Genomic DNA, 112,653 nt, shown 5'->3' on the forward strand with positions numbered 1-112,653 from the left:
TCCGGTACGCAGGTGTCGCCGGTGGTGTCGGTTCCGGTGACGGTCGGTGGCAACGGGATCGGTGTCGTCGGTGACGGCACGAGCACCGGTGGCTCGACGACCGGTTCGACCCCGACGACCGGTACTGCTCCGGCGGCCGGTGGGTCGACCTCGGGTGAGGACGGCATCGGTTCCGGCACGCAGGTCTCGCCGGTGGTGTCGGTCCCGGTGACGGTCGGTGGCAACGGGATCGGTGTCGTCGGTGACGGTACGAGCACCGGTGGCTCGACGACCGGTTCGACCCCGACGACCGGTACCGCTCCGGCGGCTGGCGGGACGACCTCGGGTGACGGCGGCATCGGATCCGGCACCCAGGTGATCCCGGTCGTGGACGTCCCGATCACGATCGGCGACAACGGCATCGGCATCATCGGTGGCGGCTCCACGACCCCGATCGTGACGGCGCCGGGCACGACGCCGGGCACGACGCCGGGCACCGACCCGGGTACCGACCCGGGCACGACGCCCGGCACCGACCCGGGCACGACGCCCGGCACAGACCCGGGTACGACGCCGGGTACCGTCCCGGGTTCGACGCCGAACACCGGCACCACCCCCGGCGGCACGGGCAGCACGCCCGACGCCGGCACGGACCCGGTCGTGCGCACCACCCCCGGCGTCCGCACCACCCCCGTCGTCGACACCGTCCCGATCGTGGACGCCGGCACCACCCCGGTGCTCGTGACCGACGGGCTCCGGTCGACCGCGACGCTGGTCACCGCAGGTCAGGCGGCACCGGCAGCGACGGCCGACCGTGCGACGGAGGACGCCGACGGTGCCCTCGCCTACACGGGCGCGGACGACCCGGCGTTCCCGGCACTGGCAGCGCTCCTGCTGCTGCTCGCCGGCCTCGGGACGCTCGCCCTGCGACGCCGCCACTGACGGCCCGATGAGAGCGGGTGCGGAGCGCCGGGTGACCGGCGCTCCGCACCCACCTGCGCTCCGGCCGATACCGCGTCCGGTGCATCGCGACCGAACGTGCCGCCGGGTCACGTCGTCCGGAGGCGCGACCCGGGTGCGTGGCAGCGGGTCGCGCCTCCAGGACGGTCGCTCGGACCGGCGCACGTGAGGCGGGACACACGTCGAGGACGGCAGATCCGGCCGCCGCCCGCGACGCTGTGTGACGTTCGGTGCAGCGCCGGAGGCAGCGGTCGGAGGCCTGGGGTATCGTCGGGAGCACGCAAGCGCTCCGGGGTCGGTGCAAGTCCGAACCGGTGGTGACAGTCCACGAGCGACGCGCCGGGTCCGCCCGGTGCGGGGTTGACCTGGTGCAATCCCAGGACCGACGGTGAGAGTCCGGATGGGAGGAAGCGCTGACGGAAGGTGACGGTCGTTCCGCGACCCCAGCCTCCCGTCCGCCGACGACCGTCGCGCGCACCCGGAGTCCCGTTGAGAGGACACCAGTGTTCACCGGCATCATCGAGGAACTCGGCACCGTCACCGCCGTCGACGAACGCGGCGACTCCGTCGCCCTGACCGTCCGCGGTCCGCTCGTCGTCTCCGACGCACGGCACGGCGACTCGATCTCGGTCTCGGGCGTGTGCCTGACCGTCGTCGAGCAGACCCCGGAGACCTTCACGGCGTTCGTCATGAAGCAGACGCTCGACATGAGCGCGCACGGGTCGTTGCGGTCGGGCGACCGCGTCAACCTGGAGCGGGCGGCCTCGGTGGGGGACCGGCTCGGTGGACACATCGTGCAGGGACACATCGACGGCACCGCGACCGTGCTCGAGACCGACGACGGCGACGGGTGGCGACGGGTGCGCTTCGCGCTGACCCCGGAGCTGAGCCCGCTCGTGGTCGACAAGGGATCGGTCGCGATCGACGGCGTCTCGCTCACCGTGAGCGCCGTGTCCCCGGAGTCGTCCGCCCCGGATGCCGCGTGGTTCGAGGTCAGCCTCATCCCCGAGACGCTCGCGGCGACGACCCTCGGCGCACGGGTGCCCGGCGACCGGGTCAACATCGAGACCGACGTCCTGGCACGGCACGTCCGCCGCATGCTGCGCCTCGACGCCGCCGCGGCGGCACCAGGCGTGGCCGGCGCCGGAGCGGAGGCCCGGTGATGACCGCCGAGACCGCCCCCGTCACGAACGCCGGGCCGACCACGGGCGCGCGCCCGACCGGATCCCGGCCGAACCCGGGACTGTCGACCGTCGAGGACGCCCTCGCCGCGATCGCCGCAGGCCGGCCGGTCATCGTGGCCGACGACGAGCGCCGCGAGAACGAGGGCGACGTCGTCCTCGCCGCCGAGCTCGCGTCCCCGGAGTGGATCGCCTGGACCGTGGCGCACTCGTCCGGCTTCATCTGCGCGCCGGTCAGCGCCGCGATCGCCGACACCCTCGACCTGCCGCCGATGGTGGAGCACAACGAGGACGTCCGCGGGACCGCCTACACCGTGACCGTGGACGCCGCCGTCGGGGTCACCACCGGCATCAGCGCCCACGACCGGGCACGGACGCTCCGGGTGCTCGCCGACCCGGCGTCCGTCCGGGACGACCTGCACCGCCCGGGGCACATCGTCCCGCTGCGTGCGCGACCGGGCGGCGTCCGCGAGCGCGCGGGGCACACCGAGGCAGCCATCGACCTGGTCACCGCCGCGGGGTTGCGGCCGGCCGCGGCGATCTGCGAGATCGTCGACGAGCGCGGGGACATGATGCGTCTGCCGCAGCTCGTCGGACTCGGGGCACGCGAGGGCGTCCCCGTCATCACCATCGCCGCGCTGGCCTCCTGGCTGGACGCGGCCGACCGGGCGGCGGACGACGCCGCCCACACCGAAGGGACACACGCATGAGCGGAGCAGGAGCGGCGGAGCGCGAGCACGTCGACGGCAGCGGCATCCGGGTCGCGATCGTCGCCGGCCAGTGGCACGACGTCATCGCGGCGGGGCTGCTCGACGGTGCCCAGCGCGAGATCGAACGGCTCGGAGCGACCGGTCAGGTGTTCCCCGTCCCCGGGAGCTTCGAGCTGCCGGTCGTCGCGAAGGCCGCCCTCGAGGCCGGCTACGACGCGGCGGTCGCCCTCGGCGTGATCATCCGCGGCGGGACCCCGCACTTCGAGTACGTCTCGGACGCGGCGACGAGCGGCCTGACCCGGGTCGCGATCGACACCGGCAAGCCCGTCGGATTCGGGGTGCTCACCCTGGACGACGAGCAGCAGGGGATCGACCGCGCCGGGCTGCCCGGGTCCAAGGAGGACAAGGGCGCCGAGGCCGCGCACGCCGCGGTCGCCACGGCCGTCACGCTGCGCGGGCTGCGCACGCCCGCGTAGCGCCGCCGGTCCCGGCCTGGACCTGGCTCCGGACCTGGACTCCGGTCCGGACGACGCAGAACGGCCCCGCACCGTCCGGTGCGGGGCCGTTCTGCTGCGGGCGGTGACTACCGCTTGCCGAACACGTGGATCGGCAGGAAGAAGGAGAGGCTCATCAGGAGCACACCGGCGATGAACACGAAGCCCTGCCCGGAGTCGAGCTGGAACGCGAACCCGAACAGGTACATCGACACCAGCAGCAGCAGGATCGAGAAAACAGCGGCGAGGACGCGGCCCACGGTGGTACCTCCGGGAATCAGCGGGTGGATCGCACCCAGTCTATCCCCAGGACCGGGCGCGACGGTTCACCGGGACGGTTTCGTCGCGATCAGGCGGTCGACGACCTCGAGGAGGGCAGCCATGTCGACGGTGCCGCGGTCGGGCCGGACCTCACTCGCCGCCCCGAGTGACGCGGCGTGGTACAGCCCGTCGCCGAGGAGCTTCACGGCCTGCGCGGTCGGCACGTCTCCGAGGGCGTCCACGAGGGTCGCGAGCCAGGCGTTCTCGGTCTCGTCGAGCGTGCGGCCGGCTTCCTCGTACCCGGCCTGCTGCAGGCGGGACGCGGCCAACAGCGCGAGGTCGAGCTCACTGCCGACGAACTGGCAGTTCTCGACGAAGTAGCGGGCGGGTCCGTCCTCGGCCGCACGCATGCGCTCGACGTCGAGTGCGGAGAGGTCGGCGAGCCGCTCGCACAGCCCCTCGACCAGGGCGGCCTTCGACCCGAAGTGGTAGAGCAGTCCGCCCTTCGAGACACCGGCGCGTGCGGCGACGGCATCGAGCGTCGCGGGACGTTCACCCTCTTCGCACACGATGGCGACGAAGCTGTCGAGGACGCGGTCGCGAGCACTGGCCATGCGCTGAGTCTAGGGACACCCGGCGCTCCGCGGCGCCCGGAGACGGACACACGCCGTGGCCGTGCCGGTCGGGGGCGGATAGCCTCACCGAGACCGTCGAGGTCCACCACGAACAGGAGCCGCATGTCAGCGCAGACCGCGACCACCCCGAGCCCGACCCCGCCCGCGGACCCCCGATGGGCCGTCCTCGGTCCCGGCAGCATCGCCCGACGTTTCCTGTCCCAGCTCTCCGCGAGCGGCGGGGTGCTCGTCGCCGCCGGGAGTTCCTCGGTCGAGCGTGCCAGGGCCTTCGCGGCAGAGGCCGGGGAGCACGGCTTCCCGGACGTGTCCGCCGGCACCTACGACGCGGTCCTCGCCGACCCCGGCGTCGACGCCGTGTACATCGCGACCGTGCACACCGGGCACGCCGACCTGGTGCTCGCGGCGCTGCGGGCCGGCAAGGCCGTGCTGTGCGAGAAGCCGCTCACGCCCGACCACCGCACGACGACGGTGCTCGTCGACGCGGCCCGCCGTGCCGGGCTGCCGCTCGTCGAGGCGTTCATGTACCGCTTCCACCCGCAGACGGCAGCGCTGCTCGACCTCGTGCGGGACGGCGCGGTCGGTACGGTCTCCCACGTCGACGCCGCGTTCGCGTTCCGGGTCGAGGAACGCTCCGGGCGCCTGTTCGACGTCGCCACCGCCGGCGGCGGCATCCTCGACGTGGGGTGCTACCCGGTGACGATGACGGCCGCGATCGTGCAGGCCGCCACGGGGACGGCGGCCGCCGAGCCGGTGGAGCTCTCCGCCGTCGGGACGATCGGTCCGACCGGGGTCGACGAGTGGACCGCGGCGAATGCGACGTACGCGTCGGGCATCACCGCGAGCCTCCGCACCGGCATCCGCGTCGAGGACGCGAACGCCGTCGTCGTGCACGGGAGCCGGGGCACCATCACCCTCCGGGATCCGTGGACCATCGGCGGGGAGCCGGTCATCGTCGTGCAGACCGTCGACGACGCCGGCACGGAAAGGTCCTTCCCGGACGTGGCCCCGTACGGACTCGAGGCCGCGGCCACGATCGACGCCCTGCTGGCCGGCCGTGTCGACGCACCGCAGATGACGACCGACGAGACCCTGGCCACCGCGCGGACGCTCGACCGCTGGCGCGCGGCGATCGGGCTGCAGTACCCGTTCGAAGCGGAGGCGGCGGAGGACACCCCCGCGGCGGAGGACACCCCCGCGGCTGGGGAGGCTTGACGGTCCGCTGACGCCGTGGGCGCGACCGCCTGCCGGACGGGAGGCACGGACCGGCTCGCCACCGGGCCTCCCGTCCGGCGGCTGGTTGCATTTGCAACCGTGACCGTCCGGACGGTACACTAACGGGACCCTGACGGGACGCGTGACGACTTCCGCGTCCCGTCTCGTCTGCGCCGGTCCGGGAGGACCAGCGGCGCGACATGCTCGAAGTCCTGGAGTCCGCCATGTCCGCACTGCTCACCAGCCCCGTCGCCACCCGGATCACCGCGAGCCGCGCCTCCCGGTTCGCGGCGCTCGCGGTGCTCATGCTGCCGGTGCTGCTCATCTCGGTCGACAACACCGTCCTGAGCTTCGCGCTGCCCTCCATCGCGCGCGCCCTGCACCCCGATGCGACCACGCAGCTCTGGATCGTCGACGCCTACCCGCTCGTCCTCGCCGGCCTGCTCGTCGTCATGGGCAGCATCGGTGACCGCATCGGTCGCCGTCGGATCCTGGTGACCGGAGCGACCGGGTTCGCGGTGCTCTCCGTCGCCGCCGCGTTCGCGACCGAGGCATGGATGCTCGTCGCCGCCCGGCTCGCGATGGGCGTCTTCGGCGCGATGCTCATGCCCGCCACGCTCTCGATCATCCGGAACGTCTTCCCGGACGCGGGGGAGCGGCGCCTCGCGCTCGCCGTCTGGTCGACCATGTTCGCCGCCGGCAACGCCCTCGGCCCGCTCGTCGGCGGCGTCCTGCTCGCGCACTTTCACTGGGGCAGCGTGTTCCTGGTCGCCGTGCCGATCCTCGTCGTGATGCTCGTCGCCGTGCCGTTCTGCGTGCCGGAGTCCCGCGACCCCGAGCCCGGGCCCGTCGACGTCCCGAGCATGCTGCTCTCCCTCGGCGCCCTCGGCCCGCTCGTCTGGGCGATCAAGTCGCTCGTGCACCCCGAGGAACGCGGTCTGGCCGTCGCCATGGTCGCGGTCGGTGTGCTCTGCGGGATCGCGTTCGTCCGGCGGCAACTGCGCACCCGCACGCCGATGCTCGACATGCGCCTCTTCCGCAGCACGGCCTTCACCGGCAGCGTGCTCATGAACATGGCCGCGATGTTCTCCCTCACCGGCTTCCTGTTCTTCGTCGCCCAGCACCTGCAGCTCGTCGCCGGCCTGGACCCCTTCGCGAGCGGGCTCGTCCTCGTGCCGGGTGCGGTGCTCACCATCGTCGCCGGGCTCGTCGTCGTACCGGTCGTCGCCCGGGTCGCGCCGCGCTGGGTCGTCTCGGTGTCGCTGCTGTTCTCCGCGGTCGCCTACGCCCTCGTCGCCGGGCTCGGGCACCACGCGACCATCGCCGCGCTCGCCTTCGCCTTCGTGCTGCTCGGCATCGGCATCGGTGCGTCCGAGACGGTCACGAACGACCTGATCATCTCCACCGCCCCGGCGGACAAGGCCGGAGCGGCATCGGCCATCTCGGAGACCGCGTACGAGATCGGCGCCGTGCTCGGGACCGCCGTCCTCGGGACGATCCTCGCGTCGGCGTACCGGGCGAACGTCGTCGTCCCCCAAGGGCTGTCGTCCACCGCGCACACCGCGGCGGGGGAGACCCTCGGCGGAGCGGTCGCCGCGGCCGCCGAACTCGGTGGACCGGCGGGGCAGGCGCTGCTCGAGTCCGCGCGGGCCGCCTTCGACTCCGGCGTGACCACGACGGCGGGCGTCGCCGCGGCGCTCATGGTCGTCGCGGCCGCCGGTGCGGTCGTGATGCTGCGGCGGCACTGAGCCCCGTCGGCTCGTGCGGGCCCGAGCGGGCAGCCCGAGCCGTCGGCCCGCGCCGCGCCGCGCCGTCGTCCGGTGCGGTCCCGAGCGGGCACGGCCGCGTGACGGCACGCCCGGGATGGGCCGAACCTGTGAATCATGGACCCGCACCATGCCGCAGGTCCTACGTTGGGAGATGGCCGCGACGTCCGTGGCCGTCCCCCCGAACGAGGAACGACCACGACTGACATGCCCGACGCCGCCGACCTCCCGCAGGCAGACGTCCCCCAGGCCGACATGGCCGCCGCGTACAAGGCGGCCTTCCGCGGACACCCCGCCGGTGTCGCGGTCATCACCGCGGAAGGCCCGGACGGTCCGACCGGTCTCACCGCCTCGAGCGTCGCCTCCGTCGCGGTCGACCCGCCGGTCCTGGTCTTCTCGCTCTCCACGAACTCCGGGTCCGCCGGCGTCGTCCTCGGTGCCCCGGTCTTCGTGGTGCACCTGATGGACGCCCGCGGCGTCGCGCTGGCCAAGCGCTTCGCGTCGACCGGCAGCCCCGCCGCGGACGACCCGATCTGGGGCGCGCTCCCGAGCGGCGACCGCTACCTGCCCGACGCCGCCAGTGCCCTGCGCTGCCGTCCGATGTCGACGACCCCGATCGGCGGTTCGACCGTCGTCGTCGCCGAGGTGCTCGACATCGTCGTCGGCCTCGACCGCGGCGAGCCGCTGGTCTACCACAACCGGGAATTCCACTCCCTGACCGATCGTTCCCGGCTCTCGTGAGCCGCGGAACCCCGCACCGCACATCACCGATCGAAAGGACCGCACATGGCTGAGTACACCCTGCCCGAGCTCCCCTACGACTACGCCGCCCTCGAGCCGCACATCAGCGGCAAGATCATGCAGCTGCACCACGACAAGCACCACCAGGCCTACGTGACCGGTGCCAACACCGCGCTGCAGCAGCTCGGCGAGGCCCGCGAGTCCGGCAACTTCGCGAACGTCAACAAGCTCGAGAAGGACCTCGCGTTCCACCTCGGTGGCCACGTCAACCACTCGATCTTCTGGACCAACCTCGGCCCGGACACGAAGGTCCCGGAGGGCGAGCTCGCCGCCGCGATCGACGAGTTCTTCGGCTCGTTCGAGAAGTTCCAGGCGCAGTTCGCCGCGGTCGCCAACGGCATCCAGGGCTCCGGCTGGTCCGTCCTGGCCTGGGACGTCGTCGGCCAGAAGCTGACGACCTTCCAGCTGTTCGACCAGCAGGGCAACATCCCGTTCGGGCTCGTGCCGATCTTCATGCTCGACATGTGGGAGCACGCCTTCTACCTCGACTACCTCAACGTCAAGGCGGACTACGTCAAGGCCGTGTGGAACATCGTCGACTGGGAGAACGTCGCCGCCCGCTTCGAGAACGCCAAGTCGCAGAGCTTCGTCACGCTCTGAGCACCACCACGCTGAGCACCGGGACCTCGTGGACCACGTGCTCACGTGACGGTGCGGGTCGCGGAACGCGACCCCACGACGGACGGGAGGCCCGGTACCAGCTGGTACCGGGCCTCCCGTCCGTCGTCCCCGTCCCTGCACCCGGATTCAGGAGCGGACTGTGCCGACCCGGGACGCCACGGTCTCGCCGACGTGATCGGCCTCGCCGGGACGGGTGCACGGGTCGAGGGCGCCGATCTCCGCTGCCAACCGGCGCGCGACCTCCCGGAGGGTGACCTCGACGGCGGTGACGTCGCCGTCGAGGACGGCACCCCACTGGGCCCCGCGACAGGCGAGGACCGCCGCGCTCGCGGCCCGGAGCGCCGTACAGCCGTCCGCTCCGTGCGCCCGGCACCATGACGCGATGGTCTCGACGTGTGCCCGGTGCTGGCACCGGTGCCGGTCGTGCCCGGTCAGTGCCTCCACGGCGCCGAGTTCGAACGTCAGCCGGGCTGCGAGGAAGCGGTCCGGGTCCTCGAGGCCGCCGAAGACCGCGAGCAGGTACTCCGTCAGCACCTGCTCGTCGGCGTCGGGGTCGAGGCCGATGCCGGACACGTGCCGACTGAGGTGCTCCACCACGGCGTCGATGAGGCCGTCACGCGACCCGAAGTGGTACACGATCGGGTACGCGCTCGTCCCGAGGACGCGACCGAGGCTCCGCACAGACACGTCCTGCAGACAGGTGCCGTGCAGGTGGTCCGTGACCTTGGCGACGATCGCCGGCTTCAGGGACGGGTCCGGTTGACGAGGCATGGTCTCTCCCGAGCGAGGAACAGGCGGACGACCGCCACGAGGCCGAGCGGACATGCAGCATGTTACCGGACACGTCCGCGGCCGCGTTCGAACCGGTTGCGGGAGGGGGGGCTCCGAGACGACGGGATCAGGCCGTCGGGTCTGGTGCCACCGGCTCGGTCGGCGCTGCCGCCGGGTCGGTCGGTGCTGCCGCTGGGTCGGTCGGTGCTGCCGCCGTGTGCGCGGGTACTGCCGCGGCCTCCGCGGGCACCACCTCGTCCAGTTCCGCCCGCACGACGAGGGTCTGCACGAGGCCGGACGCGAGCGGGGCGAGTCGGATCTCCACGCGGAGCCGCCCGCGGGCGCCCGGCACCCACCAACGCAGGTGCGTCGGCGTCGCGGACCGTTCGGCCACGGGCGGTGCGGACAGGTCGGCGGCGACCTCCGCCACGGCGCGGTCGATCGCTGTTCGTCGCCGGTGCCACGGGACGTCGAGCGGGACGTTCTCGGCGCAGACCGCGCCGGCCTCCGCATCGGACCAGTCCGCCAGCAGACGCGTCACGGACCGTTGCGCAGCACGCGTCGACGGCAGGACCGGTTCGCTGCCGGGGCCTCGTTCGTCGTCCCGCGACCGGGTCACGGGCATGCCGGTCGCGGCGGGGACCGCGTGCGGGACCGCGACACCCGGGACGGCGTCCGCGAGGAGCAGGTCGAGTGCCCGCGTCGCGGCCGCGGAGACCTTCGCCTGCGTGGCGTTCTCGAACGCGACCACGCCGAGTCCGGTCGTGACCGACCAGCGCATGTGGGCGGAGAACCCCGGGTAGCCGCCGGAGTGCGACACGATCGGGCCGACCGCCGGGTCGTGCTCCACGAACAGGCCGAAGCCGTAACCGGCGGTCCGGGTCGACCCGGGCAGGGTCCCGGGCGGGAGGACCCGCATCGCCTGCTGCATCGCGCGACGCTCCGCCGTGGTGAGGGGTCCGGCGTCGGATCCGGCACTGCCCCCCTCTGCGAACGGTGCGGCGGTCCCGTCGAACGCCGCAGCGAGCCACCGACCCCACCGGGCCAGGTCCCGCACGGTCGAGAACAGGCCGCCGATCGGCGAGAACGCGCCCGGGCCGGTCGTCGTCAGCGCCTCCCAGTCGTCGCCGACACGGCGGTGGCCGGTGACCACGAGACCACGGGCGTCGGCCGCGGCGAACACGGTGTCGTCGAGCCCGAGCGGGCGGAGCACACGTTCCGTCGCCACGGTCGGGAAGGGCGCCCCGGCGACGACCGACACCGCCCGACCGAGGAGTGCGTAGCCGAGGTTCGAGTAGGCGAACCCGGTCCCCGGCACGGAGTCGAACAGCAGACCGCTGCGGAGGACGTCGTCCAGGTCCTGGTCCCGGAGCGCCTCCTGTCGGTCCGCCCACGGGTCGTCCGTCGGGAAGCCCGCGGACATCGTGAGGAGCATCCGGAGGGTCGGGACGGGGGAGTCCGCGGTGGGCAGCCGGACCGCGGCGAACGCGGGGACGAACTCCGTGACCGGGGTGTCGAGGGACACCAGGCCGTCCGCGACGAGGCCGAGCAGGGTCGCGGCGGTGACGCTCTTCGTGCACGACGCGATGCGGTAGACGGTGTCGGCATCGGGTGCCCGGCCGTCCCCGCGGTCCCCGTGTCCGCCCGAGGCGACGAGCCCGTCCCGGTCGAACACGCCCCAGACGCTGCTCGGAGCGATGCCGTCCAGGACGCGCTGCCGGTGCAGTTCGTCGACGGTGCCGAGCACGTCTGCGCTCGGCCGGCTCATGCGCGGCGCATCTCGGCGTAGGCGTCGAGTGCCCGCTGCCGACTCGTCTTGAGGTCGAGCATCGGCTCCGGTCGGTCCTCGTCCGCGGGCACCCACCGGCGGACGTACTCGCGGTGCGGGTCGAACCGTTCGAGCTGACGGTCGGGGTTGAACACCCGGAAGTACGGCGCGGCGTCGAAGCCCGAGCCCGCCACCCACTGCCAGTTCGCCGCGTTGTTCGCCGCGTCGGCGTCCACCAGGGTGTCCCAGAACCACTGCTCGCCGATGCGCCAGTCCACGAGCATGTTCTTGACGAGGAAGCTCGCCGTGGCCAGGCGCACCCGGTTGTGCATCGCGCCGGTGTGCCAGAGCTCACGCATCCCTGCGTCGACCAGGTCGAAGCCGGTCGTGCCGTGTCGCCATCGGTCGAGTTCGGCGTCCGAGGCCTCCCGCCACGGGAACGCGTCGAACTCCCGCCGCACGTTCGTCCGGGCGATGTCGTCGCAGTGGAAGTACTCGTTCCAGTTGAACTCCCGCCAGGCGAGCTGCCGGAGGAAGGCCGGTGCCGCGCGGCGCTGGTCGGGTTCGAGCGTCTCGTGCAGGCGGTGCCAGACCTGGTACGGGCTGATCTCGCCCCAGCGCAGGTGCGGCGAGAGACTGCTGGTCGCTGCCTGCGCGGGCTCGTCCCGCTGGTCGTAGTCCGCGAGTGCCTCGTCGATGAACCGTTCCATCCGGTCCCACGCGCCGTGCTCGCCGGGCGTCCAGGCATCGCGCATGCCACCCGCCCAGTCCGGCGCGGTCGGCAGGAGTGCCCAGTCCTCGAGCGTGTCCGAGGCGACGTCCGCAGGCGGGGCGATCGTCTCCGGCTCGGGCCAGGGGTGCCGCGGCTCCGGCATCGCCTGCGCGGCGCGCCAGAACGGCGTGAACACCTTGAACGGTTCGCCCTTCCCGGTCAGGATCGTCCACGGTTCCCAGAGCAGGGTGCCGGCGGAGCTGTGCGCCTCGACGCCGCCGGCGACGAGGCCGGCCTTGATGCCCGCGTCGATCTCCCGTTCGACGCGGCCGTAGCGACGGTTCCAGAACACGGCGTCCGCGCCGGACTCCGCGACGAGGTCCGCGATCACGTCGGCCGCGGCACCCCGCCGGAGCACGAGCGCGGTGCCGTGCGCGCGGAGGTCGGTGTCGAGTGCGGCCAGGGACTGGTGGAGCCACCACCGGGCCGCGGCGCCGTGCGGGCGGATCCCCTCGCTCTGTTCGTCGAGCACGTAGACGACCGTGACCGGGCCCCCGCGGTCCACCGCCGAGCGGAGCGCCGGGTTGTCCGCGATCCGGAGGTCGTCGCGCAGCCAGACGACCGAGCCGCTCATGCCGACGCCCGATCCGGCACGGTCGCGACCGACCTGCGCGTCGCGGGTGTGGCGGCGGCGGCGACGCGGAGCTTCGTGCAGAGCTCGGTGAGCGTCCGCAGCTCGGCGTCGTCGAGCCCGGCGCCGACCTGCGCCGCGATGGTGGCCGCGTGCTGCACGGCGACCGTGCGGTACACGTCGTAGCCGTGCGCGGTGAGGGCGACGATCACCCCCCGCGCGTCGGTCGGGTCGGGCTGCTTCTCGACGATCCCCTTGGACGCGAGGCGGTCGACCAGGCGGCTGACGCTCGGCTGCGTCAGGAGCAGGTGGCCCGTCAGGTCGCGCATCCGGCAGCGGCGGCCGGGTTGGGTCGACAGGTTGAAGCAGACGTCGTACTCGTTGAAGGAGATCTCGGCCGAGGGGAACTCGGTGTTGAGGTTCCGCATCACGGTGACCTGCGCGCGGAACAGTGACTCCCACGCCGCGACCGCGGTGGCCTTCTCGCTGCGGTGATCGCTCACGGTTGTGTCCCTCCGGTCGATGGACCCCCACCCTACCGAGGGGTACCGACGAGGAACGCGGGCCGGCCGCCCGAGTGGACGACCGGCCCGCTCCCTTGCACCGGGAGATTCCTGCAATCACATTCCACAGCCGGTGCCACAGCAAACACCGACTGCACGTCCGACTGTATAACGAAGCGGTAACGCCAGGGAAGGCGGCCACGCCGCCTGTTCCTGCGAGTTGCCCGAGCGCTCGTCGAGCGTCGGTTCAGAAGAGGTCGGGCGACGGCGTGGAGGCGTAGCGCACGGAGACGTCGGCGTGCCGGTCGAAGCGGTACCCGACACCGCGGACCGTCCGCACGATCTCCTCGAAGGCGCCGAGCTTCGCCCGCAGACGGCGGACGTGGACGTCGATGGTGCGCTCGTTCGGCGTCTCGTCGTCGCCGGCGGACCAGAGGCCCTCGATGATCGCCGAACGGTCGACCGTGCGCCCCTCGCGGAGGACGAGGAACTGCAGCAGCTCGAACTCCTTGAAGGTCAGCGGCGCGGTCTCGCCGTCGAGGACGACCCGCTTGCGCGAGATGTCGATGACGACACCGGTCTCCTCCGGTTCCGGCTTCTCGGTCTGCTTGCGCGCGGCCACCGCCGACCGGTCCTGCAGCGCCAGCCGGACCACGTCGACGTCCCGTCCGCCGGACCCCTCCGCGGCGACGGCGACGGCGGCGTAGGTCTCCGCCGACGGCACGAGCTGAGCGGTGAGCGCCTTGAGCTGCTCGACGACGGCAGCCAGGGTCGTACCGGCTGCAGCTGCCGCGGCCTCGTCGAGTCCGACGTACAGCGCGAACCCGCGGGCCTCCGTGCCCTCCGGCAGTGCGCGGTTGCGCTGCGGGGCGACGACGGGGCTGGTCGGGACGGCCGTCCGGTCGGCGGCTGGCCGCACGGGCTGGGCGACCGGAGTGCGACGTGTTCCGATCGGCGTCACGCTGCCGAGGTCGGTGGGTGCGGACGCGGTCGTCCGGAGCCCGGCGACGCTCCGGTCACGGGCGGCGTCGGTGTGGGCGGTGCGGGGCTGGGCGATGGTGAGCGACATGGTGCGGTCTCCGGGTGGTGCGGCCGAGCGGAGTGGTGGAGCATCGGCCGGTGTCGAATGCGTCGGCCCGGGTCGGCGGTACACCGATCTGCCCAGCGGTCCCTGCGCGGGACCGGGGCTCATCCGGGGGAACGGGGTCCGACCTCGTGACGGTGGTGCGCGTCGTCGACGGGGTCGTCACCGCGGGATCACGCTCGCGCGACGGGGGTGGTGTCGCGGAGGATCCGGCTGGAACGGGTACCGATCAGGCACACATTCGACAACGCATGACCGCCGTGGTCGGCATCATCATGCCGACGGTCCCCTTGGCCTCGCGGAGGGCTCGGGTGGACGGGGTTGCAGTCATGGCCCGAGTATCCGTGGTGTACCAACGCCGTGTCAACCGTCCGCACGGACGGTGACGTGCGCGGACAGTGCCGCCACGTGACGGACGGGAGGCCCTCCATCCGTCGGATGGCGGGCCTCCCGTCCGTCACGTGGTGCGGTCGCTAGTCGGCCAGACCGTAGAGGCGGTCGCCCGCGTCGCCGAGGCCCGGGACGATGTACCCGTTCTCGTCGAGGCGCTCGTCGAGCGCGCCGAGGACGATCGTGACGTCACGGTCGCCGACCGCCTTCTCGAGGGCGGCGAGGCCCTCGGGCGCGCCGAGGATGCAGACGCACGTGACGTCGACCGCACCGCGGTCGAAGAGGAACTCGATCGCCGCGGCGAGGGTCCCACCGGTCGCGAGCATCGGGTCGAGCACGAAGCACTGGCGGTTCGACAGGTCGTCCGGCAGCCGCTCGGCGTAGGTCTGCGGCTCGAAGGTCTCCTCGTCGCGGGCCATGCCGAGGAAGCCGACCTCGGCCGTGGGGACGAGCTTGACCATGCCTTCGAGCATGCCGAGTCCGGCGCGGAGGATCGGCACGACGAGCGGACGGGGCTTCGCGATGGCCACGCCCATGGTCTGCGCGACCGGCGTGCTGATCGGCGTCGCCGTGACCCGGACGTTGCGCGTGGCCTCGTACGCGAGGAGCGTGACGAGCTCCTCGGTCAGGGCACGGAACGTGGGGGAGGGAGTGGTCCGGTCGCGGAGCACCGAGAGCTTGTGGGTGATGAGCGGGTGGTCGGCGACATGGACTCGCATAGGGTCGAGCGTACCGCGCCGCACCCCGACCGGCGGTCGCGGCCGTCGTCGGCGTCGGGGTGGAGGACGTGTGGAGCACCCGGCCGGACGACCGTTCGTCCCCGCCATGGAGCTGGCGCTGGCCGAGGCGCGGGCGTGCCTGGCCACCGGCGACGTCCCGGTCGGTGCCGTCGTGCTCGACGCCGCGGGGGACGTCGTCGCCGTGGGTCGCAACGAACGGGAGGCCCGTCAGGACCCGACCGCGCACGCCGAGGTCCTGGCGTTGCGCGCGGCCGCCGCGGTCACGGGGGACTGGCACCTGACCGCGCACACGCTCGTCGTCACGCTCGAACCGTGTCCGATGTGCGCCGGGGCACTGCTCGCCGCGCGCGTGCCACGGATCGTCTTCGGAGCGTGGGACCCCAAGGCGGGCGCGAGCGGCAGCGTCTACGACATCGCCCGTGATCGTCGGCTCCCACACCGCGCCGAGGTCGTCGCCGGGGTGCTCGAGCAGGACTGCGCGGCGCTCCTCGACGCCTTCTTCGCCGGGCGCCGCTGACGAGGCCGGGCGGCCGCCGGGACCGGTCCGTCAGTCGGCGGCGCGGAGCACGATCGCCTCGGTCGACGGGTGCGGCCCGTCCCGTCGGACGTCCGGCTCGATGTAGATGACCCGGGCGATCGGCACCGCGGCGCGCACGCGCTCCTCGACCGTGTCGATGCCGGCGGCGACGTCCCCGAGACGACGGTCGCCGTCGACCGCCACCTTGACGCCGACCATGAGCTCGTCCGGACCCAGGTACAGGGTCTTCAGGTGGATCACCGAATCGACCTCGGGGCCGTCGAGCACGGCCTGCTTGATCCGGGCGACGTCACCGGAGCTGGCGCCCTCGCCGACGAGCAGGCTCTTCGTCTCGACACCGAGCACGAGCGCGACGGCGATGAGCAGCACCGCGATGAGCACCGTGCCGATCGCGTCGAAGACCCCGTTGCCGGTGAGCACGGTGAGGCCGACGCCGAAGAACGCGAAGACGAGGCCGATCAGGGCCGCGGTGTCCTCGAGCATGACGACCGGCAGCTCCGGGGCCTTCGCGCGGCGGACGAACTGCACCCACGACTGGTCGCCCTTGTGCGGCCGTGCCTCCCCGAGCGCCGTGCGCAGCGAGAAGCCCTCGAGCCCGATCGCGATGACGAGCACGGCCATCGGCAGCCACCAGTTCTCGAGCGGGTGCGGGTGGGCGAACTTCTCGATGCCCTCGTACAGCGAGAACACGCCGCCGACCGAGAAGAGCACGATCGAGACGACGAAGGCGTACACGTACCGCTCACGGCCGTGACCGAACGGGTGCTCCTCGTCGGCGGCCTTCCTCGCCCGCCGGCCGCCGAGCAGCAGGAGCAGCTGGTTCGCGGAGTCGGCGAGGGAGTGCACGCCCTCCGCGAGCATCGACGCGGACCCGCTGATCGCCGCCGCGATGAACTTCACGATCGCGATCCCGACGTTCGCACCGAGTGCGGCGAAGATCGCCTTGGTCCCTCCGGAAGCGCTCATGTGGCTGTCCGACCCCTTCTCGTACCGACCTCGACCACGATACTGGGCCGCCGGCCGTCGGGACGGTCCCGGTCGTCGGTAGGGTCGGGCCATGACCATCGCACTGCCCCGCGTCGCCATGCTCGGCGTCGGTTCCATGTCCGGCGCGGTCCTGCAGGGGCTCCTCGCCGCCGGGGTCTCGCCGGACTCCGTGGCCGTCACCACCCGGTCCGAGGCGTCCGCGTCGGCACACCGGTCCACCGGGCTGCACGCCGTCGCGTCCGAGGTGGACCCGGACGCGAACCGGGCCGCCGTGCGCGGGGCCGGCGTCGTGGTGCTCGGCGTGAAGCCCTTCGGCGTCGTGGACCTGCTCGACGAGGTCGCCGCCGACCTCGAGCCGGACGCGGTCGTCGTGAGCGTCGCCGTCGGCGTGACCACCGCCTCCATGGAGGCCCACGTGCCTGCCGGCGTCCGTGTCGTCCGTGCCCTCCCGAACACGCCGATCGGGGTCGGCCTCGGGGTCACCGGGATCAGTGCCGGCGCGTCGGCCGACGCCGAGGCGGTCGCCCTCGCATCGTCCGTGTTCGCCGTGTCCGGGGACGTCCTCGACGTCCCGGAGGCGCAGCTCGACGCGCTGTCCGCGGTGTCCGGGTCGGGCCCCGCCTACGTCTTCCTGTTCGTCGAGCAGTGGCAGCGGTCCGCGGAGGCGCTCGGGTTCAGCCCCGACCAGGCACGGACGATGGTGCAGGGCACGGTCCGCGGGGCGGTCGAGCTCCTCGCGCGGTCCGGCAGCGAGCCGGCCGACCTGCGCCGCGCGGTGACCAGCCCGAAGGGCACGACCGAGCGTGCCGTGGCCGTGCTGCAGGACGCCGACCTGGCCGACGTGCTCGAACACGCCGCCCGGGCCGCGATGGCCAGGGCCGAGGAGCTGTCGCGGCTCTGAGCCCGACCCCCGGCGGGGTTACTCGAGCGCCGCGAACCGTTCGAGGTCCGTCTCCGTGCCCGAGACGATGATGACGTCGTCCTCGCCGATGACACTGTCCGGCGTCGCCGGCACGAACGCCTGACCGGGCGGCTTGATGCCGAGCACCGTCAGACCGTGCCGCGTCCGGATGACCGTGGTCGCCAGGTCCCGCCCGCGGACCGCCCGCGGCGGGAACATCTTCACCACGGCGAAGTCGTCGTCGAACTCGATGAAGTCGAGCATCCGACCGGACACCAGGTGCGCCGTGCGCTCGCCGGCCTCCCGCTCGGGGTAGACCACGTGGTTCGCGCCGATGCGGCTGAGGATCGTGCCGTGCGAGCGGCTGATCGCCTTGGCCCAGATCTGCGGGACGCCGAGGTCGACCAGGTTGGCCGTGATGAGCACGCTCGACTCCAGGTCCGAACCGGTGCCGACGACCGCGATGGCGAAGTCCTGCGCGCCGATCTGCTTGAGCGCGTCCATGTCGGTCGCGTCGGCCTGGACGGCGTGCGTCACCCGGTCCGACCACTTCTGCACGAGCGCGGCGTCCGTGTCCACGACGAGGACGTCACGCCCCTGCCGTTCGAGCTGCCCGGCGGTCGCGGCACCGAACCGCCCGAGACCGATCACGAGGACCGGGGCGTCGTGGCTGACGGGACCCTGCTGGGCGTGCGGACGGTGTCGGTCAGCCAACGATCGGCCTCTCCTCGGGACGGCGGAACAGCTGCCGGCTCTGACTGGCGGCGAGCGCGGCGGCGATGGTCACTGTACCGACACGACCGAGGAACATCGTGGCGGCGAGCACGTACTTCCCGGACTCCGGCAGGTCGGCGGACACCCCGGAGGACAGCCCGCACGTCGCGAAGGCCGAGATCACCTCGAACAGGACGCGGTCGAGCGGCTCGTGCGTGATCTGCAGCAGCACGACGGTGGCGACCGCGACGATGGTCGCCCCCCAGAGGACGATCGCGACCGCCACGCGCAGGACGTCGCTCGGGATCCGACGGCCGAACACCTCCATGCTCTGCCGGCCACGGGCTTCCGCGACGGCTGCGAGGAAGAGCACGGCGAGCGTGGTGACCTTGATGCCGCCGGCGGTGGAGGCGGAGCCGCCACCGATGAACATGAGCATGTCGGTGACGAGCAGGCTCGAGCCGTTCAGTTCGTCGAAGTCGACGAGCGAGAACCCACCCGACCGCGTCATCGTCGACAGGAAGAGCGCCTGGAACGCGGTGCGCCCGGCGCCCTCCTGTCCGAACGTCTCGGGGTTAGACGCTTCGAGGGCGATGTACGCCGCCGTGCCGCCGAGGAGCAGCACGAGGCTCGTCGCGAGCGTGAGCTTCACGTGGATGGGCCAGCGGCGGGGGGACCGGAGCTGCTTCGTCAGGGTCCGGATGACCGGGAACCCGATCGACCCGGCCACGACGCCGACCATCAGGAGGCTGAGGAACCAGTAGTCGTGGGCGTACGGGTCGAGACCGTCAGCGTTCGGCGCGAAGCCCGTGTTCGTGAAGGCCATCGCCGAGTAGTAGAAGGAGTCGCCGACCGCCGTCCAGAACGGCACACCGGTGACGAGCACGCTCGGCAGGAGCAGCAGACCGATGACCACCTCGATCGTCAGTGTGCTCACCGCGACGGTGAGCAGCAGCGTGCCGACGTCGCCGAGGCGGACCGCCTGGCCCTCCGGCACGGCGCCGTGGTGCGTGCGCAGCGGGTTCGAGTCCCCGGCCGCGATGAGCTTGGCGCGCAGCCCGAGGCGGCGGGTGACCACGAGCCCGAGGATCGAGGCGAAGGTGAGCACGCCGAGCGCACCGATCTGCGTCCCGATGACGACGAGGACCTTGCCGAACACCGACCAGTGCGTCGCCATGTCGACCGTCGCCAGGCCGGTGACACAGACGACGCTCGCCGCGGTGAACAGGGCGTCGGAGAAGTGCGTCACGGTCCCATCCGCCGACGCCATCGGGGTCATGAACAGCGCCGTGAACAGGAAGATGAGCACGATGAAGACGAGGATCGCTAGCCGCGAGGGCGACGAGCGCAGGGCCGTCACGAGCTTCCCCGGGCGGCGCTGACCCGACAGGTCCCCGACGGTGGGGACCGGCTCGGTGCGGTCGAGCATCGTATGCCTCCGGGGACATGGGCGGGACGGTTCGTCATGGTACATCCGCACGGCCGCCGTTAGCCTTGCCGCATGGCCGACATCTTCAGCGTCGTCGCGGACCCGACGCGCCGGGCGCTGCTGGGCGAGCTCCTCACCGCCCTCGGTGCCGACGCGACCGGTGGCGAACTGAGCGTCGGGCAACTCGTCCTGCGACTCGGGGTCAGCCAACCGACCGTCTCGAAGCACCTCCGCGTCCTCCGCGACATCGGTCTCGTGACCAGCCGCGAGGAGGGGCAGCACCGCTACTACCGGCTCGACCCGGAGCCCCTGCTCGGCATCGAGGAGTGGGTCGTCCCCTTCACGACCGCCGTGGACGCCGACGGCACGCCCGCGACCACGTCGTGGACGCCGGACGGTCAGCCGGTGTCCGTCCGGAGGACCGGTGCGGCCGGCAAGGCGACCGTCGAGGTGGGCACCGAACTCGGTCGGGTGATGGCCGAGGCGTCGCACCGCGCGACGGTCGCGATCACCGGTGCGCAGCAGGGCTGGGAGCGGGTCGTCGACCGGAGCCGGCGTCGCTTCACGAAGCGGCCCGAGGACGACTGAACGGTTGCTGGACACCGGGCTGCACGCGCCCCTACAGTGACCAGGGACCACACAGGTCACACCACGAGCCAGCCCGAAGGCGGACCATGACCGGCAGTTTCGACGACGTGCGCTTCCTCACCGTCGCGGAGGTCGCCGAGATGATGCGCGTCTCCAAGATGACGGTCTACCGCATGGTCCACGCGGGGGAGCTCCCCGCCATCCGCTTCGGCCGGTCCTTCCGGGTGCCGGAGTCGGCGGTCGCGGAACTCCTGCGCGGCGGCATCGCCGACGTCGGCTGACCCGCACGCAGCACGACCGTTCCACACCGGGCGTCCACCGTCCGTTCCGGCGCCGTTCGACATCGCAGCAGCCAGCCGGTAGACTCGGGCAGGTTGATTTTCCGCGGCTTCATCGGCCCGGTGTCCGTACATCAGCATCAGTCCGAGCGAGGTCCACATGGGTTCTGTCATCAAGAAGCGTCGCAAGCGCATGGCGAAGAAGAAGCACCGCAAGCTCCTTCGCAAGACGCGCCACCAGCGTCGCAACAAGAAGTAGGTCGAGAGACCCGCAGCAAGAGCCCCGGTTCGCCGGGGCTCTTGCGTTTCCCGGGTCCGTCGACGACCGCACCGGGACGTCGCCGCCGGACACGCTGCCTGGAGGCCCGTCAGCACGTCGGGAGTGCCCGCACCGGCGCGGGTAGCCTGGTCGCATGCCAGCCGTGACGCTCCTCACCAAGCCCGGATGCCACCTCTGTGACGACGCCCGTCCGATCGTCGAACGTGTCGTCGCCGCCCGTCCCGGGGTCACGTTCGAGGAGCGGTCGATCCTCGACGACGACGCCCTCCGCATGGAGTACGCGGAGGACATCCCCGTCGTGCTCGTCGACGGACGGGTGCACAGCAACTGGCACGTCGATCCCGAGCGACTCGCCCGGGCGCTCGAGCAGGCGGAGGCCCGCGCATGATCCGCCACGTGGTCTCCTGGACCCTGCGCGAGGACCTGGACCGCGACGACGCCGTGGCCCGGATCCGGGAACTCCTGACGGGGCTCGTCGGGGTCATCCCGTCCATCAGGTCGCTCCAGGTGGTCGAGAACGTCGCGTACCCGGGGAAGAACCAGGACGTCGCCGTCGTCGCGGAGTTCGACGACCTGGCCGGTCTCGACGAGTACCAGGTGCACCCCGACCACCAGGCGGCCGCCGCCGAGATCCGCGGTCTCGTCACCGCGCGGGCAGCCATCGACTGGCAGGACTGAGCGGCGCGGGTCGCCGCTGCCGGCGCGCCGCCGCTGCCGGTGCGCCGCCGCTGCCGGTGCGCCGCTGCTGCCGGCGCGCGTCGGACAGGCCCAACGAGAACCGGCTCGAACCACGGACGTCCGTGGTTCGAGCCGGTTCTCGTTGTGCGGCGCCGGTCGGCGCCGCTCCCGCGCCGGTCGGCGTCGGTCGGCGCCGGGCTACGGCGTGAGGCGCGTCGGGCCGCGGAAGAGGTACGTGACCTCGCGGATGGACGGCTCGCCGAGCATGAGCATGAGCACGCGCGCGAGGCCCATGCCGAACCCACCGTGCGGCGGGACGCCGTAGCGGAAGAAGTCGAGGTACCAGCCGAGCTCGGCGGGGTCCAGGCCCTTCTCCTCCGCCTGCGCGGTCAGCACGTCGACGCGGTGCTCGCGCTGCGCGCCCGTGGAGATCTCGGCACCGTTGAACAGCAGGTCGTAGCTGTTCGTGAGCGTCGGGTCGTCGGCGTGACGCATGTGGTAGTACGGCCGGATCGAGGCGTCGTAGTCGGTGACGAAGACGAACTCGGAGCCGTGGTGCTCCTTCGCCCATGCGGAGACGCGGCGCTCGCCCTCGGGGTCCAGGTCACCGTCGGCGCGGACGACCTCGTAGCCGCTGTCCGCGACGATCTTCCGCGCTTCGGCGAGGGTCACACGGGGGAACGGCGTCGTCGGGACCTGCAGCTCGAAGCCGAAGACCTCCTCGATCGCGGTGCCGTACTTCTCCTTGACGGCCGTGATGCCGGCGACGAGGACTTCCTCGTGCATCGCCATGACGTCGGCGTGCGACTCGATCCACGAGAACTCGGCGTCGACGCTGGTGAACTCCGTGGCGTGCCGGCTGGTGAACGAGGGGTCGGCGCGGAACGCGTCAGCGATCTCGAACACGGCGCCGAAGCCCGCGGGCTGTGCCATCTGCTTGAAGTTCTGCGGCGACTGCGCCAGGTACGCCGTCGTCTCGAAGTACTCGAGCTGGAAGAGCTCGGCGCGGGACTCCGATGCGGAGGCCATCAGCTTCGGGGTGTGGATCTCGATGTAGTCGCGCTCGACCCAGTACGTGCGGAACGCGTGCTCGAGGGTCGTCTGGATGCGGAAGATCAGGTTCTGCTTGCGGTTGCGCAGGTCGAGGAAGCGCCAGTCGAGGCGCTTGTCGAGCGAGGAGTCGTCCGCGATCGGGGTCTCGGGGATGGCGGCACTGACGACGGTCAGTTCGCCGACCTTGACCTCGAGCCCGCCGAGCTTCACGCGCTCGTCCGCCTTGAGCGTGCCGGCGACGTGGATGAACGAGCCGTGCGCGAGGCCCGAGATCGTCTCGGTGGTCGCGAGGGCCGCAGCGGACGCGTCGTCGCCCTCGGTCGCTTCACGCGTCGCGGGGTTCACGAGCTGGACGGCGCCGGTCTCGTCGCGCAGCACGACGAACTGCACCTTCTTCTGATCGCGGACGGTCTCGACCCATCCGGCCACGGAGACGGGGCCGTCGGGGAGGCTTGCCAGGTCGGCGATGCGGGTGCGTTCGATCACGGTCGTCGAGTCTACCGGCCGGGCGCGGGAACGGCGTCGCCTGTGCAGAACCCGGGTCCGGGAGGTGGCCTTCCGCCCACAGCCGCGACTCGTCGCTCGGCTGTCCACAGTCCGGCCGGGAGGCCCGTGCCGGCCTGGCGACGTCCGTAGCGTCGTCGTCGTGGCCAGGTCGTAGGACGAACGGGGCGGTACCCGTGACGGAGGGTCCGGGAAGGTGCTGCGACCTGGTCACCCCTCCCGCTCGTGCCGGACGAGCGCGCCCGCGTCAGGCGGACGTCCCAGCAGACGGGAGAGGACGGATCAGGGCAGCGAGGCGCGCAAGGACCCGAGTGTGCCGATGAACTCCTCGGCCATGGCCGCCCGCTCCAACAGCTTCGCGTGCCGGGCGGTGGCGTCCTCGAGGAACGCGTCGAGCCGGGCGGCGAGGTCCGCGGCCTCGGCAGGGTCGCCGGCCGTCAGTCCGTCGACGACGCGGAGGAGCCCGGCCATCTCCTCGAGCGTGAACCCGAGCGGCTTCATCCGCCGGATGACGAGCAACCGCTCCAGGTCACCGGCCGTGTAGACGCGGAATCCGCCGGCGGTGCGGCCGCTCGGGACGAGGAGCCCGACCTCGTCGTAGTGCCGGATGGACCGGAGTGACATCCCGGTGCGCTCGGCGAGTTCGCCGATGTGCATGGTCGCGGGGACGTCGGGAACGGTCATGTCCGACATCGTGGCAGAGCCCGGTGGGTGGGAGGCTGACCGCGCGGCCGCGCCCGCCAGCGGGACGCCCGGCCGCGCTGCCCTCCCGCTGGTCGCCGCGCTCCTGCTGTCGGGGCCTCGTCATCCCTACCCTCACGTGAGGGTAGGGTTGCGGCGATGTCGATCTCCACCGCTGCTCCCGTCACGCCGAGCGTCCGCACCGCCCTGCGGTCCCCGCGCCTCCTCACCCGGGAGGTCCTGGCGGGGGTCGTCACGGCGCTCGCCCTCATCCCGGAGGCGATCTCGTTCTCCGTGGTCGCGGGCGTCGACCCCGCGGTCGGCCTCTTCTCGAGCGTCGTCTTCGCGATCGTCATCTCGGTCGTCGGCGGCCGGCCGGCGATGATCTCCGCCGCTGCCGGATCGGTCGCGCTCGTGATCGCACCCCTCGTGCGGGACCACGGCGTCGCGTACCTCGTCCCGGCGATCGTGCTCGGCGGCGTGTTCCAACTCGTGCTCGGGTTCCTCGGCGTCGCGCGGCTGATGCGCTTCATCCCGCGGAGCGTCAACCTGGCGTTCGTCAACGCGCTGGCGATCCTCATCTTCACCGCGCAGCTGCCGAACCTCCTCGGCGACGGAGTGCCACCCGTCGTGTGGCCCCTGACCGCCCTCGGCGTCGCGCTCATCGTCGGCGTCCCGTTCCTCACCAAGGCCGTCCCGGCACCGCTCATCGCCGTCGTCGTCGTGACGGCGATCACGATGGTGTTCGGCATCGCGGTCCCCACCGTCGGCGACGAGGGCTCGCTCCCCACCGCCCTGCCGGGGTTCACCGGCATCACGGTCCCGTTCACCCTGGACACCCTGCGGATCATCGCGCCGTACGCCTTCGGTGTCGCGATCGTCGGCCTCATCGAGACGCTGCTCACCGCGCAGCTCGTCGACGCCGTCACCGAGACCCGCTCGAGTGCCTGGCGGGAGTCGTGGGGTCAGGGGATCGCGAACGTCGCCTCGGGCTTCTTCGGCGGCACCGGCGGGTGCGCGATGATCGGGCAGACCGTCATCAACGTCAAGACCGCGGGTGCCCGCACCAGGGTCTCGACCTTCGTCGCCGGGGCAGCGGTCCTCGTCCTGACGATCGTCCTGCACGACCTGGTCGCACAGATCCCGATGGCGGCGCTCACCGCGGTGATGCTCATGGTCTGCGTCGCCACGTTCGACTGGCACAGCATCCGGCCGCGCACCCTCCGCCGCATGCCCCTCGGCGAGACCGCCGTCATGGTCATCACCGTGCTGGTCGTCGTGGCGACCGAGAACCTCGCCACCGGGGTCCTCGTCGGGGTCGTCGTCGCAGCACTGGTGTTCGCCCGCCGGGTCGCCCACGTCGTCGAGGTCGTGCGCGAACCGGTCGACGAGCGCACGGTCCGCTACCGGGTGCGCGGGGCACTGTTCTTCGCGTCCTCGAACGACCTCGTCAACCGGTTCTCCTACGCCGAGGACCCCGAGCACGTCGTCGTCGACATGTCCGAGGCGCACGTGTTCGACGCGAGCACGGTGGCCGCCCTGGACGGGGTCGAGCAGCGGTTCGCGAAGCACGGGTCCACGGTGGAGGTGGTCAACCTGAACACCGGTTCGACCGCCCTGCACGGTCGGCTGTCCGGGCACCTCGACTGAACGGTCCCGAAGTCCGTGGATCCGCTGTGGGGCCGGTGGACGAGCGGGACCGACCTACACTGGAACCCATGCCCGCGACCAAGATCCACCTCGTGCGGCACGGCGAGGTCCACAACCCCGACCGTGTCCTCTACGGGCGGCTCCCGGGCTTCGGTCTGAGCGAGCTCGGCACCCGGATGGCCCAGGCCTCGGCCACCGCCTGGAAGGACGCCGGCATCGACGTCCGGGCGATCGTCGCCTCGCCGTTGCAGCGCACGCAGGAGTCGGCCGCGCCGTGGGCGGCGGTCTACGGCCTCGACGTCCGCATCGACGAACGGCTCATCGAGCCGACGAACCGCTACGAGGGCCAGCCGCCGGGGTTCACCAAGCGCTCGGTCCGTCGGCCGAGTGAGTGGCCGTGGATCGCGAACCCCATGCGCCCGAGTTGGGGCGAGGCGTACGAGTCGATCGCCAACCGGATGCTCGCCGCCGTCACGACCGCGTGGGAGAGCGTCGACGAGGGCGACGTCGTCCTCGTGAGTCACCAGCTGCCGATCTGGATGGTGCACCGTCGGCTGGCGGGGGAGCCCCTCTGGCACGACCCCCGGAAGCGCCGGTGCGACCTCTCGAGCATCACGACCCTCGTGCGGACCCCCGGCACCGCGGCCGTCCGGTTCACCGAGGTCGGGTACGCGGACCCGGCGGCAGAGCTCCGCGCCTCGGCCACCGACGAAGGAGCAGTGTGATGCGCACAACCCGCACCCGGACCCGGACCGCCGGTGCTGCAGCGATCGCGATCGCGACGGTGCTCGTGCTCGTCGGCTGCTCCTCGAGCAACGACTCCCTGTCGAAGCAGTACGGGAACGGCAGCACCCAGAACTACATCTCCGGGACCGGTGCGGTGACCGAGGTCGCGGCAGCCGACCGCTCCGACCCCGTCGACTTCACCGCTGAGTCGATCACGGGCGACGAGCTGTCGTCGAAGGCGATGCGCGGCGACGTCGTCGTCATCAACTTCTGGTACGCCGGCTGCCCGCCGTGCCGGGCAGAAGCGAAGCACCTCAACACCGTGCACGACCGGTTCGCCGACGACGACGTGCAGTTCATCGGCGTCAACGTCCGTGACGAGGCCGGTACCGCCGAGGCCTTCGAGCGCAAGTTCGGCGTCGACTACCCGACGGTCCTCGACGCCCGGACCGGCACCATGCAGCTCGCGCTCTCCGGTGAGATCGCCCCGAACGCCGTGCCGACGACGATCGTCCTCGACGAGCAGGGCCGGGTCGCAGCGCGGGTCCTCGGTGCGGTCGACGGACCGGGCATCCTCACCACCCTGGTGGACGACGAACTGACCGGCAAGGCGTCCTGACCGGTGTCCAGCGGCAACCCCTTCGCCGACGCGATCTTCAGCGGGCAGCTCCTCGTCGGGCTGCCCGTGGCGGCGCTCGCCGGGCTCGTCTCGTTCCTGTCGCCGTGCGTGCTGCCCCTCGTGCCGGGCTACCTCGGGTACGTGGGCGGGATCGCCGACGGCTCGCGGCACTCGCGCGGCCGCGTGCTCCTCGGCGTGCTCCTGTTCGTGCTCGGCTTCACCGTCGTCTTCGTCCTGGGGTCCGCCGCGGCGGGCGTGGTCGGCTTCTGGCTCGTGCGCTGGCGGGACCTCATCGTGCAGCTCATGGGCATCGTCGTGATCGCGATGGGCCTGGTCTTCATCGGACGGTTCACGTTCCTGCAGCGGACCGTCAAGTCGTCCTTCACCCCGCGCACCGGGCTGCTCGGCGCCCCGCTGCTCGGCATCGTGTTCGCGCTCGGGTGGACGCCCTGCATCGGCCCGACCCTGGCGGCGATCAACCTCATCAGCTTCCAGTCCGGCAGCGCCTGGCAGGGCGTCGTGCTCGGCATCGCGTACTGCATCGGACTCGGCGTCCCGTTCCTGCTCGTCGCACTCGGCGCCGGATGGGCCTCGGGCGCGATCGGCGTCGTCAAGCGGCACATGCGCACCGTCAACATCATCGGAGGAGCGATCCTGATCGTCATCGGTCTGCTCATGGTCACCGGCATCTGGTCGGCCGTCATGTCGAGCGTCGGGGCGGTGATCCAGAGCTTTGTCCCCGCGGTCTGAGCGCAACGAGGACGACCTGGTCGACGAGGCCGGGACCGGTGCCGACCGCACGTCGGACCCCCAGCGACCGTCCGACCACGTCGACGGGACCCCGGCCGCGTCGAGCGCCCGGGACGACGGGATCGCGCAGCCGAAGCTCGGTGTCGTCGGGTACCTCCGCTTCGCCTGGCGTCAGCTGACGAGCATGCGCACGGCGCTCTTCCTGCTCATGCTGCTCGCCCTCGCGGCCATCCCGGGGTCGCTCGTGCCGCAGCGGCAGGCGGACCCGAACGGCGTCGTGCAGTACGAGAACGACCACCCGACGCTCTTCCCGGTGCTCGACAAGCTGCAGGTGTTCGACACCTACACGTCCGTCTGGTTCTCGGCGATCTACCTGCTGCTCTTCGTCTCGCTCATCGGCTGCATCGTGCCGCGCACCCGCCACCACTGGCAGGCGCTGCGGACACGGCCCCCGAAGACGCCGGCGCGACTCGGTCGGCTCGCCGGCTTCCGCACCGTCGCGGTGACCCCCGAGACGGTCCGTGCCACCGCGACCGGTGCCGGCGCGGAGGGCGTGGCCGCGACCGCCGGGGCGGACGCCGCCCCGGGCCTCCCGTCCGTCGACCACGCCGTGACGTCCGCGATGGCGCAGCTGAAGCGCTCCGGCTACCGCGTCGAGCGGTTCGGGGACTCCGTCAGCGCCGAGCGCGGGTACCTCCGCGAGACCGGCAACCTGGTGTTCCACGCGGCCCTCGTGGGTGTGCTCCTGGCCGTCGGCCTCGGTGGCGGGTTCAGCTACACCGGCCAGCGACTGCTCGTCGAGGGGCAGACCTTCACGAACGTCCTCGGCTCGTACGACTCGTTCAACCCCGGCCGCTGGTTCTCGCAGTCGGACCTGCAGGGCTACAACCTGACGCTCGACGACTTCGAGACGAAGTACGAGGAGACCAACCTCGACGCACTCGGGCAGGCGACCGACTACTCCGCGACCGTGACCGGCCGGACCCGGGACGGCGCGGAGAAGACGAGCCGACTCGGCGTGAACGAGCCGCTCGCGATCGGCGGGACGAACGTGTACCTGCTCGGCAACGGCTACGCGATGCAGGTCACGGTGCGGGACGGCGAGGGCGACGTGGCGTTCCAGGACGTCGTGCCGTTCCTGCCCGAGGACGCGAACTACACCTCGACCGGCGTCATCAAGGTCCCGGACGCGTCACCGGACCAGCTCGGTATGATCGGGTTCTTCTACCCGACCGCGGTGAAGCAGAGCACCGGCGCCTTCGCATCGGCGTACCCGGACACCGAGAACCCGATGCTGTCGCTGCAGGTCTACACGGGCGACCTCGGCCTGGACGACGGTGTCCCGCAGAGCGTCTACCAGCTCTCGACGAAGGGGCTGACGCAGATCGCGGGCCGGCAGGCGGACACCCCGAGCATCTCGATGAAGCCCGGCGAGACGAAGCAGCTCCCGGACGGCGCCGGGTCGATCACCTTCGACGGGGTGAAGCGCTACGTGTCCCTCGACGTGCACCACGACCCGTCGCAGCTCTGGGTCGCCGCCTTCGCGATCCTCTCCGTGCTCGGCCTGCTCACCTCGCTGTTCGTCCCGCGCCGACGCGTGTGGGTCAAGGCCGTGCGGCGGACGGGTGCGGAGCACGGGGAGTTCGACCTCGAGTACGCGGGTCTGGCCCGCGGTGAGGACCCGAACCTCGAGCGGGCGGTGGCGGACATCGCCCAGCGGCACATGTCGGACCTCGGAGTTAGGATCGCCCAGTGAACACGACAACCCTCGCCACCTACTCGGTGGTCCTGACGTACTCCGCGATGGCGGTCTACGTCATCGCGTTCATCTCGTTCGCGCTCGACATGGCCAAGCGCGCCGGAGACGTCGGCGCGGCCGGCTCGGCGACCGGAACCGCCTCGCGTGACGGGGCAGCGGCCACGGTGGCGACCGTCCAGGGCGGCACCGTCGTCCTCGAGCGCGTCGAGCAGCAGAGCCCGGGCGGCGGTCAGCGCGGATCCCGGTTCGAACGGGTCGGCATGGCCATGACGGTGCTCGCCCTCGTGGTGCACGTCGGCGCGATCGTCCTCCGGGGCATCGCGGCCGAGCGGGTGCCGTGGGGCAACATGTTCGAGTTCTCGCTCACGGGCACGGGGCTCATCATCCTGGTGTTCCTGCTCGTGCAGTTCTGGCAGGACCTCAAGTTCCTCGGTGTGTTCATCACCGGCCTGACGATCATCCTGCTCGGCATCGCGACGGTGAACTACTACGTGCCCGTCGTGCCGCTGCAGCCCGCGCTGCAGTCGTACTGGCTCGTCATCCACGTCTTCGTCGCCATCGCCGGCACCGGGTTCTTCGCCCTCGGCGCGGGACTCGCGGTCGCGCAGCTCGTTCAGACGTACCGCCTGGGACGTCCGGAGTCGCGGAAGCTGCGCTTCATGGCGACGCTGCCCGACGCGGACCGCCTCGAGGTCCTCAGCTACCGCGTGATCCTGGTCGGCTTCGTGCTCTGGACCTTCACGCTCATCGCCGGCGCGATCTGGGCCGAGCGCGCCTGGGGCCGGTACTGGGGGTGGGACACCAAAGAGGTCTGGACCTTCATCATCTGGGTGCTCTACGCCGGGTACATCCACGCCCGCGCGACCCGTGGGTGGCGTGGTGCGCGCTCGTCGTGGCTGGCGCTCATCGGCTTCGCGGCCGTGATGTTCAACTTCTCGGTGGTCAACGTCTTCTTCAAGGGGCTGCACAGCTACTCCGGGCTCTGACACCGGCGCGTCGACGACGCGGCTCCGGACGGACGGGAGGCCCGACACCAGCTGGTGTCGGGCCTCCCGTCCGTCGTGTGGGCGGCGTGGTCACCGCGCGGTCAGGAGCGCGTGCACCCGACGCAGTCGCGCCTCCCACCACGCGGTGCGGTCGGGGGCCGCAGCCCAGCGCTCGAGCAGGGCGGTGTCCGCCTTGACCCGGCGCACGGCGATCCGCCCGTCGACGGGCACCAGCGGGTCGGCGGTCACGTCGCCCGTGAGCATCACGCCCGTGCCGAGTCCGGCGGCGTAGCCGGGGGCCATCGCGGCGGCGGCGAGGAACGCGCCCATCCCGAGCCCGACGGAGGTGTCGAGCGCGCTGGAGACCACGCAGGGCAGGCCGGCCTCGGCGATCACCGCGCGTGCCGCGGTGACGCCGCCGAGTGGCTGCGCCTTGACCACGAGGACGTCGGCGGCTCCGGCCCGGGCCACGGCCAGCGGGTCCGCGGCCTTGCGGACGCTCTCGTCGGCCGCGATCAGGACACCGAGGCCCGCCACGCGCGACCGGAGGGCGGCGAGGTCCGCGACCGAGGCGACCGGCTGCTCGGCGTACTGCAGGCGGAACGGAGCGAGCCGTTCCAGGGCGCGGGTCGCGTCGTCGAGCGACCAGAGCCCGTTCGCGTCGACGCGGACGGCGGCGTCCTCGCCCATCGCGCGGCGGACGGCGGCGACCCGGGCGACGTCGTCCTCGATGCCCGTCCCGGGCTCGGCGACCTTCACCTTCGCGGTGGTGCACCCGGGGTAGCGCCGGAGCAGGTCGGGGACGTCCGCCGCGGCGATCGCGGGCACCGTCGCGTTGACCGGGACCGAGTCGGCCGCCGGTCCGTGCGGCGTCCACCCGAAGTCGATGGTGGCGCGGAGCCACGCGGCGGCCTCGGCGTCGTCGTACTCGACGAAGGGGGAGAACTCGGTCCACCCCTCGGGGCCGCGGAGGACGAGTGCCTCGCGCACGGTGATGCCGCGGAAGCGGACCCGCATCGGCAGGGCGACGACCCTGGCGGTCGCGAGCAAGTCGTCCAGGTCGGGGACGGCGGCTGTGGACGACGGCGGCGCGCCGCGGTCGGACGGTGATGACGGAGCGGTCGGCGGGGTCACATCGGGCACGCCGCCATCCTCGCAGCACGCTCCATGTGTCCTCCCGGCTGTTCCGAGGGGACCGCCAGGGCAGCGCACTACCATCGCTCCGGTCGACCACCGGTCGGCCGGGTCGGCACCGTCCACGGAGCCGACCGTGGAGCGACGAGGTGGATCGACGAGGAGGCCCGGTGGCGACCGACGAGTTCGCGCGGCTCATGCGCCAGGGCACCGTCGACGTCCGCCGTCAACCTGCCGACCGCCGTCGCCGCAACCCCGTCATCGGGAAGATCGCGCTCGGCCTGGCCGTCGTCGCCGCGGCGGTGGACGCGAGCGCCTTCGCCGTCTTCATGGGCGGGGACACCACGTTCGCGTTCGGCATCTGCTTCGTGGTCGTCTTCCTCACCCTGGTCGCGGCGGTCCTCGGGTTCATCTCGGCCGTCGGGTCGTTCGGCCGCTGGTACGGGGTCGTCGGGGTCGTGCTCGCCTTCTTCGCGAACCCGGTGATCCTGATCGTGCTCGTCGTCATCGTCGCGCCGGAGATGCTCGCCGGCATGCAGTAGGAGCGGTCCGACCGGGCGGGAGCGGACCTGGCCACCGGGGCCCGCGGTAGGTTCGGGACATGCCCTCTGCCGTCTCCGACCTGTTCGACCCCGACGTCTGGACCGCTGCTCCGATCGCCGAGCGGTTCACCGACGTCACTTACCACAAGCACGTCTCCGGCGGCATCGTCCGGGTGGCGTTCGACCGCCCCGAGGTACGGAACGCCTTCCGCCCGCGTACGGTCGACGAGCTCCACCGGGCACTGGACGACGCCCGCCAGGACCCCCGCGTCGGCGTGGTCCTGCTCACCGGCAACGGACCGAGCCCGAAGGACGGCGGGTGGGCGTTCTGTTCCGGCGGCGACCAGCGCATCCGGGGCCGGAGCGGCTACCAGTACGTGGGCGACGAGGGCGCTCCGCCGGAGGGCGTCGACCCCGCTGCCGCCCAGGCGTCGATGGGACGGCTGCACATCCTCGAGGTGCAGCGCCTCATCCGGATGATGCCGAAGGTCGTCATCGCGGTCGTCCCCGGATGGGCAGCGGGCGGCGGGCACTCGCTGCACGCGGTCTGCGACCTCACCATCGCGAGCGCGGAGCACGGGAAGTTCAAGCAGACCGACGCCGACGTCGGCTCCTTCGACGGTGGCTACGGCAGCGCCTACTACGCGAAGCAGATCGGCCAGAAGCTCGCGCGTGAGGTCTTCTTCCTGGCCGAGGAGTACTCCGCCCAGCGTGCCTACGAGATGGGCGCCGTGAACAAGGTCGTGCCGCACGAGGACCTGGAGCGCGAGGCCATCCGCTGGGGCGAGACGATCCTGGGCAAGTCGCCGACCGCGATCCGGATGCTCAAGTACGCCTTCAACGCGGTGGACGACGGCATGGTCGGTCAGCAGGTCTTCGCCGGCGAGGCCACGCGGTTGGCGTACGGCACGGACGAGGCCGTCGAGGGCCGCGACTCCTTCCTCGAGAAGCGCTCGCCGGACTGGACCGCGTTCCCCTGGCACTACTGATGCCGCGTCCGCTGGTCGCGACGAGCGCGGCCGACCCGCTGGTCGTGCTCCGCGGACTGGAGGCCGCCCTGACCGGCGGCCCCGCACTGCTCCCCGTCGCGGTGGACGGTCCGCCGCTGCCGACGCGAGCGCCGACCCACGTCCCGCAGGGGGTCGCCCTGGTCGTCGAGACGAGCGGCTCCACCGGGACGGGCAAGCGCGTGGCGCTGTCTGCGGCGGCGCTGGTCGCCGGTGCCGCCGCCGCGGACGCGGCCCTCGGCGGTCCGGGCGGCTGGGTGCTCGCCCTGCCGACCCACTACATCGCGGGCCTCAACGTGCTGACCCGGTCGATCGTCGCGGGCACGACCCCGGTCGTCGTCCCGCCCGGGCACTTCGACGCCGGGGCGTTCGCCGACGCAGCGGACCGGCTCGAGGTCGGCCCGGCAGGCCCGCGTCGGTACACCTCGCTCGTGCCCGTCCAGCTCGCGCGCGTGCTCGACGACCCCCGGGCCACCGCGGCCCTGGCGCGGTTCGACGCGGTGCTGGTCGGCGGGCAGGCGACCCCCGCCGCACTGTCCGACCGGGCGCGCGGTGCCGGTGTCCGCGTCGTGACGACGTACGGCGCGAGCGAGACGAGCGGGGGCTGCGTCTACGACGGCGTCCCCTTCGACACCGTCCACGCCGAGGTGCTCGACGGCGAGCTGCAGCTGACCGGACCGATGCTCGCCGAGGGGTACCTCGGTGACGACGAGCGGACAGCGGCCGTCTTCACCGAGCGTGACGGCCGTCGCTGGTACCGCACCGGTGACGCCGCGACGATCGAGGACGGACGCGTCCGGGTGTCCGGTCGACTGGACGACGTGGTCGTCTCCGGCGGGGAGAAGGTCCCGCTCGGCGCGGTGGAGCGGGTCGTGCGCGAGCTGCCGGGCCAGGACGGCGCGGTCGTGACGCGCCGGGCGTCGGGGGAGTGGGGCGAGGTGCCGGTCGTGGTGACGGAGCGGGCCGTGCCGCTCGAGGTCGTCCGGGCCCGCGTCGGCGACGCACTCGGCCGTGCCGCCCGTCCCGCCGTGGTGCTCGTCGTGGACCGCATGCCGATGCTCCCGTCGGGCAAGCCCGACCGACGAGCCGTCCGCGCGCTGGCCGATCCGGACGCCTGAGCAGCCCGGGCTCCTGACCCGCCGGGTCGTCCCGCCGGTGGTGGTCGTGCGACGGACGCACCACGCGCGGATACGATGGGCGGTCGTGGCAGGAGCGAAGAAGACGACACGTCCCAAGGGCAGGTCCGGCAACCCGGCGAAGGCGGCAGCGCCGCAGCGGAACACCCGCCGCGCGACCGCGAGCGACTGGATCGGCGGAGCACGGCTGCGGACCCTGACGCTCGGCGTCGTCCCGGTGGTCCTCGGAACCGGGGTGGCCTACGTCGACAGCCGGGTCCCCGGTGACTTCGGCTCGTTCCTGTCGACGGACGGACGCGTCGCCATCGCGCTGCTCGCCCTCGCCGTGGCGCTGTTCCTGCAGATCGGCGTCAACTACAGCAACGACTACTCGGACGGGGTCCGCGGCACGGACGAGTTCCGGGTCGGTCCGGCCCGGCTCACCGGATCGGGGCTCGCCCGACCGCGGACGGTCCTGACGGTGGCGCTGACGTTCTTCGGTCTCGCGGCGGTCGCCGGCCTCGTCATCGTGCTGCTCACCCAGCTGTGGTGGCTGCTCTTCGTCGGAGCAGCAGCCATCGTCGCCGCCTGGTTCTACACCGGTGGGAAGAAGCCCTACGGGTACAACGCGCTCGGCGAGGTCTTCGTCTTCGTGTTCTTCGGGCTGGTCGCGGTGCTCGGCACCCAGTTCGTGCTCATCCGTCAGGTCACCCTGAGCGGCTGGGCCGCAGCGGTCGCCGCGGGCCTGTTCGCGTGCGCCGTCCTCATGGTGAACAACATCCGTGACATCGACGAGGACACCGCGGCGGGCAAGCGCACCCTGGCGGTCGTGGTCGGTCGGCCGGTCGCCCGCGTGCTGTTCGCGCTCTTCCTGATGCTGCCGTACGTCGTGCTCGTCTGGTTCGTGTTGCTCTACTTCCGGAGCGGGTACACGTACTTCTCGCTCCTGCTCGCGCTGCCGGCGCTGGCGATCGGCGTGTCCTCGCGCAAGCCCCGGGAACTCATCACGGCGTTGCAGCTGTCGTCGTTCTCGGCGCTGGCGTTCGGGGTCGTGCTCGCCGCGACGCTCGCCGTCCAGCCGTAGCGGCCGGACGCCTGCGCTGCCGCTACTGCTTCGCGGTGTCGGTGCCGCCCGTGCCGGTGCGGCCCGCCTCGTGAGCGGGGTCGGTGTCGGCGGCGTCGACGAAGTCGTCCTCGAAGTCGCTGTCGGCGTCGCGCTCCGGGCGGGCCCGGCGCTGGGCGATCGACGACGTCACGGCGCTCCGGAGTCCGGGCAGCGCGATGTACGACACGAGCAGGCCGATCAGGGCTGCGCCGATCGCCGCCCAGTACCAGGGCAGGCCGACCAGCAGCAGCAGGAGGAGCGCCGCCGCGAAGATGCCGAGCCGGGCGAGGGTGTAGACGAGCCACGCTTTCATCTTGCAAGTGTACGGACGCACGGCTCGGCGTCGCCGTGACGGTCGGAGGGCGGTCACAGGCTGCCGACCTAGACTCCGGAGATGGTCAGACTGTGGCTCGTCATCGTCGTCGCCGCCGTGGCGTTCACGGTGTTCGCGCTCATCGACTGCGCCACCATGCCCCGGTCCCGCGTGCGGTCGCTGCGGAAGGGCATCTGGGTCCTGCTCGTCCTCGTGCTCCCGGTCGTCGGCGGCGTGCTGTGGTTCCTGCTCGGCCGGACGTCGGCGCGCGGGCAGCGCGGTGGCGGGGGCGGCGGTGCCGGGTACCGTGGTCCCGAAGACGACCCGGACTTCCTCGGGGGCACGACGCCTCCCGGGCTGCTGAGCGATGACAAGGACCAGGACGACGCGACCCTCCGATCCCTCGAAGAACAGTTCCACGACGGCGACGACGACGGCCGCCCCGATCGCTGACGGACCGTCCGCTGACGGACCGTCCGCTGACGGCAGCGTCGCGTCCGGCAGCCCCGCGACCGACTTCGCACTCGCGTTCCTGCAGGAGCTCGCGCGGGCCGGCGTGACCGATGTCGTCGTGAGTCCCGGTTCCCGTTCGCAGGCCCTGGCACTCGCGGCCGTCGCCCTCGAGCGCGCGGGCGGCATCAGCGTGCACGTGCGCCTCGACGAGCGGACGGCCGGGTTCTTCGCGCTCGGTCTCGCGGTCGAGTCCGGTCGACCCGCTGCGGTCGTCACGACCTCGGGCACCGCGGTCGCGAACCTGCACCCTGCCGTGCTCGAGGCACACCACTCCGGCGTGCCGATGATCGTCGTCTCGGCCGACCGGCCCGCCGAACTCCGCGGGATCGGCAGCAACCAGACCACCGTTCAGCCGGGCATGTTCGGGTCGGCCGTCGACTTCGTCCGGGACGTGCAGGCGCCGAGCACCCACGGGGTGGACGACGACGTGCGCGCCACCGTCCGGGCCCTGGTCCGGGAGGCCGTGGCCGCTGCCGCCGGTCACGCGGGGCAGCCCGGCCCGGTCCAGCTCGACCTCGCGTTCCGCGAACCGCTCTCCGCCGGACTCGACGGCGTCGAGGGCGTCCCGGACGACGAGGTCGACCGCGAGTACGCGCTCCGCCGCACGGCCGCAGCGCTGCCGGCGGCGGAACTCGCCCCCGACGACGAGCCGGCCACGGTCGTGATCGCCGGGCACGACGCCGGCGTCGACGCCGAGCGCATCGCGTGGGAGCTCGGAGCGCCACTGCTCGCCGAGGTCTCCAGCGGGGCGCGCTTCGGACGCAACGCCGTAGCGGCCTACCGGGACCTCCTCCGGGACGAGTCCTTCGGCGGTCGTGTGCGTCGGGCCGTCGTGCTCGGGCACCCGACGCTGAGCCGCGAGGTGCCGGCGCTCCTGCAGCGCGCGGACGTCGAGACGATCGTAGTCCGCGGAGCCGGTGCCGACGTGTACGACCCGGCACGGGCCTCCCGGCCGTCGGCGTCCACGCAGGTCGTCTCGGACGTCCGCGTGACCGGACCGACCGGCCCCGCGCACCGCGCCTGGGTCGGACGCTGGGTGGCGGCGAGCCGGTCGCTGCTCGGCGGCGGCGACGCCGGACCGGACCTCGACGCGAAGCGGTCCGCGGACCGCGCCGAACGGAACCGGTTCCTCAAGGACGAGGTCGCGCTGCGCCGTCGTCCGGTGGACCGGGCCATGCTCGCTGAGGCCGTGTGGGGAGCGACGTGGCCGCACGACCGACTGGTCTTCGGGGCGTCCCAGATCATCCGCGAGGCCGACATGACCGTCCCGGGCAAGAAGATCCGGGTGCACGCGAACCGGGGTCTGGCGGGCATCGACGGGACGATCTCGACAGCGCTCGGCATCGCGACCGCGCTCGAGGCCGCGGCCGGCACGGTCGGCACGACCCGCGTCGTCGTCGGGGACCTCACGTTCCTGCACGACCTCGGGGGTCTCGTCACCGGGACCGAGGAACACCGCCCACGACTCCAGGTCGTCGTGGGGAACGACGGCGGCGGCGCGATCTTCCGCGGACTCGAGGTCGCCGCGACCACGGCACCCGAGGACATGCGGCGGATGATGACGACGCCGCAGCACGTCGACGTCGAGCGCGTCGTGACCGGGCTCGGGTGGGAGTACCGGCGCGCGGCGACGTGGGGGGACCTGGAGCGCGTGCTGACCGACCCCGCCGGACGTGTGGTCATCGAGGTGCCGCTGGCGGACTGAGCGTTGCGGACCGGACGGTCGTCCGGACGTCCGCTTGTCCGGCCGGTCGTCCCGGCGCTCAGGCCAGGGCGTCCGTGATCGGTCGGAACTTCAGCCGCGTCTCCGCCACCTCGCGCGCCGGGTCCGAACCGGCGACGATCCCGGCACCGGCCCAGGCACGGACGGTCCCGTCGTCCTCGATCTGCGCGCTCCGCAGGGCGAGCATCCACTCGCCGTCACCGGAGGCCCCGAGCCAGCCGACGGGACCGGCGTACCGACCGCGGTCCACGCCCTCGAGCTCGGTGACCAGGCGGACGGCGACGTCGGTCGGGGTGCCCGCGACGGCGGCGGTCGGGTGCAGCGCGTCGGCCACGTCGAGCGCGGTGACCCCGGCGGGCAGCACGGCCTCGACGTCGCTGGCGAGGTGCCACAGGTTCGGCAGTTGCAGCCGGAACGGTTGCGGGTCGACGCGGAGGTCGGCTGCGATCGGACGCAGCGAGGCGACGAGGCTCGAGATCGCGAAGGCGTGCTCCTGCAGGTCCTTCGCGCTGGCGGCGAGCGTCTCCGCGGCCACGCGGTCGCTCTCCGCGTCGGCACCGCGGGCAGCGCTGCCGGCGAGCACCCGTGCGGTCAGCGTCCGGCCCTCGGTCCGGGCGAGCGTCTCGGGGGTGGCGCCGACGAGCCCGTCGACCGCGAAGGTGACGCAGGACGGGTACGCGGCCGCCAGGTCGAGCAGGACCGCGCGGCGGTCGGCGCCGGGCGGCAGCGTCCCGACCAGGTCCCGCGCCAACACGACCTTCTGCGCGCGGCCGTCCGCGATGGCACCGACCGCGGCGGCGACCGAGGCGGCGTACGCGTCCTCGTCCACCGCACCCGGGCGGAGCGGCACCGAGACGTGCGGGCCGACGCGGGGGACCGGGACCGACGTGCTCGAGAACGGCAGGGGTGCGGGGGAGTCCGTCGTGTCGATCGCGGTGATCCACGCGCGACCCCGCCGACGGCCGACCACGACACGCGGCACGATGAGCACGCTCGTCGCGTCGGAGTCGTCCGCGAAGGCGAACGTCCCGAACGCCACCAGTCCGCTACCCCGCATGCGCACCGGGTCGTCGACGGTGGCGGCGGCGGTGACGTCGCGCCAGACGGCGGACGCCTCGCGCATCCGACCCGGGCCGGAGAACTCGAACCGGAGCGCCTCGCCGATGCCGACGATCCCGTCCCCGTTCCGCACGAAGGCCAACGGGTGTTCGGCGAGGGTGTGGCGGAGCACGGCGCCCGGGTCGTCGAGGATCCGGGTCGAGACCGTGAGCGGCTGCACCGCTGTGGCGGGACGGGTCACGGACCGATGCTACGCGCCGACCCGCACGGCGGCCGCCGGGTCCCGGGGCGGGTGTGCACACCGCCGCGCCCGTGCGGGACGCGCCCGGGGTGCTCCACTCCTGCACGGCTGCCGGGAAGCGCCGGGTCGCGGGCTCTAGGATGACCAGGTGAGCAGAGCGGACATGCACAAGCGGCCGGACGAAGTGGCGGCCATGTTCGACGACGTCGCGGCGAAGTACGACCTGACCAACGACATCCTGTCGGCCGGCAACGCCCCGCTGTGGCGCGTCGCGACGGTCAAGGCCGTCGACCCCCAGCCGGGCGAGCGCGTGCTCGACCTCGCGGCGGGGACGGGCACGAGCTCGGCGGCCCTCGCCAAGAAGGGTGCCGAGGTCACGGCACTCGACCTGTCGTCCGGCATGATCGCGGTCGGTCGTGAGCGCCACCCCGAGATCACCTTCGTGGAGGGCGACGCGGAGCACCTGCCGTTCGAGGACGAGTCCTTCGACGCGGTCACGATCTCGTTCGGGCTGCGCAACGTCAACGACCCGATGCAGGCACTCACCGAGATGCTCCGCGTCCTCAAGCCCGGTGGCCGGCTCGTCATCTGCGAGTTCTCGACGCCGCCGTTCGCCGCACTCCGGTTCGGCTACAACACGTACCTCAAGCGCGTGCTGCCGGGCATCGCCAAGCTCTCCAGCAGCAACCCGGCCGCGTACCGCTACCTGGCCGAGTCGATCGAGGCATGGCCCGAGCAGCAGGTCCTCAGCCAGTGGCTCCGCGGCGTCGGCTTCACGATGGTGGCGCACCGCAACCTGACCGCCGGGATCGTCGCGCTGCACCGCGGCCGGAAGCCCGTCGCCGGCAGCGTCCGCGAGTCGGCTGCCCGTCGTGCGAAGGCGCGTCGGGACCACCAGCCGACGGGCGAGCAGCCCCGCGTCGAGCCCGAGGCCCAGGCCTAGGCCCCGCGGCCCAGGTCCCCACCGCCACCTGCGAGTACGGAGCAGCAGTTGAACCCGAGTGTCCCGGTCGCACGACGCGCGCCGAGTCTCCGAGCCTCCCTGGGCATCGGGGAGCGGCTGTTCGCCACCCCCGCGGACCGGCGCTTCATCGCTGCGGTCGACGACGGTCTCGAGCTCGTCGAGCAGGGGCTCGAGGACGCCATGCGCTCCGCCGACACGCTGGCGGACACGACCAGCCGCTACCTGCTCTCCGCCGGCGGCAAGCGCATCCGCCCGACCCTGACGCTCCTCATCGCCCAGCTCGGCGACGGCGTGACCGACCACGTCGTGAAGGCCGCGGTGAGCGTGGAGATGACCCACCTGGCGTCGCTCTACCACGACGACGTCATGGACGAGGCGCCGGTGCGCCGCGGTGTCCCGGCCGCCCACGTCACGTACGGCAACAACATCGCGATCCTGACGGGCGACCTGCTCTTCGCCCGCGCCTCGCTCATCACGGCGGACCTCGGGCCGGAGGGCATCCGCATGCAGGCGGAGACCTTCCAGCGCCTCTGCATGGGGCAGCTGCACGAGACGACGGGCCCGCAGCCCGACGACGACCCGGTCGAGCACTACATCCAGGTCCTCAGCGACAAGACCGGCTCGCTCATCGCCACCGCAGCCCGGGCCGGCGTGATGTTCTCCGGGGCGGACCGCTCGCTGCTCGACGCCGTCGGCACGTTCGGGGAGAAGGTCGGCGTCGCGTTCCAGCTCGTCGACGACGTCATCGACCTCGCCCCGGCGAAGGACAAGACTGGCAAGATCGCCGGCAACGACCTCCGCGCCGGTGTCGACACGCTGCCGCTGCTCCAGCTCCGCCGTCGCGCCTCGGCCGACCCGGGCGCAGCGGCGCTGCTCGCGCGCATCGAGCGCGACGTGCGGGACGCCCCCGACGACGCCGTCCACTCGGAGGCGTACCAGAGCGCGGTCGCCGAACTCCACGACCACGAGGCGACACGGGCCACCCGGGCCCTCGCCGCCGGTTGGGCCGACGAGGCGGTGGCCGCACTGGCCCCGCTGCCGGACGGCACGGTGAAACGAGCCCTCACCCGGTTCGCGGAGACGGTCGTCGACCGCAGCCGCTGACCCGCGGCGGCGGTCCTCGGCCGCGTCCGCTGACCTGAACGAACTGGAGACCGATCAGTGCCCACCCTCCGACTCGCCATCGTCGGCGCCGGTCCGGCCGGCATCTACGCCGCGGACATCCTCCTGCGGGAGGCACGTGGCTTCGACGTCTCGATCGACCTCTTCGAGCAACTCCCGGCCCCGTACGGGCTGGTCCGGTACGGCGTCGCGCCCGACCACCCGCGCATCAAGGGCATCGTCAACGCGCTCCGCGACGTGCTCGACCGGGGTGACATCCGGATCTTCGGCAACGTGCGGTTCGGTCAGGACATCACCCTCGACGACCTGAAGCGGCACTACAACGCGGTCGTATTCTCGACCGGCGCCATCAAGGACGCCGACCTCGACATCCCGGGCATCGACCTGGACGGGTCGTACGGAGCCGCGGACTTCGTCAGCTGGTTCGACGGGCACCCCGACGTCCCGCGCACCTGGCCGCTCACGGCGGAGAGCGTCGCGGTGATCGGCAACGGCAACGTGGCCCTCGACGTCTCCCGCATCCTCGCGAAGCACGCCGAGGACCTGCTGCCCACCGAGATCCCGGCGAACGTCTACGAGGGGCTGCGCTCCTCGCCGGTCACGGACGTGCATGTGTTCGGTCGCCGTGGACCCGCGCAGGTGAAGTTCACGCCGCTGGAGCTCCGCGAGCTCGGCGAACTCCGCGACGTCGACATGGTCGTGTACGACGAGGACTTCGACCACGACGAGGCCTCGAAGCTCGCGATCCAGACGAACAAGCAGGTCACCGTCATCGACCGTGTCCTGCAGCAGTGGCGGAAGCGCGAGGTCGGCACGGCCAGCCGCCGCCTGCACCTGCACTTCTACGCGAAGCCACTCGAACTGCTCGGTGACGAGGACGGGAAGGTCCGCGCCATCCGCTACGAGCGCACCCGTCCGGACGGGCAGGGCGGCGTCGAGGGCACGGGGGAGGTCCGGGAGCTGCCGATCCAGGCGCTGTACCGCGCCGTCGGGTACGTCGGTTCGCCGCTGCCCGGCGTCCCCTTCGACGGGCGCTACGGCGTCATCCCGAACCACGAGGGTCAGGTGCTCGACGCCGACGCCACCCCGATCCCGGGCGTCTACGCGACCGGCTGGATCAAGCGTGGTCCGGTCGGCCTCATCGGCCACACGAAGTCCGACGCGATGGAGACCGTGCAGCACATCGTCACCGACCAGGGCAGCTGGTGGACGCCGGAGGACCCGTCCGAGGAGGCCGTCCCGGCGCTCCTCCGCGAACGCGGCGTCGACTTCACCGACCTGGACGGATGGCACGCGCTCGACGAGCACGAGATCGCGCTCGGCGAGGCGGAGGGCCGCGCACGCGTCAAGGTCGTGCCGCGGGACGAGATGATCGACGTCTCGCTCCGCCGCAGCCGCGCCGGGTCCCAGGGCTGACCATGACCGGAACGCGCCCGGCACCCCACACCGGGGTGCCGGGCGCGCCGTCGTCCGGGCGCCTGGTGGGTGTCGACGTCGCCCGTGCGGTCGCGCTGCTCGGCATGATGGCGGCGCACGTCGGCGACGTGGCCGAGCAGGTCGACTGGGCCGACCCGGCGAGCTGGGGCGCCGTGGTGAACGGGCGCTCGGCGGCGCTGTTCGCCGTCCTCGCCGGGGTGTCGATCGGACTCGTCAGCGGCCGGGAGGCGCCTCCCGGCCCGCCGACGATCGGACGCATCCGGGCACGCCTGGCGCTCCGGGCCGTGGTCGTGGTCGCCGTCGGGCTGCTGCTCATGATGCTCGGCACGCCGGTCTACGTGGTCCTGCCGACGTACGGCGCGCTGTTCCTGCTCGCGCTGCCCGTCCTCCGCTGGCGGCCGTGGGCGTTGCTCGTGCTCGCCGCGGCGTGTGCGCTCGCGTCCGCACCGGTCGTGATCGCGGTCCTGCCGGTGTACGCGGATGCCGCGATGGCCGGGGTGCAGCTCGGACTCGTCTACCCGGTGGTCACGTTCGCCGCGTACGTGTTCGTCGGCCTCGCCGTCGCGCGCACCCGCTCACGAGCGGACGGGACCGACACGGTGCGACAGGTCGTGCTCCTCCTGTCGGCCGCCGGGGTCGCCGCTGCCGCGTACGTCGTCGGTGCGGTGGCCGCGCCCGTGCCCGCGGACACCACCGGTGCGTTCCCGGGGGTGCCCTTCGTGCCGGCCGGCTCGGACACCGGGCAGGCGGTCGCGCAGGTGTTCCTGTCCCCACGCGACCACTCGTCGTCGATCGTCGACGTCGTCGGCACGGCCGCGGTCGCCGTCGCCGTGATCGCCCTGTGCCGCCTCGTGTTCGACGGACTCGGTCCGGTCCTCGCGCGGGTCGCGTTCCCGCTGGCCGCCGTCGGGTCGATGCCGCTCAGCGTCTACGCGCTGCACCTCGTCGTCATCGCGGCGTGGCCGGACCTGCCGCACGGGCCGACGACCTGGTGGGCGTTCACCGTCGGGGCCGTGCTGTTCGCGATGGCCTGGCGGACCTTCCTCGGCCGCGGACCGCTCGAACGGCTGACCGCGGCCGTCGCGTCGGTGGTGCCCCTCCGCCCCGCTACTGCAGCGCTGCGGTGAGCCGTGCGATGTTGTCGAAGACCCGTGACCGGCGGGGCCGCGCGAGCCATTCGTCGAGCGTGAGCTCGCGGCTCGCCGCACGGTAGTCGTCCTGCACCCCGCGCAGGGCCTGGACGAACGTGCGGCCGCGCACCATGACGGAGATCTCGAGGTTCAGCGTGAAGGAGCGCATGTCCATGTTGCTCGACCCGATCACGGCGACGTCGTCGTCGATCGTGAAGTGCTTCGCGTGCAGCACCGTCGGCGCGCGGTACAGCCAGATCCGCACGCCCGCACGCAGCAGCCCCTCGTAGTAGGAGCGCTGGGCGTGCCAGGTCATGGCGTGGTCGCCGATCTCCCCGACGAACAGCTCGACCTGCACCCCGCGCTGGGCCGTCGTCGTGATGGCGTAGAGCATCGAGTCGTCCGGCACGAAGTACGGGGACGTGATCGTCACCCGCTCCTGCGCCGAGTACAGCAGCGCGTTGAAGAGGCGGAGGTTGTTCTCGCCGTCGAACCCGGGACCGGACGGGACGACCTGGCAGTCCAGGGCGTCCGCGCGATCGGCACGGTGCACGGGATCGCTCTCGCGCAGCAGGAGTTCGTCGGTCTCGCTGTACCAGTCCGTGACGAACAGCGCGTTGATGCCTGCGACGACCGGACCCTCGAAGCGGGCGAACAGGTCGCGCCAGCGCAGGCCACGGTCGATGTTCGCCTTGAGGTCGTACGACCGGTCGATGAGGTTCTGGGACCCCGTGAACGCCACCGAACCGTCGACGACCAGGATCTTGCGGTGGTTGCGGAGGTCGGGACGCTGGAACTTCCCCTGCAGCGGCTGCAGCGGCAGCATGAGGTTCCACTCGATACCGGCCGCGTCGAGGAACGCGAGCGTCTCCTTGAAGTGCGGGTAGCTCTTGCTCGCCCAGTGGTCCATGAGGAACCGGACGGTCACGCCGCGAGCCCGTGCCCGCGCCAGGGACTCGAAGAACGGCCGCGTGGTGGGGTCGAGCGAGGCGATGTAGAACTCGACGTGCACGAACCGTCGCGCGTCGTCCACGGCGTTGGTCATCTCGGCGAACGCGTCGTCGTAGTGCGGGTACAGCTCGGCCTGGTTGCCACCGACCAGCGGCATCGCTCCGAGCTGACGGTTCAGGCGGGTGATGCTCTCGAGCCACGCCGGCCACAGGTGGTCGCGGCGGACGCGCTCGATGCCCTCGGTCTGCTCGAGGATGTAGCGGTTGATCTCGGTCTGCTTCTCCCGACGGGAGCGGGGCAGCTTCGTCGACCCGAGGACGAGGAACAGGATGAACCCGATGTACGGGATCAGGAAGATGGCGAGCAGCCAGCCGGTCGCGGTCTGCGGCTTGCGGTCGATCGGGACGTAGACGAGCGAGAACGCCCGGATCGCCAGGTCCAACAGGATGAGGACGACGACGAGTGCGACGACGAGCCAGTGCTCCACGGTGTCGGGTGCGGGGAGGGGCGGGCGGTCAGCGGAAGTTGATGAACTGGAGCGGCACGTCGAACTCTTCGCCCTTGAGCAGCTGGATCGTCTGCTGCAGGTCGTCGCGGCTCTTCGAGGACACGCGGAGCTCGTCGCCCTGCACCTGGCTCTTCACGCTCTTCGGCGCCTCTGCCCGGATGAAGGCGCCGATCTTCTTGGCGACGTCCTGCTCGATGCCGTTCTTGAACGACACGTCGATGCGGAACTCCTTGCCGGACGGGTACGGGTCACCCGCGTCGAGGCTCTTCAGGCTGATGCCGCGCTTGATCGCCTTCGTCTGGAGCACGTCGAGGACGGCCAGGGCACGCTCCTCGGTCGAGGCCTTGATGAGCACGTCCTCGCCGCTGAACGCGACCGATGCGCCGACGCCCTTGAAGTCGTAGCGTTGCTCGATCTCCTTCGCCGCCTGGTTGAGGGCGTTCTCCGCCTCCATCTTGTCGACCTTGCTGACCACGTCGAAGGAGCTGTCTGCCATGCCCGACAGCCTATCCGGCAGCAGGACGCCGCGTTCCTCCGGGCCGTACGGCTGTGGAGGACGTCGGTCCGGTCCGCGACCGGTGGCGTGGTGGCCAGGCACATCTCCGGACGGGCCGCCTGGAGGCCCGGTCCGCCCCCGCCTCGCGGCTGCGGCGGCGACCGTGGTCGCGAGCACTGCCGGACATCGGCTATGCTCTTCACCGCGCCTTCGGTCGGTGACGACACGGGCCGGGTGCGCACATGGCGAGTTACCCAAGCGGCCAAAGGGATCTGACTGTAAATCAGCCGGCGTATGCCTCCGGGGGTTCGAATCCCTCACTCGCCACCGTCCAGCAGGAAGCTGGGAGCACGGCCCCGTCTCCGGACGGGGCCGTTCGTGTTCCCGCCCCCGATCGTGATCCCGGTGCCATCCGTGTCCCCGCGGCTCTCCTCGATCGCGGTCCGTCCGCGTCCCGGTGCGGTCCGTGTCCCGGTGCGGTCCGTGGCCCGGGCACGGCCGGTCCGCGGGCGGCCTGGGGCAGGATCGAGGGCATGACAGACGCCCAGATCGTCACCGACGCCCCTGACGCCCTCGCCGACCTGGCCGAGTCGATCGCCCGCGAGGCCGCCGCGCTCGCCGTGCGTCGACGCGCGGAAGGCGTCGAGGTCGCCGACCGCAAGTCGAGCATCGCCGACGTCGTCACCGCCGCCGACCGGGAGGTCGAGGCCCTCATCCGGCGACGCATCGCCGAGGCCCGGCCCGACGACGCCTTCCTCGGCGAGGAGTCCGGGGCCGCCGCCGGTGCGTCCGGTCTCACCTGGGTGGTCGACCCGATCGACGGCACGGTCAACTACCTGTACGGCAGCCCGGCCTACGCGGTGAGCATCGCCGTCGTGCGCGGTGTCCCCGACCCGGCACTGTGGGAACCGGTCGCCGGGGTCGTCATCGCGCCCGCGACCGGGCAGGTGTACCGCGCGGTGGCCGACGGCGAAGCGACCCTCGACGGGCGGCCCCTCGCGGTCGCCGCCCCGGCGTCCCTGGCGGAGACCCTCGTCGCGACCGGCTTCGGCTACACCGCGGACCGGCGGTGGGAGCAGGCCGCGGTCCTCGCCGGGCTCATCACCGAGGTGCGGGACGTGCGCCGCGGGGGAGCGGCCGCGCTCGACTGCTGCGCGGTCGGGGCCGGGACGGTCGACGCCTACTACGAGCGGGGCATCAACCCGTGGGACATGGCGGCCGGCTCGATCGTCGCCGCTGCCGCGGGGGCCGTCGTCCGGACGTGGGAGGCCGGCGACACGCGGTCCTTCCTGTTCGCCGCGCCGAGCATCGCGGAGGACCTCGTCACCCTCGTCCGCACGCTCGAGGAGGACGTCCTCGGGGACTGAGCGACGCCACCCGCTCTGGGGGTCCTGCACGGACGACCACACGACTGGCGGGGAGCACCGACCTTTGCTAGCGTTCTGGAGTCCCGTTACCTGCTCGTTACCGACGAGCGCCCGTGCCTCGAACTCAGGATCGCTACCGAACACATGCTCGACTCCTCGCAGACGCCCACGACCATCGACCGCGACGCCTCCCAGGCGACGCCGTCCGTGCACCTGACGAGACGAGCTCGGATCGAAGCCGAACGCGCTGCCGCCAAGCCGAGCCGTCGTCGGAACGATGCTGTCCGTCCCGCAGCGACCGCGTCGAACGGGTCGACCTCGCAGGACTCCGGTCCGGTGACCCCGCCGGCTCCCTCGTCCCCGGTGCTCCCCGCCTCGAGTGCGGCACCCCGCACCCCGCCGGCGCCGGCGTCCCCGGTGGTCGCTCCGCTGGCGGAGGCCGCCCCGGTGTCCCGTCGTGCCGCCACGGCTCCGCTCGGTGCCGTGTCCGACCGCCCGACGTCCTCGGAGCGGTCCGCCGCCCGGGAGCGCGGCGTCGGCGCGCAGCGTTCCCCCGGAGCGAAGCGTGCCGGACGTCCCGTCGGACCGAAGCGCGCCGCGAGCACGACGGCGCGTGCAGCGGTTCGGACGACGCCCGCCGCCGGTGCCCGCGTCGACCGGGCCACCCGGCACATCGCCCGCTCCACCGCGGCGACCCCGCGTCCGGGCCACGGCGCCTCGTTCCGCCGGACGGCCTCGGGCGTCACGGTCGTCGGTGCGCTCCTGTTCACCGCGGGGCTCGTCGTGTCGACCTCGCTCCCCGCGCAGGCGCTCTACGTGCCGCAGCCCGGCACCGCGACCGTCCGTGCCTCGGTGCAGGAGGTCCAGTCACTCTCCGTCGGCGACGCCGTCGAGGGCTCGGTCGACCGCGACGCCTACACGGTCTCGCAGGTGCAGCGCGTCGTCCGCCCCAAGTCCGGCGTTGCCACGAGCGGGGTCGCCGGCGCAGCGGGGGTGGCCACCGCTCCCGGCACGAGCGTCGCCGGGGACACGTCGGGCGCCATCCGCTGGCCGTTCCCGACGGCCGTGCCGATCTCCTCCGGCTTCGGCGGTCGCCAGGTCGCCGGTTGCTCGTTCTGCTCGACCTTCCACCAGGGTGTCGACTTCGCTCCCGGGGCCGGCACGCCGATCGGCGTCGTCGCGGACGGCACCGTCATCAAGGTCCAGGCGAACGACGGTGCGTTCGGCAACGACGTGTGGGTCGAGCACGACGTCGCCGGCAAGAAGTTCGTCAGCGTCTACGGACACATGCTCGACAACTCGTTCGAGGTCGTCCAGGGCCAGCAGGTGAAGGTCGGGGACATCCTCGGTCTCGTCGGCAGCACGGGCAACTCGACGGGCCCGCACCTGCACCTCGAGATCCGCATCGACGGCGTCCCCGTGGACCCGCTGGCGTGGCTCGAGGCCAACGCGGAGTAGTCCGCACGGACGCCGTCCGCACGCACGACGTGCACGCGGTCGGTGTCCACGAGGACGGCGCGCCCGGGCGTCACGGTCGGTTCCAGACCAGCGCCGGGGGTCTGCTATCCTCGTGTGGTGCCGCTCGCGGTACTCGCCCCGATAGCTCAGTGGTAGAGCACTTCCATGGTAAGGAAGGGGTCGTCAGTTCAATCCTGACTCGGGGCTCCGACTCGCAGTGTGATCACTCCCGCAGTGCTGATCACCGCGGATCCCTGGCGGGGTAGCTCAGTTGGTTAGAGCACACGGCTCATAATCGTGGTGTCGCGGGTTCAAGTCCCGCCCTCGCTACCAGTGGTACCGGCACGGTCGGTACCGTGCAGAACGATCGCAACGACGGAAAGCCCGGCGCACCAGCGCCGGGCTTTCGTCGTTGCCGGCGGTCCGACCCCAGGTCGCGCCGGCGCGTCGCCGCTCAGTGGTCGCGGACCGTGATGCCGGAGGTGTCCAGCCGGTCCGTCCGGTGCACCAGGACCCCGCCGTCGTGCAGGCTCGCCTCGACCAGGGCGGCCGTCCGGTGCCAGGCTGCGTGGCGACGTCGGGCGCCGATCGGTCCGCCGGCCACCGCGGCGCCGTGGTCGGCGTGCCGCAGCGTCAGCACGGCGTGCCCCGGGGTCGACGACAGCGCGAGCTCGTACCGGCGGTACTGCCGCGCGGGGTGCACGAGGGCGCCGAGGAGCGCGGTGAGGACACGGTCGCCGCTCGACACGACGAGTCGGTCGCCCCCGTGGGTGACACGATGGCCGTCGGCGCGCAGGGCCGTCCCGACGAGTTCGACGGCGGTGCCCCGGTCGTCCTCGCGCACCGCGTACTCGGTCGTCGTCTCCATGGCCACTCCCGCCGGACCCGCCCGGCCGCCCCCCGACCGGTGTCGCCAGCATAACCGATGCAAACTCATCTAAGCCCCGTGTCCGAGCGGCTCGGTAGACTGCCGTGGTGTCAGTGAACCCCGAGCTCGTCGGCAGGACGTTCCCGCCGGCCCCGCCGTACCTGGTCGGTCGTGAGAAGGTGCGTGAGTTCTCCCGTGCCGTCTTCGCGACGAACCCGATCCACTCCGACCCCGAGGCCGCCCGTGCTGCGGGTCACGCCGACGTGGTCGCGCCGGCGACCTTCGCGGTCGTCGTGCAGGAGGCCACGCTCGCACAGCTCCTCGCCGAGCCGGACGGTGGCATCGACTTCTCCCGTGTCGTGCACGGTGCGCAGGAGTTCGCCTACGAGCGTCCGATCGTCGCCGGGGACGAGCTCACCGCCACACTGCGGGTGACGAGCGTGAAGACCCTCGGCGGCAACGCCATGGTCACCGCCGAGTCCGCGGTCGTCGACGCGGACGGCGCGCCCGTCGTCACCGCCACGTCCACCCTGGTCGTCCGAGGAGATGACGCATGACCGACACCACGTCCGGGCTCGAGGTCGGTGCGGTCGTCGCCGAGCGGCAGGTCCACCTCACCCGCGACTCGCTCGTCCGCTACGCCGGGGCCTCGGGGGACTTCAACCCCATCCACTACCGGGACGACGTCGCGGCGGAGGTCGGCCTCCCCGGTGTCCTGGCGCACGGCATGCTGACCATGGGCCTCGCGGTCCAGCCGGTGTCCGAGTGGCTCGGTGACCGCGGCTGGGTCGCCTCCTACGGCGTCCGTTTCACCCGCCCCGTCGTCGTCGACCCGCGGGACGGTGCCGACGTCGGCGTCGTCGCGAAGGTCGGCACGCTCGACGAGCAGGGCCGCCCCCGCCGCATCGACCTCACCGTGACCGCCGCCGGGCAGACCGTGCTCGGCAAGGCGCAGGTCACGGTGGCGTTCCACTGACCGTGGCGGAGACGACGCTCGCCGAGCTCACCACCCTGCGCGTCGGCGGTCCCGCCGGCCGCCTGCTCGTCGCCGAGACCACCGAGAACCTCGTCGCGCACGTGGTCGACGCCTGGTCGGACGACGACTGGCTCGTGGTCGGCGGCGGCAGCAACCTGCTCGTGGCCGACGGGGGCTTCCCCGGGACCGTCGTGGTGGTCCGCACGCGGGGCGTCACGCACGAGGCGGACGAGGACGGCGTCACCGTGCGCGTGGCGGCGGGGGAGCCGTGGGACGAGTTCGTCGCCACCACCGTGGCGCGCGGGTGGACCGGACTGGAGGCCCTGAGCGGCATCCCGGGCACGGTCGGCGCGTCCCCCGTGCAGAACATCGGTGCTTACGGGGTCGAGCTGTCCGACGTGCTCACCGCGGTCGAGTTCCTCGACGCCGAGACCGGCGAGCGGTCCTGGGTCCCGGCGGCCGAGCTCGCGCTCGGCTACCGCACGAGCACGCTCAAGCACGGGCGGCGCGGCGCCGTCCTGACGGTCGAGTTCCGGCTCGGGACCGCGACCGCGGACGGTGTGCCGGTGCGCTACGCGCAGCTCGCCGGGTCGCTCGGTGTCGAGCTCGGCACCCGGGTCGCGCCGGCCGACGTCCGGGCCGAGGTCCTCCGTCTGCGCTCCTCGAAGGGCATGGTCCTCGACGACGCCGACCCGGACACCTGGAGCGCCGGGTCGTTCTTCACGAACCCGATCGTCTCGCGGGGCTTCGCCGAGACCATGCCGCTCGACGCGCCGCGGTGGCCCGCCGGGGACGACGTGAAGCTCAGTGCCGCGTGGCTCATCGAACACGCCGGCGTGCACCGCGGCTACGGCGTGCCGGGCTCCTCCGCGGCGATCTCCACGAAGCACACGCTCGCCCTGACGAACCGCGGGGGAGCGACGGCTGCCCAGGTCGCCGAGCTCGCCCGCTACGTGCAGGTGACCGTGGCGAACCGCTTCGGCGTCACCCTGGTGCCGGAGCCGGTCGTCGTCGGGGACCTGCTCGACTGAACGAGCGCGTCCCCGACGGTCAGCCGAAGAGCCGGGCCAGGCGCGCCACGCCCTCGGCGATGTCGTCGTCGCCGAGGGCGTAGGACAGGCGGAGGTACCCGGACGGACCGAACGCCTCGCCGGGGACGACCGCGACCTCGGCGTGCTCGAGGACGAGATCGGCCAGCTCGAGCGTGGTCGTCGGCGTCGAACCGGCCCACTCACGACCGAGCAGTGCCGTGACGTCGGGGTAGACGTAGAAGGCGCCCTCCGGCTCCGGCGTCACGAACCCGGGGATGGCGTTGAGCCCGGCGACGATGGCCTTCCGGCGGCGGTCGAAGGCGTCGCGCATGGCGGTGACCGGCTCCTGCGGCCCGGTGAGCGCCGCGATCGCCGCACGCTGCGAGACGTTCGACACGTTCGAGGACAGGTGCGACTGCAGGTTCGACGCGGCCTTCACGGCGTCGGCCGGGCCGATCATCCAGCCGACCCGCCAGCCGGTCATGGCGTAGGTCTTGGCGACGCCGTTCACCAGGATCGTGGTGTCCGCGAGCGCGGGCACCTGCTCGAGGACGCCGGAGAACCGGATGCCGTCGTAGACCAGGTCCTGGTAGATCTCGTCGCTGATCACCCAGATCCCGTGCTCGAGCGCCCATTCGCCGATGGCGCGGGTCTGCTCGGCGGAGTACACCGCGCCGGTCGGGTTCGAGGGGGAGCAGAACAGCAGGGCCTTCGTCCGCGGGGTGCGCGCGGCCTCGAGCTGCTCGACGGTCACGAGGTAGCCCTGGTCGCTGCCGGCGAAGACGTCGACGGGCACACCACCGGCGAGACGGACCGCTTCGGGGTAGGTGGTCCAGTACGGCGCGGGGAGGAGGACCTCGTCGCCCTCGTCCACGACGGTCTGGAACGCCTGGTACACCGCCTGCTTGCCGCCGTTCGTGACGATCACCTGGGCGGGGTCGACCGTGACGCCGGAGACGCGGGCCGTCTTGTCGGCGATCACACGCTTGAGTTCCGGGAGGCCCGTCGCCGGTGTGTAGCGGTGGTTCGCCGGGTCCTGTGCCGCCGCGACGGCCGCGTCGACCACGTGCTGCGGGGTCGCGAAGTCCGGCTCACCGGCAGCGAAGGAGATGACCGGACGGCCGGCGGCCTTGAGCGCCTTGGCCTTGGAGTCGACCTTCAGCGTCGCCGACTCCGCGATGGCGGCGATCCGCGACGCGATGCGCGGCCGATCGGTGGTCGGGGCCGCGTCGGTGGTCGGGCGGTCGGTGGGCTGCGGGTTGACGGCGTCGGTGCTCACGGGGCCAGCCTAGCGACGCGCCGCGCCGGAGCACCCGCCAAGTGGACACCGTCGCCGCGACTCCCGTACACTGTCCTGCGGCGGTCGAAGTCCGCCGGATCATGCGCTCCGTCGCAGATCCGGAGGCCCCTCCCGGGTCGACGGACTCGCCACCAGGAACATCCGGCACCCCCAGGGGTGGGTCGTTCCGAAGGGCGGTGGCTCAATTGGTAGAGCAGCGGTCTCCAAAACCGCAGGTTGCAGGTTCAAGTCCTGTCCGCCCTGCACATCGGGAAGGGTAGAAGTGGCGAGCAAAGAAGTGGAGACGACGGACGACGTCGTCGCCCAGGCGAAGGTCGATCGCGCTCAGCGGCGCGGTCCGTTCGCCGCGATCGCGCTGTTCATCCGCCAGGTCTTCGGCGAGCTGCGCAAGGTCGTCACCCCGACCCGCAAGGAACTCTTCAGCTACACGGGCGTCGTGCTCGTGTTCGTCGTCGTCATGATGATCCTCGTGTCGGTCCTCGACTTCGTGTTCGGTCTCGGCGTCGGCTACGTGTTCGGCAACGGCCCCACGGCCTGACCCAGCCGGCATGAACCCCGGCGCACCGCATCCCCGGCGCGCCCGGACTGACCGCAGGTCCGACCGTTCCGGTCCTCCTCGGGGTACGGTCTCCCGGAGACGGCGACCCGTTCCCCGCCCGGAACGCGAGTGCCAACCCGATCCGCACCATCGAACGGAAAGAACCGACTGTGTCTGACTACTCCCGCGACGACATCGACCTCGCGACCGCTGCCGAGCAGTCTTCCGAGGTCGAGGAGAACCAGGAAGGCGACGTCGAGACGAGCGAGCTCCGTTCGACGGACTCCGCCGAGGAGCGCGCGATCTCCGTCGACGACGAGGACGACGAGTCCCTCGGCCTGAGCGACGCGCCGGACGACGGCACCGTCGCCGCCGAGCTCGACGAGACGCTGGGCGCCCTGGCCGAGGCCCGCGACCCCGAGGCCGACGCGGTGGTCGACGACGCGCTCGAGATCGACACCGCCGACGAGGCAGAGGCCGCCGTCGAGGCCGTCGAGGACGAGGAAGAGTCCGAGCTCGAGGACGAGACCGCTGCGGAGGCGAACGCCACGATCGCGGCCGAGGAAGCCGCCGACGCGCTCGAGGACGACGCGGACGCCGAGCCGGTCGAGGCCGACCCGTACGACGCCTTCAAGGCCGAGCTCCGGATGAAGCCGGGCAAGTGGTACGTCATCCACTCCTACGCGGGCTTCGAGCGCCGCGTGAAGGCGAACATCGAGAACCGCATGGTCTCGATGTCGATGGAGGACTACATCTACCAGGCCGAGGTCCCGATGGAGGACGTCGTCGAGATCAAGAACGGGCAGCGCAAGCTGGTCACCCGCGTCCGGATCCCCGGCTACGTGCTCGTCCGCATGGACCTCAACGAGGACTCGTGGTCCGTCGTCCGGCACACCCCGGGTGTCACCGGCTTCGTGGGGAACGCCCACAACCCGACGCCGCTCCGTTTCGACGAGGCGTTCGGCATGCTGAAGTCCCTGGTGCAGGTCGCCGAGGCCGCTCCGACCAAGGGCGGCTCGAAGTCCGGCGGAGCCGCGCAGGCCCAGCCGCAGGCCGAGGTCGACTTCGAGGTCGGCGAGACCATCACCATCAAGGAAGGCTCGTTCGCGGGCCTGCCGGGTTCGATCTCCGAGATCAAGCCGGAGAGCGGCAAGCTCACCGTCCTCGTCTCGCTGTTCGAGCGCGAGACCCCGGTCGAGCTCAGCTTCGACCAGGTCACGAAGCTCTAGTACTGGCGAACGTCCAGTACACTGTCTGAGTTTGGGTCCGCGCGCCTCGTGCGCTGCGGATCCGTGACCGCGATCCGGATCCGCCGGAGACGCGGGAGAGTGCACGGGTCCCCGTGCGTTCGAATCCAGGAGGAAACGGAACATGGCACCGAAGAAGAAGGTCACGGGCCTGATCAAGCTGCAGATCAACGCGGGCGCCGCCAACCCGGCACCGCCGATCGGTCCGGCGCTCGGTCAGCACGGCGTGAACATCATGGAGTTCTGCAAGGCGTACAACGCCCAGACCGAGTCGCAGCGCGGCAACGTCATCCCGGTGGAGATCACCGTCTACGAGGACCGTTCGTTCACGTTCATCCTCAAGACCCCGCCGGCCGCCGAGCTCATCAAGAAGGCAGCGGGTGTGAACAAGGGTTCCGCGACGCCGCACACGGTGAAGGCCGGACGCATCACGGCGGACCAGATCCGTCAGATCGCCGAGACCAAGCAGGCCGACCTGAACGCCAACGACATCGAGCAGGCGACGAAGATCATCGCCGGTACCGCTCGTTCGATGGGCATCACGGTCGAGGCCTGAGCCTCACCCCACACACCCCAGTACTCACCGTGGGAGAGCCGCGCCGGCTCGCCAACCACGTATCTCGCAAGGAGACCACCATGGCGAAGAAGTCCAAGGCGTACCGCGCCGCGGCCGCGAAGATCGAGGCCGACAAGTTCTACACCCCGACCGAGGCAGTCGCCCTCGCGAAGGAGACCGGCTCGGCGAAGACCGACTCCACCGTCGAGGTCGCGCTGAAGCTCGGCGTCGACCCCCGCAAGGCGGACCAGATGGTGCGCGGCACCGTCATCCTCCCGCACGGCACCGGCAAGACCGCCCGCGTCATCGTCTTCGCGACGGGTGCAGCCGCTGAGGCCGCCATCGCCGCCGGCGCCGACGAGGTCGGTGGCGACGAGCTCATCGCGAAGGTCGCCGAGGGCTACACCTCGTTCGACTCCGCGGTCTCGACCCCGGAGCTCATGGGCAAGGTCGGTCGTCTCGGCAAGGTCCTCGGCCCGCGCGGTCTCATGCCGAACCCGAAGACCGGCACCGTGACGCCGAACGTGGCCCAGGCCGTGAACGACATCAAGGGCGGCAAGATCGAGTTCCGCGTCGACAAGCACGCGAACGTGCACTTCGTCGTCGGCAAGGCCTCGTTCACCCCGGAGCAGCTCGACGAGAACATCACCGCCGCGCTCGACGAGGTCGTCCGCCTCAAGCCGAGCGCTGCCAAGGGCCGCTACATCATGAAGGGCGCCGTCTCGACGACCTTCGGCCCGGGCATCCCGCTGGACGTCAACGTCCTGGCCTGATCCACGGCTCCACACGAACGGCCCGCACCGGAAGGTGCGGGCCGTTCGTCGTTCCGCACGCCCTCGGCGTCCCCGCTACCGTTGTGGGGTGCGGACCTTCGTGAACAGCCTGCGACTCGTGGTCGCCGTCGTCGCCGTCGCCGCGGTGGTGACGGACCTGCAGGGGGCGCTGCGCGACGACTTCGTGTTCTGGGACTTCTTCGGGTACTTCACGAACCAGTCGAACCTGCTCGTCGCGGTGGTGTGGACGCTGACCGTCGTGGCGGCGTTCGGCGACCGTCCGACCGGCCGTCGACTCGACCTGTTCCGCGGTGCGGCCACGGTGTACATCGCAACGACCGGGCTCGTCTACAACACGCTCCTGGCAGAGGTCGGTCAACCGCTGGGGGCGTCCTGGTCGAACGACGTCGTGCACCGCTGGGTGCCGCTGATCGTGGTGCTCGACTGGGTGCTGTTCTCGGACCGGAGTCGGCTGCTGTTCCGGGACGTGTGGTGGTTCCTCGTCTACCCGGCGGTCTGGCTCGTGGTCGTCGTCACACGCGGCGCCACCGACGGTTGGGTGCCGTACCCGTTCCTCGACCCCGCATCCGGCTACGGGGCCGTGGCGCTGTACTGCCTCGGCGTGGCCGTGTTCATCGGGCTGATGGGACTCGGCGTCGTGGCGCTGAGTCGGCTCCGGGTGGTGCGGGTCAGCGAGCGTCCCGCAGGCGGTCGAGCACGAGGTCGGCGAGCACGATGAGCCCGCGGATCGCGTCGTCGTCGCGGTCGATCCAACGGCACTCCGGCTCGTCGGCGACCGGCACGAAGTCGTCGTGCGTCTCCCAGACGAACAGCGTGCGGTCCGCGCCGAGCACGTACTGCTGCCACCAGACCTGTCGCATGTAGTGCCGTGGGACGCGCTTCCAGCCGGACGAGGTCGTCTTGATCTCGGCGAGGAGGAGCCGGCCGTCACGGTCCTGTCCGACACCGTCGGGCGTCGCCAGGTGCGCTCGGTTCGTGGCGGCGTGGAACAGGTGGGCCGACGGCAGGATCCCGTGCGTGGCGGCCACCCACGAGGCGATGATGGGCTCCCGCTCCTTGCCGTGCTCGGTGTAGACGTTGCCGGCGAACCGGGAGCCGTAGCGCTTGTCCGCGACGACGGCGTCGACGGCGCGGAGCGAGGCGAGGCGTGCGACGTCGGTGGCGGTGATCCCCATCGCCCGCGCGCGGAGCCAGGCGACCCGGTCCGACGAATGCGCGACGATGCGCTCGGTGTGCCCGCGCAGGGACGTGAACGCGTTGCGGCTCGGCCGTGCCGGCGCGGACGGTGACGTGCCGGAGCCGGGCTGGGCCTCCCACCCGTCATCCAGGTCGCCCCACAGGGTGGGCTGCACGATCGTCACCGGATGATTGTCCACCCGACCACCGGCACCGGCGAAACCGGCGCGCGGCCGATCCGGCGCGCTGGCAGGTCACCGCGCTCAGGAAACGAGCTGCCGCCCCTCGGACAGGGTGACCAGTTCGTCCACGCCGGCGGGGGAGAGGGCGTACGCGATGGCCAGGGCTGCCGCGCCCTGCAGCGCGGCGATCGAGCCGGCGCGGGACTGCGCGATGACGAGGTGTTCGGTGGCGAGCGGCATCGACCGGGAGTACACGACCTCCCGGACACCCGCGAGCAGGTGCTCTCCGGCCTGCGTGATCGAGCCACCGAGCGCGATGACCGACGGGTTGATGAGCGAGACGCACGTGGCGAGCACCTCCCCGATGTCGCGGCCGGCCTGCCGGACGGCACCGATCGCGTCGATGTCCGAACGGCCCACGAGGTCGATGACGTCCGCGCTGGTGTGCACGTCGTGTCCCTTGGCGCGGAGGGCCCTGGCGATCGCCGGGCCGGAGGCGACGGCCTCCAGACACCCGGTGTTGCCGCAGTGGCACGGCACGTCCCCGGCGCGCGAGACCCGGACGTGCCCGATGTCCCCGGCGGTGCCCTCGGCGCCGCGTTGCAACCGTCCCTCGGACACGATGCCCGAGCCGATGCCGGTGGCGACCTTCACGAACAGCAGGTGGTCGAGGTCCGGCCAGCCGTGCGCCCGCTCGCCGAGTGCGGCGATGTTCACGTCGTTGTCGACGAGCACGTGCGCGCGGACGTGCTGCCGGAGCCAACCGGGCACGTCGAAGCCGTCCCAGCCCGGCATGATCGGCGGGTTCGCAGGACGACCGGTGGAGAACTCGACGGGACCCGGCAGGCCGATGCCGATCGCGATGACGTCGTCGCGTGCCCGGCCGACCGAGTCGAGGAGCTCGTCGACGACGCCGATCAGCCACTCGAGCGTCGGAACGGGTCCGGCCGCGATGTCGATGCTCGCGTCACGCGTCGCGAGCGGGGTGCCGACGAGGTCCGTCACCGCGACCCGGCCGTGCGAGGCGCCGAGGTCGGCCGCGACGACGAGCCGCGCGGCGGGACGGAGGGCGATCTGGGCGGGTGGACGACCGCCCGTGGACGCCGCGGTGTCGACCGCCCCGACGAGTCCGACGTCGGCGAGGGCGTCGAGCCGCACGCCGATGGTCGAGCGGGCCATCCCCGTCAGGGCGGCGAGCTCGCCACGGGTCCGCGGCACACCGTCACGCAGGATCTGGAAGAGCTCACTCGTCCCGACCGGCGGCGACGTTGCCGTCCGAGTCATGTCGACCATGTCCGGAGTGAACCACACATCCTCCGAGCCACGCAACGAAGGTCGTCGAACTCGTTCGAACTTCTGCTTGACCGCCGACAGAAGCACCCATAGTGTGACGATCGGTCAGTGACGACCACGTCTCGATGAGGAGAACACACGGTGACCCAACCGCTCTCGGTCCAGCTGTACACAGTGCGTGACGCGCTGTCGGCGGACCTCCCCGGAACCCTGGCGACGATCGCCGACATCGGTTTCACGAACGTCGAACTCTTCGGCTTCGTCGACCGTGCGGACGAGTACGCGGCCGCCCTGCAGCAGGCCGGCCTGGTCGCGCCGAGCGGGCACGCACGTCTCCTGGACGCCGACGAGCAGGACCTCGAGCGCATCCTCGCCGCGAGCGTCACGGTCGGCCTCGGCACGCTCATCGACCCGCACGTGGACGAGGCCCGCTGGACCACCCGCGAGGACGTCGAGGCGATCGCCCGCCAGTTCAACGAACTGGTCCCGCGCGCCGCCGACCGTGGCCTCGTGCTCGGCTACCACAACCACGCCTTCGAGTTCTCGAACCGCATCGACGGCACGAGCGCCTTCGAGGTCTTCGCCGGCGCCCTCGCCGACGACGTCGTCCTCGAGCTCGACACCTACTGGGCGAAGGTCGGCGGGGACGACCCGGTGGCCGTCCTCGGGCGGCTCGGCGACCAGGTCCGCTTCCTGCACGTCAAGGACGGCGACGGCTCGCACGACGACAAGCAGCAGGTCGCCGTCGGCAACGGCGTCATGCCGGTCCGGGACATCATCGCGGCCGCGCCCCAGGCGCAGCAGGTCATCGAGCTCGACGACCACGACGGCGACGTCGTGCAGGCCGTCCGCGACTCGTACGCCTTCCTCGCCGGAGCGGACGCATGAGCGCCGCGGGCCGCGTGGGCGTCGGCGTCATCGGCGCCGGGGTCATCTCCGACCAGTACCTGTCGAACCTCACCGTCTTCCCCGACGTCGAGGTGCTGTTCATCGCCGACATCGACCTGCCCCGGGCGGCCTCGCAGGCCGAGAAGTGGGGCGTCGCCGGATCGGGCACCGTCGAGGAGCTCCTGGCGATCGACGACATCGAGATCGTCGTGAACCTCACGATCCCCGCGGCGCACGTCGAGGTGGCGCTGCAGGCGCTCCGCGCCGGCAAGCACGTCTGGGGCGAGAAGCCCTACGCGCTCGACCGGCAGAGCGCGACGGAGCTGCGCGACGCCGCGGTCGCGGCCGGCCGCACCGTGTCGGTCGCGCCGGACACGTTCCTGGGGGCGGGCCTCCAGACCGCACTCCGCACGATCCGCGACGGTCGCATCGGCACGCCGCTGAACGGGCTGACCCTCTTCCAGAGCCCCGGCCCGGAGTCCTGGCACCCGAGCCCCGAGTTCCTCTTCGCATACGGCGCCGGCCCGCTCTTCGACATCGGTCCGTACTACATCACGACGCTCGTGCAGGCGTTCGGACCCGTCGCGAAGGTCACCGCCACCGCGTCCAGGTCCCGCGCCACCCGCACGATCGGCTCCGGGCCGAAGGCGGGCACCGAGTTCCCCGTCGAGGTCCCGACGAACCACTCCGCGCTCATCCAGTTCGAGAACGGCGGGAGCGCGCAGAGCGTGTTCTCGTTCGAGTCCGACCGCGGCCGCACCGGCTTCGTCGAGATCGCGGGGGAGACCGGCACCGTCGTGTTCCCCGACCCGAACGAGTTCGACGGCGACACGAAGCTGTACGCGCTCGGCGCCGAGGAACCCGAGACGATCCCGGCCGTCGGGTCCACCTACTCGCGGGGGACGGGCGTGGTCGACCTGGCCCGCTCCCTCCGTGCCGGCGAAGGGAACCGGGTCCCCGGCGCCCTCGCCTTCCACGTCCTCGACGTGATGGTCTCCATCGCCGAGGCCGCCGAACGTGGTGAGACCGTGCTCGTCGAGAGCACCGTCGAACCCTCCCCGACCCTCCCCGAGGGCTGGGACCCCGCGGAGCAGACCCTGGTCTGACCAGCCTGCCCCACCCTCCACAGCAGCACCCAGCACGATCCAGCACCACCCAGCACGATCCAGCACCACTTCCTGCACCATCTCAACGACGAGAAAGTAGAGAGTCATGCGCACTGCCATCCGCGCACTGGCCATCACCGCGGCCGCGGCACTCACCGTGTCGGGCCTCGCCGCCTGCTCCTCCGGGTCCTCCGGCGCATCGGGCGACTCGAAGACGCTCACCTACTGGGCGTCGAACCAGGGCACCTCCCTCGAGAACGACAAGGAGGTGCTGACCCCCGTCCTCAAGAAGTTCACCGACGAGACCGGGATCAAGGTCGACCTCCAGGTCATCGGGTGGAACGACCTGCAGACGAAGATCCAGACCGCCGTCACCTCGGGCCAGGGCCCGGACGTCGTCAACATCGGCAACACGTGGGCGACTTCGCTCCAGGCCACCGGCGCTTTCCAGGAGTTCGGTGACGCGGAGATGAAGGCCATCGGCGGTGCCGACAAGTTCGGCAAGGTCGCGCTCTCGACCGGTGGCGCACCGGGTCAGACCGTCACGAGCGTCCCGCTCTACGGCCTCGCGTACGGCCTGTTCTACAACAAGCAGATGCTGGCCGACGCCGGCGTCGAGCCGCCCACCAACTGGGAGGACCTCGTCTCGGCCGCCGAGAAGCTGACGACCGACGGCAAGTACGGCTTCAGCCTCGCCGGTGGGTCCTACACCGAGAACGCGCACTTCGCGTTCATCAACTCGGCGCAGAACGGCGGCGAGTGGTTCGACAAGGACGGCAAGCCGACCTTCACGTCGAAGGAGAACGTCGAGGGCATCAAGCGCTACCTCGACCTCATGCAGGACAGCAAGGCGGCCAACCCGTCGAACGCGCAGTACGACAACGCGAACCAGTCGGTCGCGGACTTCGCGAACAAGAAGGCCGCGATGATCCTCAACCAGAACAACGCGAACACCACGATCGAGTCGCTCGGCATGAAGTCCGACGAGTTCGGCGTCGTGCCGCTCCCGGCGCCGACCGGTGGCGAGGACATCGCCAGCTTCCCGGCCGGCATCAACCTGTCGATCTTCAAGAACACCGACAACAAGGACGGCGCGCTGAAGTTCGTCAAGTACATGACGAGCATGGACACGCAGACGACGCTGGACAAGCCGTACTCGGCCCTGCCGGTGCTCGCCGAAGCTGCTGACTCCGTCTCGGACGAGCAGACGAAGACGTTCCTCGACATCTACAACAACAAGGCGAAGCCGCTCCCGCTGGTCCCCGCCGAGGACCAGTTCGAGTCCACGGTCGGCAAGGCGATGAACGAGATGTTCGCCAAGATCGCCACGGGTTCGACGGTGTCCGAGAAGGACATCGAGGACGCCCTGCAGACGGCCCAGGACCAGGTCTCCCAGGCCGCAGGTTGACCTGACGGGAGGCCCGGACGCGTCCGACAGGTCGCGTCCGGGCCTCCCGCCCCCCTCCTCGAACCCTCCCACCCAGCCGGAAGGCCTGCCCATGTCCACGACGGTCCTGCCAGACTCCGAGGCCATCGACCTGACGCACACCAAGGCGCCGACCCTCTCGGGTCCGTCGCCCCGCGGGAAGCGTGGCGTCACGTGGCTCCCGTACGCGCTCGTCGGTCCCGCGATCCTCTTCGAGCTGCTCATCCACATCGTGCCGATGCTCGTCGGCATCTGGATCAGCTTCGTGCAGCTCACCAAGTACTTCATCGCGAACTGGGGTGCCGCCCCGTTCGCCGGCCTGCGCAACTACTCCGTCGCGGTGGACTTCGACCAGGCCATCGGGCGCGGACTGCTCAGCTCGTTCCTCATCACCTGCGCGTTCACGATCCTGGTCGTCGGCCTGTCCTGGGGCTTCGGCATGGCCGCCGCGGTCGCACTGCAGAAGCCGTTCGCCGGCCGCGGGCTCTTCCGCACGCTGTTCCTCATCCCCTACGCCCTGCCGATGTACGCGGGCGTCATCACGTGGAAGTTCATGTTCCAGCGTGACTCCGGTGCCATCAACCACGTCCTGGTGGACCAGCTGCACCTGTTCGGCAGCGGTGCCCCGTTCTGGCTCATCGGCAACAACGCTTTCGTGGCCGTGGTCGTCGTGGCCATCTGGAAGACCTGGCCCTTCGCGTTCCTCATGCTCATGGCGGGCCTGCAGTCCGTCCCGGCCGACGTGTACGAGGCCGCCTCGGTCGACGGTGCGAAGCCGTTCCGACAGTGGCGCTCGATCACCCTGCCGATGGTCCGCCCGGTCAACGTCACCCTCGTGCTCGTGATGTTCCTCTGGACGTTCAACGACTTCAACACGCCGTTCGTGCTGTTCGGGTCGACCGCGCAGCCCCCGGCCGCGGACCTGCTGAGCTTCCACATCTACAACGCCTCGTTCATCACCTGGAACTTCGGGTCCGGCGCCGCGATGAGCGTGCTGCTGCTCCTCTTCCTGCTCGTCGTCACGGGCATCTACCTGGCCGTCACCAACCGGAGGTCCGTCCGTGCGTGAAACAGTGGGCGCAAAGTCTTTCAAGATCATCGTCATCGCGCTGCTCACCGTCTTCACGGTGGTGCCGCTCTACGTGATGGTCACGACCGCGATCAAGCCGCTCGGCGACGTGCAGGACGACTTCACCTGGATCCCGTCGAACATCACCATCCAGCCGTTCATCGACATGTGGTCGACGGTCCCACTGGCGCGGTACTTCGTGAACTCCCTCGTGGTGTGCACGGTCGCCACGGTGTTCTCGCTCATCATCGCGACGTTCGCCGCCTACGCGGTCTCGCGCTGGAACTTCAAGGGCAAGAGCGCCTTCACCACGACGGTGCTGTCGACCCAGATGTTCCCCGGCGTCCTGTTCCTGCTCCCGCTGTTCCTGATCTTCACGAACCTCGGCAACTCGCTCGGCATCCAGCTCGTCGGCAGCTGGCTCGGGCTCATCATCACGTACCTGACGTTCACGCTCCCGTTCTCGATCTGGATGCTCGCGGGCTACTTCGAGACGATCCCGCGCGAGCTCGACGAGGCCGCGATGGTCGACGGGTCCGGCCCGATGGGTGCCCTGTTCCGGATCATCCTGCCGTCGGCCCGCCCGGGTCTCGTCGCGGTCGGGATCTACTCCTTCATGACCGCGTGGGGCGAGGTGCTCTTCGCCTCGGTCATGACGAACGGCCTCGGGTCGACGCTCGCCGTCGGTCTGCAGCAGTACTCGACGCAGACGAACGTGTACTGGAACCAGATCATGGCGGCCTCGCTCGTCGTGTCGATCCCGGTCGTGATCGCGTTCCTCGTGGTCCAGCGCCAGTTCGTCGCCGGCCTGACCGCCGGCGCGGTGAAGTAGCCGCGACCCCCTGACGGGAGGTGCCGTGTGGGTCTGCCCGCACCGCACCTCCCGTCCGTGTTGCCCGACGAGACGACAGGATGGACGCATGACGGAGACCCGCGGGCGGCAGCTGCTGCCCGGACAGACCAGCCGCGTGCACGTGTACGACGTCGAGGGTCGGAGCGCCCGCCTCGTCTTCGAGTCCCGTTCCGTGCTCGTCGAGGCGCCGAACGTCCTCGACGCGGACACCCTCGTGCTGAACGGCGACGGCGACCTGTGGCTCCTGCCGGTGCCGCCGCCCGGGACGGTGCTCGACGAGACCGCACTCGTGCCGGTGCCGATGGACGGCGTGCCGGAGATCAACAACGACCACGTGCTCGATCCGTCGGGGGAGTCGGTCGTGGTGAGCGCCCGCGACGGTGAGCTGTACCGCGTGCCGCTGCCGGCCGGCGGTCCCGGGTCCCGCATCACCGACACGGCCGCGGCCCTGCCCGTGGTGCGGAAGTACTACCTGCACGGCATCGCTCCCGACGGTTCCGCCCTGGCGGCGATCGTGGGCGAACGGACCGAGGCCGGCGTGTGGACGACGGACGTCGCCGTCGTCGACCCGGGTACCGGAGCGACGACGTTCGTGACCCGCGACGAGCACCCCGACGACGGCTGCGCCTGGACGCCCGACGGCGGCACGCTCCTGTTCAACACCGAGCGGTTCACGCCCGGCACCGCACAGATCGCGGCGCTCCGGACCGGACCGGACGGAGCCGGATCGACCGGCCCCGTGCCGATCACCGGCGACGAGCGGGTGAACTGGTTCCCGCACGTCTCCCCGGACGGCGCGCACCTGCTCTACCTGTCGTACGAGCCGGGCGTGCAGGGGCACCCGGCCGACCACCGCGTGGAGCTCCGACTGCTGCCCGGTGTCCTGGCCTCCGGGGCACGCATCGCGGTCCTGCCGGAGACGCTCGTGGCACTCGACGGCGGGCAGGGGACGGTCAACGTGCCGCCGTGGGCGCCGGACTCGTCGTGGTTCGCCTACTGCGACTACCCGGTCGCCGACTGAGCGCTGCCCACCGCCCGGACGCTCGGATACGCGTCACGCACCCGGCCCTGCGCGATGTGCAACCGGCGCTCCGCGCGCCGCGCCACCCCTGAGTCGTGCGTCACGATGACGACCGTCAGCCCGCGGTCCCGCCACTGCCGCTCGATGAGGCCCATGATCTCGTCGCGCGTCCCCTCGTCGAGCGCCCCGGTCGGCTCGTCCGCGAGGAGCACGCTCGGGTCCTTGACGAGCGCGCGGGCGATCGCGACCCGCTGCTGCTGCCCGCCGGAGAGCTCGGCCGGCAGGTGGTCGAGGCGCTCACCGAGGCCGACCTCGCGCAGTGCGGCGGTCGCCCGCTCGCGGACCTCGGCGCGCGAGCGGTTCGCGAGGGACCCGGCGAACGCGGTCTCCACGTTCTCGAGGGCCGTCAGCGTCGGGATGAGGTTGAAGCCCTGGAACACGAAGCCGATCTCGGTGCCCCGGACGTCCGTGAGTGCCCGGTCGCCGAGCGTCGCGAGGTCCCGGTCGCCCAGCTGCACCGACCCGGTGCTCGGCCGGTCGAGCGCGCCGAGCATCTGCAGCAGCGTCGACTTGCCGCCACCGGTCGGCCCCTGCACGGCGACGAGCTGCCCCTGCGGAATCTCGAGGTCCACCCCCGCCAGGGCGGTGACGGTCCGGTTCTTCTGGCGGTAGGTCTTCGTCACGCCCGACAGGCGGTACGCGGGCCGGGAGGCGGTGGGCACGTCGCCTGTGGCGGGTGCGCTCTCGGTGGTGGTCATGGATGCTCCTGGGGCAGTCGTCGAGGGTGCTGGTGGGGAGGTCGGGGTGCTGGGAGGTCGCGACATCAGGCGACGCTCCGCAGCGCTTCCGCCGGGCGGAGCCGGGATGCCCGCCACCCCCCGATCGCGCCGGCGAGCAGCCCGCCGAGGACCGCCAGTCCGATCGCGAGCAGGATCACCTCGACCGTGACGGGTGCGTGCAGGACGACGTCGGTGGTCGCGGCGCTCTGACCGCCGCCGCCGAACCCGCCGGCTGGAGCGCCCCCGCTCGTGCTGCTGCCCGCCGCCGCGCTCGCCGCGTTGCCCGGCATGCCGCCGCCAGCGCCGGGACCGGTCCGGCTGCTGCCGGCCGCGCTCGCCGAGACCGTCGGGGCGATCACGTTCACGACGAGGATGCCGACGAGTCCGGCTGCCGCGCCGATGACGCCGCCGATCAGGCCCTGCACGAGCGATTCGCCGGCGACCTGTCGGGTGATGCGGCCGTTCGACCAGCCGATGGCCTTGAGAGTGCCGAACTCACGCGTCCGTCGGGTGACGCCGGAGATCGTGAACAGGATCGCGATGAGGAAGGCCGCCGCCAGGACGACGATCGACAGCCACCGACCGAGGTTCGACACGAGGGTCGATGCCGTGGCGAGGGAGCCGGAGACGCTCGAGGCGAGGTCGGACTCGGTGGACACGGTCGCGCTGCTGAGCTCGTCCTGCAGCGCGGTCTTGATGGTCGCGACGTCCGAGGACGACCCGGCGGAGACGTAGATCGAGGTCACCTCGCCGTCGAGGTCGGCGAGCTCCTGCGCGGTGTCGAGCGGGACGTACGTGTTCGATCCCGTGGTCGACGCGGAACCGGTCGAGGCGACGATGCCGATGACGTCGAAGTCCTCGCCGCCGATCGAGATCGTGTCACCGACGGCCTTCGACTCGCTCGTCGCGTACGAGGAGTCGAGCACGACGACGTCCTCGCCGGCGTCCGCCGTGGTGAAGGTGCGGCCCTTCGTGGTCTCGGTGCTCGTGAGCGGGCCGACCGTGTCGCCGGACACCGGGATGCCGGTCACGGTGAACGAGTCGACGCTGAACGAGCCGCCGCCGAACCCGCCACCGCCCTGGCCACCGTCGCTCGGCGGGGCACCCTGCGCCGCGCCGCTGCTGTCGCTGCTGTCGCTCTGCTGCACCTGCCCGGAGAACGTGCTGTTCTCGAGGGTGAGCACGCCCGTCGCGGCCGCGACGCCGTCGGTGCCGGCGACCGTCTCGACATCCGCGGCGCTCAGGGTCCCGGCTCCGCGGGAGACGGCCAGGCGGGACTGGGACAGGTCCGTCGAGCCGCTGTCGTCGGTGGACCCGCCGTCTGACGAGTTCCCGTTCGAGGCGTCACCGCCGAAGTCGAACGACGGCCGTCCGGTGCTGCTCGACGGAGTCTCGGTCTTCGTGACGGTGATGTCGGTGCCGACGCCGTACACGGACTGCAGCACGCTGGACTGGGCGGACTGCACGCCGCTCGCGATGGACGACACGATCACGACGAGCGCGATGGCCAACGCCATCCCGACCGCGATGACGACGGTCTGCTTCCTGCGGTTCGTGAGTTCGCGCCTGAGGTAGGTCAGGAACATGGTTCTCCTCGGTGGGGGTCGGCTCCGGGAACACCGGTCACGCGGATCGCGCGGCGGGGGCCGACGGGGAGAACCTAGGAAGGGGTGCCAAGGGCCTCCATTCCGTGCCCTATGAGGATCGTGAGGGGCCGAGGTTGCGTCGCCGGAGGTGTGGCGGAGCCGTTCGGCTCGGCCCCGTCCCCCGCCGACCCTCGGGTCGGTCTCCCGTTCGATCCACAGGGCGCATCGGGATGCGCCACAGGGGCTTCATAGGAAGCTCTCCATACTCAGAGACGTGACGATCTCCCAGCCCTCAGCAGCACCGCGCCTCACCCGTGCCGACGGTTCGCCCTTGCGCATCCTCGTCGTCGACGACGAAGCGAGCCTCACCGACCTGCTCTCGATGGCGCTCCGCTACGAGGGCTGGGACGTGCGGAGCGCGAACGGTGGCCAGGACGCCCTGACGAAGGCGCGCGAGTTCCGGCCCGACGCCATGGTGCTCGACGTCATGATGCCGGACCTCGACGGGCTGCAGGTGCTGAGCCGACTGCGGCAGAACAACGACGACACCCCGGTGCTGTTCCTCACCGCGAAGGACTCCGTCGAGGACCGCGTGACCGGCCTCACCGCGGGCGGGGACGACTACGTCACGAAGCCGTTCTCGCTGGAGGAGGTCGTGGCACGCCTGCGCGGGCTCATCCGGCGCTCGCAGATCTCGGTGTCCGAAGCCGGCGACTCGCGCATCGTGGTCGGCGACCTGGTCCTCGACGAGGAGTCGTACGAGGTCTCGCGCGCCGGGCGGACGATCGAGCTCACCGCGACCGAGTTCGAGCTGCTCCGGTTCCTCATGCGCAACCCCCGGCGTGTGCTGTCGAAGGCGCAGATCCTCGACCGCGTGTGGTCGTACGACTTCGGGGGCAAGTCGTCGGTCGTCGAGATCTACATCTCCTACCTGCGCAAGAAGATCGACGCCGGCGAGCAGCCGATGATCCACACCGTGCGCGGGGTGGGCTACGTCATCAAGCCGACCTCCTGACGCGGGTCCGCGCATGACCCTCCGTCGTCGGCTCGTCCTGAGCATCGTCGCGCTCGTCGTCGCCGTCAGCGCCGTGATCGGGGGCGGCAGCATCATCGCGCTGTTCTCCATCCAGCGCTCCGCCATCGACGAGCAGCTGCAGTACGCGACGAGCCGCGCCCAGCGGTCCGTCGAGCAGGAGGGGCCGAACGGTGCCGAGTTCGGGCGACCCTCGGGCCAGGCGGCCGGCACGCTGACCGTGTACGTCCTCGACGGGAACGTCGTCGTCGGCAACGTGCTCGACAACGCCGGACGGGTCGACCGGCTGCGGGCGGACGTGGTCGACCCCCTCGGCGGACTCCGGCTCGACGGACGGGCGCACACCATCGACCTCGGTGCGGACCTCGGGCGCTACCGGGTCACGGCCGCCACCGTCGGCCCGGCCGTCCTCGTCGTCGGGCTGCCGCTCGGCCCGGTCTACGAGAGCGTGTGGAAGCTGTTCGGCGTGGTGCTCGTGGTGACCGGGCTCGCCCTGCTCGCCGCGACCCTCGTCGCGACGGCCGCCGTCCGTCGCGCCCTCCGGCCGCTCGACCGCGTCGCCGAGACCGCGTCCGCCGTCGCCGAGATGCCGCTCGAGCGCAGCGACGCGCTCGTCGGTGTGCGGGTGCCCGACGCCGACCCCGCGACCGAGGTCGGCCGTGTGGGCACGGCCTTCAACCGGATGCTCGGACACATCGCGGGGGCCATGCAGGCACGTGAGCGCTCCGAGCAGAAGGTGCGGCAGTTCGTCGCCGACGCCTCGCACGAACTCCGGACGCCGCTCGCGTCCGTCCGCGGGTACGCCGAACTCACCCGGCGGATCGGCGGGGACCTGCCGCAGGACGTCGTCTACGCGATGAGCCGCATCGAGTCCGAGTCGATCCGGATGACCTCCATGGTCGAGGACCTGCTGCTGCTCGCCCGACTCGACGAGGGCCGGGAGATCCAGTTCGCGGACGTGGACCTGACCGGCCTGGTGCTCGACGCGGTCAACGACGCCCACGCCGCGTCGCCGGACCACCCGATCGAGGTCGACCTGCCGGACGAGCCCGTCGAGGTCCTCGGCGACGCGGCCCGGCTGCACCAGGTGATCGTCAACCTCGTCACGAACGCCAGGACACACACGCCGGACGGCACGCGGATCACCGTGGGGATCGCTCCGGTACCGCCGGCGGACGGCGGCGGCGTCGACCTGACGGTGCGCGACGACGGGCAGGGCATCGACCCGGCCTTCCTGCCCAAGCTCTTCGAGCGGTTCGCGCGGGCGGACAGCTCGCGCTCCCGGACCGCCGGGTCGACGGGACTCGGCCTCGCGATCGTCGACGCGGTCGTGCAGGCGCACGGCGGCCGGGTGAGTGTGACGAGCGAGCCCGGGGACACGGTGTTCACGGTGCACCTGCCGGACCGGACGCGGCAGCCGGTGGGAGCACCTGCGGGTTCCGGCACGTGACCCTGGTGTGGTACGGTTCTTCTCAGCCAAAGACCGCTGGTCGTCGCTGCCGTGCTCAAGCTCGGACAGTGGCCGAAGGTCCTCGTCACGAGGCAGCCCGCGCAGGTGTTCAGAACCACTCCCACTCATCGAGCGGGAGCAGCTCCGAGCCTCTGCGCCGGAGCTTTCTTCATGTGCGGGTTGTGTTCACCACAGCCATGGGACCCGGGGCTGCCAGCAAGAACCCCAAGGAGAACCATGGCGAACAAGGAAGCTGCGGTCGCCGAGCTCACGGAGTCCTTCCGTAGCTCGAACGCCGTTCTGCTCACCGAGTACCGCGGTCTCACGGTCGCGCAGCTCAAGGAGCTCCGCAACTCGATCCGTGAGCACGCCACGTACGCCGTGGTGAAGAACACGCTGACCAAGATCGCGGCCAACGAGGCAGGCATCACGTCGTTCGACGACGAGCTCGCCGGTCCGTCCGCTCTCGCCTTCGTCCACGGTGACACCGTCGCCGTCGCGAAGTCGCTGCGTGCATTCGCCAAGGCGAACCCCGAGCTCGTGGTGAAGGGCGGTTACTTCGACGGTAACCCGCTCACCGCGACCGAGGTGGACAAGCTCGCCGACCTCGAGTCCCGTGAAGTCCTGCTCGGCAAGCTCGCCGGCGCCTTCAAGGCCTCGCTGTTCGGTGCTGCGTACCTGTTCCAGGCACCCCTCTCGCAGGCCGTCCGCACCGTGGACGCCCTCCGTGAGAAGCAGGAGTCCGCGGCCTGACCAGGCACGCGTTCCACAACCACACCACGCATCAGTAAGTAGTAGGAGAAAATCATGGCGAAGCTTTCGCAGGACGAGCTCATCGAGGCCTTCAAGGAGCTCACGCTCATCGAGCTCTCGGACTTCGTGAAGAAGTTCGAAGAGGTCTTCGAGGTCACCGCTGCTGCCCCCGTCGCGGTCGCCGCGGCCGGTGGCGCTGCTGCCCCCGCCGAGGAGGTCGAGGAGAAGACCGAGTTCGACGTCGTGCTCAAGTCGGCCGGTGACAAGAAGATCCAGGTCATCAAGGAGGTCCGTGGCCTCACGTCGCTCGGCCTGGGCGAGGCCAAGGCGCTCGTCGAGACCGCCGACGCGAAGATCCTCGAGGGTGCGAACAAGGAAGCCGCCGACAAGGCAAAGGCTGCCCTCGAGGCCGCTGGCGCCACCGTCGAGCTCGTCTGAGTCCGACCTCCTGGTCACGAAGGCCGCTGCCCCTCGGGGCGGCGGCCTTCGTCGTGTGCGCGGCGCGGCGGCGGGCGGGCGGGGCGGGCGCGGGGGCGAGCGCGGGCGCTTGGCCGCGAAACCGACAGTTCTGCGCCGACCTTCGCCCCCGATCTGTCGGTTCGGCGCCTGGGAAGCGGCATCGGACGAACTGTTGCCTCGGTGTGGAGGACCGAGACCGTCCACAGATCTGCTCGCCGTGCGATCCGCGCCTCGTGGCGAGGCCATGCTGTGCCGCGTGCACCCTGCCGATGCGATCGAACTCCTGCGGACGACGAAGGCCGATCCGTCACGGGCGCGCACGCTGCAACGAGGAGCGGCAGACGGCCACTTCGTCCGGGTGCGGCACGGAGTGTACGTCCCGGCTGCAGCCTGGGCGGCGCTCGACGGGCGGTCCCGGTACCTCGTCCGGATGCGCGCTGCCGTGCCGCTGCTCCCGATCGGGGCGGTCTTCACGCGCGACTCCGCGGCAGCCGTTCTCGGCGTGCCACGCCTGACCTCGTGGCCCGAGCACGTGCACGTGACGGTCCCGGCCCTGGACGCCGACCGTCGTCGGGTCGGACTCACCCTGCACGCCGGAAGACGGCCCGCCGAGGCCGGACGCTTCCACGGGGTACCGGTGGCGAGTCTGGCGGAGACCGTCATCGAGACGTCTCGGCGTTCGAGTCTCAGCGGAGCGGTCGTGGCGGTGGACCATGCGTTGCGGAGCGGCGTACAGCGCCGAGAACTGGAAGGACTGCTGGAGAGCGGTCCCGACTGGGGGCGCGTCCGCGTCGCGAACGCGCTCGGCGTCGCGGACGAGCGGCATGAATCGGTGGGCGAGTCCTTCTTCGCGGCTCGCTGCCACGAACTCCGAGCGCCGTACATGGAGCCGCAGGTGCAGTTCGTCCGACCGGGCGGGAAGACCTACCGCGTCGATTTCTGGATGCCGTCGCTCGGGCTGGTGCTCGAGTTCGACGGCCGTCAGAAGTACCGGGACCACGGAGCTGTGCCCGGTACTGCTGACGACGTCCTGTGGAGCGAGAAGCTGCGCGAGGACGACATCCGAGCAGATGGTGACGTCCGCGGGTTCATCCGCGTGACCTGGTGGCACCTCGTCGACCCGGAGCGATTGCGGACCCTGTTCCGCATGCACGGCGTGCCCTGCCGGTGACCTGACCAGACTTGACCGAGTTCAGGTCATGAAACCGACACTCCGCCGCGGAACTCCTGCGCTGAAGTGTCGGTTTCGCGACGACGTCCCTCTCGACCCGCCTACGCGAGCGTGCTGTGGCGGCGGCCGTAGGCCAGGTACAGCACCGCGCCGGCGACCATCCAGATGCCGAAGGCGATCCACGTGCCCGCGCCGAGCGTCACGGCGAGGAACAGGCAGAACAGCACGCCGAGCACCGGCACGACCGGGAAGAACGGCACGCGGTACGAGCGGTCGAGGTCCGGCTGCGTCCGGCGGAGCACGATCACCGAGATGTTCACGAGGGCGAAGGCGATGAGCGTCCCGATGCTCGTGGCGTCCGCGAGTTCCCCGAGCGGGACCAGCGCGGAGACGATCGTCACGACGATGCCGACGATGAGCGTGTTCGCGATCGGGGTGCCCGTCCGGGGCGACACCCGCCCGAACACCTTCGGCACGAGGCCGTCCCGAGCCATCGACAGCAGGATGCGGGTCTGTCCGTAGAGCACGGTGAGGACCACGCTCGCGATCGCGACCACGGCCCCGATCGAGAACACGAGGGCGACGACGGGCTGCCCGGTGACGTCGACGACGATGCGGACGAGCGACGCTTCGTCAGCGGAGAACGACGTCCAGGACCGAGCACCGATGGCGGCGACGGCGACCAGGATGTACAGCGCGGTGATGAGCGCGATCGACCCGATGATGGCGCGTGGCAGGTCGCGGCGGGGGTCCTTCGCCTCCTCGCCGGCGGTGGAGGCCGCGTCGAAGCCGATGTACGAGAAGAACAGCCGGGAGGCAGCCGCGCTCACCCCGGCAGCACCCATGGGCGCGAGCGGCTCGAAGTTCCCGGCGCGGAACGCCGAGAACGCGACGACGACGAAGAACACCAGGAGGGCGATCTTCACGAGCACCATGAGGGTGTTCACCCAGGCGCTCTCCTTCGCCCCGGGGAGCAGGACGAGCATCGCGATGACGACGAGCGCGGCCGCGGGCAGGTTCACGAAGCCGCCGTCGCCGGGAGGCGCGGACAGCACGGTGGGCAGGTGCAGCCCGAAGACCCGCAGCGTCTCGTCGACGTACTCGCTGGCGCCGACGGCGACCGCCGCGACCGACACCGCGTACTCGAGGACCAGACACCACCCGCAGACCCAGGCGATCCCCTCGCCCATGGTCGCGTAGGTGTAGGAGTAGCTCGACCCGGACGTCGGGACGGCGCCGGCCATCTCGGCGTAGGACAGCGCCGACAGGAGCGCCGCCACACCCGCGATCACGAACGAGATCCAGACGGCGGGTCCGGCGAGCGGGACGGCCGTCCCGAGGACGACGAGGATGCCGGTGCCGAGCGTCGCGCCGACGCTGATCATCGTGAGGTGCCAGACCCCGAGTGTCCGTCGGAGCGGCTGCCCGTCGACGCCTTCGGCGGCCTCCGCGCGGAGCTGGTCCACCGGCTTGCGCCGGAGGAGCTGGTGGGCGAGTGACGGCGCGGACGACATGGGACCTCACGGGGGCGCTTGCGGTGGACGCGACATCGTCCCACGGCCCTCGGACGGGGTCCAAACCAGACGGTCCCTCCTTCCACACGGGAGGCCCGGACCGCCTCCGTCCACAGCCCTCGGCGAACGCGTCGGGCCGGGGCCGTCCGCGGGCGTACATTCATCCGAGGACGGCGCCGGACGGCGCGGAGAGGGTGCGGATGAGTCGGATGGACGCGGTCGCCGGCGGCGGCGGGATGCGCGGTGGCGGTGGCGGTGGACCCCGCGGCCGGATCTCGAGTGGCGACCCGGACGCGCAGCGTGCGGCGAACGCCGAGGCGCCGCAGATCCCGCACCTGCTGCGTCGCATCGCCGGACTGTTCGTCCCGCACCGGCGCGCGATCGTCCTGACGGTCGTGCTCGTGCTGGTCGGGGCCGCCCTCTCGGTCATCCCGCCGCTGCTGACCCAGCAGGCGTTCGACCGCGGGCTGTTCCCGCCGGAGGGCAGACCGGACGTGCCGGTGCTCGCCGTGCTGGTCGCAGCCATGATCGGGCTGTGGATCGCGAGCGCCGGGATCGGCGTGTGGCAGACGTACCTGACCGCCACCGTCGGCAACAAGGTCATGGGCGCGATGCGGATGCGGTTGTTCGGGCACCTGCAGCGGATGGAACTCGCGTTCTTCACCCGGACGAAGACCGGCGTGATCCAGAGCCGCCTGCAGAACGACGTCGGCGGCGTCGCGAGCGTCCTGAACAACACGATCTCGTCGGTCCTCGGCAACACCGTGACGGTCATCGCCGCGGTCGTCGCGATGCTGCTCCTGAGCTGGCAGATGACCCTGGTGGCGGTGGTCCTGCTGCCCCTGCTCGTCATCGCCCAGCGCAAGGTCGGCAAGGTCCGCGCCCGGATCGCCACGCAGACCCAGGAGTCCCTGTCCGACATGACCGCGATCACGCAGGAGACCCTGAGCGTGTCGGGGATCCTGCTCGCGAAGAGCTTCAACCAGCAACGTGCCGAGATCCACCGCTACGGGGACGAGAACCGCAACCAGATCGGGCTGCAGGTCCGACAGCAGATGTCCGGTCAGTGGTTCTTCGCCATCGTGCAGATCTTCCTGTCGATCATCCCGGCGGTCATCTACCTCGTGGCCGCGTACCTCGTCCTCGGCGGCGTCCCGATCACGGCGGGCACCATCGTGGCCTTCACGACCGTGCAGTCCCGGCTGCTGTTCCCGACCGTCGGCCTGCTCCGCGTCGTGCTCGACCTGCAGACGTCGGGGGCGCTGTTCGCCCGCATCTTCGAGTACTTCGACCTGAAGCCGGCGATCACGGACGCGCCCACCGCGAAGCCGGTCGACGAACGACGGGTGGGACACGTGGCGTTCGACCACGTCTCGTTCTCGTACCCGGACGGCGAAGCCGACAAGCCCACCCTGCGCGACGTCTCGTTCGAGTTGCAGCCCGGACAGTTCGCGGCCTTCGTCGGACCGTCCGGCGCGGGCAAGACGACGATCTCGTACCTGGTGCCGCGGCTGTACGAGGCGACCGCCGGTTCGGTCCGGTTCGCCGGGCAGGACGTCCGCGACCTCGTGCACGAGGACCTCATGGCGCACATCGGCATCGTGAGTCAGGAGACCTACCTGTTCCACGCGACCATCGGTGACAACCTCCGGTACGCCAAGCCGGGGGCGACCGACGCCGAACTCGAACGGGCGGCACGTGCCGCGAACATCCACGAGACGATCGCCTCGTTCCCGGACGGGTACGACACGGTCGTGGGGGAGCGGGGCTACCGGTTGTCCGGCGGGGAGAAGCAACGCATCGCCATCGCCCGCGTGCTGCTCAAGGACCCGCCCGTCCTCGTGCTCGACGAGGCGACGAGCGCGCTCGACTCCATCTCCGAACGGGTCGTGCAGGCGGCGCTGGACACCGCGGCGCGGGGCCGGACGACGATCTCGATCGCACACCGCCTGTCGACCATCCGGGACGCGGACGTGGTCTTCGTGCTCGACCACGGGCAGATCGTCGAGCAGGGGACGCACGACGAACTCATCGCCCTCGGCGGTACCTACGCGACCCTGCACGAGCAGCAGAGCGACCCCGTGGTGGCCGCCCGCGAGTGACCGGCGGCCCTCGTGGGCGCTGCTGGTCCGGCGTGGCGTGCCGGGACGCCCGGGCCGTTCGTTCGCCCTTGGCTGACACCGGCTGGGTGTTCGTCGCGGGACGGCGCACACCGGGGCACGCGACCTAGACTCTCCTGGTGCGTTACGCGAACTCCGTCATCGACCTCGTCGGCGACACACCGCTCGTCAAGCTCAATCGTGTCACCGAGGGGATCCGGGCCACCGTCCTGGTGAAGGTCGAGGCCTTCAACCCGGGTGGTTCGGCCAAGGACCGCATCGCGACGCGGATCCTCGACGCGGCCGAGGCATCCGGCGAGCTGCTCCCCGGCGGCACGATCGTCGAGCCCACCTCGGGGAACACCGGCGTCGGCCTCGCGCTCGTCGCCCAGCAGCGCGGCTACCGGTGCGTGTTCGTCCTCCCGGACAAGGTCGGCGAGGACAAGCGCAACGTCCTCACCGCGTACGGCGCCGAGATCGTCGTGACGCCGACCGCCGTCGCGCCCGACGACCCGGAGTCCTACTACTCCGTGTCCGACCGGCTCGTGCGCGAGATCCCCGGCGCGTACAAGCCGAACCAGTACGCGAACCCGAACGGTCCGCGCAGCCACTACGAGACGACCGGGCCGGAGATCTGGCGCGACACGGAGGGGCGCCTGACACACTTCGTCGCAGGTGTCGGCACCGGCGGCACGATCTCGGGCACCGGCCGCTACCTGAAGGAAGCGTCCGACGGCGGCGTCCGCATCATCGGCGCCGACCCGGAGGGCTCGGTGTACTCCGGCGGGACCGGCCGCCCCTACCTGGTCGAGGGCGTCGGTGAGGACTTCTGGCCCGCCGCCTACGACGCCGGCGTCCCGGACGAGATCATCGCCGTGTCGGACGCGGACTCGTTCGCGATGACCCGCCGCCTGGCGCGCGAGGAGGGTCTGCTCGTCGGTGGCTCGAGCGGCATGGCCGTCGTCGCCGCGCTGCGGGCCGCGGAGGACCTGACCGAGGACGACATCGTGGTGGTGCTGCTGCCGGACGGCGGCCGCGGGTACCTCGGCAAGATCTTCAACGACCGGTGGATGCGTTCCTACGGCTTCGCGGAGACCGAGGACGAGCGGAGCGTCGGCGACCTCATCGCCGGCAAGGACGGACGGCTGCCGGACCTCGTGCACGCCCATCCGTCGGACACCGTCCGCGACGTCGTCGACATCATGACGAAGTACGGCGTCTCGCAGATGCCCGTCCTGAGCGCCGAGCCGCCCGTCGTCATGGGCGAGGTCGTCGGGGCCGTCGAGGAGAAGACGTTGCTCGAGCACGTGTTCACCGGTGCCGCGGGGATGGCCGATGCGCTCACCCCGTTCGTCGGCGACCCGCTGCCCCTCATCGGGATCGGGGAGTCCGTGTCGGCCGCACGCCGGGCCCTCGAGTCGGTGGACGCCCTGCTCGTCGTCGGCGACGGCAAGCCGGTCACGGTGCTGACGCGCCACGACGTGCTCACCTACCTCTCCGAGTGACGGCGGGCGGCACCGCCGCGCCCGCGTCACCGACCACGGACGGCGCCCCATGTCAGCCGCGCCGGTACGGGACGTGAGCGACGCACCGCCGAGCCCCGCCGACACGGGCACGAGCGATGGCCGTCCGGCCCACCGCCCGCCCACTCACAGCGAGACGACCACACAGACCGCACCGAGCCTCCAGGAAGGGGCACCCGCGACATGACCGAGTTCAGCACCCGCGCCATCCACGCCGGCCAGGAGCCCGACGCCGCCACCGGCGCCGTCATCCCGCCGCTGTTCCTGACCTCGACCTACGTGCAGGACGGCGTCGGCGGCCTGCGCGGCGGGTACGAGTACTCCCGCTCCGGCAACCCGACCCGCGACTCGCTGCAGACGCTCCTGGCCGACCTGGACGGTGGCGTCGCCGCGTACTCGTTCTCGTCCGGGCTGGCGGGGGAGGACGCCCTCCTCCGTGCCTACCTGGAGCCGGGAGCACGGATCGTGATGGGCAACGACGTCTACGGCGGCACGCACCGGCTCGCGAACCGACTGCACGTGCCGTGGGGGATCGAGCTCGTCACGGTCGAGATGAGCGAGCCGGACCGGGTCCGCGCCGCGCTCGCCGACAGCCCCGCGAAGACCGTGCTCTGGGTCGAGACGCCGACGAACCCGCTCATGAAGATCGCGGACATCGAGACCCTCGCCGCGATCGGACACGAGGCCGGCGCGCTCGTCGTCGTGGACAACACCTTCGCCTCGCCGGCCCTGCAGCAGCCGCTGTCGCTCGGCGCCGACGTGGTCGTGTACTCGACGACGAAGTACCTCGGCGGCCACTCCGACGTCGTCGGCGGCGCCGTGGTGCTGCGTGACCGGGAGCTGGCCGACGCGGTGCAGTTCGTGCAGTTCGGCGGCGGTGCGATCTCGTCGCCGTTCGACGCCTGGCTGACGATCCGCGGGATCAAGACGCTCAGCGTCCGGATGGAGCGCCACTCCTCCAACGCGCAGGCCGTCGCCGAGGCGCTGCTCGCGCACCCGGCCGTCGAGCACGTGTACTACCCGGGCCTGCCGGAGCACCCCGGCCACGACATCGCCGCGAAGCAGATGCGCGGCTTCGGCGGCATGCTCTCGGTGGCGCTCACCGGTGGTGCCGAGGCGGCCAAGCGTTTCGCCGAGTCCACGGAGCTGTTCGCCCTGGCGGAGTCGCTGGGCGGTGTGGAGTCGCTCATCGGTTACCCGAGCGAGATGACGCACGCGTCGGTGAAGGGCACCGAGCTGGCGGTGCCCGAGAACGTCGTCCGCCTGTCGGTCGGCATCGAGGACGCCGGCGACCTCGTCGCCGACGTGCAGCAGGCGCTCGACCGCTGATCCCGGGGGTCCCAGGTCCCGGACACCGGGACCCCCCCCGGCACCCCCGGGACCCCGGGCCGACCCGCCGTCCTACGATGACCGGGTGACCTCCACGACGGCGACCCGGACGAGCGTGTTCGCGCCGCGGTACCTCGTGGCGACGATCGGCATGGTCGCGATCGTGGCGGTCTCGGCGTTCCAGAACCTGGCGATGACGACGATCATGCCGGTCATCTCCGAGGACCTGCACGGTGAGACGTTGTACTCGCTGAGCTTCGCAGCGCCCCTCGCCGCCGGCGTCCCCGGCATGGTCCTCGCCGGGAACTGGACGGACCGCGCGGGCGGCCGGGTCGTCGCGTGGGTGTCCGCGTCCCTGTTCGCGATCGGCACGGCGGTCGTCATGGTCGCTCCGACGATGCCGGTGTTCCTGGCCGGTCGACTCGTGGAGGGCTTCGGCGCGGGTGCGATCGACGTCGTGCTCTACGTCCTCGTGGCCCGGGTCTTCCCGGCCGACCTGCACGGCTCGGTGTTCGCCGGGTTCGCGGCCGCCTGGGTGGTGCCCGCCCTCGTCGGACCGGCGGTGGCCGGCATCGTGACGGACGCCCTGGGCTGGCACTGGGTGTTCGCCGGGGCACTCGTGATCGCCGTCGTCGCGTTCGCGTGCCTGGTCCCGACGCTGCGGCACCTGCGGCCGCCCGCACCGGAGGCCCGACCGCCCTGGCAGGGTCGGCGCATCGCCTGGTCGGTGGCCGCGTCCGCCGCCGTGCTCCTGCTCAACACCGCTCCCGACCTGCCCCTCGCCGTCCGCTCCGTGGCGGTCGGGGTGGGACTGGTCGGCGCGTGGACGGCGCTCCGTCCGCTCCTGCCCCGGCGCACGTTCACGGGCGGCGCGGGCCTGCCGTCGGTCGTGCTCCTCCGCGGGGTCCTCGCCGCCGGGTTCTTCGGCAGTGAGGCGTACGTCCCCTTCCTGCTCCAGGCGCAGCACGGCCTGGAACCCTCGGCGGCCGGACTCGCGCTCACCGTGGCCGCCCTGAGTTGGGCCGGTGCGAGCTGGTTGCACGGCCGCCTGGGGGAGCAGCGCCTCCCGGCCACACGGGCCTTCGGCGCCGGACTGGGGCTCGTCCTGGTGAGCCTGCTGTCCGCGCTCGCGGTCGCCCTGGTGGACCTGCCCGTGTGGGTGCTCGTCGCCGGCTGGTTCGTCGGCGGCGCCGGCATGGGGGTGGCGTACCCGCGGACGTCGATGCTCACGCTCCGCTTCTCGCGGGAGGGCGACGACGGCTTCGCCAGTTCCGCCCTGACGATCGCGGACGCGTCCGGCAGCGTCGTCGGGTTGGCGATCGCCGGTCTGCTGTTCACCACCGCGGGCGGCCGGGAGGAGCCGACGGCCTTCGCGCTCGTGTTCGCCGCGATGACGGTGGTCGCCCTCGTCGGGCTCGTGGCCGTGCGGCGGCTCGGACCGGTCCCACCGCCGCCACGGTCGCCGTCACCGGAGGCACCGGGCGGGTAGCCTGGCAGACCCGGACCGAGGAGGACCCGTGCGTCGCACCGCAGCAGTCGTGCTGACCGCCACGCTGGCGGTCGGCGCCCTCGTGCTCACGGGGTGCAGCGGGACGACCACGACGGCTCCGACGCCGGTGCGGAGCACCGACCTCACGAGCTCGGACGGCGGGTTCGCCGAGGACGCCGTGATCGGGGTCGTGCTGACGGCTGACGCGGCGACGCCGACCGACTCCGGTGACGGCCGTTCGCTGGCGACCCGGTTCCGCGAGGAACTCACCGAGGCCGGGTTCCGCCCGGACGTCCGGGTCGCGGGGGCCGATCAGCCCGCCCGACAGCGGGCGGCCGTGCACGACCTGGTCCGGACCGGCGCCAAGGCGCTCGTCGTCCGGGCAGCGGACCCCGACGCGCTCCGCACGGAGCTCCGGGACGCACACGACGCGGGCGTCGTGGTCGTGGCGCTCGGTGGTGCCCTGCCGTCCTCGGGCGGCGGGAACGACGGACTCGCGTCGGACTACCGCATCGACGGCGCTGACTCGGACGCCGACCTCGTCAGCCGGAGCGTGGCGATGGTGTCGTCACTGCAGCGCGGCGAGGAGCCGCGGGACGGGGACGACCCCGCGCAGTAGCGCCCCGTCCGACCGCCGGCGCGGTGGGCCGGGAGGCCCGTGGGCGGTCGGCGACGTCGGGGCGGGGCAGGGTGCCACCAGGGCGTCGAGCAGCGCCACCAGGCGCCAGGCAGCGCCACCAGGGGACGGACCGGCGACAGGGACGGGTCAGCGCCACCAGGCCGGGAACGAGCGCGTGATCGTCTCGACGAGGGCCTTCCGGGAGCGTCGAGGACCGCCGAGCCACGCCTCGATCGCACCGACGAACCCCTGCGCGACGAAGCCGGCGGCCACCTCGTCGATGATGTCCGGCTTCACCGCGGGGTCGAGCTCGTCGATGTGCATGGCACTCGACACGGTGAAGTGCCCGACCAGCAGACGGTGCAGTGAGGCGTCGTTCGGGTCGGGGAGCGCGAGGGCGTAGACGTCCCGGTGGGCCGTCACGTGGTCGATGACGGCCTCGATGCCGCGGCGGGTGATGGTGGCGAGCTCGTCGGGACCGGCCCCTCGCTCGACGGCTGCGCGGTGTGCCTCGGCGTCGTCGGCACGGATGCGGTCGAGTTCGGGTGTGAGCACGTCGGCGAGCAACGACCCGGGGGACACCGCGTGCGAGTAGAACGTCGCACGGTTGATGCCGGCGGCGCGGGTGACGTCCGCGACCGTGATCTGCGACACCGGGCGGTCGGCAGCGAGTCGGAGCACGGCCTCCTTGAGGGCAGCCGTCGTGTGCAGGATCCGAGCGTCGACCATGACGCTCCTCCCATCTCGTTCGCGGTGCTCCCGGCGCACCTCGGCCGGGAGTCCGACGCTACCGCACCGTCGGGCCGCGCCACCGGTCCGCCGCACCCTCGTGTGGACGCGCGCCGGGCCTCCCGGCCGGGGGAACCGGAGCCGAGCGACGGCCGCGCGTCCGGTCCGCGCGTCCGGTCCGCGCGGACGTCCGCGTCCGCGGTTGTCGTCGTGTCGCACCGACCCGTACCATGGTGGAACGGACCGAATCGATTCGAGCGGCCGATCCCACCCCACCGCCTGCCTTTCGGAGGATCTCGTCGTGTCCGCGCCTGCGACCACCGGCTCACTCAAGGTCATCCTGCACCCGGGCGACTCGCTCACCCGTGCGCAGCGACTCGTCTACGTCTTCGTGCTCGGCGCGCTCACGGCGCTCGGACCCTTCACGATCGACCTCTACCTGCCGGCGTTCCCGTCGCTCGAGCGGGACCTCGGCATCTCCGCCGGCGCGGTGCAGCTCACGCTCACCGCGACCACCATCGGCTTCGCGATCGGGCAGCTCCTGGTCGGGCCGTGGAGCGACAAGGTGGGCCGCCGACTCCCGCTCATCATCGCGACGAGCCTGCACGTCACCGCCTCGGTCTGCGCCGCCCTCGCGCCGAACGTCGAGGTCCTCGCGCTGTTCCGTGTCCTGCAGGGCATGGGCGCCGCGGCCGGTGGCGTCGTCGCGATGGCGACCGTGCGTGACCTGTTCGGCGGGAAGCCGCTGGTGCGCATGCTGTCGCGACTGGCGATGGTGAACGGGCTGGCCCCGATCCTCGCGCCGCTCATCGGCTCGCAGATGCTCCGGTTCTTCCCGTGGCGCGGGATCTTCGTGTTCCTCGCCTGCTACGGCCTGGCGGTCGTCATCGCCTCGATCCTGCTCATCGTCGAGACGCTGCCGAAGGAACGCCGGCAGGAGGCCGGGCACTCGACCATCGGCCAGCGGTACCGCGCGCTGTTCTCCGACCGGATCTTCGTCGGGGTGGCACTCATCGGTGCGATGGTGTTCAGCGGGTTGTTCTCGTACCTCAGTGCGTCGCCGTTCCTGTTCCAGGGGGTGTTCGGGCTCGACGCGCAGCAGTACGGCCTGCTCTTCGCCGTGAACTCGGTCGGCGTCGTCCTCGGCGTGCAGATCTCCTCGCGGCTTGCGCAGCGCGTCGGACCGCAGTGGATCCTGGCCTGTTCGACCGCGACGCTCTTCCTGGCCGCGCTGGCGATCGTCGTGCTGGACCAACTCGACGCGGGTCTGGTCGGCGTGCTCGTCCCGCTCTGGTTCTACATCGCGGCGTGCGGGTTCTCGTTCCCGCTCGTGCAGGTGATCGGTCTCGCGTCGCACGGCAAGGAGGCCGGCACCGCGGCGTCCCTCCTCGGCGCGCTGAACTTCGGCGTCGCCGGGATCATCTCGCCGGTCGTGGGTCTGCTCGGCATCTCGACGGCCACCCCGATGGCCATGGTGATGGGGACGACCGCGTTCGTCGCGATCCTCGTGCTGTGGTTCGTCGTGCGCCCGAGGACGGTCCCGGCCCTCACTCACTGAGGGCGGGCGGTGACCCGGCGGTCACTTCCGGACGAGGCCGACCGTCTCCGCGACGAGCAGTCCGCCGACGGTCAGCACGGCCGCGCCGCCGACCAACGCCACCGCCGCAGGTCGCTCGTACCACTGGCGGAGCCGGGGCCAGCGACGGGAGAACTCCCGGGCCGACATCGTGCCGTGGAGGCGCTCCGTCCGGACGTCGAACCGGTCGACCAGCCGCTCGACACCGTCGTCGCCCCACACGTCGCCCCGGACACGGAACAGCGCTTCGCCCGCGGGGTCGAGCGCGACGAGGTCACGGCTGGCGCGCTCCGCCGAGGCGCCGTGCCGGGTGACGAGCAGGACGTCGTGCACGCGGGAGCGGGCGACCGTCCGGGTGCCGGTGAGCACGCCGCGGATCGTGACGCTGTCCTGGTGGACCGCGACGAACGCGGTGCGGAGCCGGAGGTAGGCGGCGGCGACCACCGCGGCGAGCAGGAGCACGACCACGGCGACCACGGCCCCGAGTCCCGTCGGGACCGCCGACCAGACGACCGCGACCGCGATCGGCAGGGCGGAGAAGCCGATGCTCAGTCCGGTGGAGCGGACGAGTGCCGCCCGCGGTCGCACGAGTTCCTCGGCCGTGCTCGTGTCGAGCGGTGTCGCTCGCGCCGTCGTTTCCCCCACGGCAGGTCTCCTCGTCCCCGGAGTGCACGGGCGCGGCGGAGCGCCGGGCCCGCGACGGCGCCCCTGCCGTCCGATGCTGGTCGAGTGCGTCGGGTCCCTCCGGCGCGCTCGTCCGGTCAGCATAGGGGAGTGGTCGCGGCGGGGACAGGCGGTCGGCCGCTTTCCGGAGGGTCGGTCCGCGACGGGGTGCGCGCGGGTCCGCCGCCTGGGGGACCAGTGGGACCAGCGGGGCCAGCGGGACCACCCGGATCGACGCCGGCGGAACCGACGGGACCAGCGTGACCGGCCTGGCGGGCGCCCGGGCCTCCCGGCACGGCCACCGCCCGCGGTGATGAGCCCCGGAACGACGGAACCCCCGCACAGGGCGGGGGTTCCGGTTCGTGGTGCGGAGGATGGGGGATTCGAACCCCCGAGGGCTTGCACCCAACACGCTTTCCAAGCGTGCGCCATAGGCCACTAGGCGAATCCTCCGGGCGCCACCTCGCGGTGACGACACCCCATGGTACAGGTCCCGGAGGGTGCTGACGACCACCCCCGTCGGGCGTCCGTCGGACCCGTCCTCGGCCGAGGTCGAGCGCCCCGGGTCCGTCCGGGGACGAGGGCTACCCTGGGTCACGTGTCGAGCCGCATCTACATCACGTCAGCAGAGGGACACACCGGCAAGAGCACCGTCGCACTGGGGGTGCTCGAGACCCTCGCCCGGACCGTGGGGCGTGTGGGGGTCTTCCGACCGGTCGCCCGGTCGGTCGACGAACCCGACTACGTGCTCGAGCTGCTGCTCCAGCACACGGGCGTCGACATCCCCTACGACGACGCCGTCGGTGTCACGTACGACGACGTGCACGCGGACCCGGACGCCGCGCTCGCCACCATCCTCACCCGCTTCGCCGGGGTCGAGCGCCGCTGTGACGCCGTCGTCGTCCTCGGCTCCGACTACACCGACGTCGGCAGCCCGACGGAGCTGTCGTTCAACGCCAAGGTCGCGGCGAACCTCGGCGCGCCCGTGCTGCTCGTGCTCGGCGGGCGCGACTCGGCGGAGCGCGCAGCCCGATCGGCGGACGGCATGGCGCAGGTCGCCGACGTCACGACGAGCGAACTCCGCGCCGAGCACGCCCAGCTCCTCGGCGTCGTCGTGAACCGCGCCGACCCGGACGCCCTCGACGCGATCGTCGCGAGCGTCAGCACCGCCGTGCACGACCACCACCCGGACGCCCCGGTGTGGGCGATCCCGGAGGACGCGGTCCTGGTCGCCCCGACCGTGCGCGCGCTCCTCGCGGCCACCGACGCGACGCTCGTCCGCGGCGACGAGGCGCTGCTCGACCGCGAGGCCCTCGGCACCGTCGTCGCCGGCATGAGCATGGAGAACGTCCTGCCGCGGCTCATCGAGGGCGGCATCGTCGTCGTGCCGGGCGACCGGAACGACGTCCTCATCGCCACGCTGCTCGCGAACCAGTCGGAGACGTTCCCGAGCCTGGCCGGCGTCATCCTCAACGGCGGGTTCGAGACGGCCCCGCAGGTCTCCCGGCTGCTCGAGGGCCTGTCGAGCTCCCTGCCGATCGCGCAGAACGCCCTGGGCACGTACGACACGGCGCTGCGGATCACGCAGACCCGTGGTCGACTCGCCGCCGACTCCCCGCGCAAGGCCGACCTGGCACTGGCGCTGTTCGAGCGGCACGTCGACGCGGAGGCCCTGCGCGCCCGTCTGCAGCTCACGCCCTCCGGCGTCGTCACACCGCTCATGTTCGAGCACGGGCTCATCGACCGGGCCCGCGAGCACCGGAAGCACATCGTCCTGCCGGAGGGCGACGACGACCGCATCCTCCGCGCGGCCTCCACGCTCCTGCAGCGCCAGGTGTGCGCGCTCACGATCCTCGGCGACCCGGGTGCGATCCGGGCCCGGGCGACCGAGCTCGGACTCGACCTCGAGGGCGCCCAGCTGCTGTCCCCGTTCGACCCCGAGCTCCGCGAGCGGTTCGCGCAGGAGTACACGGCCCTGCGGGCGCACAAGGGCATGAGCGTCGAGCTCGCCCGCGACACGGTGACCGACGTGTCGTACTTCGGGACGATGATGGTGCAGCTCGGGCTCGCCGACGGCATGGTCTCCGGCGCGAAGCACACCACGGCCCACACCATCCGGCCGTCGTTCGAGATCATCAAGACCCGTCCGGACACCTCCATCGTGTCGAGCGTGTTCCTCATGGCCCTCGCCGACCGGGTCCTCGTCTACGGCGACTGCGCGGTGATCCCCGATCCGACGAGCGAGCAGCTCGCGGACATCGCGATCTCGTCCGCCGAGACCGCGACGCAGTTCGGCATCGAGCCGCGCGTCGCGATGCTCAGCTACTCCACCGGCGACAGCGGGTCCGGCGCCGACGTGGACAAGGTGCGCGCGGGCACCGCGTTCGTGCGGGAGCGTCGGCCGGACCTGCTCGTCGAGGGGCCGATCCAGTACGACGCCGCAGCCGACCCGACGGTCGCGAGCGCGAAGATGCCGGGTTCCCCGGTGGCCGGTCAGGCGACGGTGTTCATCTTCCCCGACCTCAACACGGGCAACAACACGTACAAGGCCGTGCAGCGGTCCGCCGGCGCCGTCGCGGTCGGTCCCGTCCTGCAGGGGCTCCGCAAGCCGATCAACGACCTCTCGCGCGGGGCCCTCGTCAGCGACATCGTGAACACGGTCGCGATCACCGCCATCCAGGCCGGCACCGCGGCCCCCGCACCCCGCACAGAAGGTGACCCCTCGTGAGCGCAGCACTCGTCGTCAACTCCGGCTCGAGTTCGTTCAAGTACCAGCTGGTCGAACTCGAGGACGAGCGCACCCTCGCCTCCGGCCTGGTCGAACGGATCGGCGAGTCGACCGGCTCGTGGAAGCACACGAACGCGCTGACGGGGGAGACCTCGTCGAACGACAGCGCCGAGGTGCCCGACCACGCCGCCGGCTTCCAGGCGATGATCGACGCCTTCCGGAAGGTCGGCCCGTCCTTCGACGAGCACCCGCCGGCCGTCGTCGGGCACCGCGTCGTGCACGGCGGCACCCGCTTCGACGCCGCCACGGTCGTCACCGACGAGGTCGAGCAGCAGATCGACGACCTGTCGAGCCTCGCACCGCTCCACAACCCGGCCAACCTCGAGGGGATCCGGGCCGCGAAGCAGGTGTTCTCGGACGTCCCGCACGTGGCGGTCTTCGACACCGCGTTCCACCAGACCATGCCGCCGCACGCCTACACCTACGCGATCCCCGCCGACCTGGCCGAGCAGTACCAGATCCGCCGTTACGGCATGCACGGCACGAGCCACAAGTACGTGTCCGAGCAGGTCGCGGTGTTCCTGGACCGGCCGTTGTCCGAGTTGAAGACGATCGTGCTGCACCTCGGCAACGGGGCGTCCGCCGCGGCGATCGACGGCGGGAGGTCGATCGAGACGTCGATGGGTCTCACCCCGCTCGAGGGTCTCGTCATGGGCACCCGCTCGGGCGACCTCGACCCCGCCGTGCTCGTGCACCTGCACCGCGAAGCCGGCATGTCGTTCGAGGACCTCGACACGATGCTCAACAAGCGGTCCGGTCTGCTCGGCCTGACCGGCAGCGGTGACATGCGCGACGTGCAGGACGCCGCGACGAAGGGCGACGAGACGGCCGAGGCGGCGCTCGCCGTGTACCGCCACCGGATCCGTCGCTACGTCGGCGCGTACACCGCGCAGCTCGGCGGGCTGGACGCGGTCGTCTTCACCGCGGGTGTGGGGGAGAACAACGCGCTGCTCCGGCGTCGTGTGCTGGCCGGTCTCGAACACCTCGGCATCGAGGTCGACCCGGACCGCAACGAACTCCACTCGAAGGAGGCACGACGGATCTCCACGGACGCGTCCCGCGTCGCCGTCCTCGTCATCCCCACGAACGAGGAACTCGAGATCGCCCGGCAGTCGGCGGCCGTCGCACTCTGACGCGCGGCCGGCGTCAGCGGCGTCCGCAGCCGACGGCCAGGAGGCCCGTCCACCGGTCCGGTGGTGGGCCTCCTGGCCGTCGTCGGGTCGGCTCGGTCAGCCGAGCGCGTGCAGGGCCGCCGGGATGGGCGTGTCCCCGCTCGTGACCTCGAACTGCTGGCCCACCGCGCTGTCGTCGAGGAGCGCGTGCAGGACCACCGCCGCCACGTCGGCGCGGGGGATCGAGCCACGCGGCACCGTCCTGCCGACCGAGACCGTGCCCTGCGGCGGGGTGTCGAGCAGGGCGCCGGGACGGACGATCGTCCACCGGAACCGGCGCATCCGGACGTTGGCGTCCGCCTCCGCCTTCGCGCGGAGGTAGACCTGGAAGACGCCGTCCTCGTCCTCGGCGGGCAACCTCGCGGCCTCGGGGTCGTACGAGTCGGCGCCCATCGCCGAGATCATCACGTAGCGGTCGATGTCGAGGCGCACCGCGGCCTCCGCGAGCAGCACGGCCGCGTCCCGGTCGACCGAGAGCTTCCGCTCGGCGCCGCTGTTCGGCCCGGCGCCGGCGGCGAAGACCACCGCGTCGAAGCCGCGGAGGCGGAGGGCGAGGTCCTCCTCCGACAGCTGCTCGAGGTCGGCGACGAGCGCCTTCGCGCCCGTCTGTTCGACGTCGGCGACGTGTGCTGGGTTGCGGACGATGCCGACGGCGTCGTGGCCGGCTTCGGTGATGAGCCGTTCGAGGATCAGGGCGATCTGCCCGTGGCCTCCGGCGATGGCGATCTTCATGCGTTCGATGCTGCTCCTCGCGTCCGGTAGAGTGTTCAGCGGCTCCTCACGTGACGCCATCCAGGCCAACTCCCCCAGGGCGGAAACGCAGCAAGGGTAACCGGGCTCTGGCGGGTGCGTGAGGAGTCTTCTTCATCTTCCGGGAGTCGTTGCGGGGGAACCGGGGCTGTGCCGGTTCCGTGCGTGAGGAGTCTTCTTCGTCTTCCGGGGAGTCGTTGCGGGGGAACCGGGGCTGTGCCGGTTCCGTGCGTGAGGAGTCTTCTTCGTTCTCCGGGGCTGTGGAGAGCGGTGCCGAGGTGTCGGCGGCGCCGACTACCCTGGTCGCGTGGTCACCGCCCTGTATCGCCGTTACCGGCCCGAGAACTTCGCCGAACTCATCGGGCAGTCGCAGGTGACGGACCCCCTCCGCACGGCGCTCCGGACGAACCGCGTCAACCACGCGTACCTGTTCAGCGGGCCGCGCGGCTGCGGCAAGACCACCTCGGCGCGCATCCTCGCGCGCTGCCTGAACTGCGCCGAGGGCCCGACCGACACACCCTGCGGCGTCTGCCCCAGCTGCGTCGAACTCGCCCGCGGCGGCGGGGGATCGCTCGACGTCATCGAGATCGACGCCGCGAGCCACAACGGCGTCGACGACGCCCGCGACCTCCGCGACCGTGCGGTCTTCGCGCCCGCTCGCGACCGCTACAAGATCTTCATCCTCGACGAAGCGCACATGGTGACGCCGCAGGGCTTCAACGCCCTGCTCAAGCTCGTCGAGGAGCCGCCGGAGCACGTGAAGTTCATCTTCGCGACGACCGAGCCCGAGAAGGTCATCGGCACCATCCGCTCGCGCACCCACCACTACCCGTTCCGGTTGGTCCCGCCCGCGACGATGCTCGAGTACGTCGAGCAGCTGTGCGCGCAGGAGTCGGTGTCGGTCGCGCCGGGCGTGCTGCCGCTCGTCGTGCGCGCCGGCGGCGGGTCCGTGCGCGACACCCTGTCCCTGCTCGACCAGCTCATGGCCGGCAGCGAGGACGGTGCGATCGCCTACGAGCGGGCGGTCGCGCTCCTCGGGTACACCGACGCCGCACTGCTCGACGACGTCGTCGACGCGCTCGCCGTGGCCGACCCGGCATCGGCGTTCTCGGCGATCGACCGCGTCGTGCAGACCGGACAGGACCCGCGGCGCTTCGTCGAGGACCTGCTCGAACGCCTCCGCGACCTGATCGTCGTCGCGGCCACGAACGAGAGCGCGGGGGCCGTGCTGCGCGGCGTCTCGCCCGAGGAGCTCGACACCATGTCCCGGCAGGCCGGGGTGTTCGGCGCGACGGCGCTGTCCCGCGGAGCCGACATCGCCAACCGTGCCCTCACCGAGATGACCGGGGCGACCTCGCCGCGACTGCACCTCGAACTCATGGTCGCGCGCATGCTCGTGCCGGAGTCCGACGACACCCAGCGGGGTGCGCTCGCACGTGTCGAACGGCTCGAGCGTCGCGTCGGCGTCGGTGACGCCGGGGGACACCAGGCCGGACCGGCGGACCTGCCGACGGCCGCTCCCGCCGCCGTCGCACCTGCTGCTGTTCCCGCCCGGCTGGCGACGGCCGCGCCGGCCACGACGACACCGGCGACGACGGCCGCACAGGTACCGGCGGCACCCGCGACGTCGGCACCCGTGTCGGCGGCCCCCGGTTCGACGACCAGCACGACCGCTCCGGTCGCCGGGTCCGCCCCTGCCGCAGGGACGTCCGAGCAGGCCGGGTCGCCGCAGCCAGCCCCGACCGTCGACGCCGCCCGGAGCGCGGCGGCCTCGTGGGCTGCCGCCGTCCCCGAGAGCACTCCTGCGCCGGCGGCGTCCCCGTCCCCGCAGACCAGCGATGGCCAGGCGTCGCCGTCGTCCACCGGTGTCGGCACCGTGATCGGTGACGAGCCGGCCGTGCGGTCGGTCACCCCGGTCGGCCTCCAGCAGATGCGCGACACCTGGCCGCAGATCGTCGAGCACGTCCAACGGGCCAAGCGCTCCGCGTGGGCGGTCGTCGCGACGGCGCAGGTCGCCGCGCTCAAGGACGACGTCCTCACGCTGACCTTCCCGAGCCAGCAGGACGTGGCGTCGTTCAAGGAGATGAGCGACCCGAACACGAGCGTCAGCGAGCACCTGCGTGCCGCGATCAACGACGTGCTCGGCTTCCGGGTGAAGTTCGTCGCCCGCGGGCCCGGAGGCGGTGCAGCCGGAGCCGGTGCGACGCGACCGCCGAGCCCGCCGACGCAGGCTGCGCCGACGCAGGCTGCTCCGTCGCAGGCTGCTCGGACGCAGGCTGCTCCCGAAGCCGGTGCGGGGCGAGCCGAGGTACGCCAGGCAGCTCCGGCGCAGTCCGCCCGCACGCAGGACGCTCCGGCGCAGGCGGCGCCCGACCGACAGGGCGGCCCGAGCGGCGCCCCGGTGTCCCGCTCCCAGCAGGAGGCGCCGAGCGCCGGTGCCTCGGCGCCGTCCGCTGGATCGCGACCCGCCGCCCGCCCCGGCACGACGGTGGACCGTCCGTCGGGCTCCGGCTCGACACCGGCCGTCGACCGCTCGGAGGGCCGGTCGACGGAGCGCACCGCCCCGCAGCGGGACGCCACTGCCCGGCAGGACGCCGAGCCGCAGGACGCCGCTCCGCAGGACGCCGGCCCGGTCACGGAGTGGGCCGTCGCGACCATCCCCGCCTCGGACCCGACGGCCGGTGCCGTCCCCGAGGACATCGAGCCGTCGTGGGCCGCCCCCTTCGGCACCGTGCCCACCGACGCAGCCGTCGCGCCGGCCGAGCGGACGGCGCAGCAGCCGGCGCCGGACGCTGCTCCCGCCGCCTCGGGTCCGGCCGGTGCACCCGCCCGAACCGGGAGCGACGACCAGGCGATCCGTGCCGACGCGGTCGCGCAGGGCGGGCCTCCCGGCCGAGACGCACCCCGGACCGCAGCCGGCGTCCCCTCGGACGCCGTACCGGTCGACGACTACCCGCTCGACGACGAGCCGTTCGACGACGGTGCGCCGTTCCCGGACCCCGGTCCGGGTGGTGGTCGCCCGGCGCAGACGGCTCCGCAACAGCAGACGGCTCCGCAACAGCAGACGGCTCCGCAGCAGCAGACCGCTCCCCGTCAGCAGTCGGCGCCGCCGCGGACCGCGCAACCGTCCGGTGGCCAGCAGCAGCCCACCGCGCAGCCGCGGCAGCAGGGGCAGCAGGCCGCCGGCAACCAGTCCGGTGTCCGCCGGACCGCCGTGCCCGGGCGCTACGGCGAGGCCGTCGTGCGTGAGATCCTCGGCGCGCAGTTCATCGAGGAGACGTCGCTGACCGAGGGGGGTGTCTGATGTACGACGGCATCGTGCAGGACCTCATCGACGAGTTCGGGCGTCTGCCCGGCATCGGGCCGAAGTCGGCACAGCGCATCGCGTTCCACATCCTGCAGACCGAGTCCTTCGACCCGACACGGCTGTCCGAGCTCCTCGGCACGGTGAAGGAGAAGGTCCGGTTCTGCGAGGTGTGCGGGAACGTCACCGAGAACGTCCGGTGCAGCATCTGCCGCGACCCACGTCGGTCGCCGAGCACGATCTGCGTGGTCGAGGAGGCCAAGGACGTCGCAGCGATCGAGCGCACGCGGGAGTTCCGGGGGCTCTACCACGTGCTCGGCGGTGCGATCAGCCCGATCGACGGCGTCGGCCCGGACGACCTGCGCATCCAGCAGCTCATGGTGCGGCTCGCGGACGGGACCGTGGACGAGGTCATCATCGCCACCGACCCGAACCTCGAGGGCGAGGCGACGGCGACGTACCTCAGCCGTCTCCTCGTGCCGATGGGCATCCGGACGACCCGCCTGGCGTCCGGTCTGCCGGTCGGTGGCGACCTGGAGTACGCCGACGAGGTGACGCTCGGCCGTGCGTTCGAGGGTCGACGGGTCGTCGGCGGCTGATCCGACCGCGCGGGATCGTTGCGTCGCGACCCGCTCCGACGCAACATCCGAGGAACACCGGCTACGATCGTCGAGCCGCGTGACGTCGCGGTGAACCGTCCCCAGGAGTGCGTGCCCGTGGCCTTGATCGTGCAGAAGTTCGGTGGTTCGTCCGTCGCGGATGCCGAGAGCATCAAGCGCGTCGCGAAGCGCATCGTCGAGACGAAGAAGGCCGGCAACGACGTCGTCGTGGCGGTGTCCGCGATGGGGGACACCACCGACGAACTCGTCGACCTGGCGCACGAGGTCACCCCGATCCCGGCCGGGCGGGAACTCGACATGCTCCTGACCGCGGGCGAGCGCATCTCGATGGCGCTCCTCGCGATGGCGATCAAGAGCCTCGGCGTCGAGGCCTCGTCGTACACGGGCAGCCAGGCGGGCATGCTCACCGACGCGCAGCACGGCAAGGCCCGCATCGTGGACGTCACCCCGAAGCGGGTGCGTGAGGCGCTCGACGCCGGCCACGTCGCGATCGTCGCGGGCTTCCAGGGCTTCAACCGGACCACCGGTGAGATCACGACGCTCGGACGCGGTGGTTCGGACACGACCGCCGTGGCCCTCGCGGCCGCGCTCGACGCCGACGTCTGCGAGATCTACACCGACGTCGACGGCATCTTCACCGCCGACCCGCGGATCGTCCCGAAGGCCCGGAAGATCGACCGCGTCACGACCGAGGAGATGCTCGAGCTCGCGGCGTCCGGCGCGAAGGTCCTCTACATCCGCGCCGTCGAGTATGCCCGACGGCACGGCGTCACCCTGCACGTCCGTTCCTCGTTCAGCAACGTCGAGGGCACCATCGTCTACAACCCTGCCGAGGGGGAAACCGTGGAAGAACCGATCATCACCGGCATCGCCGGAGACCTCTCCGAGGGCAAGATCACCGTCGTCGGCGTGCCCGACCAGCCCGGGAAGGCAGCCGAGATCTTCACGATCGTGGCGCGCGCCGGGGCGAACATCGACATGATCGTGCAGAACGTGTCGGCGGCCTCGACGGGGCGGACCGACATCTCCTTCACGCTGCCGAAGGACCAGGGCCAGAGCGTCCTCACCGCGCTCGAGGTGTCCAAGTCCGACATCGGGTACGAGGGCATCCAGTACGACGACCAGATCGGCAAGCTCGCACTGGTCGGTGCCGGCATGCGGACCAACGCGGGTGTCTCGGCGCAGCTCTTCCGGGCACTGCACGACGCGTCCATCAACATCGAGATGATCTCGACCTCCGAGATCCGCATCTCGGTCGTCACCCGCGCCGACACCCTCAACGAGGCGATGCGCGTCGTGCACGAGGCGTTCGGGCTGGACGCCGACAACGAGGCCGTCGTCTACGCCGGCACCGGCCGCTGAACCGAGCAGGAGCACGACCATGACCGACACCCAGCTCACCGTCGCCGTCGTCGGCGCCACCGGACAGGTCGGCGCCGTGATGCGTCGGCTGCTCGAGGAGCGCGACTTCCCGGCCACCACGGTCCGGTTCTTCGCCAGCGCCCGTTCGGCCGGCACGACGCTGCGCTTCCGTGGCGAAGAGATCGTCGTCGAGGACTCCGAGACGGCCGACCCGTCCGGCATCGACATCGCCCTGTTCTCCGCGGGTGCGACCGCGTCGCGCTCCCTCGCGCCGCGCTTCGCCGCCACCGGCGCCCTGGTCATCGACAACTCCAGCGCGTGGCGGATGGACCCGCAGGTCCCGCTCGTGGTCAGCGAGGTGAACCCGGAGGCGATCGACGACGCCGAGAAGGGCATCATCGCCAACCCGAACTGCACGACGATGGCGATCATGCCGGTCCTCAAGGTGCTCGACACCGAGGCCGGCCTCCGTCGCCTCGTCGCCACGACGTACCAGGCCGTGTCCGGCAGTGGCCTGGCCGGGGTCGAGGAACTGCTCGGCCAGGCCCGCGCGGCGCTCGAGCAGGACACCGCGGCGCTGACCCACGACGGGTCCGCCGTCACCTTCCCGGAACCGGCGAAGTACGTCCGGCCGATCGCCTTCGACGTGGTCCCGCTCGCGGGCAGCATCGTCGAGGACGGCGAGGGTGAGACCGACGAGGAGAAGAAGCTCCGCAACGAGAGCCGGAAGATCCTCGGCCTGCCGGACCTGCTGGTCGCCGGCACCTGCGTCCGTGTTCCCGTCTTCACCGGCCACTCGATCTCGGTGAACGCCGAGTTCGACCGTCCGCTGTCGCCGGAGCGCGCGACCGAGGTGCTCGCCGCCGCCCCCGGCGTCGAGCTCTCCGACGTCCCGACGCCGCTGCAGGCGGCCGGGCAGGACCCGTCCTTCGTCGGACGCATCCGTGCCGACCAGTCCGCGCCCGAGGGACGCGGCCTGGCGCTCTTCGTCAGCAACGACAACCTCCGGAAGGGCGCCGCGCTCAACGCGGTCCAGATCGCCGAGACAGTGGTCGCCAAGCGGACGGTCACCGTCTGACCCGACGGCCGCACGACGGACGGGAGGTGGGCCCCGCCGGCCGGTACCGGCGCGACGCGCCAGCGGCGCGACGGCCGTGCCTGGAGGGACGGTGCCGGCTGGTACCGCGCCTCCCGTCGTCGGACAGGCAGCGGCGGTAGGCTCGACGGGTGGCAGTGAAGCAGGTGGACCCCATCGATGTCGTCCTCGTCGGCGGAGGGATCATGAGCGCCACGCTCGCCGCGATCATCCACCGGCTCGAGCCGGACTGGACGATCCGCGTGTACGAGCGGCTGGGCAGTGCGGCGCAGGAGTCCTCCAACCCGTGGAACAACGCCGGGACGGGCCACTCGGCGCTGTGCGAGCTCAACTACACGCCCGAGCTCCCCGACGGCCGCGTGGACATCGCCAAGGCCGTGACGGTCAACGAGCAGTTCCAGGTGTCCCGGCAGTTCTGGTCGCACCTGGTCGAGGACGGGACGTTGCCCGACCCGACGAGCTTCATCAACCCGACGCCGCACATCTCGTTCGTGTGGGGCGCGGACAACGTCGCGTACATGCGCGCGCGCTACGACGCCATGAAGGACCACCCGCTCTTCGCCGGGCTCGAGTACAGCGAGGACGCCGAGCAGATCCGGAAGTGGGCACCGGCCCTCATCCCGGGGCGCAAGAAGGACCAGCCGATCGCGGCGACGTACTCGGCGGCGGGCTCCGACGTCGACTTCGGATCCCTCACCCGGCAGCTCTTCGACCAGCTCGAGATCGACGGCCTGCAGTTCGAACCGTCGCACCGCGTGACGAAGATCGCCCGCTCGAAGGTCTCCGACGGCTGGGTGCTCGACGTCCGCAACGAGGTCGGTCGCTCGAAGCAGCGCATCGCGGCGAAGTTCGTGTTCGTCGGTGCCGGCGGCGGGGCGCTGCAGCTGCTGCAGAAGTCCGGCATCCCGGAGATCCGCGGCTACGGCGGCTTCCCGGTGTCCGGCGAGTTCCTGCGCACCGACGACCCGGAGGTGGTGCAGAAGCACGCGGCGAAGGTCTACGGCAAGGCGAGCGTGGGGGCTCCGCCGATGTCGGTGCCGCACCTGGACACCCGCATCGTCGACGGGCAGGCGTCGCTCATGTTCGGACCGTACGCGGGGTTCAGCCCGAAGTTCCTCAAGCAGGGGTCGGTGCTCGACCTGTTCACGTCGATCCGCCCGCACAACCTCCGACCGATGCTCGCCGTCGCGTTCTCGAACTTCGACCTGGTGAAGTACCTGGTCGGGCAGCTCCTGGCCTCGAAGCGCACGAAGTTCGACGCGCTCCGCGAGTTCATGCCGAGTGCGCGGCCGGAGCACTGGCACCGCATCACCGCGGGGCAGCGGGTGCAGGTCATCAAGCCGGACCCCGAGAAGGGCGGTGTCCTGCAGTTCGGTACGCAGGTCATCACGTCCGGGGACGGGTCGATCGCCGGCCTGCTCGGCGCCTCCCCGGGAGCGTCCACCGCGGTCCCGATCATGCTCGGGCTGCTGCAGCGGTGCTTCCCGGACCGGTGGGACGGCTGGCAGGCGTCGGTGCGCGAGATGGTGCCGACGTACGGACAGGACCTCGGCGACGACGCGGCCCTGGCGAGCGCCACGCTGGACCGTACTGCGGCGGTGCTGGGGCTGCACCGCTGACGTCCCCCTCCTTGCACCTCGTTCGAACGTGTGTTCGAATGGGGGCATGCGTTGGGACGGGCAGGCGATCACGGCCGAGCGGAGCGACATGCTCCCCGGACTCGAGTCGAACAGCGGGTTCGTCCGGAGCGTGACGACCCCCGAGTTCGTCGGGGTGACCTTCCACGAGGTCCTGGCGAAGTCCGCGTTGAACAAGGTCGGGGGAGCTGACGGCGGCACGTGGGGGTGGACGATCAACCCGTACCGCGGCTGCAGTCACGCCTGCGTGTACTGCTTCGCCCGTCCGACCCACACCTACCTGGAGTTCGACGGCGGGGCGGACTTCGACCAGCAGATCGTCGTGAAGACGAACGTCGCCGACGTGCTCACCCGGGAACTCGCGAAGCCGAGCTGGGACCGGCACCCGGTCGCCCTCGGCACGAACACCGACCCGTACCAGCGTGCAGAGGGACGGTACCGGCTCATGCCGGGGGTCATCCGCGCCCTGGCCGACTCCGGCACGCCCTTCAGCATCCTCACCAAGGGCAGTCTGCTCCGACGGGACATCCCGCTCCTGGTCGAGGCCGCGAAGTCCGTCCCGGTCGACATCGCGATGTCCATCGCGGTGTACGACGACGACCTGCAGCAGTCCGTCGAGCCCGGCACCCCGACGACCTCTGCACGCCTGGCCACGGTGCGGGCGGTCCGCGACGCCGGGCTCGACTGCTCGGTGTTCCTCATGCCGGTCCTGCCGTACATCACGGACACGCGGGCGCACCTGCAGGACGCGGTCGGGCGAGCGGCTGCCTCCGGCGCGACGAGCTTGATGTACTCCGCGCTGCACCTCAAGGCCGGGATCAAGCCGTGGTGGTACGAGTGGCTGGGCCGGACGCACCCCGACCTCGTGGGGCGCTACCGGGCCATGTACCTCGACAACACGTACGCGCCGAAGGACTACCGGCGCTGGCTGGCCGAGCGGGTCCGGCCGATCCTGCACGAGCACGGCCTGTCGCTGGGGAAGGTCGACCCGGCGACCGGATCGATGGGGTTCTCGGACGACGCCGTGCCCCGGACGTCGGACCAGTCGCCGCTCAAGCGCGCGGACCCCGGGTACGCCCACCGCGCCGAGTACCGGCCGTCGAACGGGCTCGGCCCGGGCGCCGGGGCCCCCGGTGTGGCCGCTTCTGCCCCGGCCTCGGCGGGGGCGGGTCGGCCGACGGGCCCGACCCGGCTGACGGAGGCGACCCGTCCGACGGGTGCGGTCCGCGAGACGGGCACGGTCCGCGCGGCGGGCACGGTGGAACCGCGTCTCTTCTGATCGTCGATCCCGCTTCCGGGGGACAGTGGCCCGTTGGTGGTCGCCGTTACCATGGAGGAGTCCGCCGCCTGGCGATCTGATCGGGGTACACACCAGCACCCATCGTGGTTGGATCGAAGACGGCGCCCCCGCCGCTGACGGACCACCCCACGGTCTGACGCGGCGGTGAGCACTCGGAGTCCGAGTGCTCCGTGACCCCTCGACCGCACGGAAGGACAGCCCCGGTGCTCGGCATCCCCACGCATCTCGCCCCACGGGTGAACGCGTGGTCGACCGTGCGCGCCTTCCACGCAGCCGCGATCGGGTCCCTCGTCGCCGCTGCGCTCCTGCTGCTGCTCTACCGCGTCGACGCTCCGACGGACCACGTCCTCGGCGCGGTGCTCGCCGTGGTCCCCATGCTCGTGATGATCGGTGTCCACGTCCACGTCGGCACCTGGCGGTCGGCGGCTGCGTTCCTCGTCGTCGGGGGGATCTGCGCGTACTGGTTCGCGACCGTCGTGCAACGCGAACTCGCCGGGGTCCCGTGGGTGACCTCGTACCTGCTCTCCCTGGTCGTCGTGCCGCTCGTGCTCATCGGCGGCACCGGCAGCGGGACGCTCCGCGTGGTGCTCTGGTCGGTGTCCGGCTTCGTCGTGGGCCGGGTCGTGACGTCGGTCGTCGCCGCGCAGGCCGGCGGCCCCGACCACCCGCTCGTGCTCGCGTGGGTGACGCTCGGGTTCGTCATCGGTCTCGTGGTGGCGGTGAACCGGTCGACCACGCGGTCCGAGCGCATCCAACCCGAGCTGCTGCGGTCGGCCCGCGAAGAGCACGTGACGGCGTACCGGGCGGGGATCGAGGCCGAAGCCGCGGCGATCCTGCACGACACCGTCCTGAACCACCTCAACGCGATCGCGTTGGCGCCGGCCGGTCCGATGGACGAGCACCTCGTGCAGACGATGGAGGCGGACGTCGCGATGCTCACCGGGCGTGCCTGGCTCGCGGCGGACGGTCCAGCGGCGGACGACGGCGCCGACGACACGACCACGGTCGCGGTCGCGGCCTTCGACCGCATGCTCGACGAGCAACGGTCCACGGGGTTGCAGATCACCGTGACCGGTGACCCGGTATCGGTCGCCCGGCTCGACCCACAGGCGATGACCGCGGTGCTCCGTGCGGTCGCCCAGTGCCTGACGAACGTCCGCAAGCACGCCGGCACCGACGCGGCCGAGGTCAGTGTCTTCGACGACGGCCTGGCGTGCACCGTGATGGTCGTGGACGACGGGCGCGGGTTCGACGAACAGGCCACCGGAGCCGACCGCATGGGGCTCCGCAACTCGGTCCGCGAGCGCATCGGCCGGGTCGGCGGGGACGTGCAGGTGTGGTCCTCGCCCGGGTCCGGGACGAGCGTCATGATGAGCGTGCCGTACGCGTCGGCGAACGCCCCCGTGCCCCTCCGACCGCACGACGACGTGGAGCGGGCCTCGTGAGCCGCACCACGCGCCGCGGTCCGGGACGACGGACCGCGCAGCAGTACGACCCGCTCGGCGCGATGGGGTCCCGACCGCTCGCGGTCGTCCTCGGTGCCGGCGGCGTGCTCTGGGCCTCCCTGGTGTCGATCCTCGACCGTGACGTGGTCGGCGCGCCGACGTTGAGCGCCCTGACCGTCCTGTTGCTCGCCGCCTCCGCGGTCGTCGTGTTCACCGCCTCCAGTCCGTTCCGGGCGCCCTTCACCCGGTGGGCGTTCGTCGCCCACGTCGCACTGCTCGCGCTCGCGACCGTGACCGCGGCGGCCGCGCAGTGGGGTCCCGACCGGTCGCTCGTGAACGACTTCATGGTGCTGCTCGGTGCGATCGGCATCGTGGTCGTCGCCCCGTACCGTCCGTGGACGGACCTCGTCGCGGGCGGTCTCGCCCTGGCCGTCGTGGGCGCCGTCACCGGTGGCGCAGTCGCGTTCGTGCACCCCGCGGGCGTCCCGGTGCCGGTCGCCGCGTTCCTGGCCGCCGCTCCGACCCTCGTCCTCACCGCCGCGTCGGCCGTGTTCGCCCACACCTTCGCCGGCCTGGCGGAGCGCGTGCAGATCCGTGCGGGGTCGTACTCGGTGGAACGTGCCGAACGCGACGGCATCACGTCGAGCGTGCAGCAGGACCGGTCGACGATCCTCGCGCGGGACGTCGCTCCCTTCTTCGCCGAGCTCCGCACGCGGACGACGCTGACGGACGCGGACCGGGCGCGGGCGCGGGCCATCGCCGACGGCATCCGGCAGGTCATGGTCGCCGAGGCGGACCGCACGTGGTTGGAGTACGCCGTGCGCATCGCGGGGGACCCCGCCGCCACCGTCGTCGACCCGCTCGGCCTCGCTGCGGCGATGGACGCCGACCAGCGGACCGTCGTCCGGACCTTCGTGCGCGTGGTGCTCGCGGCCGACACCGTCGACCCGGCCGGCGTCCGGGTGACGGTCGCGCCTCCCGACCCCTCGGCTGCGGGCAGCGCGGTCACGATGACCTTCGACGTCGCCGTGGCCGACTCCGACGTCGGCATCCACCGGGCGTTCGATCCGTACGTCGCCGTGCTCCGCGTGACGTTCCCGGACCTCGACGTCGCCGTCCGACCATCGTCCCTGACATTAAGGTTCTCGTATGACCAGCACTGACCCGACCCGGTTCCCGGAGGGCGGTCCCGCCATGCCGGCCCCGGGTTCCCGCCGGGTGCGTTTGGCCATCCTCGACGACCACGAGGTCCTGCTCGACAGCCTGTCGAGCTGGATCGCGGTGAACGCCTTCGACTTCGACCTGGCCCTCACCGCACACACCTGGCTCGAGATGGTGCACAGCGACAGCTTCCCGACCGACCTGGTGTTCCTCGACTTCCAGCTCAAGGAGCCGGTGTCGATCGAGGCCCGCGTCCGCACGTGCCGAGCAGCCGGGGCGAAGGTGATCGTCCTGTCGAGCGTCGACGCCCGCGAGTCCCGCGACCGCTCCCTCGCAGCCGGTGCAGCGGCGTTCCTCTCGAAGTCCCTGCCGATGCGCGAGGTGATGGACATCGCGCGTGAGGTGATGGGCGTCGCGCGTGAGACGCCGGCACAGCGCGAATGGCGTCCGCTGCCGACGGGGGCGAGCGCCCACCAGCGTCCGAAGCTCAGCCACGGCGAGGAGGAAGCGCTCCGCCTGTACGTGTCGGGCTACTCGACGAACGAGGTCGCGGCACAGATGAACGTGCAGTACGAGACCGCCAAGACGTACCTCCGCCGTGTCCGTGAGAAGTACGCGAAGGTCGGCCGTCCGGCGTCGAAGAAGTCCGACCTCATCCGTCGCGCGGCGGAGGACGGGTTCCTCGCGTAGTGGCCAAGCTCTACTTCCGCTTCGGCGCGATGAACAGCGGCAAGAGCACCGGGCTCCTGCAGGCTGCGTACAACTACGAGGAGCGCGGCCAGCGCGTCCTGCTCGCCAAGCCCAGCGTCGACACCAAGGGCGACCGCGAGATCGTCTCGCGGCTCGGCGTGACGCGGACCGTGGACGTCGTGCTCCCCGCCGAGGCGGACGTCCGTGCTGCGGTGGCCGAGGCGGGCGCGACCGATCCGGAGTCGGCAGCACTCGACGGCATGGTCCGGCCGGTCAGCTGTGTGCTCGTGGACGAGGCGCAGTTCCTCACGCCCCGGCAGGTCGACGACCTGCTCCGGGTCGCCGTCCTCGACGAGATCCCCGTCCTCGCGTACGGCATCCGCACCGACTTCCGCACCGAGGCGTTCCCCGGCAGCCGTCGCCTCCTCGAAGTCGCGCACTCCCTCGAGGAGCTCAAGACCATCTGCCGCTGCGGGCGCAAGGCCGTGTTCAACGCCCGGAAGGTCGACGGCCGGTTCGTGTTCGACGGGTCACAGGTCGCGATCGACGGCGTCGACGTCGAGTACGAGTCACTCTGCGCCAACTGCTACCTCACCGAGTCCGGCGGCCGGTTGGACGGCGAGACCGGACACTGAGCCCGGTCCGGACAGGAGAGCCCGGTCCGGACAGGAGGCGCAGACCGGACCGATCCCGGGCCTCCCGTCCGACACGTGTCCCGGAATGGGCGCGCGACGCGGCGCGTTGGTGTGGACATGAGTGACGCACCCCTGCACCTTTCCGTCCTCGACCTCGCGACGCGCGAGTACGGGCAGTCGAACACCGAGGCCCTGCAGGGCTCGATCGACATGGCCGTCCGGGCCGAACAGCTCGGCTACGAGCGCTTCTGGGTCGCGGAACACCACGGCATGCCGGGCATCACCTCGTCCGCGCCGGCGGTCCTGCTCAGCGCCGTCGGTGCCGCGACCTCCACGATTCGCATCGGTTCCGGTGGCGTCATGCTGCCGAACCACGCCCCGCTCGTCATCGCGGAGCAGTTCGGCACCCTCCGAGCGCTGTACGGCGACCGCGTCGACCTCGGCATCGGCCGCGCGCCCGGGACGGACGGGGCGACCGCGATGGCCCTCCGGCGGACGGACCGGCTCGACGTCGACGACTTCCCGCAGCAGCTGGCCGACCTGGTCGGCTTCTTCACCGGTATGGAGGAGTCGAACCGGCTCGCCCGCATCCGTGCTGTGCCCGGCTACGGTGACGTCCCGGAGTTCTGGCTGCTCGGCTCGTCGGGCTACAGCGCACAGGTCGCCGGGGCGCTGGGGATCCCGTTCGCCTTCGCGCACCACTTCGCGTCCGACAACACGGAGGCGGCGCTCGCGCTGTACCACCAGGCGTTCCGACCCTCGCGTTTCCGTTCCGAGCCGCTCGCGTTGATCGGCGTGCAGGTCGTCACCGACGAGGACCCGGCCGTCGTGGACGAGCAGAGCGCGCCCGGGATGATCTCGTTCATCCGGATGCGTCAGGGCGCGAAGCCCGAGCCGGTCTCGATGGAGGAGGCCCGCGCGTACGAGTTCTCCGACCTCGAGCGACGGTTCATCGCCGCCCGGACGGAACGTCAGGCGTACGGCTCCCGGGACCAGGTCGCGGCGAAGATCAACGAGTTGGTCGAGTCGACCGGCGCCGACGGGGTGATCGTCGCTCCCGGGGCCGCGCAGGCACGCTACCGGCACCAGGCGCTCGAGGTCGTGGCGGGGCTGCACGCCGAGGGGCGGCTCGTCCGGCCGGGCGTCGCCGTCGCCTGACGCCGCGCGGACCGGGTGCGCGCCGGCGAGCAGCTTGGACCGTCCGCACGACACCGGCTTGCGCGACGCGGGCTTGCGTGGCGCGTTCTGGACGTGCACAACAGGAACCGGCCCGAACCACGGACTCCCGTGGTTCGGGCCGGTTCCTGTTGTGCCGACGAAGTCCGGCGGCGCCGGAGAACTCCGGGAACGGCGAAGGCCCCGGCTTCCTGAGAAGCCGGGGCCTTGTGTGTCGGGGTGACAGGATTTGAACCTGCGACCTCGTCGTCCCGAACGACGCGCGCTACCAAGCTGCGCCACACCCCGCGGTGTGATCACTCCGTTCCCGGAGCAACCCCAGAAGTCTATCCGATGATCGGGGGTGCTCACGACCACGCGGTGTCGGCCGGGCGCGTCGCGATCGACGTGGGAGCGGTCAGGTGCGGGCCGTCAGCGTGACGACGACCGCCTCCGGCCGGACGGCGAACCGCACGGGCGCGTAGATCGAGGTCCCGAGTCCGGCCGAGACGTTCAACCAGGACCAGTGCGTGCGGTTCTGCCACTGGTGCAGGCCGCTCGCGTACCGGCGCGGCAGGTCCGAGTTCGTCACGAGCGCGCCGACGCCCGGGACTGCCACCTGGCCGCCGTGCGTGTGCCCGGCGAAGACGATGTCCGCGCCCTGTGTCACGAAGGCGTCCAGGACGCGACGGTAGGGCGCGTGCGTGACGCCGATGGAGACGGGGGAGGGGCCGCTCTCGTCCTCCGACCACGGCACTTCGGAGCGCATCTCGTCGACGTTCGCCGGCAGGAGGTCGAGCCGGTCCCAGTCGCGGTGTGCGTCCGACGTGCCGAAGAGCTCGAAGCGCGACCCGCGGATCTCGACGGCACGGGCGTGGTCGTTGAGGTCCAGCCACCCGAGGGACTCGAAGAAGGCCGTCTGACGGTCCACGTCGAGCTTCGCCGGCTCGGCATGGGCCCGCATGGTGCTCGGCCCGGCGAGGTACTGCGCGGGGTTGCGGGGTGACGGTGCGAAGAAGTCGTTCGACCCGTAGACGAAGGCGCCCGGGATCCCGCGGAACGGCTCGAGGGCGTACTCGACGGCGGCGTTCGCGGTCGCGTGGCCGAGGTTGTCGCCGGTGTTCACGATGAAGTCCGGCTCGACCAGGCTGAGGTCGCGGATCCACTGCTGCTTGTCCGACTGCCACGGGGCCATGTGGATGTCGGACAGGTGCAGGACGGTGACGTCCCGGGAGCCGACCGGCAGCACCGGGACGGTCTCCCAGCGGATGGTGTACGCGCGGCGCTCCACGAGGGAGCCCCAGGCGGCGGAGGCGACTCCGAGCGCGGCGCCCGCGGCGAGGACGCCGAGGGCACCACGCGCTCGGGTCACCGGCAGCCCTTCGGCGACTTGCCGTTCTTGTTGCCGTACACGGACAGGGTGATCCCGGTGTCCTTCGACACCGCCGTGCCCTGGCCGGGGTCGACCGCGGCCACGAGGCACTCGTTGTCGCCGTTCCCCTCGGGGTAGTCCTTCGACACGGAGACGTTCGTGAACCCGGCGTCGGCGAGGGCGTCCTGCGCGTCGCCGATCTGCTTGCCGGTCACCTCGGGGATGGCGGCCTGTGAGCCGTCGGTCGTGTACACGGTCACGCTCGACCCCTTGGAGAGCTGCAGCCCGGCTGCCGGGTTGGTCGAGAGGACCGTGCCCGGCGTACCGCCGCCGGCCTGGACGCCGCCGTCCACGTAGGTCAGGCCGGCCGCTGCGATCGCTGCCCGAGCCGCTTCCGGGGTCTGACCCTGGACGTTCGGCACGGCGACGCTGTTGCCGCGGATCGACGCGGGCGACGGGTCGGCGAACTGACCACCCGGGTACTGGGTGTTCACGATCGTCTGCGCCTGGCGCCACAGTGCCGTGCGGGAGCCGGCGTAGGAACCGTTCGGACCGTAGACGAAGCGGAGGTTCTGCTTGCCCTGGATGTTGCCCATCCAGGTCGCTGTCGCCACCTTGGTCGTCGCACCGATCAGCCAGATCTGGTCGGCGTCGTTCGTGGTACCGGTCTTGGCGAACTCGTCGAAGCCCTCCGGCGTACGTCCGCCGCCGGCGGTTCCGATGGTCAGCACCTTCTTCAGGGCGTAGATCGCCGTCGCGGCGACCTGCGGGTCGATGGCCTGCGTGCAGTCCTTCGCCTGGCCGCCGAGGGACTTGCCGTCCGCGTTCGTGACGTTGTCGATCGCGATCGGGCGGCAGAACGTGCCGTTGTTGGCGATGCCGGCGTAGGCCGCGGCCATCGTGAGCGGGGCGATGTAGTTGTCACCGAGGACGGAACCGGCGTAGAGCTCGAGGTTCCTCGTGGTCTTCTTCGACATGTCGTCGCCGAATGCGGCGACGGGTTCCCGCGGCGCCGCACGATGGACACCGAGGGAGTATGCCGTCTTGGCGATGTCGCAGTAATCGAGCTTCTGCGCCATGTTGATGTAGGACACGTTGACCGATCGGTACGTCGCGTTCTCCACCGTCATGTTGCCGCCCTCGCCGGCCGAGTCGTTCTTCGGCGTGTAGTTCGTCGGTGACTGCGAACCGCACAGCGGGTACGACGTGAACGTCCGTGGTGTCCCGTTGACGATCTCGCCGAGGCCGTGGCCGTTCTGCAGCCAGTTGAGCAGCGTGAACGGCTTGAACGTCGAACCGGTCTGGAAGCCTTCACCGCCGCCGTACTCCTGGTCGACGCTGAGGTTCAGGCCGGAGTCCGTAGCGGGGGCGCAGGCGTTCGGGTCGGCGCCCTCGGTCCCGCAGCCCGCGAGCTGGTTGTAGTTCTTGTTCTGGACCATCGTGAGCACGCGGCCGGTGTCGGCTTCGACCGAGTTGATGACGCCGCCGAGGGCGAGCCGGGCCTCGGTGTTCGGCGCGTAGGCGTTGATCAGGTCCTTCTGCGCGTTGTTGAGGTCCAGGTTCAGCGTGGTCTGGATCGTGTAGCCGCCGTTGCGCCAGGCGGCGTCGCGCGCCTTCTGCGTCGAGCCGAGCTGGGACATCTCCTTGACGACCTGCACCGCGTAGTCGCAGAAGAACTGGGATCCGTTGCCGGCGGCGGCCTTGCAGCCCTGGGTCGGGTCGGTCAGGTGCACGTAGTCGGCGGGCTTGGAGGCGATGGCCTCCTTGAAGTCCTTGGTGTTGATGTGCTTCTGGGCGTACATCGACTTCAGGATCACGTCACGCCGGGCGACGTTCGCTTCGTAGTACTTCGGGTCGGACAGGTTGCGCGTGTTCGGCGACTGCACGATCGCCAGGATCGAGGCGGCCTCGGCGGCGGTGAGGTCGGTGGCGCTCTTGCCGAAGTAGTGCTGCGCCGCGGCCTGGACGCCGTACGTCTGGTCACCGAAGTAGGCGATGTTCAGGTAGCCGGTGAGGATGTCCTTCTTCGGGTACTTCTTCGCGAGCCCGATCGCGAGCTTCATCTCCTCGAGCTTGCGGGAGACGGAGACCTTGGTCGCCTCGTTGTAGGCCTTGATCCGCTGCTCCTGCGTGGGGAGCTCGAGTGCCTGCTGCATCTTGATGTTGCGGACGAGCTGCATGGTGAGCGTCGACCCACCGCCGGAGTCGCCGAGGCCACCCCCGGCGACGGTGCCGACACCGGCGCGGACGAGCGAGGTCATGTCGACGCCGCCGTGGTGCCAGAAGCGCTTGTCCTCACCGTCGATCGCGGCGTTCTTGAGGTTCTCGCTGATCTGGTCGTACTTCAGCTCCTGGCGGTTCTGGTCGTAGACCGTCGCCAGGTGGGTCGGCTTGCCGCCCGAGTACGCCAGCACCTCGTTGCGCTGGGGCAGGTCGCCGAGCTCGATGTACTCGGGCAGCGACTCGAAGACGCCGATCGTCGAGGTCGTCGTGACGCCGGCGACCGCGATCGCCGGCGTGACACCGATGGTGACGAGCAGGCCGGCGAGTGCGCTGAAACCGACGAAACCGACGAAGGCGCCGACTGCGGAGACGGGCTTGGTCCGGCGGGCAGACGTCTTCTGGGCAGACATAGGATGCAGCCTAAACGACACCTCGGACTGGAAGGCTGGCAAGGAACCGCATGAGCCGCTGGGAATACCTCACGACCCCGTTGATCATCCACAACACCACCGCCATCCTCAACAACTTCGGTGAGCAGGGCTGGGAACTGGTCCAGGTCGTCACCGGCCCGGAGGGCGGGCTCGTCGCCTACCTGAAGCGTCCGAAGGCCGAGGCATGAGCGTCGCCGAGCGCCTGACCGAGCTCGGCATCACGGTGCCGGAGGTCGCGGCTCCCGTCGCCGCGTACGTCCCCGCCGTCGTCTCCGGCGCACACGTCTTCACCGCTGGGCAGCTGCCGTTCATCGACGGCGCCCTGCCGGTGACGGGCAAGGTCGGGTCAGCGGTCGACGCCGAGACGGCGACGGCGCAGGCCCGGGTGGCGGCGCTCAACGCCCTCGCCGCGGTGCAGAGCGTCGCCGGGTCGCTCGACCGGGTCGCCCGGGTCGTCAAGGTGACGGTCTTCGTCGCCTCCGACCCCTCGTTCACCGGGCAGCCGGCGGTCGCGAACGGCGCGTCGCAGCTCGTCGGCGACGTGTTCGGCGAAGCGGGCGTCCACGCGCGCAGCGCGGTCGGCGTCGCGGTCCTGCCGCTGGACGCACCGGTCGAGGTCGAGCTGGTCGTCGAGCTGACGGCCTGACCACCTGCGGACGCGACGCGTCCGTGGGACGCAGAAGGGCCTCCCGGCCGGTGTGACGGGAGGCCCTTCCTGCGTCCGTCCGGCTACATCAGGTCCGCGATGGTCGCCATGATCGTCGGGTCGGCCAGCGTCGTCGTGTCGCCGATGCGACGCCCCTCGGCCGCGTCGCGGAGGAGGCGGCGCATGATCTTGCCGGACCGCGTCTTCGGCAGCTCCGGGACGATGACGACCTGACGGGGCTTCGCGATCGGGCCGATCCGCTTGCCGACCCAGGAGCGCAACTCGGCGGCGGAGGCCTCGCGGTCGACGCCCTCGGCCGCCTCGGCGGTGAGGATCACGAACGCGACGACGGCCTGCCCGGTCGTCTCGTCGGCGGCACCGACGACCGCTGCTTCGGCGACTCCCTCGTGCCCGACGAGCGCGGACTCGATCTCCGCGGTGGACAGTCGGTGCCCGGAGACGTTCATCACGTCGTCGACGCGTCCCTGCACCCAGATGTCGCCCTGGCCGTCGAGCCGGGCGCCGTCGCCGGCGAAGTAGCGGCCCGGGAACCGTGACCAGTACGTCTCGACGAAGCGGTCGTCGTCGCCCCAGATGCCGCGCGCCATCGACGGCCACGGCTCGGTGACGGTGAGGTAGCCGCTGCCGCCGGGACCCACGGGGGTGCCGTCCTCGTCCACGATCTCGGTGACGATCCCCGGCAGCGGGGTCTGTGCCGCGCCGGGCTTGAGCTTCGTCACGCCGGGCAGCGCCGAGATCATGATCGCGCCGGTCTCCGTCTGCCACCACGTGTCGACGATCGGGGTCCGGTCGTGGCCGATCACCTGCCGGTACCACTGCCACGCCTCTGGGTTGATCGGCTCGCCGACGCTGCCGAGCAGCCGGAGCGACTCGAGGCTGCGCGCTTCCGGGATCTGGCGACCGGCCTTCATCGCGGCGCGGACCGCGGTCGGTGCCGTGTAGAGGACCGTGACCCCGTACGCGTCCACGATGTCCCACCAGCGACCGGGCTGCGGCTCGTCCGGCGTGCCCTCGTACAGGACCTGCGTCACGCCGTTCGCGAGGGGACCGTAGACGACGTACGTGTGACCGGTGATCCAGCCGATGTCGGCCGTGCACCAGTAGACGTCCTTCTCCGGGTGCATGTCGAAGACGTTCCGGTGCGTGTAGGCCGCCTGGGTCAGGTACCCGCCGGAGGTGTGCACGATGCCCTTCGGCTTCCCGGTCGTGCCCGAGGTGTACAGGATGAACAGGGGCGTCTCGGCGGGGAAGGCCTGCGCCTCGTGGTCGGGAGCGGCGGCGGCGAACTCGTCGTGCCACCACCGGTCGCGCTCGGTCCAGGCGATCTCGTTGCCGCCGCGCCGCACGACGAGCACGTGCTCGACGCTGCCCGTGCCCTCGCCCTGCAGGGCCTCGTCCACGGCGGGCTTGAGCGGGGAGACGGCACCTCGGCGCCATCCGCCGTCCGCGGTCACGACGACCTTCGCGCCGGCGTCCTCGATCCGGGCACGGAGGCTCTCGGCGCTGAAGCCGCCGAAGACGACGGAGTGGATCGCGCCGAGTCGGGCGATCGCGAGCATCGTGACCACGGCCTCCGGGATGAGGGGGAGGTACACGACGACACGGTCGCCACGCCCGACGCCGAGACCCTGCAGCATGTTCGCCGCGCGCTGCACGTCCGCCGTCAGCTCGGCGTAGGTGATGGTGCGGGTGTCGCCGTTCGCGCCCTCGAAGTGGATCGCGACGCGGTCGCCGTTGCCGGCCCGGACGTGCCGGTCGAGGCAGTTCTCGGCGACGTTGAGCTCCCCGTCCGCGAACCACCGGGCGAAGGGTGCCCCGGACCAGTCGAGCGTCGTCGTGAAGGGCGTCCGCCAGTCGAGCAGGGCTCGGGACTGCTCCGCCCAGAACGCCACCCGGTCGGCGCTCGCGGCGTCGTGGAGGCCCTGGTCGGCGACGGCGTCCGCGACGAACTCGGGCGACGGTGGGAACGTCGTCGCGTCGTCGGAGGTGTCGGCCTGCTGTGGAGCGGCCTGCTGCGGAATCGTCATCGATGTCCTTTCGTCTCGTCCGCCCGGGACGCGGTCGGACCACCGAGGCAGACGACGACCGGGCGCAGTCGGAGACTACTCCCGACCGCGCTCCCGGCGGAGGACCCGGCCCGGTGCCGGCAGCGAGCGCCGTCCTGCGGTCCGGTCCGTCACCGCGGACCTGCCGGCGCGCAGCGGGACAGTCGATCCGCGCAGGTCCTCGCGTTCCGCGTCCAGGAGTGTCGGCGCATCCCCTTCGTGGGGTACAGTGTTCCCTGCCGGGCTCGTTCCCGGTGGCACCGGTCACGATTCCCCCCAATCACCCCGGTGTCCAGGCGGCACCCGTTCCCCCCAACAGGTGCCGCCTCTTCTTCTTCCCGGCCGGACCGCACGGGCGTGCGTCGGACGGAACGGGCGCGACGCCGCCGATCGGCAGCAGGACGCGGCCGACGTGGACAGACCGGTCGGCCCAGCCCCGTGCCCCACGCCGGTCTCGTCGCGCTCATCGGGACCCACTCGTCCCGGTCCGCCCTTCGGCGGACCCGCGACTTCTGGGCCGGATCGCTGCAGCACCCGGGCATCCGGAACGGGGTACGAGGGTGATCGTCGGGGTACAAATTGCTCGCGGTCGTGACGTCGGGCAGGGCTGTCCACCGGTCCGGCCGGGAGGCGCGGATCACCTGAAGCGCGTCCGTACCGTCGCCGCCATGCACCGTCATCGCGCTCCGTTCCTGCCCGGGTCTCCGCCTCCCCACCATCGGCGGCGTGCCGCGTCGTTGGTCGACTTCGAGGAGCTCGCGCCCCTGGTCGCCGACGACCGCGTGACGGACGTACTGGTCCTGGGCGGACGGGGCGTCTGGACCGACCGGGGCGCCGGGCTGGTCGTCGTGCCGGGACTCGTCCTGCCGGAGGACCGCGCCCGCGACCTCGCCCGTGCCCTGGTCGCCCGCGGCGGACGGCACGTCGACGAGACCACACCCTGCGCCGACGTCCGGCACGGAGACGGGATCCGTGTGCACGCGGTGCTCGCTCCGGTGTCCGTGCACGGGACGGCGATCTCCGTCCGGCTGCCACGTGACGAGCGACCCACGATCGACCGCCTGGCCGACCGAGGGTTCTTCGAGCGGGTGCCGCGCCGGCTCGTCGAGCGGGCCGTGCACGAACGGCAGAACGTGCTCGTGACGGGGGCCACCGGGAGCGGGAAGACCACACTCCTCGCAGCGATGCTCGCGCAGGTGCCGGCCGGCGAACGCATCATCACGGTGGAGGACGTCGCCGAACTCCGGGTCGACCACCCGCACGTCGTCGCGCTCGAGGCCCGGCAGGCGAACGCGGAGGGCGCCGGCGAGCTGGGTCTCGGTCGGCTGCTCCGCGAAGCGCTCCGGATGCGACCAGACCGGATCGTCGTGGGGGAGTGCCGGGGCGCCGAGGTCCGGGAGCTCACGTCGGCCCTCAACACCGGGCACGACGGGGGCGCGGGGACCGTGCACGCGAACGGCCTCGACGACGTCGCCGCGCGACTCGAAGCGCTCGGTGCGCTGGCCGGGCTCGGACCCGAGTCGCTCGCGCGGCAGGCAGCGAGTGCGTTCGACCTGGTGCTGCACGTGGAGCGCCGGCACGGGGTGCGGCGGTTGGCAGCGGTGGGCCGGATGCACGTCGACCGCGCCGGACGGTTGGTGGTCGCCGACGTCGAGGCCGTGCTGAGCCGGGCGGCGTCGAGCCGGGGCGCGCCGAGCCGGGTCGTGCCGAGCAGCGGGGACCGGGTGGCGGCACTTGGAGGCGCGAGGACGGGCGGGGTGGCCCGGATCGACGGCTGCGGCTCGTCGGCGCCCCGCAGCGGCTCCCGACCCGGGGGCGACGCTCGACGTGATGCGCGGCGGGTCGACGACGAGCAGTGCCGCCCGAGGACCGGCGGGGCGCACCGACGTCACCGAGACGGCTCGTGACGACGCACCGCGCGCGGACCGGTGACCGCGCCGGACCGAGGACCGATCCCCTCGGCCGACCGCTGGACCTCGCACGGACGCTGGACCGGGTCGCCGTGCTGGTCACTGCCGGCGTCCCACCGCCGCGGGCGTGGGTGCTCGTGACCGCGGCGGCAGCCGCACCGACCCAGAGGCGGTCGGACCCGTCCACTGGCCAGCCGGAGCCGCGCCGGGGACGGGCTGGACTGGTCCGACGCCGGACCCGTCCATCCCGCAGGACGGTACGAGGACGTGGCCCGGCGGGCGGCGGTCGCGGGTCGCGGGACCCCTCGACCGAGCGGGACGTCGAGGGGGTGCTCGCCGTCGCGGCCCGGACGGGGGCGCCGGTGGCACCGACACTCCGGGCGCTCGCAGCGTCCCTGCGCGATGCCGAACAGACGGCACGGTCGATCCGCACCGCGCTCGCCGGTCCACGCGCGAGCACACGGGTCGTGTTGACGCTCCCGGTCTTCGGGGCGCTGCTCGGGTGGGCCTGGGGTGTCGACTCGCTCGGTGTCCTGGTGGGCAGCCCGGTCGGCTCGGTCTGCCTGGTCACGGCGGTGGTGCTCGTCGCGGTCGCGCACCGGTGGACGCAGCGACTCGTGGCCTCCGCTGCGGAGAACGAGCCGATGCCGGGGCTGCTGCTCGACGTCTGGGCCGTGGCGCTCTCCGGCGGTGGCGCCTGGACCGACGCCGGCGCCACCGTCGACGCCGTGTTCGCCGACCGGTCCTGGCCGCAGCCGGACCGTGACCGGCTCGCGGAGACCCTGGCGCTCGCCGGACGAGCCGGGGTCCCGGCCGCCGGGCTCCTCCGCGCGTGCGCCCTCGACCGGCGGGCGGACGCCGCTGCCGAGGGTCTCGCGCGCGCCGAGCGGCTGGGGGTACGGCTCGTGCTGCCGCTCGGGGTGTGCATCCTGCCGGCGTTCGTACTGGTGGGGGTGGTGCCCGTGGTCGTGGGCATCCTCTCCTCCACATCGGGTGCCTTCGGCTGACCCCTCCACGGACGGTCGCGGATGCCGATCGCACGACCGGCGCCTCGTCGAGACTCGGACCACGGCCCGCTGGTCCAGCAACCGCGGGTCCGAGACCGTCCGGCCGGGACCGACGGGCCCGGATCGGACACACGAGACAAGACAGAAGGAAGGACACCACATGGAGAAGGACATCCCGAGTGCGGACCTGCCGCCGGCGGCGGCGCGACCGGCGCGTCGGAGGACGCGGCTGCGGGACGACGACGGGTCCGCCACGGCGGAG

General features: G+C 71.7%; 105 protein-coding genes, 6 tRNA genes, 1 other RNA gene, 2 pseudogenes and 1 riboswitch (1 of these 115 only partly in view). Of the genes and pseudogenes, 81 read left to right on the forward strand and 33 right to left on the reverse strand.

Going from position 1 to position 112,653, the window contains the following annotated elements:
• The 4 genes and pseudogenes from DEJ32_RS04660 to ribH all read left to right on the forward strand — a co-directional run.
• Positions 1 to 921 (forward strand): annotated as a pseudogene (locus DEJ32_RS04660) (hypothetical protein); the annotation flags it as partial.
• Between the two features lie 300 nt (positions 922 to 1,221).
• Positions 1,222 to 1,355, forward strand: a riboswitch (FMN riboswitch).
• A gap of 87 nt (positions 1,356 to 1,442) precedes the next feature.
• Positions 1,443 to 2,102, forward strand: coding sequence for a riboflavin synthase (locus tag DEJ32_RS04665; RefSeq protein ID WP_110900476.1), 660 nt, complete (start codon positions 1,443 to 1,445; stop codon positions 2,100 to 2,102).
• Positions 2,099 to 2,806, forward strand: a pseudogene (ribB, locus tag DEJ32_RS04670) (3,4-dihydroxy-2-butanone-4-phosphate synthase); the annotation flags it as partial. The gene DEJ32_RS04665 and the pseudogene ribB, both read left to right, overlap by 4 nt.
• Before the next feature lie 20 nt (positions 2,807 to 2,826).
• On the forward strand, positions 2,827 to 3,306 hold the full coding sequence (gene ribH, locus DEJ32_RS04675; protein ID WP_110824669.1) for a 6,7-dimethyl-8-ribityllumazine synthase: 480 nt from the start codon (positions 2,827 to 2,829) through the stop codon (positions 3,304 to 3,306).
• Between the two features lie 107 nt (positions 3,307 to 3,413).
• Here ribH and DEJ32_RS16150 read toward each other — a convergent pair whose 3' ends face one another.
• Together DEJ32_RS16150 and DEJ32_RS04680 are read right to left on the reverse strand one after the other, a co-directional pair.
• A complete protein-coding gene (locus DEJ32_RS16150) occupies positions 3,414 to 3,584 on the reverse strand; it encodes a hypothetical protein (RefSeq protein WP_181419557.1) in 171 nt (56 codons plus the stop codon).
• 66 nt (positions 3,585 to 3,650) lie between these two features.
• On the reverse strand, positions 3,651 to 4,199 hold the full coding sequence (locus tag DEJ32_RS04680) for a TetR/AcrR family transcriptional regulator (RefSeq protein ID WP_110824668.1): 549 nt from the start codon (positions 4,197 to 4,199) through the stop codon (positions 3,651 to 3,653).
• A gap of 123 nt (positions 4,200 to 4,322) precedes the next feature.
• On the opposite strand from DEJ32_RS04680, the gene DEJ32_RS04685 reads away from it, so the two are divergent.
• The 4 genes from DEJ32_RS04685 (at position 4,323) to DEJ32_RS04700 (ending at position 8,599) form a co-directional block, all read left to right on the forward strand.
• Positions 4,323 to 5,432, forward strand: coding sequence for a Gfo/Idh/MocA family protein (locus DEJ32_RS04685; protein WP_110900478.1), 1,110 nt, complete (start codon positions 4,323 to 4,325; stop codon positions 5,430 to 5,432).
• Positions 5,433 to 5,656: 224 nt separating this feature from the next.
• Positions 5,657 to 7,180: an MFS transporter gene (locus tag DEJ32_RS04690; protein WP_110900620.1), complete on the forward strand. Its 1,524-nt coding sequence runs from the start codon at positions 5,657 to 5,659 to the stop codon at positions 7,178 to 7,180.
• Positions 7,181 to 7,405: 225 nt separating this feature from the next.
• Entirely contained in the window at positions 7,406 to 7,939 is a 534-nt protein-coding gene (locus DEJ32_RS04695; RefSeq protein ID WP_258368901.1) for a flavin reductase family protein, read from the forward strand.
• 45 nt (positions 7,940 to 7,984) lie between these two features.
• A complete protein-coding gene (locus DEJ32_RS04700) occupies positions 7,985 to 8,599 on the forward strand; it encodes a superoxide dismutase (RefSeq protein WP_110890052.1) in 615 nt (204 codons plus the stop codon).
• 147 nt (positions 8,600 to 8,746) lie between these two features.
• Here the strand turns inward: DEJ32_RS04700 and DEJ32_RS04705 are convergent, their stop codons facing one another.
• The 6 genes from DEJ32_RS04705 to upp form a co-directional block, all read right to left on the reverse strand.
• Positions 8,747 to 9,391 (reverse strand): TetR/AcrR family transcriptional regulator, encoded by a 645-nt coding sequence (locus tag DEJ32_RS04705; RefSeq protein WP_110900479.1) that lies wholly within the window; start codon positions 9,389 to 9,391, stop codon positions 8,747 to 8,749.
• A gap of 127 nt (positions 9,392 to 9,518) precedes the next feature.
• Positions 9,519 to 11,159 carry a serine hydrolase gene (locus DEJ32_RS04710; RefSeq protein ID WP_110900480.1) on the reverse strand — a complete coding sequence of 547 codons (1,641 nt, stop codon included), beginning with the start codon at positions 11,157 to 11,159 and terminating at the stop codon, positions 9,519 to 9,521.
• A complete protein-coding gene (locus DEJ32_RS04715; RefSeq protein WP_110900481.1) occupies positions 11,156 to 12,505 on the reverse strand; it encodes a deoxyribodipyrimidine photo-lyase in 1,350 nt (449 codons plus the stop codon). The genes DEJ32_RS04710 and DEJ32_RS04715 overlap by 4 nt, the downstream gene beginning before the upstream one ends.
• On the reverse strand, positions 12,502 to 13,005 hold the full coding sequence (locus DEJ32_RS04720; RefSeq protein WP_258368902.1) for a MarR family winged helix-turn-helix transcriptional regulator: 504 nt from the start codon (positions 13,003 to 13,005) through the stop codon (positions 12,502 to 12,504). Before DEJ32_RS04720 ends, DEJ32_RS04715 begins: the two co-directional genes overlap by 4 nt.
• 247 nt (positions 13,006 to 13,252) lie before the next feature.
• Entirely contained in the window at positions 13,253 to 14,074 is an 822-nt protein-coding gene (locus DEJ32_RS04725) for a winged helix-turn-helix domain-containing protein (RefSeq protein ID WP_258368903.1), read from the reverse strand.
• Between the two features lie 488 nt (positions 14,075 to 14,562).
• Entirely contained in the window at positions 14,563 to 15,198 is a 636-nt protein-coding gene (upp, locus tag DEJ32_RS04730) for a uracil phosphoribosyltransferase (protein WP_110890048.1), read from the reverse strand.
• Between the two features lie 106 nt (positions 15,199 to 15,304).
• Here upp and DEJ32_RS04735 point away from each other — a divergent pair, with 106 nt between their 5' ends.
• Positions 15,305 to 15,736, forward strand: coding sequence for a nucleoside deaminase (locus tag DEJ32_RS04735; RefSeq protein ID WP_110890187.1), 432 nt, complete (start codon positions 15,305 to 15,307; stop codon positions 15,734 to 15,736).
• A 30-nt stretch (positions 15,737 to 15,766) separates the two neighbouring features.
• On the opposite strand, the gene DEJ32_RS04740 is transcribed toward DEJ32_RS04735, so the two are convergent.
• Positions 15,767 to 16,723, reverse strand: coding sequence for a cation diffusion facilitator family transporter (locus DEJ32_RS04740; RefSeq protein WP_110824661.1), 957 nt, complete (start codon positions 16,721 to 16,723; stop codon positions 15,767 to 15,769).
• A 91-nt stretch (positions 16,724 to 16,814) separates the two neighbouring features.
• On the opposite strand from DEJ32_RS04740, the gene proC reads away from it, so the two are divergent.
• The gene (gene proC / locus DEJ32_RS04745; protein ID WP_110900482.1) at positions 16,815 to 17,645 is read left to right on the forward strand and encodes a pyrroline-5-carboxylate reductase; all 831 of its coding nucleotides are present in this window, start codon (positions 16,815 to 16,817) and stop codon (positions 17,643 to 17,645) included.
• A gap of 18 nt (positions 17,646 to 17,663) precedes the next feature.
• Here the strand turns inward: proC and DEJ32_RS04750 are convergent, their stop codons facing one another.
• Both DEJ32_RS04750 and DEJ32_RS04755 read right to left on the reverse strand, forming a co-directional pair.
• A complete protein-coding gene (locus DEJ32_RS04750) occupies positions 17,664 to 18,359 on the reverse strand; it encodes a TrkA family potassium uptake protein (protein WP_110824659.1) in 696 nt (231 codons plus the stop codon).
• Entirely contained in the window at positions 18,352 to 19,788 is a 1,437-nt protein-coding gene (locus tag DEJ32_RS04755; RefSeq protein WP_110824658.1) for a TrkH family potassium uptake protein, read from the reverse strand. Before DEJ32_RS04755 ends, DEJ32_RS04750 begins: the two co-directional genes overlap by 8 nt.
• A 72-nt stretch (positions 19,789 to 19,860) precedes the next feature.
• On the opposite strand from DEJ32_RS04755, the gene DEJ32_RS04760 reads away from it, so the two are divergent.
• From DEJ32_RS04760 to DEJ32_RS04780, 5 genes are all read left to right on the forward strand, one after another.
• Positions 19,861 to 20,376 (forward strand): helix-turn-helix transcriptional regulator, encoded by a 516-nt coding sequence (locus tag DEJ32_RS04760; protein WP_110900483.1) that lies wholly within the window; start codon positions 19,861 to 19,863, stop codon positions 20,374 to 20,376.
• A gap of 86 nt (positions 20,377 to 20,462) precedes the next feature.
• Complete coding sequence (locus tag DEJ32_RS04765; protein ID WP_058729786.1) at positions 20,463 to 20,657, forward strand: helix-turn-helix domain-containing protein; 195 nt, start codon at positions 20,463 to 20,465, stop codon at positions 20,655 to 20,657.
• Positions 20,658 to 20,814: 157 nt separating this feature from the next.
• Entirely contained in the window at positions 20,815 to 20,913 is a 99-nt protein-coding gene (locus DEJ32_RS04770; RefSeq protein ID WP_003792170.1) for a 30S ribosomal protein bS22, read from the forward strand.
• A 154-nt stretch (positions 20,914 to 21,067) separates the two neighbouring features.
• Positions 21,068 to 21,322 carry a glutaredoxin family protein gene (locus tag DEJ32_RS04775; RefSeq protein WP_110900484.1) on the forward strand — a complete coding sequence of 85 codons (255 nt, stop codon included), beginning with the start codon at positions 21,068 to 21,070 and terminating at the stop codon, positions 21,320 to 21,322.
• Complete coding sequence (locus DEJ32_RS04780) at positions 21,319 to 21,612, forward strand: Dabb family protein (protein WP_110824654.1); 294 nt, start codon at positions 21,319 to 21,321, stop codon at positions 21,610 to 21,612. The genes DEJ32_RS04775 and DEJ32_RS04780 overlap by 4 nt, the downstream gene beginning before the upstream one ends.
• Positions 21,613 to 21,810: 198 nt before the next feature.
• Here the strand turns inward: DEJ32_RS04780 and aspS are convergent, their stop codons facing one another.
• Together aspS and DEJ32_RS04790 are read right to left on the reverse strand one after the other, a co-directional pair.
• A complete protein-coding gene (gene aspS / locus DEJ32_RS04785) occupies positions 21,811 to 23,151 on the reverse strand; it encodes an aspartate--tRNA(Asn) ligase (protein ID WP_110824653.1) in 1,341 nt (446 codons plus the stop codon).
• Positions 23,152 to 23,451: 300 nt separating this feature from the next.
• Positions 23,452 to 23,853 (reverse strand): MerR family transcriptional regulator, encoded by a 402-nt coding sequence (locus DEJ32_RS04790; RefSeq protein ID WP_110890043.1) that lies wholly within the window; start codon positions 23,851 to 23,853, stop codon positions 23,452 to 23,454.
• Positions 23,854 to 24,009: 156 nt separating this feature from the next.
• On the opposite strand from DEJ32_RS04790, the gene DEJ32_RS04795 reads away from it, so the two are divergent.
• The 6 genes from DEJ32_RS04795 to ccsB all read left to right on the forward strand — a co-directional run bounded on the left by DEJ32_RS04795 (position 24,010) and on the right by ccsB (position 30,340).
• Complete coding sequence (locus DEJ32_RS04795) at positions 24,010 to 25,500, forward strand: SulP family inorganic anion transporter (protein WP_110824651.1); 1,491 nt, start codon at positions 24,010 to 24,012, stop codon at positions 25,498 to 25,500.
• A 68-nt stretch (positions 25,501 to 25,568) separates the two neighbouring features.
• On the forward strand, positions 25,569 to 26,225 hold the full coding sequence (locus tag DEJ32_RS04800) for a histidine phosphatase family protein (RefSeq protein ID WP_110900485.1): 657 nt from the start codon (positions 25,569 to 25,571) through the stop codon (positions 26,223 to 26,225).
• Complete coding sequence (locus DEJ32_RS04805) at positions 26,225 to 26,845, forward strand: TlpA disulfide reductase family protein (RefSeq protein WP_110824649.1); 621 nt, start codon at positions 26,225 to 26,227, stop codon at positions 26,843 to 26,845. Before DEJ32_RS04800 ends, DEJ32_RS04805 begins: the two co-directional genes overlap by 1 nt.
• Before the next feature lie 3 nt (positions 26,846 to 26,848).
• Positions 26,849 to 27,595: a cytochrome c biogenesis CcdA family protein gene (locus tag DEJ32_RS04810; RefSeq protein ID WP_110900486.1), complete on the forward strand. Its 747-nt coding sequence runs from the start codon at positions 26,849 to 26,851 to the stop codon at positions 27,593 to 27,595.
• The gene (locus DEJ32_RS04815; RefSeq protein ID WP_110890039.1) at positions 27,579 to 29,351 is read left to right on the forward strand and encodes a cytochrome c biogenesis protein ResB; all 1,773 of its coding nucleotides are present in this window, start codon (positions 27,579 to 27,581) and stop codon (positions 29,349 to 29,351) included. Before DEJ32_RS04810 ends, DEJ32_RS04815 begins: the two co-directional genes overlap by 17 nt.
• 47 nt (positions 29,352 to 29,398) lie before the next feature.
• A complete protein-coding gene (gene ccsB, locus DEJ32_RS04820) occupies positions 29,399 to 30,340 on the forward strand; it encodes a c-type cytochrome biogenesis protein CcsB (protein WP_110824841.1) in 942 nt (313 codons plus the stop codon).
• Between the two features lie 90 nt (positions 30,341 to 30,430).
• Here ccsB and DEJ32_RS04825 read toward each other — a convergent pair whose 3' ends face one another.
• On the reverse strand, positions 30,431 to 31,399 hold the full coding sequence (locus tag DEJ32_RS04825; RefSeq protein ID WP_258368910.1) for an o-succinylbenzoate synthase: 969 nt from the start codon (positions 31,397 to 31,399) through the stop codon (positions 30,431 to 30,433).
• A gap of 245 nt (positions 31,400 to 31,644) precedes the next feature.
• On the opposite strand from DEJ32_RS04825, the gene DEJ32_RS04830 reads away from it, so the two are divergent.
• The 4 genes from DEJ32_RS04830 to DEJ32_RS04845 all read left to right on the forward strand — a co-directional run bounded on the left by DEJ32_RS04830 (position 31,645) and on the right by DEJ32_RS04845 (position 35,222).
• Positions 31,645 to 32,016 carry a hypothetical protein gene (locus tag DEJ32_RS04830; protein WP_110824646.1) on the forward strand — a complete coding sequence of 124 codons (372 nt, stop codon included), beginning with the start codon at positions 31,645 to 31,647 and terminating at the stop codon, positions 32,014 to 32,016.
• Positions 32,017 to 32,075: 59 nt separating this feature from the next.
• Positions 32,076 to 33,005, forward strand: coding sequence for a 1,4-dihydroxy-2-naphthoyl-CoA synthase (locus tag DEJ32_RS04835; protein WP_110824645.1), 930 nt, complete (start codon positions 32,076 to 32,078; stop codon positions 33,003 to 33,005).
• Positions 33,005 to 34,141 carry an AMP-binding protein gene (locus tag DEJ32_RS04840; protein ID WP_110900487.1) on the forward strand — a complete coding sequence of 379 codons (1,137 nt, stop codon included), beginning with the start codon at positions 33,005 to 33,007 and terminating at the stop codon, positions 34,139 to 34,141. Before DEJ32_RS04835 ends, DEJ32_RS04840 begins: the two co-directional genes overlap by 1 nt.
• Positions 34,142 to 34,226: 85 nt before the next feature.
• The gene (locus tag DEJ32_RS04845; protein ID WP_258365933.1) at positions 34,227 to 35,222 is read left to right on the forward strand and encodes a 1,4-dihydroxy-2-naphthoate polyprenyltransferase; all 996 of its coding nucleotides are present in this window, start codon (positions 34,227 to 34,229) and stop codon (positions 35,220 to 35,222) included.
• A 22-nt stretch (positions 35,223 to 35,244) separates the two neighbouring features.
• Here the strand turns inward: DEJ32_RS04845 and DEJ32_RS04850 are convergent, their stop codons facing one another.
• Positions 35,245 to 35,556, reverse strand: coding sequence for a DUF4229 domain-containing protein (locus tag DEJ32_RS04850; protein ID WP_110900488.1), 312 nt, complete (start codon positions 35,554 to 35,556; stop codon positions 35,245 to 35,247).
• A gap of 81 nt (positions 35,557 to 35,637) precedes the next feature.
• Between DEJ32_RS04850 and DEJ32_RS04855 the strand changes: the two genes are divergently transcribed.
• Both DEJ32_RS04855 and menD read left to right on the forward strand, forming a co-directional pair.
• Positions 35,638 to 36,009 carry a PLDc N-terminal domain-containing protein gene (locus tag DEJ32_RS04855; protein ID WP_110900489.1) on the forward strand — a complete coding sequence of 124 codons (372 nt, stop codon included), beginning with the start codon at positions 35,638 to 35,640 and terminating at the stop codon, positions 36,007 to 36,009.
• Entirely contained in the window at positions 35,924 to 37,774 is a 1,851-nt protein-coding gene (menD, locus tag DEJ32_RS04860; RefSeq protein ID WP_110900490.1) for a 2-succinyl-5-enolpyruvyl-6-hydroxy-3-cyclohexene-1-carboxylic-acid synthase, read from the forward strand. Before DEJ32_RS04855 ends, menD begins: the two co-directional genes overlap by 86 nt.
• 58 nt (positions 37,775 to 37,832) lie before the next feature.
• On the opposite strand, the gene DEJ32_RS04865 is transcribed toward menD, so the two are convergent.
• The gene (locus tag DEJ32_RS04865; RefSeq protein ID WP_110900491.1) at positions 37,833 to 39,092 is read right to left on the reverse strand and encodes an isochorismate synthase MenF; all 1,260 of its coding nucleotides are present in this window, start codon (positions 39,090 to 39,092) and stop codon (positions 37,833 to 37,835) included.
• Positions 39,093 to 39,240: 148 nt separating this feature from the next.
• Between DEJ32_RS04865 and DEJ32_RS04870 the strand changes: the two genes are divergently transcribed.
• Genes DEJ32_RS04870 through DEJ32_RS15965 form a run of 4 tightly spaced genes read left to right on the forward strand, consistent with a single transcriptional unit; the run spans position 39,241 to position 43,742 of the window.
• Positions 39,241 to 40,035 (forward strand): demethylmenaquinone methyltransferase, encoded by a 795-nt coding sequence (locus DEJ32_RS04870; protein WP_110824639.1) that lies wholly within the window; start codon positions 39,241 to 39,243, stop codon positions 40,033 to 40,035.
• 48 nt (positions 40,036 to 40,083) lie between these two features.
• Positions 40,084 to 41,160, forward strand: coding sequence for a polyprenyl synthetase family protein (locus DEJ32_RS04875; RefSeq protein ID WP_110890033.1), 1,077 nt, complete (start codon positions 40,084 to 40,086; stop codon positions 41,158 to 41,160).
• 57 nt (positions 41,161 to 41,217) lie between these two features.
• Positions 41,218 to 42,594, forward strand: coding sequence for an FAD-dependent oxidoreductase (locus DEJ32_RS04880; RefSeq protein ID WP_110900492.1), 1,377 nt, complete (start codon positions 41,218 to 41,220; stop codon positions 42,592 to 42,594).
• Between the two features lie 2 nt (positions 42,595 to 42,596).
• Positions 42,597 to 43,742, forward strand: coding sequence for a heparan-alpha-glucosaminide N-acetyltransferase domain-containing protein (locus DEJ32_RS15965; protein ID WP_181420582.1), 1,146 nt, complete (start codon positions 42,597 to 42,599; stop codon positions 43,740 to 43,742).
• On the opposite strand, the gene cls is transcribed toward DEJ32_RS15965, so the two are convergent.
• Positions 43,723 to 45,183 (reverse strand): cardiolipin synthase, encoded by a 1,461-nt coding sequence (gene cls, locus DEJ32_RS04895; RefSeq protein WP_110900494.1) that lies wholly within the window; start codon positions 45,181 to 45,183, stop codon positions 43,723 to 43,725. The two genes, DEJ32_RS15965 and cls, sit on opposite strands and share 20 nt — an antisense overlap.
• Before the next feature lie 28 nt (positions 45,184 to 45,211).
• On the reverse strand, positions 45,212 to 45,700 hold the full coding sequence (locus DEJ32_RS04900) for a YajQ family cyclic di-GMP-binding protein (protein ID WP_110890029.1): 489 nt from the start codon (positions 45,698 to 45,700) through the stop codon (positions 45,212 to 45,214).
• 244 nt (positions 45,701 to 45,944) lie between these two features.
• Here DEJ32_RS04900 and DEJ32_RS04905 point away from each other — a divergent pair.
• The 5 genes from DEJ32_RS04905 to DEJ32_RS04925 all read left to right on the forward strand — a co-directional run bounded on the left by DEJ32_RS04905 (position 45,945) and on the right by DEJ32_RS04925 (position 48,858).
• A tRNA-Tyr gene (locus DEJ32_RS04905) sits at positions 45,945 to 46,027 on the forward strand.
• Between the two features lie 206 nt (positions 46,028 to 46,233).
• The gene (locus DEJ32_RS04910) at positions 46,234 to 47,067 is read left to right on the forward strand and encodes an inositol monophosphatase family protein (RefSeq protein ID WP_110900495.1); all 834 of its coding nucleotides are present in this window, start codon (positions 46,234 to 46,236) and stop codon (positions 47,065 to 47,067) included.
• A 144-nt stretch (positions 47,068 to 47,211) separates the two neighbouring features.
• Positions 47,212 to 48,525 carry a M23 family metallopeptidase gene (locus DEJ32_RS04915; RefSeq protein ID WP_110900496.1) on the forward strand — a complete coding sequence of 438 codons (1,314 nt, stop codon included), beginning with the start codon at positions 47,212 to 47,214 and terminating at the stop codon, positions 48,523 to 48,525.
• Between the two features lie 135 nt (positions 48,526 to 48,660).
• A tRNA-Thr gene (locus DEJ32_RS04920) sits at positions 48,661 to 48,732 on the forward strand.
• A 49-nt stretch (positions 48,733 to 48,781) separates the two neighbouring features.
• Positions 48,782 to 48,858, forward strand: a tRNA-Met gene (locus DEJ32_RS04925).
• Positions 48,859 to 48,979: 121 nt separating this feature from the next.
• Here DEJ32_RS04925 and DEJ32_RS04930 read toward each other — a convergent pair.
• Entirely contained in the window at positions 48,980 to 49,393 is a 414-nt protein-coding gene (locus DEJ32_RS04930) for a hypothetical protein (protein WP_110900497.1), read from the reverse strand.
• Between the two features lie 107 nt (positions 49,394 to 49,500).
• Between DEJ32_RS04930 and DEJ32_RS04935 the strand changes: the two genes are divergently transcribed.
• From DEJ32_RS04935 to DEJ32_RS04945, 3 genes are read left to right on the forward strand one after another with little or no spacing between them, the layout of a single operon-like run.
• Complete coding sequence (locus DEJ32_RS04935) at positions 49,501 to 49,950, forward strand: MaoC family dehydratase N-terminal domain-containing protein (protein ID WP_110890184.1); 450 nt, start codon at positions 49,501 to 49,503, stop codon at positions 49,948 to 49,950.
• Positions 49,947 to 50,369, forward strand: coding sequence for a MaoC/PaaZ C-terminal domain-containing protein (locus DEJ32_RS04940; RefSeq protein ID WP_110824630.1), 423 nt, complete (start codon positions 49,947 to 49,949; stop codon positions 50,367 to 50,369). Before DEJ32_RS04935 ends, DEJ32_RS04940 begins: the two co-directional genes overlap by 4 nt.
• Before the next feature lie 2 nt (positions 50,370 to 50,371).
• On the forward strand, positions 50,372 to 51,400 hold the full coding sequence (locus DEJ32_RS04945) for a UDP-N-acetylmuramate dehydrogenase (protein ID WP_110900498.1): 1,029 nt from the start codon (positions 50,372 to 50,374) through the stop codon (positions 51,398 to 51,400).
• A gap of 19 nt (positions 51,401 to 51,419) precedes the next feature.
• On the opposite strand, the gene DEJ32_RS04950 is transcribed toward DEJ32_RS04945, so the two are convergent.
• Positions 51,420 to 52,601, reverse strand: coding sequence for a pyridoxal phosphate-dependent aminotransferase (locus tag DEJ32_RS04950; protein WP_110900623.1), 1,182 nt, complete (start codon positions 52,599 to 52,601; stop codon positions 51,420 to 51,422).
• A gap of 269 nt (positions 52,602 to 52,870) precedes the next feature.
• On the opposite strand from DEJ32_RS04950, the gene DEJ32_RS04955 reads away from it, so the two are divergent.
• From DEJ32_RS04955 to DEJ32_RS04980, 6 genes are all read left to right on the forward strand, one after another.
• Positions 52,871 to 52,943: transfer RNA gene (locus DEJ32_RS04955), tRNA-Trp, on the forward strand.
• Between the two features lie 19 nt (positions 52,944 to 52,962).
• The gene (gene secE / locus DEJ32_RS04960; protein ID WP_110824628.1) at positions 52,963 to 53,238 is read left to right on the forward strand and encodes a preprotein translocase subunit SecE; all 276 of its coding nucleotides are present in this window, start codon (positions 52,963 to 52,965) and stop codon (positions 53,236 to 53,238) included.
• A 170-nt stretch (positions 53,239 to 53,408) separates the two neighbouring features.
• Positions 53,409 to 54,467 (forward strand): transcription termination/antitermination protein NusG, encoded by a 1,059-nt coding sequence (nusG, locus tag DEJ32_RS04965; RefSeq protein ID WP_110900499.1) that lies wholly within the window; start codon positions 53,409 to 53,411, stop codon positions 54,465 to 54,467.
• Positions 54,468 to 54,609: 142 nt separating this feature from the next.
• Positions 54,610 to 55,041: a 50S ribosomal protein L11 gene (gene rplK / locus DEJ32_RS04970; protein ID WP_110824626.1), complete on the forward strand. Its 432-nt coding sequence runs from the start codon at positions 54,610 to 54,612 to the stop codon at positions 55,039 to 55,041.
• 80 nt (positions 55,042 to 55,121) lie between these two features.
• Positions 55,122 to 55,814: a 50S ribosomal protein L1 gene (gene rplA, locus DEJ32_RS04975; protein WP_110824625.1), complete on the forward strand. Its 693-nt coding sequence runs from the start codon at positions 55,122 to 55,124 to the stop codon at positions 55,812 to 55,814.
• Positions 55,815 to 55,902: 88 nt separating this feature from the next.
• Complete coding sequence (locus DEJ32_RS04980) at positions 55,903 to 56,553, forward strand: Pr6Pr family membrane protein (protein WP_110900500.1); 651 nt, start codon at positions 55,903 to 55,905, stop codon at positions 56,551 to 56,553.
• Here DEJ32_RS04980 and DEJ32_RS04985 read toward each other — a convergent pair.
• Positions 56,504 to 57,196 (reverse strand): YqaJ viral recombinase family protein, encoded by a 693-nt coding sequence (locus DEJ32_RS04985; RefSeq protein ID WP_110900501.1) that lies wholly within the window; start codon positions 57,194 to 57,196, stop codon positions 56,504 to 56,506. The two genes, DEJ32_RS04980 and DEJ32_RS04985, sit on opposite strands and share 50 nt — an antisense overlap.
• Before the next feature lie 78 nt (positions 57,197 to 57,274).
• Positions 57,275 to 58,486, reverse strand: coding sequence for an ROK family transcriptional regulator (locus DEJ32_RS04990; protein WP_258368905.1), 1,212 nt, complete (start codon positions 58,484 to 58,486; stop codon positions 57,275 to 57,277).
• 141 nt (positions 58,487 to 58,627) lie between these two features.
• On the opposite strand from DEJ32_RS04990, the gene DEJ32_RS04995 reads away from it, so the two are divergent.
• From DEJ32_RS04995 to DEJ32_RS05020, 6 genes are all read left to right on the forward strand, one after another.
• Positions 58,628 to 59,374, forward strand: coding sequence for a sugar phosphate isomerase/epimerase (locus DEJ32_RS04995; RefSeq protein WP_110900502.1), 747 nt, complete (start codon positions 58,628 to 58,630; stop codon positions 59,372 to 59,374).
• Positions 59,371 to 60,480, forward strand: coding sequence for a Gfo/Idh/MocA family protein (locus tag DEJ32_RS05000; RefSeq protein ID WP_110900503.1), 1,110 nt, complete (start codon positions 59,371 to 59,373; stop codon positions 60,478 to 60,480). Before DEJ32_RS04995 ends, DEJ32_RS05000 begins: the two co-directional genes overlap by 4 nt.
• Before the next feature lie 106 nt (positions 60,481 to 60,586).
• Positions 60,587 to 61,888 carry an ABC transporter substrate-binding protein gene (locus DEJ32_RS05005; RefSeq protein WP_110890021.1) on the forward strand — a complete coding sequence of 434 codons (1,302 nt, stop codon included), beginning with the start codon at positions 60,587 to 60,589 and terminating at the stop codon, positions 61,886 to 61,888.
• Between the two features lie 91 nt (positions 61,889 to 61,979).
• Positions 61,980 to 62,975: a carbohydrate ABC transporter permease gene (locus DEJ32_RS05010; RefSeq protein WP_110900504.1), complete on the forward strand. Its 996-nt coding sequence runs from the start codon at positions 61,980 to 61,982 to the stop codon at positions 62,973 to 62,975.
• Positions 62,976 to 62,979: 4 nt separating this feature from the next.
• A complete protein-coding gene (locus tag DEJ32_RS05015) occupies positions 62,980 to 63,807 on the forward strand; it encodes a carbohydrate ABC transporter permease (protein ID WP_258368337.1) in 828 nt (275 codons plus the stop codon).
• Positions 63,808 to 63,895: 88 nt separating this feature from the next.
• Positions 63,896 to 64,849, forward strand: a complete 954-nt coding sequence (locus DEJ32_RS05020; protein WP_110890019.1) for a hypothetical protein — start codon at positions 63,896 to 63,898, stop codon at positions 64,847 to 64,849.
• On the opposite strand, the gene DEJ32_RS05025 is transcribed toward DEJ32_RS05020, so the two are convergent.
• Entirely contained in the window at positions 64,831 to 65,607 is a 777-nt protein-coding gene (locus DEJ32_RS05025; protein WP_110900505.1) for an ABC transporter ATP-binding protein, read from the reverse strand. The two genes, DEJ32_RS05020 and DEJ32_RS05025, sit on opposite strands and share 19 nt — an antisense overlap.
• A 65-nt stretch (positions 65,608 to 65,672) precedes the next feature.
• The gene (locus DEJ32_RS05030) at positions 65,673 to 67,214 is read right to left on the reverse strand and encodes an ABC transporter permease (RefSeq protein WP_110900506.1); all 1,542 of its coding nucleotides are present in this window, start codon (positions 67,212 to 67,214) and stop codon (positions 65,673 to 65,675) included.
• Positions 67,215 to 67,488: 274 nt separating this feature from the next.
• Here DEJ32_RS05030 and DEJ32_RS05035 point away from each other — a divergent pair, with 274 nt between their 5' ends.
• From DEJ32_RS05035 to DEJ32_RS05055, 5 genes are all read left to right on the forward strand, one after another.
• Positions 67,489 to 68,229, forward strand: coding sequence for a response regulator transcription factor (locus DEJ32_RS05035; RefSeq protein ID WP_181420583.1), 741 nt, complete (start codon positions 67,489 to 67,491; stop codon positions 68,227 to 68,229).
• 13 nt (positions 68,230 to 68,242) lie between these two features.
• Positions 68,243 to 69,697, forward strand: a complete 1,455-nt coding sequence (locus tag DEJ32_RS05040) for a cell wall metabolism sensor histidine kinase WalK (RefSeq protein ID WP_110900507.1) — start codon at positions 68,243 to 68,245, stop codon at positions 69,695 to 69,697.
• 237 nt (positions 69,698 to 69,934) lie between these two features.
• Positions 69,935 to 70,450 carry a 50S ribosomal protein L10 gene (rplJ, locus tag DEJ32_RS05045; protein ID WP_110824615.1) on the forward strand — a complete coding sequence of 172 codons (516 nt, stop codon included), beginning with the start codon at positions 69,935 to 69,937 and terminating at the stop codon, positions 70,448 to 70,450.
• A 54-nt stretch (positions 70,451 to 70,504) separates the two neighbouring features.
• Positions 70,505 to 70,888 carry a 50S ribosomal protein L7/L12 gene (gene rplL, locus DEJ32_RS05050; RefSeq protein WP_110824614.1) on the forward strand — a complete coding sequence of 128 codons (384 nt, stop codon included), beginning with the start codon at positions 70,505 to 70,507 and terminating at the stop codon, positions 70,886 to 70,888.
• Between the two features lie 277 nt (positions 70,889 to 71,165).
• Entirely contained in the window at positions 71,166 to 72,080 is a 915-nt protein-coding gene (locus DEJ32_RS05055; RefSeq protein ID WP_146234077.1) for a hypothetical protein, read from the forward strand.
• Between the two features lie 101 nt (positions 72,081 to 72,181).
• On the opposite strand, the gene DEJ32_RS05060 is transcribed toward DEJ32_RS05055, so the two are convergent.
• Positions 72,182 to 73,594, reverse strand: coding sequence for an APC family permease (locus tag DEJ32_RS05060; protein ID WP_110900509.1), 1,413 nt, complete (start codon positions 73,592 to 73,594; stop codon positions 72,182 to 72,184).
• Positions 73,595 to 73,803: 209 nt separating this feature from the next.
• Here DEJ32_RS05060 and DEJ32_RS05065 point away from each other — a divergent pair, with 209 nt between their 5' ends.
• The 5 genes from DEJ32_RS05065 to DEJ32_RS05085 all read left to right on the forward strand — a co-directional run bounded on the left by DEJ32_RS05065 (position 73,804) and on the right by DEJ32_RS05085 (position 80,653).
• Positions 73,804 to 75,696 (forward strand): ABC transporter ATP-binding protein, encoded by a 1,893-nt coding sequence (locus tag DEJ32_RS05065; RefSeq protein ID WP_110900510.1) that lies wholly within the window; start codon positions 73,804 to 73,806, stop codon positions 75,694 to 75,696.
• A gap of 137 nt (positions 75,697 to 75,833) precedes the next feature.
• Positions 75,834 to 77,198, forward strand: coding sequence for a cystathionine beta-synthase (locus DEJ32_RS05070; RefSeq protein WP_110900511.1), 1,365 nt, complete (start codon positions 75,834 to 75,836; stop codon positions 77,196 to 77,198).
• A 201-nt stretch (positions 77,199 to 77,399) separates the two neighbouring features.
• The gene (locus DEJ32_RS05075) at positions 77,400 to 78,545 is read left to right on the forward strand and encodes a cystathionine gamma-synthase (RefSeq protein ID WP_110890012.1); all 1,146 of its coding nucleotides are present in this window, start codon (positions 77,400 to 77,402) and stop codon (positions 78,543 to 78,545) included.
• An 85-nt stretch (positions 78,546 to 78,630) separates the two neighbouring features.
• Positions 78,631 to 80,034, forward strand: coding sequence for an MFS transporter (locus DEJ32_RS05080; RefSeq protein WP_110900512.1), 1,404 nt, complete (start codon positions 78,631 to 78,633; stop codon positions 80,032 to 80,034).
• Positions 80,035 to 80,062: 28 nt separating this feature from the next.
• Complete coding sequence (locus tag DEJ32_RS05085) at positions 80,063 to 80,653, forward strand: substrate-binding domain-containing protein (RefSeq protein ID WP_181420584.1); 591 nt, start codon at positions 80,063 to 80,065, stop codon at positions 80,651 to 80,653.
• A 147-nt stretch (positions 80,654 to 80,800) separates the two neighbouring features.
• Here DEJ32_RS05085 and DEJ32_RS16155 read toward each other — a convergent pair whose 3' ends face one another.
• Positions 80,801 to 81,382: a TetR/AcrR family transcriptional regulator gene (locus DEJ32_RS16155; RefSeq protein WP_181419562.1), complete on the reverse strand. Its 582-nt coding sequence runs from the start codon at positions 81,380 to 81,382 to the stop codon at positions 80,801 to 80,803.
• A gap of 301 nt (positions 81,383 to 81,683) precedes the next feature.
• Here DEJ32_RS16155 and DEJ32_RS05095 point away from each other — a divergent pair, with 301 nt between their 5' ends.
• Positions 81,684 to 82,940, forward strand: a complete 1,257-nt coding sequence (locus tag DEJ32_RS05095) for a multidrug effflux MFS transporter (protein ID WP_110890008.1) — start codon at positions 81,684 to 81,686, stop codon at positions 82,938 to 82,940.
• 21 nt (positions 82,941 to 82,961) lie between these two features.
• Here the strand turns inward: DEJ32_RS05095 and DEJ32_RS05100 are convergent, their stop codons facing one another.
• Positions 82,962 to 83,603 (reverse strand): hypothetical protein, encoded by a 642-nt coding sequence (locus DEJ32_RS05100; protein ID WP_110900514.1) that lies wholly within the window; start codon positions 83,601 to 83,603, stop codon positions 82,962 to 82,964.
• A gap of 386 nt (positions 83,604 to 83,989) precedes the next feature.
• A tRNA-Ser gene (locus DEJ32_RS05110) sits at positions 83,990 to 84,074 on the reverse strand.
• A 145-nt stretch (positions 84,075 to 84,219) separates the two neighbouring features.
• Between DEJ32_RS05110 and pta the strand changes: the two genes are divergently transcribed.
• Both pta and DEJ32_RS05120 read left to right on the forward strand, forming a co-directional pair.
• Complete coding sequence (gene pta, locus DEJ32_RS05115) at positions 84,220 to 86,349, forward strand: phosphate acetyltransferase (protein ID WP_110824605.1); 2,130 nt, start codon at positions 84,220 to 84,222, stop codon at positions 86,347 to 86,349.
• Complete coding sequence (locus DEJ32_RS05120; protein ID WP_110824604.1) at positions 86,346 to 87,542, forward strand: acetate/propionate family kinase; 1,197 nt, start codon at positions 86,346 to 86,348, stop codon at positions 87,540 to 87,542. The genes pta and DEJ32_RS05120 overlap by 4 nt, the downstream gene beginning before the upstream one ends.
• Positions 87,543 to 87,638: 96 nt before the next feature.
• On the opposite strand, the gene DEJ32_RS05125 is transcribed toward DEJ32_RS05120, so the two are convergent.
• Positions 87,639 to 88,313 carry an NAD(P)H-binding protein gene (locus DEJ32_RS05125; protein WP_110824603.1) on the reverse strand — a complete coding sequence of 225 codons (675 nt, stop codon included), beginning with the start codon at positions 88,311 to 88,313 and terminating at the stop codon, positions 87,639 to 87,641.
• A 37-nt stretch (positions 88,314 to 88,350) separates the two neighbouring features.
• Between DEJ32_RS05125 and ffs the strand changes: the two genes are divergently transcribed.
• The 12 genes from ffs (at position 88,351) to DEJ32_RS05185 (ending at position 102,739) form a co-directional block, all read left to right on the forward strand.
• An RNA gene (gene ffs, locus DEJ32_RS05130) (signal recognition particle sRNA small type) lies at positions 88,351 to 88,447 on the forward strand.
• A gap of 191 nt (positions 88,448 to 88,638) precedes the next feature.
• Entirely contained in the window at positions 88,639 to 91,635 is a 2,997-nt protein-coding gene (locus DEJ32_RS05135; RefSeq protein WP_110900516.1) for a DNA polymerase III subunit gamma and tau, read from the forward strand.
• Positions 91,635 to 92,234 carry a recombination mediator RecR gene (gene recR / locus DEJ32_RS05140; RefSeq protein ID WP_110890002.1) on the forward strand — a complete coding sequence of 200 codons (600 nt, stop codon included), beginning with the start codon at positions 91,635 to 91,637 and terminating at the stop codon, positions 92,232 to 92,234. Before DEJ32_RS05135 ends, recR begins: the two co-directional genes overlap by 1 nt.
• Positions 92,235 to 92,351: 117 nt before the next feature.
• A complete protein-coding gene (locus tag DEJ32_RS05145; protein ID WP_110824600.1) occupies positions 92,352 to 93,617 on the forward strand; it encodes an aspartate kinase in 1,266 nt (421 codons plus the stop codon).
• Between the two features lie 19 nt (positions 93,618 to 93,636).
• Positions 93,637 to 94,695 (forward strand): aspartate-semialdehyde dehydrogenase, encoded by a 1,059-nt coding sequence (locus tag DEJ32_RS05150; RefSeq protein WP_110900517.1) that lies wholly within the window; start codon positions 93,637 to 93,639, stop codon positions 94,693 to 94,695.
• 149 nt (positions 94,696 to 94,844) lie between these two features.
• On the forward strand, positions 94,845 to 96,332 hold the full coding sequence (locus DEJ32_RS05155) for a malate:quinone oxidoreductase (protein WP_110824598.1): 1,488 nt from the start codon (positions 94,845 to 94,847) through the stop codon (positions 96,330 to 96,332).
• Positions 96,333 to 96,378: 46 nt separating this feature from the next.
• Positions 96,379 to 97,629, forward strand: a complete 1,251-nt coding sequence (locus DEJ32_RS05160; protein ID WP_110900518.1) for an Rv2578c family radical SAM protein — start codon at positions 96,379 to 96,381, stop codon at positions 97,627 to 97,629.
• A 224-nt stretch (positions 97,630 to 97,853) separates the two neighbouring features.
• Positions 97,854 to 99,095 (forward strand): sensor histidine kinase, encoded by a 1,242-nt coding sequence (locus tag DEJ32_RS05165; protein ID WP_110900519.1) that lies wholly within the window; start codon positions 97,854 to 97,856, stop codon positions 99,093 to 99,095.
• On the forward strand, positions 99,092 to 100,258 hold the full coding sequence (locus DEJ32_RS05170; protein ID WP_110900520.1) for a hypothetical protein: 1,167 nt from the start codon (positions 99,092 to 99,094) through the stop codon (positions 100,256 to 100,258). Before DEJ32_RS05165 ends, DEJ32_RS05170 begins: the two co-directional genes overlap by 4 nt.
• A complete protein-coding gene (locus DEJ32_RS05175; RefSeq protein ID WP_258365935.1) occupies positions 100,245 to 100,946 on the forward strand; it encodes a response regulator in 702 nt (233 codons plus the stop codon). The genes DEJ32_RS05170 and DEJ32_RS05175 overlap by 14 nt, the downstream gene beginning before the upstream one ends.
• Complete coding sequence (locus DEJ32_RS05180; protein WP_110900521.1) at positions 100,946 to 101,581, forward strand: thymidine kinase; 636 nt, start codon at positions 100,946 to 100,948, stop codon at positions 101,579 to 101,581. Before DEJ32_RS05175 ends, DEJ32_RS05180 begins: the two co-directional genes overlap by 1 nt.
• A gap of 117 nt (positions 101,582 to 101,698) precedes the next feature.
• A complete protein-coding gene (locus DEJ32_RS05185; protein ID WP_110900627.1) occupies positions 101,699 to 102,739 on the forward strand; it encodes an LLM class flavin-dependent oxidoreductase in 1,041 nt (346 codons plus the stop codon).
• A gap of 232 nt (positions 102,740 to 102,971) precedes the next feature.
• On the opposite strand, the gene DEJ32_RS05190 is transcribed toward DEJ32_RS05185, so the two are convergent.
• The 3 genes from DEJ32_RS05190 to DEJ32_RS05200 all read right to left on the reverse strand — a co-directional run bounded on the left by DEJ32_RS05190 (position 102,972) and on the right by DEJ32_RS05200 (position 106,741).
• A tRNA-Pro gene (locus DEJ32_RS05190) sits at positions 102,972 to 103,045 on the reverse strand.
• Between the two features lie 109 nt (positions 103,046 to 103,154).
• Complete coding sequence (locus DEJ32_RS05195) at positions 103,155 to 104,108, reverse strand: metallophosphoesterase (protein WP_110900522.1); 954 nt, start codon at positions 104,106 to 104,108, stop codon at positions 103,155 to 103,157.
• Positions 104,105 to 106,741 carry a transglycosylase domain-containing protein gene (locus DEJ32_RS05200; protein WP_110900523.1) on the reverse strand — a complete coding sequence of 879 codons (2,637 nt, stop codon included), beginning with the start codon at positions 106,739 to 106,741 and terminating at the stop codon, positions 104,105 to 104,107. The genes DEJ32_RS05195 and DEJ32_RS05200 overlap by 4 nt, the downstream gene beginning before the upstream one ends.
• 50 nt (positions 106,742 to 106,791) lie before the next feature.
• On the opposite strand from DEJ32_RS05200, the gene DEJ32_RS16160 reads away from it, so the two are divergent.
• Both DEJ32_RS16160 and DEJ32_RS05205 read left to right on the forward strand, forming a co-directional pair.
• Complete coding sequence (locus DEJ32_RS16160; RefSeq protein ID WP_181419563.1) at positions 106,792 to 106,950, forward strand: hypothetical protein; 159 nt, start codon at positions 106,792 to 106,794, stop codon at positions 106,948 to 106,950.
• On the forward strand, positions 106,947 to 107,408 hold the full coding sequence (locus tag DEJ32_RS05205) for a RidA family protein (RefSeq protein WP_110900524.1): 462 nt from the start codon (positions 106,947 to 106,949) through the stop codon (positions 107,406 to 107,408). Before DEJ32_RS16160 ends, DEJ32_RS05205 begins: the two co-directional genes overlap by 4 nt.
• A gap of 83 nt (positions 107,409 to 107,491) precedes the next feature.
• Here DEJ32_RS05205 and acs read toward each other — a convergent pair whose 3' ends face one another.
• Positions 107,492 to 109,456, reverse strand: a complete 1,965-nt coding sequence (gene acs / locus DEJ32_RS05210) for an acetate--CoA ligase (protein ID WP_110900525.1) — start codon at positions 109,454 to 109,456, stop codon at positions 107,492 to 107,494.
• A 686-nt stretch (positions 109,457 to 110,142) separates the two neighbouring features.
• On the opposite strand from acs, the gene DEJ32_RS05215 reads away from it, so the two are divergent.
• From DEJ32_RS05215 to DEJ32_RS05225, 3 genes are all read left to right on the forward strand, one after another.
• Positions 110,143 to 111,381, forward strand: coding sequence for a CpaF family protein (locus DEJ32_RS05215; protein ID WP_110900526.1), 1,239 nt, complete (start codon positions 110,143 to 110,145; stop codon positions 111,379 to 111,381).
• Positions 111,382 to 111,746: 365 nt separating this feature from the next.
• A complete protein-coding gene (locus DEJ32_RS15970) occupies positions 111,747 to 112,391 on the forward strand; it encodes a type II secretion system F family protein (protein ID WP_146234078.1) in 645 nt (214 codons plus the stop codon).
• A 160-nt stretch (positions 112,392 to 112,551) separates the two neighbouring features.
• Positions 112,552 to 112,653 carry the start of a DUF4244 domain-containing protein gene (locus tag DEJ32_RS05225; RefSeq protein WP_110889990.1) on the forward strand. The gene runs 117 nt beyond the window's last position, so only the first 102 of its 219 coding nucleotides appear in the window; its start codon is at positions 112,552 to 112,554; the stop codon falls past the right edge of the window.

It is taken from the genome of Curtobacterium sp. MCPF17_046 (assembly GCF_003224295.1).
Classification (GTDB): domain Bacteria; phylum Actinomycetota; class Actinomycetes; order Actinomycetales; family Microbacteriaceae; genus Curtobacterium.

What these genes read in the sequence shown, in the direction of transcription:
- ribH (WP_110824669.1), top strand. Translation starts at nt 2,827, where the DNA reads ATGAGCGGAGCAGGAGCGGCGGAGCGCGAGCACGTCGACGGCAGCGGC.
- DEJ32_RS04680 (WP_110824668.1), bottom strand. Translation starts at nt 4,199, where the DNA reads ATGGCCAGTGCTCGCGACCGCGTCCTCGACAGCTTCGTCGCCATCGTG.
- DEJ32_RS04685 (WP_110900478.1), top strand. Translation starts at nt 4,323, where the DNA reads ATGTCAGCGCAGACCGCGACCACCCCGAGCCCGACCCCGCCCGCGGAC.
- DEJ32_RS04690 (WP_110900620.1), top strand. Translation starts at nt 5,657, where the DNA reads ATGTCCGCACTGCTCACCAGCCCCGTCGCCACCCGGATCACCGCGAGC.
- DEJ32_RS04695 (WP_258368901.1), top strand. Translation starts at nt 7,406, where the DNA reads ATGCCCGACGCCGCCGACCTCCCGCAGGCAGACGTCCCCCAGGCCGAC.
- DEJ32_RS04700 (WP_110890052.1), top strand. Translation starts at nt 7,985, where the DNA reads ATGGCTGAGTACACCCTGCCCGAGCTCCCCTACGACTACGCCGCCCTC.
- DEJ32_RS04705 (WP_110900479.1), bottom strand. Translation starts at nt 9,391, where the DNA reads ATGCCTCGTCAACCGGACCCGTCCCTGAAGCCGGCGATCGTCGCCAAG.
- DEJ32_RS04710 (WP_110900480.1), bottom strand. Translation starts at nt 11,159, where the DNA reads ATGAGCCGGCCGAGCGCAGACGTGCTCGGCACCGTCGACGAACTGCAC.
- DEJ32_RS04715 (WP_110900481.1), bottom strand. Translation starts at nt 12,505, where the DNA reads ATGAGCGGCTCGGTCGTCTGGCTGCGCGACGACCTCCGGATCGCGGAC.
- DEJ32_RS04725 (WP_258368903.1), bottom strand. Translation starts at nt 14,074, where the DNA reads ATGTCGCTCACCATCGCCCAGCCCCGCACCGCCCACACCGACGCCGCC.
- upp (WP_110890048.1), bottom strand. Translation starts at nt 15,198, where the DNA reads ATGCGAGTCCATGTCGCCGACCACCCGCTCATCACCCACAAGCTCTCG.
- DEJ32_RS04735 (WP_110890187.1), top strand. Translation starts at nt 15,305, where the DNA reads ATGGAGCTGGCGCTGGCCGAGGCGCGGGCGTGCCTGGCCACCGGCGAC.
- DEJ32_RS04740 (WP_110824661.1), bottom strand. Translation starts at nt 16,723, where the DNA reads ATGAGCGCTTCCGGAGGGACCAAGGCGATCTTCGCCGCACTCGGTGCG.
- proC (WP_110900482.1), top strand. Translation starts at nt 16,815, where the DNA reads ATGACCATCGCACTGCCCCGCGTCGCCATGCTCGGCGTCGGTTCCATG.
- DEJ32_RS04755 (WP_110824658.1), bottom strand. Translation starts at nt 19,788, where the DNA reads ATGCTCGACCGCACCGAGCCGGTCCCCACCGTCGGGGACCTGTCGGGT.
- DEJ32_RS04760 (WP_110900483.1), top strand. Translation starts at nt 19,861, where the DNA reads ATGGCCGACATCTTCAGCGTCGTCGCGGACCCGACGCGCCGGGCGCTG.
- DEJ32_RS04765 (WP_058729786.1), top strand. Translation starts at nt 20,463, where the DNA reads ATGACCGGCAGTTTCGACGACGTGCGCTTCCTCACCGTCGCGGAGGTC.
- DEJ32_RS04770 (WP_003792170.1), top strand. Translation starts at nt 20,815, where the DNA reads ATGGGTTCTGTCATCAAGAAGCGTCGCAAGCGCATGGCGAAGAAGAAG.
- DEJ32_RS04775 (WP_110900484.1), top strand. Translation starts at nt 21,068, where the DNA reads ATGCCAGCCGTGACGCTCCTCACCAAGCCCGGATGCCACCTCTGTGAC.
- DEJ32_RS04780 (WP_110824654.1), top strand. Translation starts at nt 21,319, where the DNA reads ATGATCCGCCACGTGGTCTCCTGGACCCTGCGCGAGGACCTGGACCGC.
- DEJ32_RS04790 (WP_110890043.1), bottom strand. Translation starts at nt 23,853, where the DNA reads ATGACCGTTCCCGACGTCCCCGCGACCATGCACATCGGCGAACTCGCC.
- DEJ32_RS04795 (WP_110824651.1), top strand. Translation starts at nt 24,010, where the DNA reads ATGTCGATCTCCACCGCTGCTCCCGTCACGCCGAGCGTCCGCACCGCC.
- DEJ32_RS04800 (WP_110900485.1), top strand. Translation starts at nt 25,569, where the DNA reads ATGCCCGCGACCAAGATCCACCTCGTGCGGCACGGCGAGGTCCACAAC.
- DEJ32_RS04805 (WP_110824649.1), top strand. Translation starts at nt 26,225, where the DNA reads ATGCGCACAACCCGCACCCGGACCCGGACCGCCGGTGCTGCAGCGATC.
- ccsB (WP_110824841.1), top strand. Translation starts at nt 29,399, where the DNA reads ATGGCGGTCTACGTCATCGCGTTCATCTCGTTCGCGCTCGACATGGCC.
- DEJ32_RS04835 (WP_110824645.1), top strand. Translation starts at nt 32,076, where the DNA reads ATGCCCTCTGCCGTCTCCGACCTGTTCGACCCCGACGTCTGGACCGCT.
- DEJ32_RS04840 (WP_110900487.1), top strand. Translation starts at nt 33,005, where the DNA reads ATGCCGCGTCCGCTGGTCGCGACGAGCGCGGCCGACCCGCTGGTCGTG.
- DEJ32_RS04850 (WP_110900488.1), bottom strand. Translation starts at nt 35,556, where the DNA reads ATGAAAGCGTGGCTCGTCTACACCCTCGCCCGGCTCGGCATCTTCGCG.
- DEJ32_RS04855 (WP_110900489.1), top strand. Translation starts at nt 35,638, where the DNA reads ATGGTCAGACTGTGGCTCGTCATCGTCGTCGCCGCCGTGGCGTTCACG.
- menD (WP_110900490.1), top strand. Translation starts at nt 35,924, where the DNA reads ATGACAAGGACCAGGACGACGCGACCCTCCGATCCCTCGAAGAACAGT.
- DEJ32_RS15965 (WP_181420582.1), top strand. Translation starts at nt 42,597, where the DNA reads ATGACCGGAACGCGCCCGGCACCCCACACCGGGGTGCCGGGCGCGCCG.
- DEJ32_RS04900 (WP_110890029.1), bottom strand. Translation starts at nt 45,700, where the DNA reads ATGGCAGACAGCTCCTTCGACGTGGTCAGCAAGGTCGACAAGATGGAG.
- DEJ32_RS04910 (WP_110900495.1), top strand. Translation starts at nt 46,234, where the DNA reads ATGACAGACGCCCAGATCGTCACCGACGCCCCTGACGCCCTCGCCGAC.
- DEJ32_RS04915 (WP_110900496.1), top strand. Translation starts at nt 47,212, where the DNA reads ATGCTCGACTCCTCGCAGACGCCCACGACCATCGACCGCGACGCCTCC.
- DEJ32_RS04930 (WP_110900497.1), bottom strand. Translation starts at nt 49,393, where the DNA reads ATGGAGACGACGACCGAGTACGCGGTGCGCGAGGACGACCGGGGCACC.
- DEJ32_RS04940 (WP_110824630.1), top strand. Translation starts at nt 49,947, where the DNA reads ATGACCGACACCACGTCCGGGCTCGAGGTCGGTGCGGTCGTCGCCGAG.
- rplK (WP_110824626.1), top strand. Translation starts at nt 54,610, where the DNA reads ATGGCACCGAAGAAGAAGGTCACGGGCCTGATCAAGCTGCAGATCAAC.
- rplA (WP_110824625.1), top strand. Translation starts at nt 55,122, where the DNA reads ATGGCGAAGAAGTCCAAGGCGTACCGCGCCGCGGCCGCGAAGATCGAG.
- DEJ32_RS04990 (WP_258368905.1), bottom strand. Translation starts at nt 58,486, where the DNA reads ATGGTCGACATGACTCGGACGGCAACGTCGCCGCCGGTCGGGACGAGT.
- DEJ32_RS05000 (WP_110900503.1), top strand. Translation starts at nt 59,371, where the DNA reads ATGAGCGCCGCGGGCCGCGTGGGCGTCGGCGTCATCGGCGCCGGGGTC.
- DEJ32_RS05005 (WP_110890021.1), top strand. Translation starts at nt 60,587, where the DNA reads ATGCGCACTGCCATCCGCGCACTGGCCATCACCGCGGCCGCGGCACTC.
- DEJ32_RS05010 (WP_110900504.1), top strand. Translation starts at nt 61,980, where the DNA reads ATGTCCACGACGGTCCTGCCAGACTCCGAGGCCATCGACCTGACGCAC.
- DEJ32_RS05020 (WP_110890019.1), top strand. Translation starts at nt 63,896, where the DNA reads ATGACGGAGACCCGCGGGCGGCAGCTGCTGCCCGGACAGACCAGCCGC.
- DEJ32_RS05025 (WP_110900505.1), bottom strand. Translation starts at nt 65,607, where the DNA reads ATGACCACCACCGAGAGCGCACCCGCCACAGGCGACGTGCCCACCGCC.
- DEJ32_RS05030 (WP_110900506.1), bottom strand. Translation starts at nt 67,214, where the DNA reads ATGTTCCTGACCTACCTCAGGCGCGAACTCACGAACCGCAGGAAGCAG.
- DEJ32_RS05040 (WP_110900507.1), top strand. Translation starts at nt 68,243, where the DNA reads ATGACCCTCCGTCGTCGGCTCGTCCTGAGCATCGTCGCGCTCGTCGTC.
- rplJ (WP_110824615.1), top strand. Translation starts at nt 69,935, where the DNA reads ATGGCGAACAAGGAAGCTGCGGTCGCCGAGCTCACGGAGTCCTTCCGT.
- rplL (WP_110824614.1), top strand. Translation starts at nt 70,505, where the DNA reads ATGGCGAAGCTTTCGCAGGACGAGCTCATCGAGGCCTTCAAGGAGCTC.
- DEJ32_RS05060 (WP_110900509.1), bottom strand. Translation starts at nt 73,594, where the DNA reads ATGTCGTCCGCGCCGTCACTCGCCCACCAGCTCCTCCGGCGCAAGCCG.
- DEJ32_RS05065 (WP_110900510.1), top strand. Translation starts at nt 73,804, where the DNA reads ATGGACGCGGTCGCCGGCGGCGGCGGGATGCGCGGTGGCGGTGGCGGT.
- DEJ32_RS05075 (WP_110890012.1), top strand. Translation starts at nt 77,400, where the DNA reads ATGACCGAGTTCAGCACCCGCGCCATCCACGCCGGCCAGGAGCCCGAC.
- DEJ32_RS16155 (WP_181419562.1), bottom strand. Translation starts at nt 81,382, where the DNA reads ATGGTCGACGCTCGGATCCTGCACACGACGGCTGCCCTCAAGGAGGCC.
- DEJ32_RS05125 (WP_110824603.1), bottom strand. Translation starts at nt 88,313, where the DNA reads ATGAAGATCGCCATCGCCGGAGGCCACGGGCAGATCGCCCTGATCCTC.
- recR (WP_110890002.1), top strand. Translation starts at nt 91,635, where the DNA reads ATGTACGACGGCATCGTGCAGGACCTCATCGACGAGTTCGGGCGTCTG.
- DEJ32_RS05150 (WP_110900517.1), top strand. Translation starts at nt 93,637, where the DNA reads ATGACCGACACCCAGCTCACCGTCGCCGTCGTCGGCGCCACCGGACAG.
- DEJ32_RS05160 (WP_110900518.1), top strand. Translation starts at nt 96,379, where the DNA reads ATGCGTTGGGACGGGCAGGCGATCACGGCCGAGCGGAGCGACATGCTC.
- DEJ32_RS05175 (WP_258365935.1), top strand. Translation starts at nt 100,245, where the DNA reads ATGACCAGCACTGACCCGACCCGGTTCCCGGAGGGCGGTCCCGCCATG.
- DEJ32_RS05185 (WP_110900627.1), top strand. Translation starts at nt 101,699, where the DNA reads ATGAGTGACGCACCCCTGCACCTTTCCGTCCTCGACCTCGCGACGCGC.
- DEJ32_RS05200 (WP_110900523.1), bottom strand. Translation starts at nt 106,741, where the DNA reads ATGTCTGCCCAGAAGACGTCTGCCCGCCGGACCAAGCCCGTCTCCGCA.
- DEJ32_RS16160 (WP_181419563.1), top strand. Translation starts at nt 106,792, where the DNA reads ATGAGCCGCTGGGAATACCTCACGACCCCGTTGATCATCCACAACACC.
- DEJ32_RS05205 (WP_110900524.1), top strand. Translation starts at nt 106,947, where the DNA reads ATGAGCGTCGCCGAGCGCCTGACCGAGCTCGGCATCACGGTGCCGGAG.
- acs (WP_110900525.1), bottom strand. Translation starts at nt 109,456, where the DNA reads ATGACGATTCCGCAGCAGGCCGCTCCACAGCAGGCCGACACCTCCGAC.
- DEJ32_RS05215 (WP_110900526.1), top strand. Translation starts at nt 110,143, where the DNA reads ATGCACCGTCATCGCGCTCCGTTCCTGCCCGGGTCTCCGCCTCCCCAC.